The organism is Sphingomonas sp. GM_Shp_1, assembly GCF_026540895.1.
GTDB lineage: Bacteria > Pseudomonadota > Alphaproteobacteria > Sphingomonadales > Sphingomonadaceae > Sphingomonas.
The window spans coordinates 170,299-260,593 of record NZ_JALNUR010000002.1; the positions used below are offsets into that span (position 1 = coordinate 170,299).

Sequence of the window (90,295 nt, forward strand, 5' to 3'; positions counted from 1 at the left end):
GTCTCGCAGCAGTTGCGCGCGCCAGGCCTCGGCATCCTTGTCGGGCCAGGCCGCCATCGCAAGCCCGCTCATGCCGCAACCGCCACGGGCACTTCCGCCCCGACGATCCCGGTCGCGGCAAGCTTCGCGCGCGTGTCCGGCTCGATCGCGATCTCGAGCGCCATGACCTCTTCGTCCCCGATCGCCTGCACGGGCCCGAGCGGGCGGCAACGCCACCCGAAGGCGAGGATCTGCCGGGACCAGCCGAGCCCGGCGATGGCGGTGTAGCGCGCGATGCCATGGGCCACGGCATGGTCGACCAGCGCCGCTACCAGCGCGTCGCGCGCCGTGCGGCGGGCGCGGGCATCGAGCGACCGGTCAAGGCAGAAGCGCGTGATCTCGAAGATCGCCGGCCCCGTCGGCGGCGCATCGGCGCACAAGCCGGGAAAGAGCGTACCGAGCAGATGCGGGCGAATCGTCGGCAGCAGCCGTGCCGAGGCACGATGCGCACCCGCCGCATCGGTTACGATGAGGTAGCGGGCTTCGCCGTCGTCGAACTCATCGAGCTCGAACCGGCCGTCGACCACTGGCACGTCCCATCCGAGCAGGTCGACGAACACGGCCTTGCGCGCCGCGAACATGCGCCGGAGGATCGGATGCTCCAGCGGTCGCGGAACGCTGCAAATCAACTGTATCATGGCGGCTCCCCTTGCTGTGCCGTCGCCATGATCACGGGCCGGGTCGGCGCCCGCCTATCCCGGAAAAGGGGGATGGCCGGGGCGAAGCACGTCGCGGAAGCTGATCGTCCCGTCGAACAACGTCCGGATCACCAGCAATGTCCGCTTGTTCACTTCATATCGCTCGCAGGCCTGCCGGACATGGCAGGTGATCGTCTCCTCGCTCACCCCGAGGATTCGGCTGGTCTCCCAATCGGTCTTGCCCCGCGCGATCCACAGTACGCAGTCGCGCTGCCGATCGGTCAGGCTGGGCGCAGGCTCGACGCGCGCGCCGCGCGCCATCCACAGCCGCCGCGCCGCCTCGAACGCGAACGCGCCGGCCAGCTGGGCGAGCGGCAACGCCTCGGGCGTAATGGTCTGGCCCGCGCCGAGCGCGAACGAACAGGAACCATGCGCCTCGCCGGGGACGTTCGCCGGCACGGTGAAGCCATCGCCGAGCCCCTGCTCGCGGCCCAATGCGAGCGTCCGGCGATCGGCGGCGGTCAGCGGGATCATCGCCGGGATGCGCGACCAGCAGAAGCCGACGCTGGTTACATGACTGGCGCGGTGGACCGGGTCCGAAACGCCGAGCCGGTTCGCCTCATAATAGTCGACCCATTCCGGCGGGTAATCATGCAGGAGGATCGCCTCGCCCCGTGCCGCGCGCAGGTCGACATGGTGCGTCAGCGCGAAATGGTCGAAGCCGAGATGGCGAGTGATCCGCCTCATCGCGCCAGTCAGGTCGTCGACGTCGCGCGCGGCGTCCACCAGGTCCATCAGCTCGAACGCCATCGCACGCATCTGCATCGCGCGGCACCCCGGCCCAGGGCGGCGTTTCAAGCCACCGGCGATCCCCCGGCCGTCCTTTTCTTCCCCCTCGCGCGCCTCTCCGGCTTCTCACCCCGGCCGCGCGGCTGCTGCCCGAGCCTGGGAGGCTATCACAGCCATAACCTTGGCGAAACGAAATACCCGTCCGGAACGGCGTTGACTCGCAACCAAGCGGATATCCCCGCTTGGCAACGGCGTGACTGAATGGCCGTATCCGATCGACTGGCGCGATCCCGCGCCCTACCGGCAGCTTGCCCGCACCGATCGCGCCGGCCTGATGTGGGAATGGCTTCGCCGCGATCCTGCCTATGTCGCATGGTACACCCGCGCCAGCACCGCGACCCGTGGTGCGGTGACGCCCTCCGCCGCGCTCCAGCGCTGGGGGGTGCACTTTCGCCGAGGACCCGGGGATCGGCGCGCCCGCCGCACGGATCCTGTGGCACGAGGCGCTCGATCCCGGCACGCTGTCCGTCACCGTCATGCCGGCCTCCGGTCCGGATCCCGACGCCGTCAACCTCAACCGGCTGGCGCCGTGGCTGACCGTCGTCGAGGGCCGGGACGCGCGCGAGCATGCCGTCCTGTCCGATGGCTGGCGCCGCATCCGCGTCGATGTCGAGGCCGGCACCCTCAGGGCCGGCGGCACCGTTATCCTGGCGTACCGGTTGCACGGGCTATGCTCCACCGAGTCCCGGCTGCTGCCGCTCAGGCGGCTCGTTACCCTGTGCCGCGCCGGCTGCTTTGCCGCGACGCTCTTTCCCCCGGATCGGCGCATGCCGCGCTGGATCGAGTTCCTGCGGGTCGCCGATGCCCGGACGAGCGGCGCCAGCTACCAGGACATCGCCGCCGTCCTGTTCGGCGAGGTGCGCACCCGTCGCGACTGGCATGCGCCCGGACGGTCGCTGCACTCGCAGGTCCGCCGCCTCGTGGCCGGTGCGAGCGCCATGGCAGCCGGGGGCTATCGCGACCTGCTGCGCCGGCGTGGCGCAGGCCAGCGGTCGAACGGATGCGGCATCCGCAGGCCGGAAGACTGAGCCTGCCGGGCGGCTTGGTTCCCATTTCCGCCTGCGCGGGCTAGATTGGCACGTGATGCGAAGCGACCTCGAACACCTGCCGGACAAGAAGCGCCGCGATCTCGATCGGATCGTCGCAGTGCTGTTTGCCGAGTTCGAGCAGGCGACGTCGCTGTCGACCCAGAAATGGCGGCGACAGGGCCGCATCCTCAAGGTCATCCTGTACGGCTCCTATGCGCGCGGCGACTGGGTCGACGATCCGATCGGCGGCTACCAGTCGGACTATGACATCCTCGTCGTCGTCAGCGACGAGCGGCTGACCGAGCCGGGCGAGTTTTGGTCCAAGGCCGACGACCAGTTCGTCCGCGAGGTGACGATCTCGAAGCGCATCTCGGCACCGGTCACCTTCATCGTCCACAGCCTTGCCGATGTGAACAACCAGCTGACGCAAGGCCGGCCCTTCTTCATCGACGCGATCGACCAGGGCATCGCGCTCTACGAGGTCGAGGACTATCCGTTCGTCACGCCCCAGCCGCTCGAGCCCAAGGCCGCGCTGGCGGAGGCGCGGAAACATTTCGACCAGTGGTTTCCCGGCGCTAGCGGGCTACTGGATACCGCGAAATACGCCGCGTCACAGGGGCGGCTCAACGAGGCGGCCTTCCATTTCCATCAGGCGACCGAACGCTTTTATCACTGCCTGTTGCTGACCCTGACGCTGTACAGCCCGAAGTCGCACAAGCTGAACTTCCTGCGCAGCCAGGCCGAGCCGCTGGTCCACGAACTCATCGCCGTCTGGCCGCGCGATACGCGCTTTGCCCAGCGCTGCTTCGAGCTGCTCCGCCAGGCCTATGTCAACGCGCGCTATTCGCCCCACTACAAGGTGACGCCCGCCGAGCTCGAATGGCTGGCCGAGCGCGTCGAGCTGCTCCAGCAGCTGGTCAAGCACGCCTGCGAAGCACGGCTCGCCTCGGGCTGATCGCCTGATCTCCAGGTAAAGCAGGCAGTTGGCGCCCCGGGCGCTGGCGCACCCGGTCGTGCTCTTGCGGCACGCCGCCGAGCCGCGGCTGCGTCTCGGCCATTCGGCGTCGATCACTGGCGCAAGGGTGCGGTCGCCGCTGGCGCGGCGGCGTCGTGGGTCGGGGCCTCCCCGGTCAGCGGGAGTGGCCGGCGCGCCCGCCTAGGCCCGGCACGGCCGGCGGCAACCCGCAATCCTTGCGGGTGCTCCAGTGCCTTTCGCCCTGCGGTGCCGCCGCCCGCTCGAACCGGGCCTTCCGGTCGCTCGTCGCCGCCCACCCCCCGCTGTCCGGGGAGCCATGCTGGGCGGGGAAGGAGATCGGGACATGCACAGGAACACCCATGAACGTCGTGTCTCGGGAGAGCGCCGGGACACGCACCGGGATCGCGCGTCGCTTTACGACAAGGTGACGGGACGGATCATCGCCGACCTGGAGGCGGGGCATGTGCCCTGGGTCCAGCCATGGGGAACCGACGGATCGGGTATCGGTACCGGCCTGCCGCGCAATGCGCTGACCGGCCGGCCCTATTCGGGGATCAACATCCTGATCCTGTGGGGCGAGGTCATCGCCAGGAGCCATCCGTCGCAGGGCTGGCTGACCTTCCGGCAGGCGCTGGCGGCGGGCGGCCATGTCCGCAAGGGCGAGGTTGGAACGACCGTCGTCTATGCCGACCGCTTCGTGCCCGAGGCGGAGAAGGAACGTACGCTCGCCGAGGGCGGCGACGCCCGCGCAGTTCCCTTCCTCAAGCGCTTCACCGTCTTCAACGCCGCGCAATGCGAGGGGCTGCCCACCAATCTCGCCGCCGATCCGTCGCCCTTGCCCGAGCGCGAGATCGTGCCGGTTGCCGAGGAGGTCATCGCGGCCTCCGGCGTCGCGTTCCGGGTCGGTGGCGACAAGGCCTATTATGCGCCGTCGCAGGATATCGTCGTCGTGCCGCCGCAGCCGGCCTTCTTCGACCAGGTCAATTACTACCGGACCTGCCTCCACGAACTGACCCATGCGACGGGCCATCGCGCGCGGCTGGGTCGTGACCTGTCCAGCGCCTTCGGGACGCCCGGCTATGCCCGCGAGGAACTGGTCGCCGAGATGGGCTCGGCCTTTCTCTGCGCCGCACTCGGCATCGTGCCGACCGTCCGCCACGCCGACTATATCGCCGCGTGGCTCGCCGTTTTGCGCGAGGACAATCGCGCGATCTTCCGTGCGGCCGGGGCCGCGTCGCGCGCCGCCGACTGGTTGCTTGCCCGGCATGTCGAGGCGCAAGCCCGGGGGGTGGCGGCATGACCCTCCTGCCCCCCGACCTGCGCTTCGTCCTGCGTACCAACGACCTCGCCCGCCGCGCCGCCACGCGTACCGGCCAGGCCGAGCCGGACCCCATGCCGGTGGTGAAGCTGTTCAACCCGCTGGGCGCCGGAACCTGGCTGGCGACCGAGCTCTGGGAAGACGGCGACACGCTGTTCGGCCTCGCCGATCTCGGCTTTGGCTGTCCCGAGCTCGGTGCTTTCTCGCTGCGCGAACTCGCCTCGCTTCGCTTGCCCTATGGGCTTCAAATCGAGCGCGACATCGGCTTCGAAGGTCTCGTCCCGCTCTCGGTCTGGGCGGCGACCGCACGGAGCGCCGGGTCGATCATCTGGGCAGAGGCACTGCTGCGGCGGCCCCAGCCTGCCGGGCCGGGCGGCGGATGACCCGGGCGAAGGGGAGTCGGTCGCCGTCGCACCGGCTCCCCCGATACGGCGCTGGCCAACGGGATAGTCTCGCGACGCGCTGGCGCGACCAAAGCGGCAGGGCCTGACAAAATATCGCGCGCCGCCGCCCCGCTGCGGGGGCGACGGCGCGCTGTCGAAAAGGAAACAATCGCCTGTGGTCGCGATGCCCTCCATTGACGAAGAGACCGCTTATCGACGCCGACGAGGTAGTGCTGCCTCGCGAGCATCGATGTCTGCGGCGAGTATCACCGGCGTCATCGCCACGACGATCACCTCGACCCGCTCGGCATACATGGCGACGGCAGGCGGTGGCACGGGGCTAACGGACCATGCGACCCGGCGCTGACGTACCTGAACCGCATTCCTCCGCCCGTCGGGATGTCACCACTCAGGAGGATCACGGCTCACGCAGGTCGATCAGGCCAATTGGGCGGTCGCTCTCCTCACGGCCTATGGTCTGTCATTCCCAGCCGTCGAACCGCTGCCGGACAGGGGGTGGCTTTGCTTGGTAATCGGTCTATCGGCGGCAGGATCCAGGCCCGGGATCGCGCCGATGGAACGGTGGCCGACTGGCGAATCCGACATCGATCATGGCAGCCGTCCCGACCCGTCCGGTGTCCAAGTCTCCCAAGCAAGAGCCGCCCTCCCACGGCCTCGCCGACGGCGGGTCTGGCAGGTCCGCTCCTGTTCCCGCGCAACGGCTGCGCCGTCCTCCACGTCCGTTTCGGCCTTTCGGTGCGCGTCGTCGCGCGCCTGCCGGTCGACCGCCTGTCGAGGCCGCAAGAGGGCGGCTCTCGCGAGCAAGGAGACAGTGACATGGCACAGATTGGCAGCTTCGTCCGTGACGACAACGGTATCTTCGCGGGCACCATCCGCACCCTGACGCTCAACACCAAGGCAACGATCCGCCCCTGCGAACGCGACAACGACCGCGCCCCCGACCACCGTATCTACGCCGGTGCGATAGAGATCGGCGCGGCCTGGACCAAGGCCGCGCGCGAGAGCGGCACCGAGTATCTCAGCCTCAAGATCGACGATCCCTCGCTGCCCGCACCCATCTACGCACAGCTGGTGCAGGGCGACGGCGCGGAGTGGAAACTCATCTGGTCCCGCTGACCGGCCGGGGGGGTGTCGAAGACCGCCGATGCGGTTTCCGACACTCCCGTCGCGAGGCCGGTTCCCGCAGTCCTGGGGTCCCAGGCGACCGATCCCGGGTCGCCGATTTGCTAAGGACACCGCAAGCATGGACCTCGACGACGAGATCGCCCGCGCGGACCGCGCCAAACGCGGCTCACCCTTCCTTAACACCGACCAGGCCGCCGCCTATCTCAAGCTGTCGGGCCGGCAGTTGAAGCGCCTGCGCCGCGCCGGCAAGGGGCCGGTCTATCGCCGCCACAGCCGCTTCGTCCAATATCATATCGACGACCTCGACGGCTGGAGCCGAGACCATGCCGGACGGGAGTTCGAACGATGAGCGCGCGTCGAACCGGCATCGGGGGCACGCCGCTGCTCGACTGGGGCGACACGCTGCGCGCCGCCAAGGCAACGCACCGTCGCCGGGTCCGGCGGATCGGGATCGGCGCGGCCGGGATCGCTGTCGTGCTGTCGACCGTCGCGCTGCCGCCCGCCCCCCGCCTCGTCTGGAACGCGAGCGCCAGCGCGCCGATCGGCCTCTATGCGGTCTCCCCCGGCACCGCGGCACGGCCCGGCGACATGGTGGTCGCGCGACTGCCCGAGCCCTATCGGCGGCTCGCTGCCACGCGCCGCTACGTGCCTTTGAACGTGCCGCTGGTGAAGCGGGTCGCCGCTATCGCTGGCGACGAAATCTGTGCGCTGGGGCGCCGCGTCTTCGTCAACGGGCGGCCGGTCGCCGAGCGACTGGACGTTGATCGCGCGGGGCGCCCGTTGCCGCATTGGTCGGGATGTCGGCGGCTGCGCGGGGACCAGCGCTTCCTCCTGATGGACGCGCCCGACTCGTTCGACGGACGCTACTTTGGGGTGACCGAGGGTGTCGACATTGTCGGCAAGGCGCGGCTGCTATGGGCACGGTGAGGCTCTGGATCGCTGCCGCGTGGGCCTTCCATGCCGGGCCGATGCAGGCGCAAACGGTCGCCTACTGGCGTACCTCCATCGTCGAGGCATCCAGCCGTTTCGGCGTGCCGACGGCGTGGATCGAGCGCGTCATGCAGGCCGAGAGCGGTGGGCGGACGATGCTCGACGGGCGTCCGATCCGCTCCTCGGCGGGTGCCATGGGCCTGATGCAGTTGATGCCCGGCACATGGGCCGACATGCGCGCCCGGCTCGGCCTCGGCGACAATCCCGACGACCCGCGCGACAACATCCTCGCCGGCACGCTCTACCTGCGCCTGATGTATGATCGGTTCGGCTATCCTGGCCTGTTCGCCGCCTACAATGCCGGCCCAAGGCGCTATGCCGACTATCTCGCGGGGCACGCTCGCCTGCCGGCCGAGACGGCGGCCTATCTCGCCAGGGTCGCGCCGCCGCCGTCCGGCCGGGCTACGGTGCCGATGCGTGCAGTCGCGTCGACATCGCTGTTCGCGGTGCGCAAGGATGTGCCGGTGGTCGATCCGGGCCGCGAAGAATCGGCTGTCGGATCGTCGATCTTCGTCGCGCTGTCGAAGGCGGATTGAGCGTGATGAGCCTCCCATATTGGCTCCGCGGCGCGCTATTCCGCCACCATCGTTGTAGCTGCTCAGCCAACCTCCAGACGCCGTTCCTGATGGTGAGGACGACCACGCGGAAGGTCGTCATGAACATGGTCGAGGGCGCAGGTGCGGCGTCGGACCGCGAGACGTACGCATCGCGTGCTTGGGTGGAATGGCTGTTCGGACACGGTGCCAGGGAGACATTGGCGCACCGGTTTCTGGCGGCCGGGGAAGCGGCATCCCTCTGGAATACGTGCGGCAAGGAACGCCGGGTCGGGCGCACGATACCATGCTCGAGACGCACTTATCGCGAGCTTTCTTGCTGGGATAGGCGGCGGGGGCTCGGCATTAGTTCTGCCCCATTTTCGAGCCTGGGGGATGCGGAGAAAGAGAGGAAGGGGAAACAAGATAAAGGCAGTGTCTCGCGACACTGCGTAAGTGACTGCCTGCACATCCTTTTTTCGAGAGACAGCAGGCTACAACTGAGAGACTGCCGCAAAAGAAATGGCGGAAATTTGCCGTTTCCAGCCCGAAATCGCGAGATTCTAGGGCATTTCGATGCCTGACGATGATTTCAAGCCGAAGCTGGGCAGGAGTCGGAGCAAGGACGGCAAGCGCGCGACGACATACGGCGGGCGCATCCTCGCCGCGGCGCGGCTCGCCGGCACGAAGACCGGCGTGAAGGCGCGACGCTTTGATGGCAGCCGGATCGGGCGCGGCGCGAGCGTCGGCCGGCTGCTTTCCAGTCGCGATCGATTTACAGGCATGCGCGCGCGGCGGGCGGTGGTGAAGGCGAGCCTTATCCGGCTGCGCGGGAAAGGCGGCCAGGCCGCCCGTGCCCACATGCGCTACATCCAGCGCGACGGGGTCACGCGCGAGGGTCTGCCGGGGGAGCTCTATGGTCCCGAGACCGACCGCGCCGACGGCGACGATTTCCTCAGGCGCACGGCCGGCGACCGGCACCAGTTCCGCTTCATCGTGTCGGCCGAGGACGGCGCCGAATATCCGGACCTCAAGCCCTATGTCCGCCGCCTGATGACGCAGGTCGAGCAGGACCTCAGGACCAGGCTCGACTGGGTCGCGGTCGACCACTTCAACACCGAGCGCCCGCACACCCACATCGTGCTGCGCGGCGTCGATGATCGCGGCGACAATCTCATCATCGCCCGAGAATATATCTCGCACGGGCTTCGCGAGCGCGCGTCCGAGCTGGTCACGCTCGACCTCGGGCCACGCACCGCCCAGGAGATCGAGGCGCGGCTGCGCCGCGACGTCGACCAGGAGCGACTGACCGCGATCGATCGGCGCTTGCTCCGGCGGATGGATGCCGATCGCACCGTGTCGCCGGCCGATAATGATCCCTTCCAACAGTCGATCGCGGCGGGGCGGTTGCGCAAGCTCAAGGCGATGGACCTGGCCGAGGATCTGGGTGGCGGCCGATACCGGCTGGCCGAAGGGCTTGAGCACACGCTGCGCCGCATGGGCGAGCGCGGGGACATCGTCCGGCTCATGCAGCGCGAACTGACCGGGCGCCGGCTCGACCGCGCCGGGGTCGAGCAGGTGATCACCACGGAGCTACGCGAACCGCTCGTCGGACGCGTGATCCACCGTGGCTTTTCCGACGAGCATCGTGATCGCCATTACATGATGATCGATGGCATCGATGGTCGTGTCCATTATGTCGATATCGGGCGCGGCGACGCGACGCCATCGGTGCCCGAGGGCGCCACGGTGCGGATCGAGCCGACCAAGGCCGCGGCGAGCCAGGCGGATCGTACGGTCGATGCCATCGCCCGTGCCAATGGCGGTCGGTACTCGGTCGACCTGCACCTGCGCCATGATCCTGGTGCGAGCGAGGCGTTCGCGGCCAGCCACGTCCGGCGGCTCGAAGCGATGCGACGCGCAGGCGCTGGTCCCGAGCGAGGGGCGGACGGCAGCTGGACCATTCCCAGCGATCATCTCGCCCGCGCGGAAGCGTTCGCGCAACGGCAGCAGCGCGATCGTCCGGTTACGCTGTCGATATTGTCGTCACGGCAAGTCGGCGACCTCTCCAGGGTCCAAGCGCCGACGTGGCTCGATAGCGAGCTAGCGACCGGCATCGGCGCCCCAGTGCGCGATGCGGGCTTCGGGCGAGAGGTGCGGATTGCGATGATCGCGCGGAGGCAGTGGCTGGTCGAACAGCAATTGGCGACGGGCGAAGGCCGGGAATTTCGGCTGCGCAATGGCGCGCTGGATGAGCTTGGCCGGCGTGAGATGCGGGGTGCCGGCAGCCGGCTTGCCCGGCAGTTCGGCAAGCCGTTCGAACCGGCGCAAAACGGGGACCGCATCGAGGGCGTGATCGCGCGTCGCGTTGATCTGGAAAGCGGAAGCTACGCCGTCGTCGAACGGTCGCGGGATTTTACGCTCGTACCATGGCGCGATGTGCTGGAGCCCAACATCGGCAAGACCGCGTCTGGCATCATGCGCACGGACGGCATCAGCTGGCAGTTCGGGCGCGGGCGATCAGGTCCGACGATCAGCTGATTTTGGATCTGCGCCCTGCAGGATGCGCGCACATGAAGGCCCGACCAGACCCCAGGCTGCCTCGACCACAGTCTCCAGCGAGACATCTTTCAGTCCGATCGATGCGGCATACCGGTTCCACTGCCGTTGACGGTCTGCGTCAGATGCGAATTCATGGGTCAGCCCGTCCGGACGCACCGCCGGGATCGCCGTCCTTCTTCGCGCAAATGTGGCGGCGACCGCCTTGTCTAGATCATCGGCCTTTACGTGCAGTGCCTGTGGGATGGCCCACAGGTCGTGATAATCCTTCATGCGTCCATTGATCACGCCGAGCGCCACCATGGCCTGGAACTTCTCGGCGATCACGACGGCAGGCGGATAGGCCCTGATGTTCGGCTTCTCCATTCCCAGAAGCGATGGATAGTCCATCGTCGCCGCCGCCGGCATGACCGCGTCACCGAAACCGATGTCGATGACTATGGGAATGCACGAGCGTTCGAGCAGCGCGGCGCATCGAATGCGGATGCCTCCGTACTCCATTTCCTCCCGGATCGGCTCGACCCGGATCGCGGCGGTGTCGAATATCAGCGCGTCATCGGCGTCGATCGCCATGAGCTCTTCGAAGATTTCGCGAAGTCGTGCGGTGTCAGCGTCGCCATGGCCCAGAAAGTCTGCATCGCGGGTCTCGCGGCTCGCGCTGCCCAGCCACTGCGTAACGAGCATCCCGCCTTTGAGAATGAACTCGTCGCGGTGCCGCGATATGGACAGTCGATACAGCAGGCGCTCAAGCGCATATCTGACGAGAACTACCTCGTGGACACGACCTTCGCGGCGCGCGAGATCGAGCAGTCGCTGCTTGACCGACGCAGCCGATACGCGCCTTTCGTCAGCCATTTGACGTGAGCGCCTCCAGATAGGGGCGCATCCTCTTCCACGCGCCGCCTGACATCGCCGCCTTGGCGATCTCCGACGGCGTGGCCTTTCGCAGGCGAAGTGCTTCCCGCAGCCCCTCGATCGCGACGGATCGATCGACCAGCTTTCCTCGGAAGACATCGGCGAGTGTCTTCGCAACCGAGAAGATGGGCACCTCTATCCCCGAAATGCGGTGCAGCTCAATGCCGTCGTGCATGTACTTTTCGCTCAGTTCAACGATCCGGATCGGCGGATAGCTGGTGACTGGTGCCCAGTCCTTGGCGCTGATCGCGATCCAGATCTGTCGCGGCATCTGATCGGTCAGACCGTGGAAGGCGAGTGCGGATGTCATCGCCACCACGCCGCGCGGTACCAGCTTTGACGCCTCGGCAAGCGATTGTTCGGCATCGACCTCGCCATCGGCACGCTGGTACAGCCCGCGCGCAATCCGGACGATTTCGCCATCGGCTACCGCTCGCGATATGGTCGGAGGATGGATGCCTGCGCTGCGCAGCTCGAATGCGCGCACGATCGGCTGCCTCGCTAGAAGGTCCATCAGGAACTGGCGCTGGGTCGAAGCTGTCATGTGTTACATATCCTGGGTGAAAGCATAGTATACACCCAGGATATGTAACAAGCTTGTTTGTTATATATCCTGGGTGAAAAACGCGACGACTCCTAGGATATGTATCAACGGAGGGGTCTGCCGGCGCAGGACAGAGGCGAAATCCGGACGGCAGCTAAACCATTCTCGGTGATCACCTAGCCCGCATGGCAGCGTACGCAGAGGCAGCAACGCGATCACCCCGTCACCTTGTCGATCCTGTCGGCGCACCAGCTTAGCGAGATAGCAACGATCGAGGCGCCGAGCTGCTAGACCGCGAACCAGCGGTGGGCCACGCCGAGCCGACGCGCGACGCCCGCCTCAAACGTGAGGTCAGGATGGCATTAGCGGCACGGCGGGACGAGCAGCAACTGGCCGATGGCGAGCCCCCGGCGTTCCGCTGGCAGAGCGGTTCAATCATTTACAAGCAGTGATCAATCCAATCGGTGATCCGGGCGAAGGTATCGTCGGATAGATCGAGAAAAGCGCGGCGCTGATCTGCCGGGTCCGGTGTGCGGTTGATCTCGCCGTTCTCGACCATGTCCGCGATATGGCGTAGAGCCGTCGTCGGCGGGATGTTCCCGGCGATGCACAGCGACGATACTGAAACCCGCCGTCCTCGAAGCCGAGCAACATATAGGTCGAGGAGCATGTCCCAGTCCGGCTCGACGAACAGGTCGGGTCGCAGATATTGGCGACGTTTGGCTCTGGCCGAGATGAGCGCTTCGACCGTGCGAATCCGCTTGGCGGACCAAGGGGTTATCTCGACGTAATCTTTTACGAGTTGGTTGAGTTCATCGATGCGTTGCGCAATCGCTGTTGCCGCACGCAGACGATCAGGATCAAGATCACGACGTAGGCCCAAAGCTGTTCCGCGACCGCGTAGGCCATTGGAACCGTTTGAGGTTTCAGGAACCGCGCAACGTGGGTCATGACCGCAATCGTCTGGAGAGCAGTGATCCATAGAGGCCAAAACCTCGTGCTCCTTGCCATGATGGCGATGAACGCGATTAGCGTCGCGACATCGACGACGAAGATGCCGATTTCCCCCCGGTACCAAGCTGGTCCGTCATTTGCGGCCCACCATGTAGCGACGCTGCTGATCACCGCCGTGACGATGCACAGGCGTTCATCCGTCTCACCGTAGGCGAGAATATAGATCGATGCGGCGATCAGCAGCAGCAGGAAGAAGGTCGGGACGAGCCCCAGCAGGGTGTCGAGCATGTTCCGCGAATATGCTCCTTCCCCAAGATGGTCTACGCCGTGACGGCGATCTTCGGCTCAGCCTTGGCTTCAGCGGGCGGGCAACCGGGCAAGCTACCGAAGCTGGTTTCCCGCAGACCGGCCTTCACGCGGGTGATTGCCAGTTCGCGCCGCGTATTGATCACGTTGTTCCGGACTTCACCCAGCGCCGTCACGGTCGCGAGCGTGCTCATGATCGCCGAATGGGTCATCTGCGGCCCAACACGGGCTTCCAGCGTGCTTTCGGCAAGGGTTGCGAGGAACCGGCCACCGCGTGCGATGGCGATGTCCACCGCGGATTCGAACGGATCAAGATCGGTGATGATGCTGCGGGCGGCTTCTTGGACGATGTTCGGCATGATTTCTCCGGGCGCAATTGCGCGGCGAATCGACCAGCCGTGCAGGCCGGTCAGAATAATTCGGAAAGGCCGCTCAAGGCAGCGATCGAACCGCCAAATACGAGTGCGATGATCGCGGACAGCACGAGCGAATATACGAGTTTGCCTGCAAACGTCAGGTCATTGCGCGGTCTCCCTTGGGTAGGGAACGGCAGAGGAAAGCCCGCCGTCCGGTCCAAGGTCGATGCGTCGTCCGGCTGTGTTTCGACCACTATCGCCGGGTCATATATGGTCGGATCATATATGCCGCCCTCATGCTCGAAGAGCAGGCGTGCGGCTTCAACGCTACGACTAACGCCAAGGTGTTGGCGAGCCGCCGTTAGACGCTGATGAACGGTAACCGGGCTCCGCCCGATATGCCGCGCGATGTCCTTTACCTCCCAACGGGCATGAAAGAGGCGCAAGCACTCCTTCTGGCCATCGGTCAGTAGATCGAATCTATTGTCCCCCATAACGGACGATTTTAGCGCCAGAATGGATCAGGACAAACATGGTTAACGTCGCGGCTGAACAAACGCGCATAAGGTTCGGTTTGATCGTCGAGGGCAACCGTGCTCCACTACCGTCCTCAAAAGATGGAAGGAGCGATTCACTATGAAACGGCTTTCTTTCGCGCTGGCAACGACCGCCCTCATGCTGGGTGCTGCAATGCCGGTTCAGGCTGCCCCGTGCCGCGACGCCAAGGGTAAGTTTATCAAATGCCCGCCCAAAGCGCCCGCCAAGACGGTGCGATGCAAGGATGCAAAGGGCAAATTTGCGAAATGTGGAACGGCGGGGGCTAAGCCGGTTTGACACTCATAACGACGATCACCGCGACGATCTTGCAGGTGATGTCTGTCGGCACGGTCTTTGCTTTAATCGTGTTTGAAGCGTCTATGCTGGTTCAACGCTGGCGAAAATTATGGGTAGGGCCGCGCCAAGGCGCGGCCCTGTCGTTTTAGTTGCTGCTACGCCACGCCTTCACGGCGGCAATGCTCACGTCCTTGGGATAGCACATGGGCGCATATCCGCCGCCCCGGCTCCAAGCGCTACGCCCGCCACAGGACGAGCCGTTCCGCGCCGTATTGTAAGGACAGGCGCACGATCCCGGATACGACGCGATCGATTCCTTGATGATCCGCTGCTTGATCTGTGCATCGGACAGGCTGCTACGACCAATCGCCGGGGCCGCAATCGCGGCGATGACGAGCGCGGCGATACCAAGACGTTTGCCCAACATCAGCGCTGTCCCTGCGCCGGCTGCACGGGCGCCTTGGGCTGTGTCGGGGCATAGGGGTCAACCGTTCCCTCTCGGCCCGTGTAGGGATTGACGTTGCCCCTCGTGCTCCAATTATCGAGCTTGCTGCTATTCGGGTTCGTCGCACGGTGTGGCGCGACATACGTCCCATCCCGGCGCGTATAGCCGCGAACTGCGTGTGAGCGCTGGGCCAAAGCGGGAACGGCGACGAGTGCGATCATCGCGACCGTCATCATCTTCATCATTTTCATGGCATCCCCCGTTGGACTGATCATGTTGATCAGGCAGGAGAAATTTACCGTTTGGCAGTCCTTGGGCAGAGTTTAGTTGCGTCCATGATGGATGCGTTAGTTTCACATCATCGGTCGAAGAGATGCTTTGATGCATAGACACAACCAAATTGGAGATAATCTCATTTCGTGGTGGGATTAGTCCATGGACAAGGAACTGCGGCGCCATCCGTCCGGCGGCCATTGCAGTAGCGATCTTGCTAAACCAAAGTTAGGATGATCGCGTCGCCAGGATGATGCCCCTGATATGCATGTCGCTGATAGGCCGTAATTTCTTGGGGTAAACTTCACCATTTATGGCTGAATGACAGCTCAGCCTTCCCCTCAAATAGTGGCCCCTCCACCATCTACCCAGCTCCTGAATCTTGGTTGTCAATCCAGGTCGTGACCGGCGACTGGGATGGAGACGATTGAATGTCTGAAGTTAGAAATCGGAGAAGGGCCTTCCCACGTTTATATTTGGGTGAGTCTCCAGCGATCTGCTTACGTTTACTGGCGAGAGTAATATCTTGTCGAATGGCCACCGTTATGTACGGTTTGCGCCCAATCTATCCTTGATATCTACAAGTCATAAATCTTCAATCTAGAGCTTTTTTGCATATTCTGCGCCCGCCTACGTATAAGTCGAAACGCTGCCCTTCTTGAATACCTCTGAAACGAATGTACAATCCAAGCGCGAGCGGTCCGTGAAGGGTTCGGCGCCGATTCGACAAATTTTCGGCCGTAGGGACCGTGCTGGGAGACAGAGATGAAAAGGCTAGTCTTCTGCTTCGATGGCACATGGAACAGGCTGGATGCCGACACGCCGACCAATGTGGTCCTCACTGCCGCCAGCATAATTAGACAGGTCCCCCATGGCGGCCCAACCCAGATCATCCATTACGACGAGGGCGTAGGCACCGGGACGCTCGACCGGGTTTCGGGGGGCACCATGGGCGTCGGACTGGTGACAAACATCCGCGAGGCCTATCGCTTCCTCATCTTCAACTACGATCCCGGCGACGAGATCTTCGTCTTCGGCTTCTCTCGAGGGGCCTTCAGCGCTCGCACGTTCTGCGGCTTCGTACGCCATGTCGGTCCGCTTCGTCGGCTGCACGCCGCCCGCATCGATGATGCGCTGAAACTCTATGAGGCAAGGCTGAGGGACGAGGATGGGGCCACCGAGAAGCTGCGCCGCTTTCGCGCCGACTATTCCGGCAACGTCTGCATAGGGGCCGACGACGATGCCTGGCGTTGTTCGAACGTGCCCAATTACCTGACTGGCCAGGCACCGCCGCTGACGATTAAGTACCTCGGCGTGTGGGACACCGTCGGTGCCCTGGGGGTGCCGAAGGTGCTGCCGCTCAGCGGCATGCTCAATCGCAAACATCGCTTCCACGACATCGCGCTAACTGGCTTTATCGAAAATGCGCGCCATGCTGTCGCCATCGACGAGCACCGCGCGCTTTTCCCGGCAGAGCCATGGGGCGACCTGTCGGCAATAAACGAAGCTCGGAACTACCGGGCGGAGGATCCCAACGCTCCATACCAGGAACAGTGGTTCCCCGGGACACACGGGTCGGTAGGCGGAGGGGGCGACATCCGTGGTCTTTCTGATGGCTCACTGGCCTGGGTACTGCAGGGCGCAAAGCGCGCCGGTCTGAAGCTCGATGTCGAGCAAGGGTCCCGAATTCAGGCAGTACGGCCCGATCCACTCGCGCCGCTCGTGAACGTGCGTGAACAGCAGTTTAGTGCCACGGCGCTGCTGAAAACGAACCGTGACGGGCCATCAGCGCCCTACCAGGTCTCGGCCGCGGCACGCCGGCGCTGGCAAGCAGAGGCTAACAACCTTCCTGAGCAGATGGCCTATCGCCCTAAAACCCTTGCAAAGGTCGCCGCAGCCCTCGACGCACTACCGCGGCGACAGCCGCTGGCATCGGGCTCGGTCGTCCACGAGGTGGTGGAAAAAGACACGCTGCGCGTGCTTGCCAGACACTACCTGGGCTCAGCCGACCTCGAAGACGCGATCTACGAAGCCAATCTCGACCAGATGGACGACCCGAACGAAATCTTCGTCGGGCAGAAGCTGCGCATCCCGGCACCGCTGCCCGAGCAGCCGGCTGACGTCTCTACACCTCTTGCCGCAGAGAGGGCACCATGAAGGGGGCTGGAATCATAGCCCTGCTCGCCGCGTTCGTTGCAGCACCCGCTGCGGCGGGGGATGGCGAGCTCCACACCTTCCATTGCCTTCACGGTTGTCCGCTCGGTGCGGCCGACATCGACGACATTGTGGTGCGCGAGATCTACACCCTGGCGTCGAACGACCTCACCAAGATGGCCGACTGGGTCGCCTACCGCGTGACCCCGTCGTCGATCGGACCATCGGGCGAGCGCAAGTGGTCTGCCGACCCCTGGCTCGCTCCCGAAGAGACGCTCGAGCCCGACGACTATGACGGCGCATCTGGTGCGTTGGGCGTTGACCGGGGACACCAAGCGCCGCTTGCGGGTCAGTCCGGCACGCCGTTTGCTCCAGACACGAACCTTCTCTCCAACATTACGCCACAGGGTGCAGCTCTGAACCAGGGTGCGTGGCAGCGCTTGGAAGCACGTGAGAACGAGTTGGCGACTGGGACGGGCATCGCCGTCTACGTGCTGACCGGGCCGCTGTTTGAACGGGTCCAGCCACCGCTACCACACGCGGACGAGCGCCATCGCGTGCCGTCCGGTTACTGGAAGGTGGTCGCAACGCAGGACGGCCGCATGGCCGCCTTCATCATGGACACGGCGGCTCCGAGGACGCTTGACCACTGCGATGCGAGGGTAACGGTTGAGGAGGTGGAACTACGCTCGCGGCTCAGCCTGTTCCCCCGCCTGAGAACGCGAACCTTCCGCGACCTCTCGCCAGAACTGGGATGCCGTTCATGATCAGGTTTCCGCTGCGGCCCTGCCAGCACCTGACCACATGCATTCTGCTGGTGGCAACCGTTAGCAGCTGCGCCACAGCACCCTCGGCCGATCTGACCGGCTTTGGACGTGCGGCATCGACGCTTCAGGCTGACGCCGCGACGACGTTCGCCGATGCTAACAGATTGACTCGGTCGGTAGAGGTTGACCGCTTCGTCCGCTCCGGCGCAATCGCCCTGTCTGAGCGCCGCTTCCCCGCCGCGGTTCCGCCGGAGGTCGCCGCCAAGTGGCGCGGCGCGCTTGGCGATCTTGCTCGATACGGCAATCTGCTCGCGACCCTGACCGGCCGTGGACGCGGCAACGTGCAGACCGACGCCTTCCGCGGACTGGGCGTGCAACTCAATGCGGGGCTGACCTCGGCAGATCTCGACCCTGGCGTGTCCGCTGGCTTCGCCGCCATGGCAGGCGCACTAATAGATTTGCGCGCTCAGGCCAGTGCCCGCGACATCCTGCGCCGGACGGACCCGGACGTGCGTGCGCTTCTAATCGCGATGGCGAACGCCGTTGGTCGGAACGATGGGGAGGGCTTGCGGGGTACGGTAGCGTCGAACTGGACCACCGCCCTCTCCGTCTACCAGCGCACTTACGCCGTTGCCGCGACGGAGAGGGCCGATGCCCGTCAGAGGCAGATCGTCGCGGACTATCTCGCCGGCATCGACAAGCGGGATGCGCAGTTGGCGGCCCTTGCTGGTCTGCGCGCGTCACTGCTCGGTCTCGCCGACGCGCACACTGCGGCGGCGAACGGTTCGCGCCGGCCATTCGACGAAGTGCTCAAGGACGTGAATGATCGGCTGGAAAGGACTGAGGCAACCTACAGGGCCATCGACAAGGCGGGAGACGGGAGATGAACAGCGTGGACAGCGTGCCGGCCAGGTCAGGCGACAATCCAGATTTAGTGGCTATGCATCGCGACCTCGTCGGACTCGTCCATCAGCTTGAAGAATCCATCGACTTTGCTCCGGATGCGCCAACGATCGTCGCCATCACAGAGCAAATGGCTGATGTAAATGCGCGCGTGACATCGATAGGCCGGGTACTGTTGGCGGCGCAGACCGAGGAGATCACGCGTCACGCCAAGGCGGTTTCTGACGCGATCCCAGCGGTTGAAAAGGAGATCAAGAATCTCCAAGACTGCAAGCGCCTTGTCAGTAGCGTCGCCGCTCTGCTCGGCACCGTCGACGAGGCGGTACGCGTCGCGACGCTCGCCTGCGGATAATGCCTGCGGGAGAAGAAATCTCTTGGAACGTCCGGTCTCTTTGCAGACGCAACCTAGCTAAAGAAAACCCGAAGGCGTCCATTGCGGCACCTGTTGATCTTGCCATAGCCGCAGGCGCCGCCAGTCCAATGCGTCGTACACCACGGCGGTGCTCTGGGTGCTGCCTAGGGGCAGTGCGGCCGCCGCCTCACGGAGGAAGCGAGGCCGCAGGGCATCATCATCTAGGTAGGCAGCTTCCCACCACCCGATAATCCGTTCCCGGGCATTCGCCATCGCCGCGGCGGATGGCAGTCGGTCGCGCTTCTCGTGCTGATTGACCCGGGTGTGCGCTGGCATCAGGTTCCACAGATCACCGCATGGCCAGACTGACCACGGCAGGCAGTGGTCGATGTCGAAGCTATTTGGCTTGAGCGGTCGTCCCGTCCAGACGCATGCCATAGGGTGCCTGCGAGCGAGAAGCCGCTGAGCGACGTCGCGGCCAATAGCGGTGGTGCGAACCGGTTCTGCCCATGCCAGGGCCGCTTCTGCAGCACCGGGAGCGATCGCCAAGCCCATACGATCGGCGTAGGCGCGGGTGAGGCGCGACCATTCAGTCACCAGCATGGGTTCGATCCAGGATCCAAAGCGCGACATGGCTCGCCACAAGTGGCCCGGCACCTCGATCAAACCCCAGGCGCGGAGCGTCTGGAGGTCAAGCACGGTCGCAGATGCACCGTTCCGCCGCTCGCGGCTGATGCCGAACACCGGCGTGTCACTGTTGGGATAGCGGGTGAAAGTCGCTGGCATCTTGGCGATTGTATGAGCGGCCCGAGAGAGAGCGGACGCAACCGCATGGGCTTGTTCACCGCTGAACGAAGCCCCGACACGTAGCTCAATCGGTGCCGTACCAAACCTCAGCAGCGCTTCGAAGCCATCTTTGGCAAAGCCTAGCCGGTCGGTGCCGATGTTGCCCGGCATCTGCGGAAGTCCGGCTCGCACCAACGGCAGATACATTCTAAGCCAGTTCAGCGCGACCAGACCCAGTGGCACCTCAACTGCGTCGCGGCCATTGGGTGCCGCCGCTGCCGCCGCAGGCGCATACTCAGCAATGCGTGCCACGGCCCGGAGCAGGGCCAGCTTGTAGGTGGAGGACTTATCGTCGGACAGGACGATCCCGCGCACCAGTGGAAGCGCGCCAGTGCCGTCATCCGGCATGCGTAGCGCCATGACGTCCCATGTCACATCGGCGCGTCCGCCTTGGTCGCTAGAGGCAGCAACCCGTAACACCTCCAGCCCGTGCGCCCGAGACAGACCCTCGATCTCAGCGGTCGAGGTCGGGTGCATCTGTATACCGGACTGGGCGGGCCCGTGGCGGAGCGTCATCACCAGTACGCCGCCTGGCTTCATCAGCGTGGCGAGCTTCCGGAAGGCACGGGGTCGATCGGCAGGCGCGACGTGCTGCCAAACAGCTGACAGCAGCACGAGATCGTAGGCGAGCCCAAGCCCATGAACATGGTCCAGCGATGGCAGGGCATCGCCCACCCACCGAATGCCGCGGCTACCATGCTTATCAACTGCGATACGGTGCATTCCGGCAGCCGGCTCGACCGCGACAACCTCATAGCCGAGAGAAGTCAGCCAAGCCGCGTCACGTCCTGTGCCGGCGCCGACATCGAGAGCCAGTCTGCCGGCACCGCCGCCTGGGATGGCTGGCATCACATCTGCCAGCATCCGCTCGGATGATACCGCCTCATACCGCTCGGTGAGAATGTTGGCTTGGCCGTCATAGGCAGCGATGACGTCAAGGTAGCTGCTCAAGCGTCGAGGCCTGCGAAGCGAGCACGATGCCGGGCGACATAGTCCGCGCGCGGGTGGAGCCGTGGATCGGCGGGCAGGTGGACGCGCTCGCCCGGTTGCGGGAACAGGCGGATGAGTTCGGACGGCACCTTGTTGTGCGACACCAGCAGCCGACACTCGTCGTCGAGGCTGATAAGGTGGCGGTCGAATAGCCAGTGCGCGGTCGCTGACAGGGCGATGCCGTTCTGCACGGCGTCCGGCCCGCCATCGGCGACACTCCAAATGTGTGCGGCCTGAGCTTCGGCCTTGCCGCCACCATTGACCATACGCAGCCCCGTCACCGCACAGCGGTTGTCATACGCGTCGAGCACATGGCATCGGAAGGCGGCACTGCGCACCTTTCGGTTGACTAATAGCTGCGCAACGCGCCGCTCGTCAGGCGGTGAAGCCAACAAGGCGGCAGTGGAAGCATCGATGTGCCGTGCATCGAGCTCGAGCCGGATTGCGTGCTCGGGTGACAGGGTATCGACAAGGCCGCGATTTACGATGGCGGCAAAGTCAGCATCGTCGATGTGGCGGACCGATCGGCCGCGCAGCGCCCGTCCGGCAATGGCCGGGTTGCCCAACTCGCGCAGCATGCGCTCCAAAAAGCGGCCGTCCGCATCGCGGTATGGCACCGGGCTGTCAAACTCGATGAAGTCGCCGATGCGTGCGTAGAAGAGCGTGCGGTCGGCTGGATCGGGGTCAATGCTTTGCACTAGACCCGCCGCCACATAGGCCTTGCGACCGCCGGCCGATCCGGTTTCCCGATAGACGATCCAGTCGCCGACGCACGCCTCCGCTGCGCGAAGGTAGATGCGTGGAAAATGGTAGCGCTCAGCGATCAGGTCATCGTAGCGCGACGTACCGCTTATCTCGAAGATACCCTTCATGGTCGAGATCGTGACGCCATTCTTATGATGGAGCAACGTCTAGGATGGGGTGAACAGACATCACCTATGTTCAGGCCATCGTGAATGGATGACCGCTATCGAGAGGCGCAAATGGGAGGGACGTCCGCACATGGGTCAGGCTGCGCGGGTCTAGGCGAGGCCGGTATCGACCAACACACGTCGTTCAGGTCAGTCACCTCGAATGTTCGCTTATGATAGAAGCTGCCGCCAAGCGCCGCGAAGCAGACCGTCGGGAAGACGCCCCGTTTCGATCCTTCATCGAGTTCGCCCCCCCCAATCTGAAAGCAGTCACTTGTTCACCTTGTGTTCTAGCGAACTCTGCCATATTGGTTGCGAATGCCGCTGCCAGAGCGAACGGATTGCCATTAGCGTTTAGCGCTCAAGGAGAGGTCGCACATGGGTTTTCTATCGGAACAGCAATTCGCGTCGCTGCATATCGAACACATGATTCTCCATGTGGTTCGAGACGGGCCTTTTAACCCTGAGCTTGCGCGGGAGGTCGAGCATCCCGACTTCTTCATCGAGCGCATCCGCAACACCGACGCGGCAAGCGTCTATGCATTCGAGCCGGAGTCTGCGGTTAAGGCGAAGATTGGCGAGATGGCACGAGGGGAGGTCAACTTCGAGGCGGGGGCGCAGTCGCTGTCGCGAGAGTTCGCCAAACTGCATCACGGCGGACACAAGCCCGGGGCGCTCTTCATATTTGAGTTGAGTTGCGATGAGCCTGACGTCACTATCTACAGCCTGATTAAATACGACTATCAGGAAGTCATCGAACAAGCCGATGCGGATGAAGGCAGTCTGCTGCGGCGCATTCTTCAGGCGTTTGTGGCGGAGAAGAAGGCAATTCAGAAGTCCGCGATGATCCGGGTGGTCGACGGCATTGTTGAAGATGCCGTTTCGACTCTTGACCGGATGAAGGCGGCGCCCGCCATCGGCGACTATTTCGCCAGCTACCTCCATGTGCGGCGCGAACGCAGCGACAGCGAACTGACCCAAGCCGTAAAAGACGTGGTCCGCCAGACGCTGATCGAGAGCAAGGACGTGCTGCCGGACCGGAACGTGCCGCGAGCAATCCAGCGCGCGCAAGCTGCGTTGCGGGACAGACAACAGATCGATGAGGATGCCGTGTATGAGGCCATCCTCGCAGCCGCTGGCAATCCCGAGGATGAAAGCACTCGGTCGCAACTCCAAGCGCGCACTAGACGAAAGCTTAGGTCCGCTAAGTTGGAAGGCTTGGCCTTTCCACCCAGCGGGCAGATCCTCCAGCGCCCGCCCACCCGGCAAGTGAAGACGACCGAGGGCGTTACCCTGATCTATCCGGACGACGCTGACGAACGAACGGTGCGTCGCGTCGACACTGACGACGGCGGCCAGGTGATTACGATTACGACGAGACACGTCACGGAGGATCGCATTGTCCGCGACAACACTCGCCTACCAGCTTGATCGGCTTCCGGGGCTTGGCGCCTTCGTGGTCGAGACCGCTGATACGGTAAGCGCGTCGAACCTCTCGGCTCGACAAACGCGCGAGCTCTGCGGACTCGTCGAGGCGGAAGGCTGGCGGCTCACGATCTTCGACCAAGCGAACGGATCATGGACCCGAGACGAGTTGGACAAAGATCTAGCTCCGTTCCGCTTGACGATCTTCAAACCGCCTGCGGGCATCGACGCGGTCCGTATCTTGACGGATGTTGGCTTTGCCGCGTGGCTCGCCGAGCCCAGCGCATCAGTCTGCCAAGTCGCTCGGCTATCGCGCCCCTTCGAGACGCTCGGCGTTCGGTTTACAGGCTGGGATGAACCCGTCAGTCCGTTCGAGCCCGCCGAGGAAACCGCTAGCCCGCGATCCCTTGTGCGCGAATACAACGGTCAGGCACGGGCTCCGGGCGATATTCGCACATGGCTGCTTCGCGACGTTGATGGCGGCCCTTTCGACAACTCAACTTTCCGTATCTGGATGGCGGCCGCAGCCATGCATACGCTTCATGCCCTACCAGACGAAATTGATCCGGTGAACGGCTCGCTTAAATTCAAGGGACCGCCACGATTGGCGCTCCACGTCAGCACGGATGTCACCGAGGTACTTTCCGAGCTCGGCATCGATGGTTTCAAGAATCTGCAGCGCGGCGTCCGTTGGGTGTTTGAAAACGCTCGCGAAGCAGAGATGCGGCATGCGCTGTTCGCCACCGAAGTTGCTCGCAGCGGAATAGAGACCGATCGCGCCGAGATATATCTACGCGAACATGCGGAAGCCGCCTTGGACGGTGCGAAAATCGCCTATCAAGCTTCGCTCGCTCAGCTGAGCAGCGAAACGCTGAAGGCCCTTGCGGATCTCCGCAAGGCCGTGACCGAGGAAACCGCCAAGGTCACTGAAGCCACTCGGCAGATCGTGGGAGCCGTGGCCGCAGCGCTGGCCGTGGGCATCGGCCTCATGGCCGCTCGGGTCACTTCGACCGCATCTGGCAACCTGATCATTGCGATCATGATCGTCGCTGCGGCTTACGTGTCGATGGTGATCTTGTCAGGCCTTCAGTTCACCTGGCTGCAGCGTGACCTTCGCCGCGGTTGGCAATCCCGGCTGTATCGCTATCTGCCTCGATCAGAATATCAGGCTCTGGTGCTCACACCGACCGGTCGAGCCGAAGTGTCACTGTTCTGGGTGGCTGGGATCGGCGGCTTCATCACCCTTATAATTTCGGCGCTAGTGATCTTCCCCAAAATTTGGACGTAGCAAGACAAGCTGCGCAGCGTCGTGGAGGCTCAACGCCTTACAAGGGCGCTTCATCCGCCTACTAACGGGTTGGTGGGACGGCAGGTCCTGGGTCGAGAGCAATATATCGATTGGCGAAGGCAGCTACCGCACGTCGGTCGCAGGAGAGCTGGCAGTCCGCCATCGACCCGATCTCTATCACCCTGCGGTCGCTCTTTGACATGTTGGGAGTGACCGTTGTGGGCCGAACCTGTCGGTCGCTAACTCGCGAAGGAACCGCAGAAACGTCCCAGTTCTGCCCGCTCTGGTGGCTGTGGGCAATCACATACGACTGAATGAGCTTAGGCCGGAGAGGCGACCTGCGCCGGCCACTATTGCAAGGCATCTTTGCCGACCGCCCGACCGCTGCCATGATGCCGGCATGACTCACGCTATCGATCCGCTCACCGTGTACGACGAAGACCTGTTCGATGCGGACGCGTCGGCCGCGCGTGGGTGGTTGCGGCGCGTCGGTACCGCGACGGCCAGACAATACGCGGTATTGGCCGCATTCGGATCGTTCGCGTCTTGGATGGCGTTCGGCGCATACGCGGAAGTGTTCGGGCTGCTGTCCAGCGGCGGCGATCTCTCCAGCGACGCTCAACCCCTCTTCGGGCTTGCCTTTTTCGGCGCAATGGCGATCGCGTGCGTCCTCGGCATGTTCGTGCTCCCGCGGTGGGAGCCTCAGATCGCCGACAATGGCGCGGCTCGCTACCTTCTACACGCGCGGACGGCCGTCATCGCCACTTCGATCCTGATCGCACCTTGGTTCGACTTCAAAGTACCGCTCGCTCTTCTCGTTCCTCTGATTGTCGCCGGCGTATATACGAAATCTAGAACTGAAGCCGGGGGGATCGATCCGGCCGCGTTCCTCTTGAACCTCGTGTGCCAGTCCACATGGACTTTCCTTTCAATGACCTGGCTAGTGCTGTGGTGTGATATGTGGCTCCACAACGCCAATTTTCGGCTGCCGCAGGCAACTGCCAATGCTGCACCTTTGATCATGGTCCTAATCGTCTTGTCTGGCTGCGTCGTGCAGTCCGCGATGCGGCTACGCGACCGCCGCTGGCCGTTGGCTGGCCTCGCATTTGTCGCCGCTGCGATCGGCCTGGCTAACCCAGGCGTATCGGGCCTTGTCGGCGTCGTGCTGTACAAAATGGATGTAGGCGGGGGAGTCTTTGACGTCGGGGCGTCGGCGGTGGGGCGACCGGTGTGCGACATGGGCGTACCCGGTCGACACTATTACATTCTCGCCGGCGACGAGGGATGCACGTTGAAGAGGGCGAACCGCCTGTTGGGCACACTCCGAAGGATGCCCGACCGCGAACGCGTCGCCTTCCTGTTGACCAACCGCGTCCAACCCGCACCGGCAGCCCAGTAGAAAGTGCATCGACGTTCAGGCGTATGACGCGGGTGTCGCACGTCCCGGTGCTCCCAGTTGCGAGTTCGTCCGCAAGGTTTCATGATCGGCGTGCCGCCCTACGGCCGGAATGCGAGTCACTTCAGCGGTATGTCGATCCTGCCGAATAGGGCATCCGCCGCAAGGTAACACCTTCCGCACTGATGATCGATCGGCGTAACAGTGACCGCGCCAGTAGAAATCGTCGTTGGCGCCGCTAGCTGGAAAAGACGGCTTTGTCCCAATCCCCGCCGTTCTATGCGGCTGCGCCGGCTGGTCGAGGGATATGAGCCTATCCGCCCGAACAAATGACGAGTTTCGGCGAGCGTTCTAACGGAGCTGAACGTTCGCACGTGGGTCATAGCCGCTTTGCCGTCACGGACTTGTTTTGGGATAGCGTGCCCTGGAGATCGGCCGGTCAGCAATTCAGGACAAAATAAACAACAAATCCCATCACGCCGAGAAGGGCAATTGCGAGCAGCGCCCGCGCCAACGGCTGATCCGCTACGCCTACATCAACGGTCTGCCCGGTTTCGTCACCCGCGAGCCTGACGGCCTGCTTCAGACGACCGCACTGCTCGTCGAGCAAGGCGCGTTGAAAGCGATCTATGTGATGCGCAATCCCGACAAGCTGCAGCACCTAGAAGTCCCGCTCAATTAGGAGGTATTGCTTGTAGTGCGGCGGGTACAACGGTCCCGGTGCTCGACAGCGCGCGCCAGGAGGGGCTTGCCCGGCAACCATCCAGTGACTTTCATTAAGGGTCAGTGGTCGAACAAGCGAACGGTTCAAAACACGAAACGAATCACCCATCTCACAGGCTTTCAAGGGAATGCACGGTGTCCCATCCGGCACGGGTTTGAAGCCAAAAAAGGGACCGAATTTGGTGTGGGCCACGCGGGGGCCACGGATTAAAGCGCCGGCTAAAAGCTGAGCTTTTCTACGGCCTGCATGAACAGTTGCGAGTCCTGTAAGCGCACCATCTTCCTGGTTATTTTGATAACTTGGGAAATTTACGAAAATCGTTGATCGTAACGGCTGCCTGCTACAATCGCAGCGAGGCGAGAATGGGTGCGTAGCTGCTTGAGCGTGATGGCGCCACTTACTATGTTCGGCGTTCGATTTCACTAGCTTCAAGGCGGTTTGAACCGCGCCGGGTTTGCCGGCGGTCTCAACGCCTGTGACGACGCGGCCATAAGCCGCAACATGGCGAACAAGGTTTCGCCTCAGGTCACGCCCCCCGACGAAACAGGAAGCGCTCGGATATCCAATGCGCAGCAGCGCCAACGGCGACGCCGAGCAGCACCTCCTCGGCACGCGCCAGCGCGGCCGTGACGATCGATCCACCGGGCGGTACCGTCAGCAGCACGATCACCGATGTCCACATGCAGACCCGCAGTTCCGGGCGGAGGCGGGCGATGCTGGCGGTGATACCCACCGCCACCGCCAGCATCGCGACCTGCCCTGCCCCGCGCATCATGATGGCGGCCAGCAACGCCACCGCCACGCCCACGACCGTCGCCGCGATCCGCGACGTCAGCGATCTATGCGTGTCGCCCAGCCTGTCCTGCGACACGACCAGCGCCGACACGCTCGCCCACACCGGATGGTCCAGCCCCATCCGGTTGGCGATCACCAGCGCCAGTACGGCGGCCGCCGTACAGCGCGCGACGAAGGCGATCGAGCGGATCGCCTCCGTGCGGGACACGGCCGCGGTCACCCACGACCGCAGGGCAGGCGGTCGCCTCACCGGAACAGGTTGGCCTTGGCCAGTTCCAGCACCTCGTCGCCGCGTCCGCTGAGCACCGCGCGGGCGGCGTAGAGGCTGAAGCCCTTCACCTGCTCGGCCTGGATCTTGGGCGGCATGATGAGTTCCTGAGTCTCGGTGACGACGTCGACCAGCGCGGGGCCGTCATGCGCGAAGGCGTCGCGCAATGCACCCTCCAAAACATCGGACCGCGTCACCCGGACCCCGAAATAGCCCATCTCGCGCGCGATCGCGCCGAAATCGGGGTTTTGGAGCGAGACATTCTCGTCGACATAGCCTGCCGCCTTCTGCTCCAGCGCCACGAAGCCCAACGTGGAGTTGTTGAAGACGACGATCTTGATCGGCAGCTTCATCTGCACCGCGGTCAGCATGTCGCCCATCAGCATGGCGAGGCCACCATCGCCCGACATCGACACGACCTGTCGCGCGGGAAAGGCACCCTGCGCACCCAGCGCCTGGGGCAGCGCATTGGCCATCGAACCATGGTTGAACGATCCGATCAGTCGCCGCCGCCCGTTCATCGTCAGATAGCGCGCCGCCCAGACGGCGGGCGTCCCGACATCGGCGGTGAAGATCGCATCCTCGGCGGCCAGCCGGTCGATGGTGCGCGCGACGAACTGCGGGTGGAGCGGCTTGTCGCCATCGCGCGGGGTCGCCAGATCGTCCAGCCCCTTGCGGGCCTCGCGATAATGGGCGCGCGCCTTCTCCAGGAACCGGTCGTCCCGCTCGCCCCGGATCAGCGGGATCAGCCCCCGCGCCACCTCTACGACATCGCCGACCACGCCCAGGTCGAGCGGCACGCGGCGACCGAGCGCACTCGGGTCGCGGTCCACCTGAACGACCTTCGCCTTTTCAGGGTAGAAGTTGCGATAGGGAAAGTCGGTGCCGAGCATCAGCAGCGTGTCGCATTCCATCATCGCGTGATAGCCCGACGAAAAGCCGATCAGCCCGGTCATGCCGACATCATAGGGATTGTCGTACTCGATATACTCCTTGCCGCGATAGGCATGGACGATGGGGGCCTTCAGCGCCTCGGCCAGCGCGACCACCTCGTCATGCGCGCCCGCCGTACCCGAGCCGCAGAGCAGGGTCACCGCCTTCGACACGTTGAGCAGGTCCGCGATCTTCGCCAGTTCCGCCTGCCCTGGCACCAGGCGCGGGGTGGCCAGCGGCGGGAAGGCGACGGCCCGCGTCTCGGGCGCGGGCTTCAGCGCGATGTCGCCGGGGATGACCAGCACCGCGACGCCGCGCTGGCCGATCGCGGTGCGGATCGCGCGGTGGAGCAGCTCGGGCATCTGGCGCGGCTCCTGCACCATCTCGCAGAAATGGCTGCACTCGCGGAACAGTTCGGTCGGATGGGTTTCCTGGAAATAGCCCAGGCCGATCTCGCTCGACGGGATATGCGCGGCGATGGCCAGGACCGGCACATGGTTGCGCTGGCAATCATACAGGCCGTTGATGAGGTGGAGATTGCCCGGCCCGCAACTGCCCGCACAGACCGCCAGCGTACCGGTCGCGGCCGCCTCCGCCCCCGCCGCGAAGGCGCCCGCCTCCTCGTTGCGGACATGCATCCATTGGATCCGGCCCGATTTGCGCAGGCTGTCGTTGAACGCGTTCAGGCTGTCGCCCGTCACGCCCCAGATGCGCTCCACGCCCGCTTCGACCAGCGTGCGGTTCAACAGGTCGGCAATCGTCTCGGCCACAATCCGTCCTCTTCTTGTATCAGTCGGGGCACAGGGCCACCGTCTTCACGTTGCAAGGGCGAAACGAGGCGGCAACGGATTGGCTTCCTTCGAGAACCATGATGTTTTTGCAACGTGCCGTGCCAATGATGCATGGCATGCGATGTCGCGGTGATCAGGGAAGCGGGCGGAAGACGGCCACGCCCAGCAGCACCGGCACCCGCCCTGGACTGACCCCGTCGTCGCTGCTGTCATCCTCCTCGTCCTCAAGCCGATCGACATTCAAGCTACGCCTTCTTCCCTCTCCCCTCAGAGAGGGGCGAGGGAAGAAGGGCATATCCGAACGTCGATTGGCCCTGGAAAGCAAAACGGGGCATTCCCATTGGAATTTGGGGAACGCGCCTTATGGCCAACGGGCGTCCGCAAATCTCGACACCTCAGCCGCAAGGTCCCGATCTTCCGGCGTATTTCCCTGGAACCCGCCATGGGGCATGGCCTCGAAGACATGCAGTTCGGCATCGACATCCGCCCGACGCAACGCCCGGTGCATCCGCACCGCGTTGGACAGGAAAAGGTCGCGCGTTCCCGATTGCAGAAAGGTCGGCGGAAAGCCGGTAAGATCGCCGAACAACGGCGAAAGATAGGGATGGGAGAGGTCGGCGCCGCCAGCGTATAATTGGTTGTTCCGCATGAGAGAGCCGGGCAGCACCACATCGACCATCTGATTGACCTGGAAGCTGTCACCGGACTCGGTCAGGTCCACTTGCGGTGACAACAGGATCATCCCGGCGGGCATGGGCATCCCTTCGTCTCGTCCGCGAAGGAGCATCGCAGCCGCCAGATTGCCGCCCGCCGATCGTCCGCCCACGACGATGCGTGACGGCGCATGGCGTTCCAGCACATAGCGATAGGCGGCCAGCGCATCGTCGAGCGCGGCCGGATAGGGATGCTCCGGGGGCATGCGATAGTCGACGCCATAGCAGACCGCCCCATGCTGATCGGCGTGCATTCGCGCCTGCGCTTTGCAGGCCTCACCACCACCCACCACCAGCGCCCCGCCATGAAAATCGAGATAGGCGCAATCCGGCTTCAGCACGGTTTCCGGCGTGGCGATATGGATCGTGGCGTCATCGGTCCGGACGGTCTCGACGCTTGCCCGCAAGATGCCGGCGAGCGCCTTCACCGCAGCCGCATATTGCCCGTCGGCGGCCGCCTTGATCGTCATCCAACCGGCATGATCGTCGGGCAGCGGCATCGCGTAGAGTGCGTTCAGCGGCACCCCATCGTCGTTCACCTGTCGTTCGAGACTGGCGCGTGCCTCCGGACTGATCGACGCCGGGAAAGGGATAAGGCGGCCATGGACGGCAACGCCGGATTTCTGATCGCTCATGTCGATACGCTACTCTCAACGCCAACAGCTTTGCGGGCCGGCGCCAATGGGGTCGCCGAGCCGCTGTCACACCCTAGCAGCCCCTCGACCATTCCAACAAATACACGGTCCGAAAGACGGCCGGGCGCAGAACCGGACGTGCAGGCCCAGCATAACGGCCCTGCGCGGCGCGGTCATTCGTAGGACGATATCTCGATCAGGTTGCCGTCCGGATCGCGCACATAGATGGAGCGAATGGGCCCCAGCGCCCCGCTCTTGGTAACCGGGCCGAGTTCGATATCGACGCCGCACGATCGAACGTGCGCGGCGACCGCGTCCGGGGAGGCGTCGGTCAGAAAACAGAGGTCCTGGCCGCCGACCGAAGGGGCCCTGCCCGTGAACCAGCTCTCCTGCGAGCTATGGATGGGGCGCAGATTGATCTTGTTTCGCCCGAACGTCATGCTGGTGCGCGGCTCGCCGGAATCCGATGTGATGTCCACCCGCTCCATGCCGAGCACGCGCGCGTACCAATCGGCGGAGGCCTCCACGTCGCGTACGTTGAAGACGATATGGTCGATGGCTTTGATCGTCAGCATTCGGGACTCCGCAACGAGGCGCTCTGTGCAGGCGTCGGGGTAAACCATATCGCAGAAGTCATCGATGGGCGCACCATGGTCGCTGCCCGCTTACGGCATCCTCGGCATGCCCGATCCGATGCCGGTCGATTCCGTCAGAACAGGCCGTTCAGGAATTTTCCCGTGCCGTCCGTCAATCCCACGATCTTATCGGTGGCTTGCCGGTAAAGCTTGAAGTCCAGTTCCGCCTCCGGCGCATCACCAGCCTGCCCACGAAACGAACGAAGCTGTGCGCGTCCCAGCGGTCGTTTGTTCGATCCACTTCGCTCGACGGCGATCGAGATGCGCGGGGTCTGTCGTTCGGCCGTTTTCGCTATGCTTTCGCAGGCCGTTATCACCCCCTTGGCCACCAATCCCGTGCCGCCATGGTTTTCGCTCGCGAAGATGAAGATGACGTCGCCAACCTTCGCGCCTTTCCCACCGTACATCGTCTTCTGGGCGACGAAGACGAACGAGGCCGCGTCGGGGTCGGGGACTTCCGCCTTGATGGCAAACCAACGGACAATCGCGGTCATGGCCGGATGATATCAGACGGGCCGGTGCCCGCAACCGGCGATCCTGGCCAAGGACGATGGAGCGGCAGAGGGATGACGAGCATCGGACCATTTTCCCGATTCACCTGGGCCGCCTATGTCTCCAGATCGGTCGCGAGGGAGAAGCCGACATAGCGGCCGGCATTGTAGGTCAGGCCCCCCGAGGAGTCGGCGATCCACCGATAGCTATCGAACAGGTTCATCACCTGAACGCGGGCGATCACCTCGCGCTGCCCGAGCCGGAGCCGGTGACGCGCGCCCAGGGCGACGGTTGGACGCGACGGCAGGCGGACGGCATTGGCCTGGTCGGCGAAGGATCCGCCATGCCGCGTCACCTGAAGATCGAAGGACGATCCGCGCCAGCTTTCCGGATGCACGTCCAGCGCCAGGACGATGCGACTGCGGCTGGTGCCGACCGGGCGCGGGCCGATCGTTCCGTCTTCGACCAATTCCCCGGTGACGCGCGGATCGAGCAGGACCGCGCCCGCAACGATGCTGGCGAACGGCGTCATGTCCCCGCTCAACGACCCCTCGATACCGCGATGGCGGACCTCGCCCAACCGGCGGTAGAGGTTCGCACCGTCGAGATTGAAATAGGGTTTGCGCACATCGAACACGCCCACAGCCGCTTGCAGCTTGCCCAGCGAGGCGCGCACGCCGGCATCGACCTGCCGCGTCCGCAGCGCGGGCGGCGCCGCATTGCGGTTGACCGCGATATCCGGGGCGACCTCGCTTTCCTCCAGCCCTCGCGTCACCCCGGCATAAGCCGACAGGCCGGACGCCACGTCGATCGAGGCCATCAGGTTGAACAACCATGGCCGGTCGCGCGACAGGATGGCCTCGCGCCCGGGCGGACGGACATGCTTGCGATAATCGGTCTTCTGGATACCGATGTTGAGGCTGCCCCGCCCCTTCCAGCGCCCCTCATAAGCGATGCCGCCCGTCACCTGTCGAACGTCGTCGGGCGTGCGTTCCGCGAAGGTGAAGGACGGCTCGGCGATCGGCGCGCGCGTCGCGATGTTGCGTCGGGGCAGTTCGACCGCCTCCGCCTCCCCATAGAGGCGGGCCTGATCGCGGGCGCGCACCGAGGCATGGAAGCGATGCAGCCGCGGACCGTCCGTGAAGGTGCGGGACACGCGCACCTCGCCGGAAGTGGAGGCATAGCGCGACGGCGGGGCCGCATAGACGGTTTCCGTGCCGGTGCCCGCCTCGTCCACATCGAGCCACAGGGTCGTCCGATCGCGGCTGACGGCATAGATCGAGCGGAACAGACCGCCCGCCACCGACCAGTCCCCCTGCTTCGTCCGTGCGATCAGGCCCGTATTGCTGCCGCGTCCGGTGTTGGTCGCCCAGTCCTGCCCCGTATAGCGCCGACGATCACGCACGCGCGGCGGGACGAACGCGCCGCCGGTGAAGTAGGTCGGCAGGGCCTCCTCGCTCCAGATCGAGTCGAGGCTCCAGAACGGGATGATCTCGGTATCGGGCGCGGGCCGCCACCGGAGGCTGATCCCACCGGAGAAGACCTTCGGCGTGCCCCCGAACCATTCATCGTCACGATAGAGGCCGAACCCGCCCGCCGCCGACAAGGTCCGACCGGCGATCGGCGCGCGAACGTCGAACTCGATACTGGCGTCGCCGAACGTGCCGGCGTTCAACCGGGGGCTGAGGACCAGGGCCTCGGGCGCCTCGGGCAGGCGAAAATCGGCGATCCCGGTCGGCGCCGGGAATGGATAGTCGATCGCCGTCAGGCCGACCCGGATGATCGAGCTGTCAACGATGCGATAGCTGACGTCCGCCTGCTGATCGATATACAGCCCCTCGATACGGACATTGCCCGCATCGATCGGTGAGAAGCCGCGCACGTCCTCCTCATCGTATAGTCCGACGGACTCGTTGGCGTAGCTGACGCCGAACGCGTCCTCGGCCGCTCGCGCGGCGTTCTGGTCGGCGCGCTGCGCCTCTGCCTCACCCGCGAACCCGAAGGCCGCGAGTGTCATCAATGCCCATTTCCGCATGTCTGCCCCCGCCGCATCCCCTAGCGAGGGACTTGCGGCTTACCAAGATCAAACCGGATCGGCCGCACTGCTGCATCGGGCCATGCCCCATATGGGGTCTGGATCAGCGCGGCCCCTTCGGCGGGCGAAGAAGTCTCCTGAATCAAAAGGCGTAGCGCAGCGTCGCCTTCACGTCGGCCGGGCGCCCATAGGCAAGCTGATTGTAGAAGCCGATCTGCGAGTAATATGTCTTGTCGAAGATATTGTCCGCATTGACCTGCACCGACAACCGCTCCGTCACCGGATAGCGTGCCATCAGGTTGACCAGAGCATAATCGTTGATCTGCAACCGCTCGGGGGCGTTCGTCACCGGGTTGGTGGTGTCGGTATAGCTCTCCCCCTCCCAGTTGACGCCGCCACCGATGGTGAGCCCTCTCAAGCCGCCGCCCCGCACCTCATAGGTGGTGAACAGGCGCAGCAGGCGATCCGGGTAGTTGCTGTTCACCCGCTTGTCGTCGCGATCGCGGACCTTGAACTGGGTATAGTTCACGCTCACCGCCCAGCCCGGCATGATCTCGCCATTGGCTTCGGCCTCGAAACCCGTGCTGCGCGCGCCGTTGGCGGCATAATAGGCCTGGTTGATCGTGCCGGGGATCAGGTAACCCGCATCGACCTGCGCCAGATTGTCCTGTTCCACCCGGAAGACGGACAGCGCCGTCTTGAGCCGCCCCGCGAAGAAACTGCTCTTGAGGCCCGCTTCGTAATTCTTGCCCGTCACCGCCGGCAAATAACCGCCATTGCGGTCCTGCGCGTCCTGCGGCTGGAAGATCTCGGTATAGCTGACATAGACCGTGTGATTGGGCGTCAGGTCGCAGAGGATACCGGCATAGGGGATGAACTCGCCACGCTTGCCATAATCGGCGACCGTGCCATAGGACAGGCCGTCCCGCTCCCAGGAGGCGAGACGCGCGCCCAAAATCACCTTCAGCGGATCGGCAAGCGACAGGCGGGTGGCCGCGAAATAGCCCCATTGCCTGGTGCGCACGTCCACCACCTGCGATCGTGCGCCCCAAATCGGTTCGGGGAAGGAGCCGTCCCAGGCGTTGAAATCGCCCACGGCGGCGGCGGGGCTGCTGTCATAACCATAGAAATCGAGACCCTGCCGCGCATAGCTGGCGCCCGCGATCAGATTGTGGCGGCGGCCGAGCAGCTCGAACGTGCCGGTCAGCCGCGCGGTCAGGTCCAGTTGCGAGAGCCGGCTGTCATAGCGGGCGGGGATGGCGGCCATGCCCAGCCCGGTCGTGCGGTCGGGCTGTCCGGTCAGGTACAGCAGCCGCATGTCGCCGCTGTTCCGGCCGTAATTGCCGTACAGGCGCAGCGTCCAGTCGCGCCCGAAATCCTGTTCCAGATTGACGAAGGCCGTGCGCTGCGTCGAACCCCAGCTCGTCCAGTCCGCGCCGATCGTCTTGGAGCGGCGCCAGTCGGTGCGACTGCCATCGGCATACCAGATCGGCAGGCCACCCCACAGCGTCCCCCGGGGATCGTTGTCCTGATAGCTCGCCCCCGCGCTGAACCGCGTCGACGGCGTCAGGTCCGCATCCAGCACCCCGTACAGCACGACCTTCCGGTTGCCGAGCAGATCGACATAGGAATCGGAATCCTGAAACCGGGCCACACCGCGGACGCGGACGCTGCCGTCGCGCGTCACCGGGCTGGTGACGTCGGCTTGGAGCAGATAGTCGTTCCAGCGCCCCGCCGAGGCGGTGAACGATCCCGTCAGGTGATCGCTCGTGGCGTGCTTGCGGACGAGGTTGATCGAGGCGGACGGATTGCCGGCGCCGGTCAGCAACCCCGTCGCACCGCGCACGATCTCGACCCGATCATAGAGAGACAGGTCCAGTTCGGATTCGCCGGCGCTATAGGCTGCCTGGAATTGCAACGGCATGCCGTCGATCTGATAATTCTCGATATCGAAACCGCGCGCGGCGAAGACGTTGCGCGAGCTGTCGAACGCCTTGGCCGAAATACCGGCGGCATTGTTGGCGATGTCGGTCAGGCTGCGCAGTTGCTGGTCGTCGAGCCGTTGCGAGGTGACGACCGTCACCGATTGCGGCGTTTCCTGGATCGTCAGGCCAAGGCCCGTGGCGGAATCCAAACGGTCATTGGTGGTGTAGCGGCCGATGACGGTGATATCGTCCCGCTCGCGTGAGCGATCGTCCGTCGTCCGGTCCGCCTGCCCGGTCTCGCGCGCCGGTGCCGACTGCGCCATCGCGATCGAAGGCACGGCACAACCGACCAGCATCAACGCCAGCACCGATCGGCAGCCATAGGCTGCCGCAGACACACCACCCGTCATTGAGACCCCTCTTAATGATATGGGCTCGCATTAGCATGCATTGGGAAGGGGTCAACCGTGGATGACCTGCATCGCCGACCGGCGAACAGCGCGCTTCCAAAACGCCCGTCGCCACCCTCACCCGCCGCCCGAACGATCAGGAAAGGCCGGTTTGACGGCGGTCAAAGGCACGTCCGCACCCTTAGGGCACAGTGCCCGGCATGTGGCCTTATCATCCCGACCTGCTCGCCCGGCCCGTGCCGCGCTACACCAGCTATCCCACCGCCGCCGAGTTCGGCGACCGGGTGGATCATGACGACATGGCCGCCGCGCTCGACGCGGTCGGGGCGGACAACATCGCGTCGCTCTATCTGCATATCCCCTATTGCCGGGCGATCTGCTGGTATTGCGGATGCAATACGGGGGCGGCGAACCGGACGGCGCGGCTGGATGCCTATCTGACGCGACTGCATGAAGAGATCGGCATGGTCGCCGCCCGGCTGGATGGGCGGGGACGGATCGGGCGGATCGCCTTTGGCGGCGGGAGCCCCAATGCCATCGCGCCCGATGCCTTTGCCGCGCTGGTCACGCACCTGCGTACGGCCTTTGCCTGCGAGGATGCACCGCTATCGCTGGAGGTCGATCCGCGCGGCTTCGATGCCGCCTGGGCGCGCGTCATCGCGGAGACCGGGGTCGCGCGGGTCAGCCTGGGCGTGCAGACCTTCGATCCCGTGCTTCAGGCGGCGATCGGTCGGGTCCAGCCGCATGAGGACATCGTCCGCACCGTCACGCTGTTGCGCGAGGCCGGGGTCGGGTCGATCAACTTCGACCTGATGTACGGCCTGCCCGGCCAAAGCAACGCGGCCCTTGCGGCGAGTTTGAGCGACAGCATCGCGCTGGCGCCCGAAAGGCTGGCGGTCTTCGGCTATGCCCATGTCCCGCATCTGATCCCACGCCAGCGCCGGATCGACGCGACCGCGCTGCCGGGTGCGGCGGCACGCTTCGCGCAGGCGGCGCTGGCGCATGAGCGATTGACGGCGGCGGGCTATCGGGCGGTCGGATTCGATCACTTCGCGAAGCCGGACGATTCCCTAGCCCGGGCGGCGGCGGGCGGAACGCTGCGCCGCAATTTCCAGGGCTTCACCGACGATCCCGCCGACATATTGATCGGGCTGGGGGCCAGCGCGATCAGCGAATTTCCCGACCGCCTGCTTCAGAATGCGAAGAAGGCGGGCGATTGGCATCGGGCGATCGGGGCCGGCCGTTTCGCGACCGCGCGGGGCATCCATCGGACACCGCTCGACCGGCGGCGGGGCGCGGCGATTGCGGGGGTATTGTGCCAAGGAGTCGCGGAGACGAACGGCCTGCCGGAGCGCGATGCCATTCGCACCCGGCTCTCCGGCTTCGAGCAGGCGGGGTTGCTCGGCTGGGAAGGCCACCGCCTGCGCCTGACGCAGGACGCGCTGCCCTATGCCCGCAGCATCGCCGCCGCCTTCGACGCCTGGCGCAGCACGGACGACATGCGCTTCAGCCATGCGGTGTGACCTTCCGCCGCGCTGCGCCGCCTGTGCCGCGCGCGGGATGGCGCTGTGCGACGGGTTGGACGGAACGGCGCTTGCCGCATTCCATGATATCGGTCGCCGCCGCCGGTTGGGCATCGGACAGGCATTCGGCTGGATCGGCGACCCCGCAAGCCATTGCGCCCATCTCGTCTCGGGCGTGCTCAAGATACCCGCATGGAGCCGGATGGCCGTGCCCAGATCGTCGGCCTGCTCTACCCCGGCGATTTCGTCGGGACGCTCTTTACCGACCGCTCCACCGACATGATCGCCGCGCTGAGCGATGCCGATCTGTGCGTCTATCCGCGTCTGGCGCTGGAGGAGATTCTGGTCCGCCACCCCGCCGCCGGGCGATGGCTGCTGCGCCGGACGATGGCGACGCTGGCCGAGGTGCGGCGCTGGACGCCGATGCTGGCCCGTGCGCGGGCCGAGGCGCGGGTCGCCGCATTGCTGCTCGACATGGCGCGGCGGTGCAAGGTGGAAGGGGACGCGCTATTCCACCTGCCGCTGTCGCGGGCTGCGATGGCGGAGGCCCTGGGCCTGGCGGTCGAGACGGTCAGCCGTCACATGACCGGCTTTTCGCAAGACGGGCTGATCGTGCTGTCCGGCCTGCGCGGGGTGTGCCTGCTCGACCGGACCCGCCTCGCGATCATCGCAGGCTAGGCGGCGGACCGGGCCTGCCCGTTCGCCGCCCATTGCCGTTCGCACAGGGCCGACAGCACCGGGCGATGGCTGACCAGGATCATCCCCTGCCCCGTCCGCCTCAATCGCGCGTCCAGCCGCCGCGCGACCTCCGCCGCGACCACGGCATCAAGCCCCTCGCCCGGCTCGTCGAGGAGCAGCCAGGGCGCATGCCCCAGATAGGCGCGCGCCAGCGACAGCCGCCGACGCTCTCCCCCCGACAGCCGCGCCCCGTCCTCGCCCAGCCATGTGTCGAGCCCCTCGGGCAGCGCCCGCACCACGGCATCGAGCGCGGCGTCGTGCAATGCCTGCCACAGGTGATCCTCCGTCGCATCAGCATCCGCCAGCCGCAGATTGTCGCGAACCGTGCCCGCCATCAGGCCCGCGTCCTGCGGAGCCCAGGCGAAGGTCGCACGCAAGGTCGCGGGCGGAAGCGTGGCCGCATCCCGGCCACCGATCATGATCCGTCCGGACGGTAGCGGACGAAGCCCCAGCAATCCCTCGATCAACGTCGTCTTGCCGCAGCCCGATGGTCCGGTCAGCGCGATCCGGCTGCCCGGTGCGAAGGCATGGCCGTCGATGACGAGGTGCGTGTCGAGCGGAACCTCGATAGCCGGACGCTCTGCCTCCACCGCGTCGAACACCGTCTCCAGCCGAGCCTCCGCCCCGCGGAGCCGTCCACTCTCGGTCATCGCGCGCAGGATCGGCGCGGTCGCATCGGCTGTCATCGCCGCCGCCAGGGCCGCGAGCGCCGCCAGCGGTGCGCCAGCCCCTGCCGACAGCACCAGCGCCGATGCCGCCGCCAGGGCGATGCTCACCGCGTGCAGCGCCTCGAACCGCGCCACCACCGCCGCCTGTCGCTCCTGCGCTTCGGCGAGCCGATCTCCCGCCGCCGCAATCCGGGCAGCCGCCCAATCCTCCAGCGCGAAACAGCGGAGTTCCGCCGCCGCGCCGCCCATCGTCGCCACCTCTTCGCGCAGACCCCCCATCGCCTGTTGTACGGCACGGCCGGGCTGATCCAATCGGCGGGCCCAGAGCTGTGCCAGGCCGAGCACTGCCGCGACACAGGCCAGCGTCGCGACCATGGCCGGCCATCCGCCGAGCGCGGTCAGCGCCGCGCCCGACGCCAGCGCCGCCACGCCACCCCAGGGCCCTGACAGACGGACGAAGCGCCATTCCACCGCGTCGACATCGCCGATCAGCCGCGCCGTCGCCTCCCCCCGGCCGAGCGCCAGCGCCACCGAGGGCGGCGCGGCGGTGATCGCACGGTAAAGCGCGGGCCGCAGCCGGGCGAGCGCCCCGAACGCCGCGCCATGGCTGGCCAGCCGCTCGCCATAGCGCCCAGCCGTTCGCACGATCGCCAGCAAGCGGATCAGGGCGGAGGGCAGCATATAGTTGAACGCCTGCGCCGCGACGATCCCCGCGCCCCCCGCCAGCGCGGCGGCGGTCAGGAACCAGCCCGACAGGGCGAGCAGCCATACCGAGGCGATGGCGACCAGCGCGGCGCACATCCCCGCTTGTCGCAGGCGGCGACGCTCCCGGCGGCGTTCGGCAGCGATCAGATGGCGTAACGTCATGCCGCCGGTCCCAGATGAACGATGCGCGTCGCGATGGCGGCGAGCGCGGGGCTGTGTGTGGCGATCAGCGTCGTGCGTCCGTGCGCGGCGCGTGCGATGGTCGCGGTCAGCGCGGCTTCGGCGACAGCGTCCAGATGCGCGGTCGGCTCATCGAGCAGCAGGAAGGGCGCAGGGTTGAGCAAGGCGCGGGCGAGCGCGATCCGCCGCCGCTCGCCGCCGGACAGGCCGCTGCCCCGCGCATCCAGTTTCGCGTCGAGGCCACCCGGCCGGGCCGCGAGCATCGGCCCCAAGCCCGCCGCCGCGACCGCACGCTGGATCGCCAGCTCATCCGCCTGGGGACGGGCGAGCATCAGATTGTCGCGGATACTGCCCGCAATCAGCAGGGGATGCTGCCCCGCCCAACTCGCCTGTCCCGCCAGCGAGACCAGGGGGGCGCCGTCCGCCTCGATCGTGCCCGCCGATAGCGGCGCCAGCCCTAGCAGCAGGTGCAGCACGCTGGTCTTGCCGCTGCCCGAGGGGCCGAGCAGCGCCACCGTCTCGCCCGCCTCGATCCGCAGCGACAGGTGCGAGACGGCGGGGGCGTCGCTGCCCGGATGATGGATGGCGACATCGCGCAGGACCAGCGGGGCCGCGCCCCGGACCCAAGGCATAGGCTCCTGTTCGGCCAATGCCATCAGGGTGTCGGCGGCCGTCTCCGCCGCCTGCTTGTCGTGATAGACGGCGGCCAGGCGGCGCATCGGCGCATAGAATTCCGGGGCGAGCGCCAGCATGAAAAAGGCTTGGGAGAGGGTCAACGTCTGGGGCACGGCGAAGGGCAGCAGGCCCAGCAGGGCGAAACCGCAATAGACCGCGACCAGCGCCACCGACAGCGCCGCGAAGAATTCCAGCGCGGCGGAGGACAGGAAGGCGACCCGCAGGACACGCATCGTCCGCTCGGCCAGTTCCTGCGCCGCCGCGCCGATTGCCTCGGTCTCACGTGTCTCGGCCCGAAAGGCCAGTACGACCGGCAGGCTGCGCACCCGGTCGGCGAAGCGGGCCGACAGGCGGTGCAGGGCGACGAATTGCCGACGCGACTCGTCCGCCGCCGCACCGCCCGCCAGGATCATCGCCGCCACGAAGGGCAGCAAGGTGCCCGCGAGAATGACCGCCGCCACCCAACTGGCGCAAGCGGTCGCGACCAAAACCAGAATCGGCGCGATGGCGGCGGCCCGGCGCGCGGGCAGGAACCGCGCGACATAGCCGTCCAGCGCCTCGACCGCATCGACGGCCTGCGTGGCGAGCAGGCCGCTATCGGCCGGGACACCCGGCTTTCGACGCAGCGAGGCGGTCACGGCGCGAAGCCGCTGCGCCCGCTTGACCGTCCCAGCCCTCACCGCGCCCCGCCGCAATGCCAAGGTCGCAAAAACCCCACGCAACGCACCCATGCCCAGCATCGCCAGGGCCCAGGGCCACACCGTCCCCTGCCCGGTCACCGCCGTCACGCCCCCCGCGACACCCGCCGCAAAGCCGACCGCCGCCAGCGTATCGAGGAGCAACAGACCCGCCACGCCGTCGCGTCGCCCGGCCGCCCCCTTCAACCAGCGGTTGCGCATCCTGGGTATCGAGGGAGCATCGGCGATCATCGTCATGCCGCGACGGTCGCCCCGACCGCCCCCTTAGTCTTTGACCGCGGTCAATGTCGGCACCGGCTGGCGGGCCTAGCGAGTCGGCCAGCAAGGGGCCGGGGGGCGGCTCCTTTTATGGAGACATGCCATGGACCCCGGCGTCGTAGACCTGTCGCGACTGCAATTCGCGGCCACCGCGCTATATCACTTCCTGTTCGTGCCGCTGACGCTCGGCCTGTCGATGATGCTGGTCATCATGGAATCCGTCTATGTCATGACCAGCCGCCCGGTGTGGCGGGTAACGACGCGCTTCTGGGGCAAAATCTTCGGCATCAACTTCGTGCTGGGCGTCGCCACCGGCCTGACCATGGAGTTCCAGTTCGGCACCAACTGGTCCTATTTCTCGCATTATGTCGGCGACATCTTCGGCGCGCCGCTGGCCATCGAGGGGCTGATGGCCTTTTTCCTGGAGGCGACATTCGTCGGGCTGATGTTCTTCGGCTGGGACCGGCTGTCGAAGCTGGGCCATCTGATCGTCACCTTCATGGTCGCGCTGGGCACCAATTTGTCGGCGCTGTGGATCCTTGTCGCCAATGGCTGGATGCAGAATCCGGTGGGCGCGAGCTTCAATCCCGACACGATGCGGATGGAAGTGAGCGACTTCGGCGCGGTGCTGTTCAATCCCGTCGCCCAGGCCAAGTTCGTCCACACGGTCAGCGCGGGCTATGTCTGTGCCTCGGTCGTGGTGCTGGGCGTTTCCGCCTTCTGGCTGTTGAAGGGGCGTTTCCTGCCCGTCGCGCGCCGGTCGATGACGGTGGCGGCGGCGTTCGGCCTCGCCTCCTCGCTGTCGGTCGTCGTGCTGGGCGACGAGAGCGGCTATGCGCTGACCGACAACCAGAAGATGAAGCTCGCCGCGATCGAGGCCGTCTGGCACACCGAGCCCGGTCCCTCCGGCCTGACCCTGTTCGGCTATCCCGACACGGTCGCGCGCGAGACGCGGTACAAGGTCGAGATTCCCTGGCTGCTCGGCCTGATCGCGACGCGCAGCCTGGACGGCACGGTCACGGGCATGTCCGAACTCGTGCTGAAGGCGCAGGAGCGGATCGCCTCCGGCGTGATCGCCTATGACGCGGTTCAGCGGCTGAAGACGAACCCGAACGATGCCGCCCAGCGCGCCCGGTTCGAGGCGCACAAGCGCGACCTGGGCTATGCCCTGCTGCTCAAGCGGCAAATGGCCGATCCGCGCGCCGCCAGCCCCAAGCAGATCGAGGCGGCGGCTTGGGACACGGTGCCGGATGTCGGGCTGCTCTTCTGGAGCTTCCGCATCATGGCGGCGATCGGCTTTGCGATGATCGCGCTGTTCGCCACCGCCTTCACGCTATGCTCGCTGCGGATGCACATGGATTCGCGCTGGTTCCTGAAACTGGCGGTGGCGGCGATCCCGCTGCCCTGGATCGCGATCGAGCTGGGCTGGGTCGTGGCCGAGCTGGGTCGGCAGCCCTGGGCCATCGAGGGCGTGTTGCCGACCTTCCTGGCGACCAGTTCGCTGTCGCGCGGGGCGCTGTGGACCACGCTGGCGGGCTTTACCGCGCTCTATGGTGTGCTGGCGGTGATCGAGGTCCGGCTGATCCTCGCCGCCATCGCGCACGGACCGGAGGAGCGGGACGACCAGCCCGCGCCCGGCCCGATCCCCGCCGCCATTCCCGTCACCGCCTGAAGGAGGCCAAAACATGTTCGATTATGAGATGTTGCGCCTGATCTGGTGGGCCCTGCTGGGGGTGCTGCTGATCGGCTTCGCCCTGACCGACGGGTTCGACCTCGGCGTGGCCGCCCTCCTGCCTTTCGTCGCGCGAAACGATGCCGAGCGGCGGATGGTCATCAATTCCATCGGGCCGACCTGGGAGGGAAACCAGGTCTGGTTCATCCTGGGCGGCGGCGCGATCTTCGCGGCCTGGCCCTTCGTCTATGCGGTCAGCTTCTCGGGCTTCTACCTCGCCATGTTCCTGGTGCTGGCCGCGCTGATCCTGCGGCCGGTGGGGTTCAAATATCGGTCGAAAAGGCCCGACCCGGCCTGGCGCAGCCGCTGGGACTGGGCGTTGTTCGTCGGGGGACTGGTGCCCGCGCTCGTCTTCGGGGTGGCGGTCGGCAATGTGCTGCTCGGTGCGCCCTTCCGCCTGGATGGTGACCTGCGCGCCTTTTACGATGGGACGCTCATCGGGCTGTTCACGCCCTTCACCCTGGTCTGCGGGCTGTTGTCGGTGGCGATGCTGGTGCTGCACGGCGCGGCATGGCTGTCGATCAAGGTCGAGCATGGCCCCGTCCATGATCGGGCGCGCAGTTTCGGGACGGTGGCGGCCGTCGCCTCCATCCTGTTGTTCGCGGTCGGCTTCGCCTTCGTCGCCTGGGGTGACATCGGCTATCGGATCGTCGGCGCGGTCGATCCGCTTGGCCCCTCCAACCCCTTGCGCATGACGGCGGAGCAAGCGGGCGGCGCATGGCTCGACAATTATACGCGCTATCCCTGGATGATGGCCCTGCCCGCGCTGGGCTTTGCCGGAGCCGCGCTGGCGCTGGCCGGCATCCGGGCGGGACGCGAGGCGCTGGCCTTTGCCGGATCGTCGCTCGCCGCGACGGGGATTATCGCCACCGTGGGCTGCGCGATGTTTCCCTTCATCCTGCCGTCCAGCATCGACGCGCATAGCAGCCTGACGGTGTGGAACGCCTCGTCCACCCAGAAGACGCTCGGCATCATGCTGTTCGTCACGCTCGTCTTCCTGCCGATCGTGCTCGCCTACACCGCCTGGGCCTACCGGGTGATGTTCGGACGGGTGACGACGGAGGCGGTGCGCACCAACCCCGACTTCTACTGAGAAAGGAACGACCCATGTGGTATTTTTCCTGGGTTCTGGGCCTGGGCCTCGCCATCGGCTTCGGCATCCTCAACGGGATGTGGCATGAGTTCCATCTGCCACAGGAGGATGACGTGTCGCCGCGACACTGACAGATAGGACAATCCGTCCGACGACAGGGGATCATGGCCGCGCTATAAGGCAAGGCCATGATCCCGAACGACATCTGTGCCGATTGCGCGGTGCGCGACCGGGCCTTGTGCGGCAGCCTGGACGACCGGGAGCTGCTCGCGCTGAACGCCATCGGCCAGCGTCGCAAGGTTGCGCGCGGCCAGACCATCGCCTGGGCGGGGGACGAAGCGGTGATCTGCGGCAACCTGCTGACGGGCGTGCTGAAGCTGGTCGCCGCCACCGCCGACGGGCGCGAGCAGACGGTCGGCCTGCTCTATCCGGCCGATTTCTTCGGACAGCCCTATGCGGGCGATGTCGACTTCACCCTGACCGCGCTGACCGAGGCGGAACTGTGCGTCTTTCCCCGCGCCGCCTTCGAGCGGGTGCTGGAGGATCACCAGCGCATGGAGCGCCTGTTGCTCCAGCGGACCTTCGAGTCGCTGAACGAGGCGCGCGGGCGGATGCTGGTGCTGGCGCGCAAGTCGGCGGGGGAGAAGCTGGCAGGCTTCCTGCTCGACATGGCGGCACGGGCTGGGGCCAGCGGATGCCGGGCCAGCCGCGACGGGCCGGTGACCTTCGACCTGCCGCTGACCCGCGGCCAGATCGCCGATGTGCTCGGCATGACGATCGAGACGGTCAGCCGCCAACTGACCCGGATGAAACAGGGCGGCCTGATCGGCCTGCCCGGCGGCCGCGCCATCACGATCAGCGACCGCGAGGCGCTGGCGGCACGGGCGGAAGCCGCTTAAGCCGCCAAACTCTCCGCCAGCGCATCGACCAGCAGGCCACGCGCCTCCGGGGTCAGGCGATGCCCGGCCAGCGCGATGATGACCAGTTGCTCGAAATCGACCGCGCGGCGACAGCCGGTGAAGAAGCTGCGCAGCATATGGCCCAGCGTCTCAGGCGCGGCGAACGCATCCGCCTCGGCAAAGGCGGCGACCAGCTCGCGCGCCGCCGCCGCATCGGCCTCGTGCCGGTGCCGGACATGGTCGAGCAGCGTGTCGATCAGCGGATCGTCATGCCCGTTCGACAGCATCGCCTCCAGATAAGCGCCATCGGTCCGCTCACCCCGCGTCACCAGCGTTTCGAGGGCTTTCAGGAACAGGGTCATGGCGGCCCGCTCGGGGCGGTCGGGCAAGCCGTCCGCCATCGCCTCCGCCTGTCGACACAAGATCAAGCGACGACGATGTTCCTGGAGCAGACGGATCAGGTCGATCTCGTGAATGACGTGCCAGCGACGTGCGAACGGCACGACGCTGCCTTGAAGCGGGTTGCGGTCCATCATGGGTCGTCTCCTTCGCCGCCCCGGGTGGCGACGGACGGCGGTCCTCGCATTGACGATAGTCAAATCGCGCGCCTCGCCCTTTTTTGACCATGGTCAAGGCGCGTGTCGGCGGCGGCGCCCATCCCTGCCCCATCATTCGACAGGAGAAGTCCCCAAGCCCGAAGTGAAGGACGGGATGATCTTGGTCGCGATCCCGGCGTCGGGGTGAGATCAGGGGTCGTATGGTCCTCGACCTGACGGTATGAAATCGCGGCGGGCGGCGGCTCTGCCCCTGCCTGCCAGCGTTGGAGAAGCAATGACCCGACCGTATCGCTTGTGCCGCCCTTCGTTCGCGTATCACCGATGCCGACACCGCCGCCGCGCTGATCCGTCCAGGCGAGACGGTCGCGACCAGCGGCTTCACCGGCTCCGGCTATCCCAAGATGGTGCCGCAGGCGCTGGCCCGGCGGATGGCGGCGTCGCATGCCGAGGGGCGGCCCTTCCGGGTCAATCTGTGGACGGGTGCCTCGACCGGGCCCGAACTCGACGGGGCGCTGGCGGCGGTCGACGGCATAGCGCAGCGCCTGCCCTATAGCGGCGATCCGGTGGCCCGCGAAAAGATCAATCGCGGCGAGATCGACTATCTCGACATGCATCTCAGCCAGGTCGCGCCGATGGCCTGGGAGGGGGTGCTGGGAACGCTCGACACCGCGATCGTTGAGGTGTCGGGCATCCGCGCAGACGGATCGCTCATCCCCTCGTCCTCGGTCGGCAACAACAAGACCTGGCTGGACCGCGCGGGCCGGGTCATCCTGGAGGTCAATCGCTGGCAGGACGCGGCGCTGGAGGGGATGCACGACATCTATTACGGCACCCGCCTGCCGCCCGACCGCGTGCCGATCCCGCTGGTTCGGCCCGACGACCGGATCGGCACGCCCTATCTGGCCTGCGATCCCGACAAGATCGTCGCGATCGTCGAGACCGAGGCACTCGACCGCAACCTGCCCTTCGCCGCGCCCGACGATACCGCGCGCGCCATCGCCGGACACATCATCGAATTCCTGACCCATGAGGTTTCGCGCGGACGCCTGCCCCCCGCGCTGCTGCCGATCCAGTCGGGGGTGGGCAATATCGCCAATGCGGTGCTGTCCGGCCTGGTCGACGCGCCGTTCGAGCCGATGACCGCCTATACCGAGGTGATCCAGGACGGGATGCTCGACCTGCTCGATACGGGCAAGCTGCGCATGGCGTCGGCCACCGCCTTTTCGCTCAGCCCGCAGGCGGCGGCGCGGCTGAATGCGAACATGGCGGCTTACCGCGACCGCATGATCCTGCGCCCGCAAGAGATCAGCAACCATCCCGAACTGGTCCGCCGCCTGGGCTGCATCGCGATGAACGGGCTGATCGAAGCGGACATTTACGGCAACGTCAATTCGACGCTGGTAATGGGATCGCGCATCCAGAACGGCATCGGCGGGTCGGGCGATTTCGCGCGCAATGCCTATGTCTCGATCTTCATGACCCCCTCCACCGCCAAGGGCGGCAAGATCTCCGCCATCGTGCCGCAGGCCTCGCATGTCGACCATATCATGCAGGACGTGCAGGTGATCGTGACCGAACAGGGCTTGGCCGACCTGCGCGGCCTCTCCCCGCGCCAGCGCGCGCGGGCGGTGATCGAACGATGCGCCCATCCCGCCTACCGCCCGATGCTCGCCGACTATGCGATGCGCGCCGAGGGCGGTTCCTACGGCCTCCACGCCCCCTCGCTCCCCGCCGAGGCGCTGTCCTGGCATCGTCGCTTCATGGAAACCGGGACGATGCTGCCGGGTTGACCATGGTCGAGCCCATGAGCGGCAGCGCGCCTCACTCATCGTCGCATGGCAAAAACGGACGGCCGTCGCGTCAGGCACGACATCTCCGCGTTCTCCGCGCCTCCGCGCGAACACAGTCTTCGCGTCTTCGCGCGAATATGATTGTCGACCGGCGCTAGAGCGGGATGACATGGAGTCGACCCGAGCCGAGCCCCTCCCCTGAAGGGGAGGGGTGGATCGACCTGATGTCATCCCGCTCTAGGCGGCCGGGGAATCATCCCCGGCCGCCGCTTCGTCAGAACTTGAAGCCCAGGCGGGCATAGCCGAACTGGCCCGGCAGGTCATAGGTGGTGGGATCGAACCCGCCACAGCTCAGACAGTCGGGCGCCCGCTGCCCCAGGATATTGTTGACCCCCATGGTCAGGGTCAGCCGCTGCGACAGCCAGGGCATGGTCCAGCCGACCTGTGCGTCGAGGTAGAGGATCCGCTTCATCTCGCGATTGTCATAGGCCGGCTCGGTGACCTTGCCGATATAGCGCCCGGTCAGCGAGGCCAGGAACGTCTCGCTCGACCAGTCGATCGTCGCGGTGCTCTTGAAACGCGGATAGGCTTGGTCGCCGCGCTCGGTGCCCTGGCGCTCCAGCGTGCTGCTGCCGGTCGCGGTCGGCAGCGTGGTCGAATATTCCAGCAGGACATTGCTGGCCCAGTTCAGGCCGAAGGTACCCGCCCCGACGCGCGGGCTGCGATAGACCAGAGTGATGTCGATCCCCTCGCTCTTCAGCGAGGCGATATTCTGGAGCAGGCCGCGAATCTGGGTGATCTGGCCGCTGCCCGTCGCGGAGCGGGTGATCGCGCCACAGCTGACCGCATCGCGCAGATTGATGCAGTTGGCCAGCAGCACGTCCGCCCCGATCGAGGCGATCGCGTCGTCCACCTTGATCGTGTAGTAATCCGCCTCCAGGCTCAACTGGCTGGCGAACCCGGCGTCGCGCGCCCAACTTGGGCTATAGACGCCGCCCAGCACCCAGCTTTCCGACTTTTCGGGCTTCAGCGCGCGGTTGCCACCGGTCAGGATCGGCAGCTGCAATCCGTTCTGGACGTAGTTGACCGGTACGCCCAGCGCGATGCAGTTCTGCCGCACCGTGCTGTTCGCGGGCAGGCTGGCCAGGCCGGAGCAAGGATCGATGACACCGCCGTCGAAGCGCGAGGGCGTGCCGAACAGCTCGCCGATGCTGGGCGCACGGAAGCCTTGCGCCCAGGTGCCGCGCAGGCGCAGATCCTCGAACGGTTTCCAGCTCAGCCCGCCCTTCATCACCGTGCGGTTGCCGCTGGTCGAATAGTCCGAATAGCGCGCCGCGAACGACCCTTCGAGCAGGCGGAAGAAGGGCACGTCCTTCAGCACCGGGATGCTGAGTTCGCCGTAGACCTCGTTGACGTCGAACGCACCCGAGCTGGGCTGCGCGGGAATGTCGGAGCCCAGCCCCGCCGCGACGATGGCGTCGGGCTGGAAAGAGCCCGTCTGGCGGCGGAACTCATACCCCGCCGCCAGGCCCAGCGGCCCGGCGGGCAGCTGGAACAGCGTGCCGGTCAGGTTCAGCGTGGCGTCGGTCATCGTCTGTTCGGACCGGTCGCGCTGGGTGAAGGTGACATAGTCGATCATCGCCGGGGTGATCGATCCCTCCCCGCCGAAGATATTGAACGGCACGCACGCGCCGGTGCAGTTGGCCACCGGCCCCAGCGCCAGGGCCAGGTTGGCGGCGTTCACATTGCCGTGCGCCACCTGCTTGGCATGGTTCTCGGCATAGATGAGGTTGGCGTCCCAGTACCAGGTGCCCTGGCCGATCGCGAATTGCCCGTCCAGCGTGCCGGACATGTACATGGTGTCGACCCGCTGGCTGTAATGGCGCGGACCGTTCTCGACGAAGCGACGCCCGATAAAGCCGTAATTGGCGGGCGTGCCGTTGTTGCCCGCGCTCAGCGTCACGTCGAACGGGTTGAACGGGTTGGTCCGGTCGATCGAGATGGTGTCGAGCAGATTGCCGTTGCCCGCATCGGGGCCGACGAACAGCGGCAGCGGCGCCGCCTGGTTATCGGAGGTACGGCGGTTGTAGATCAGCTTGGTGCTCAACCGGACATTGTCCGCCAGTTGGCCGGTGAAGTTGACGAAGGCCCCGAACCGCTCCTGCGGGGTCAGCAGATAGTTATAGGGGCGGAAATTGAACCGGTCGGCGACGGTGAAGGACTTGAAATCGCTGTTCGCACCGGTCGGGTCCGACGGATCGAAGCGCGGCCGGGTCAGCGGATTGCTCTTCAGCGTCAGGTTCATCGCCTCGCCCGTGACGGGGTTGTTGATGATGAACCGGCCATTGGGCGTGCCCGAACTGCAACTGCTGGAGCAGGCGGTCGCGCCCGGATCGGGGAAGGCGTAATAAGGGCGGTCGCCCGCGAAGACCGAGCCCTGGTTGATGTAATTGGCACCCGCGACGACCGAGACGCGACCGTCCGCCGTGCGATGGCCCCAGCTCAGCTGGTAATTCTGGGTGACGCCGTCGCCCTTGTCATATCCGCCGAGTTGGGCGGTGGCGAGAAAACCGTTCTGCCGCTTCTTGGTGATGATGTTGACGACGCCCGCGATCGCGTCCGAGCCGTAAATGGTCGATGCGCCGTCGCGCAGCACGTCCACGCGCTCGATCATGCCGTCGGGAATGGCGTTGAGGTCGACCGCGCCGGGAATGCCGCTCGCCGCGCTGCCGTTGATGAAGCGCAGGCCGTCGACCAGCACCAGCGTGCGGCGACTGCCCAGATAGCGCAGATCGATCTCCGCCGACCCGGCGCCCACCCCGCCGCCATCGGGCGGATTGCCGTTGTTGCCCGAACGGTTGAAGCGGGAATTGAGGCCGCCCGCAGCCCCCGGCAACCGTTGCAGCACGTCGCCGATCGAGGAAAGGCCGGTCCGCGCGATATCCGCGCCGTCGATCGCGGTCAGTGGCGCGCTCTGATCCAGCGGACTGCGGCGGATGCGCGATCCCGTCACGACGATGGTATCGTCGCCCGAGGGCGTGTCGTCGCTGGCGGCAGTACCGGTCGTGCCGGTGCCGCCGGTCGGTCTGGTCTGGGCGTGCGCTTGCCCCGCCATGACAAGCGAGCCGATGGCCGCGCCGGTCAGCGCCCATCGCCGCATCTGGCCCGATAGATATGCCATGATTTTCCCCCTTTTTATAGCGTGATGCAACTCCTGTTCCTGCTGCGGACGTTGGCGACCTCTGACGGGTCGCCTTATGTGGTGATAGGTTGGCCTAGGCGTCGGGCACCGACGGAGCCGTCATTCGAGCGGCGATCGGGACGGCGGCAGGCGCCATTCGCGCCGTGCGTGATTCGGCCTTTGACGGCATCGGACACGACACCGCGCGGAGGTTGAACCCAGGCAAATTTGCTCGGGCTACCACTAAGCCAGAACTCTGCAGGGAGTTCATCGCCATTGACCGTTCACCCCCTGGGATGTGCCAGACCACTTATGGTTAACGGGTATACGGTATGATATCCATTCGGCTGTCAAGGGCGAAATCCGCAGTCTGGCGGAACGCACTTGTTGGGGGCCACAGGCATTGAAGAGTTGGCAGGATCGATGTGCCAATGCGACGAACATAGTGCCGCAAACGGCGGACGCATACTATCCGCAAATTTTTTGGCAAATCAGATAACTGAAAATCGCAGAATTTCTAATTGTAATCTTATTGTACCATTTGATACACTATATTTTTTAAATATTTCTTAGATTTTATCTTGAATTATAAGCCTTACCATGTCGGCATAAAGACTTTAAAAATGAAAAATATTCCCAAAATTAAAGAAATTATTAGCATGGAGGCATTCACTCCGCCTCCTCACCGTTTTTATTCTGCTATTAATTACCTTACTCTTATTTCTGCAGCCTCCTCTTCGCTGGCAGTCATTGTCGCCCTTATAGTTAAAATTACCGAAAATCAGAAATATCTTGCAACTGTTATTGCTACAGCTCTTCTAATCGTAGCAGCCTTAACGGCTACTGCATTGGTATCAATCATCGTCGCTGATGCCTTTCGATGTCTGACACTAGGGAAGTCGAAGCTTTGCGACGAAATAGAAGCAACAATGTCTCGAGAACAGGGAGTAATCGACATGCTCGTGGAGAAGGGCTCGTTGCTCGATATCCAACGCTATGATCGTCGACTGGCCTTCGAACTCAAGATCATGGATCAACGCAAGGCGGGGATCGCCATTTTGGCCGGGTTGGGCGCTGCGGCCATCGCACTGGCCCCGTCACTTCCCCTTGGCGGCCTATCGATCAGCGAGGCCCTGAAGGCCGGCGTACCGGCTCTTCTTTTCGGTGCCGGGATAGCGGGGATCCAGCAGCATGACTTCGGCCTGCGCCTCCACCGCGTCAACTTTGCCTTTTCCGAGGCCGAACGCTTGCTACGATCCCAAGAGGAGAGTTCTGCCGCCCTCACCGGAGCTACGCTCTCCACCGCAGCGCCTCGAGTGGCAGCAGAAGCACCGATTCCCTCGAAAGGCACATCCCAAGCGGCCATTCCGGGTCGCAGCAAGTAGTCGCCACCCGACCCCGCGGCGCGTTGCCGGGCACATTGCCTCGTACGATCCATCAGCCCGGTCAGGACCGGCGCAACCTCCGGCACCAGTCAACAATCGTGAATTGCCCCTGCGCAGCGCGCCGCACAAATCCCTTCACCCTCAGCGCCCCTTGGACGCGAAGAACGCGCTTGTCTCCGTCGCCAGCACCTGCGCCGCCTGGAAGCCCTGCGCCACCTCCGCCCGCGTCGCATCGGTGAACTGGCGGATCAGCGCCCCGTCATTCGCCGTCCCCGTGTCGCGCGAGATCGTCGCCGCCACCGACCGGCTCGCCGCGTCGCCCGTGACCTCGATCGTCCCCGCCCCGATCGCCGAGCGCACGGACAGTTACACGCCGGTCGCGGCAACTAAGTACACGCCGATCAGCTCATCCGTCATTTAAACAGTAGGCATATGACGGGCGCTGGTTACATAGCGCTACCCAAGAAACTCAGACTGCCTGCTGGATATATTCGTAAACCTGCTGATATCGGCGACGTGTGCCGGGACTCCCAAGCCACCTCTCCATCATTGCCTGCGCATAGTCTTTGCGTTGACTCACCAGTGCAGCAGCAGCAACCCGCATCCCCTGAGCTCGGTCACGCGCTAGCCTGCCGTCTTCTCTCTGATCAGCTGCAACAAAAACCTCAGCACTAAAGCATTCTTTAAGAAGAGGCATGGTCCATCGATCTATAAGATTCTTAATATCATTAATCGCATCAGGAACGGAGTCTGGTTGATAAATGAACCAACGGCTATTATGAGCCCTTTTTGCCGTAAAAGCTATAGGATGCTTTGACGCCCCACCCGTCACCCCCTCTAAAAGGCCGAGATTTTCTCCAATCATTTCTGCTAATATGGCATCAACAGACGGAATTAATACTTCCATCCACGGATATACAGCTGCAGTCGCATTAGGATTATCCTGCAGATGAATCTGTAACAACAGGTCAACCTTCTGCATCGAACCACTGAGCGAACGTTTGTAAATTAAGCTTATCTTTGGTCTAGAGAAACCATGTTATTGCATATAAGGATCGAGCCGGTCAGACAAGGCGATCAAGATGCACGCCTTAATTTCATCCTTCATATAATGAATCGCTTCTAGGCCACCTAAGCATGCCACCTACCGTAAATACGCTTTTATATCATAGCATGCATCAAATAAATGCGCCTTAGCAAATCAAATTCTTCATTTATTGTTTATATAAATTAATAATACTACAGCTATGATATCTTATCTTTTGACCAGTCAGGCATAGACACAGGCTTAAATGCCATGAGCTTATCTACCAAACGGTCAATATCGATGTTGCCATTGCCATCAACAAATTCTTGTGAATAGAAAATATAGTCTGACCATTTTGGATCCGGACTTAATCTGCATATTTCATTTGATAAGCACATGTCCTCTTCTTCATCTTTAGGAACATCAATAAATCTACGCAGTAGAATCTTTAGATAATCGGCGTCATTCATTTCTATTTGCCTCTAATATGGTTATATGGAGTTCTTATAATTATGTTGTTCATATCATAAATATTTCCGCCTTTTCCAATTGGCTCCATATGATCAAGCTCGTATACTTTTCGTTGACCTGCCCATTCGGCTTCATGAGCAAGTGGTGCCAACCCTAGTTTCATTCTATCAATACTTTTTGCGCCAAATTGGCGAGTTAAGACAGGGTCCTTAGCGACCTCCTTCCAAAACATCTTGCGAAAATCATCGAAACTTTCGAAGTGTTGCCCACTCAACTTGTCTGCAATCTGCTGAGGCACTCGGCCAGCATTCTGATTGGTACCGCGCAGCCAGTCATCGTCCTGCGATATTGTTGGTAAATTGCCAGCACTAGATGCGACACCAGGTGAATAACGACGCCTATTTTCGACAGATTGTAATAAGCCATCGCCGTTGAACTCTCCATCCGCATTCTGGTTAGCCAGGATCGTCCCGCTATCGACCGGGGTGGTGGTACCATAGCCCGGATTGGCCGGGTTCAAACTCCCCGGCTCCGCAGCGGGGAAGCTCTCGGCATAGGTCGGCGGCGTCTGGATCGGTACGCTCTCGATCAGCGGCTTCGTCGGATCGGGCAGCGGCGTGATCAGCGGCGGTGGCAGGAACGGGCCCTCGTTCCAGGTGGTCGTGCCCGCTGAACCTGACTGCGCCTGCGCCGCCACCGTCGGGTCGATCGACGTCAGCGCATTCCACGCCCCCATCGCAAGCGCTGCGCCACCACCGATCAGTAAGCCCGCTTTGGCAGCAGGCGAATCGGATGACAGCGTATTGGCGATGCGCAGCGTCCCCATGCTGCTGCCGAAGAATTCCGCTCCCGGATTTTGGGCAATACCCGCGGCCCAATCCAGAGGAAGTAGATCCGCCTGCCCTTCCAGCCGGCCACTGCCCAGCGAATAAGCATCTAGCGCGGCTTGCTGGGCTGGCGTCATCGGACAAACCGGACCGGCATGCACGCACTGCGTGACCGCCTCATACGCCTCCAGGCCACCCATCGCGTCTACCGCAGCGCGGAAGGCCGGATCGTACTTGTAGACATCCGCGACCGGCAGGCCCTGCTTATTGTCCGGGCCGTAGCGACCGAGCGGCGTCATGGTCGAATTATTCTGCGTCTCGATCTGCGCGGCGGTGGTCGCGCTCGCGGCATCCAGCCCCGCGCCCGACGCCACCGCCGCCACCAGTGTCGATACCAGCGCGTCGCGTGCCTGGCCTGCCGACTGGCTCAGCGGCTGCTCGTCCAGCTTCCGCCCAGCATCGCATCGCCCGACACGGCGGCGGTCAGCGCCGCCCCCGATTGGACGGCACCGTTACCGGTCAATCCGCTCGCCCGCAGAGAAACCCCACCTACGCCAAGGATCGTCCCGGCATGGTGGAAGGCCGCCGACGACAGCGTGGCGACGCCGTTGGTCTCGACCGTGCCGCCCGCCCGGATCGTCAGGCTTTCGCCCGCCGTCAGGCCAACCGCGCCAAGCCCGCTCGCCGTGCCCGACACGACAAGCCGACGCGCGGAAAGACCAAGCACGCCGCCCGCCCCGACCGTGCCCGAAAGGTCGATCCCGTCCCCCGTCAGCGATACGTCGCCAGTGGCGCTGATCGTGCCGCCCTGCCCCTGATACAGCGACAGGCCGCTTAGACCCAGCGCTCCTCCAGCAGTGATCGCCGTTGCCCCCAGGTCGAGCACCCCGGCGGCGCGGATCGTCAGCGCATCGTTCGTGCCGAGTTGTCCGGCGAGCGACACCGCGCCGCCCGAAGTCAGGTCGATCGCGCCATTGGCGAGGATCTTGGCCGCCATGCCGCTCGACAGATCACCCGCCGCATCCAGCGACAGCGTCGTCCCCGCCTCGACATCGCCATCGACCGTGACCCTGGCCACACTGACCGTCAGCGCCTTGCCGGTCAGCAGGCCACCCGACAAAGCGAGGTCGCCGATAACCGTCAGGCGCGTATCGCCGCTCGCCGTCCACTGCCCCCTGATCGACCCCGTACCGGCAAGCGTCGCGCTCAGGTCACCGCCCGACCGGACGAGGCCGCTACCGGTCAGGTCGGTCGCGGCGACCGACACGCCGGTCCCGCCAAGCAGTGTCCCCGCAAGGACCAAGCTCGGTGCACCGAGGGTCGCCGACCCATTGGTTTGCACCGCCCCGCCAGGCATGATCGACAGACTCTCGCTCGCACGGGCGGATACCGCTCCGATCCCGGTCGCCGCCCCCGACACAGACAAGACGCGCCCGGACAGCGTCAGGGCACCATCCGCCTCGACGATACCCGGCATGTCGATCGTATCGGCTTGCAGCACGGCATTACCGGCCGAGCGAACCGCGCCTGCCAGCACCTGTCCGGCGGTCGTGGTCAGGGTCATCCCCGCACCGGATATCTGCCCGCCCTGCCCCTGGTGCAGGGACACCGCGTTCAGGTCGAGCGCATGGGTCGCGGTGAGGATCGCATTCCCCGCCTCCAACGCCCCGGCCGCACGAATGGTCAGCGTATCGTTCGCACCGACCTGACCCGCCAGGGCGATCGCCCCCGCCGCGCGGATATCGACCGCGCCATTCGCCAGCAGCTTGGCCCCCCCGGATGTGGTCAGCGTGCCCAGGCTCGTCAGCGACGCTGTGTCGCCCGCCTCCACCGAACCGCCGATGGCGATCGTGCCCGCTTGCAGGTCGAAGGCCTTCGCCGCCAGGATCGTGCCACTGACCGATCCGGTCCCCCCGACACCGAAGGTCGCATTGCCGGTCGCCGACCAGCTACCCCCCAGCGCCGCGTCGCCAGTCAACGTGGCGGTCAGATCGCCGCCCGACTGCACCAATCCGCTCGCGTTCACGACCGACAGGGCCGCATCGCCTTGGCTCGTCCAGCTTCCGCCCAGCATCGCATCGCCCGACACGGCGGCGGTCAGCGTCCCCCCCGATTGGACCGCGCCGTTACCGGTCAATCCGCTCGCCCGCAGAGAAACCCCACCCACGCCCAGGATCGTCCCGGCATGGTCGAAGGCCGACGACGACAGGGTGGCGACGCCATTGGTTTCGACCGTGCCGCCCGCCCGGATCGTCAGGCTTTCGCCCGCTGCCAGGCCAACCGCGCCAAGCCCGCTCGCCGTGCCCGACACGACAAGCCGACGCGCGGAAAGATCAAGCACGCCGCCCGCCCCGACCGTGCCCGAAAGGTCGATCCCGTCCCCCGTCAGCGATGCATCACCCGAGGAGCGGACCGCACCTCCCAGCACCTGCCCAGCGGTCGTGGTCAGGGTGATGCCTGAACCTGATATCTGCCCGCCCTGGCCCTGATGGAGAGACGCAGCGTTCAGGTCGAGCCCATGGGTCGCGGCAAGGGTTGCGTCGCCAGCGTCCAGCCCCGCCGCCGTGCGGATGGTCAGCGTATCGTTCGCACCGACCTGACCCGCCAGGGCGATCGCTCCAGCCGCGCGGATATCGACCGCGCCATTTGCCAACAGCCTGGCACCGTCCCGGGCGATAAGCGTGCCCCGGCTTTGCAGCGAAAGCGTACCCCCCGCCTGCACCGAACCGCCGACGCTGACGGTGGCCGCCTGCAAGCCGAAGCGCCTGGTCGCCAGCATCGCGCCGCTAACCGATGCCGCGCCGCCGATGGCCAGCGTCGCATCGCCGTTCGCCGTCCAATTGCCGCCCAGCGCTGCGTCACCGGCCACGGTGGCGTTCAAGTCGCCACCCGACTGCACCGCCCCGCTGGCATTCAGGCCCGTCGCCCGGAGCGCCACCCCCGCGCCGCCTAGCAAGGTTCCGTCAATATCGAGCGTCGGCGCGGTCAGCGACGCCGCGCCATTGGTCTGGAACTTGGCCCCGGAGGCGATCGTGAAATGGTCGCTGGCCCTGGCCGTTGCGGAGGTCAGGCCGGTCGCGGTGCCGCCGACGACCACTTGCCCGCCTGACAGCGTCAGGCTTCCGCTCGCGCTGAGCGTGCCCGTCAGGGACTGTGCACCGGTCGTGCCGAGCGCGATGTCCGTCGCGAACATCCGCCCCGCCGCCGCCTGGCTCAGCGCACCGCCATCGATCCGTGTCGCGCCCGCCGACGCCAGCGTCGCACCGCCCAATCCGATCGCGCCTCCGGCCCCGATCGACAGCGTACCGGTTCCGGTCAGCGTGCCCTGATCGTCGAGCCCGGCATAGATGCCCTTGCCGCCATCCAGGGTGACGCCCTCTTCCGCGCGCCAGGCGACATAGCCGCGCGCTCCGGCAAAGCCCCCGCCCTGACGGATGGATCGTCCGGTGATGTCGAGCGCTCCACCGGCATAGGTCAGGTCGGACAGCGTCACCGTCCATCGCCCCGCCGTCAGCGACACGTCACCCGATGCCGTCGTCGAGCCCAGCGCGATATCGCCGTCGCTAGTGATGACCAGCGGCCCGTCGATCGCGGCGACCGTCCCCCGCAGATTGATGCCCAGCCCCGCGCCCGTTCCGATCAGGCGGATGCGATTGGCGTACATGCCGCCGAGCACGGAGGAGTCGATGGCGACCCCGGTGCGCGCGACGCCATTGTCGGCACTCATGGCCCGACCGGCATAGTCAAAGACGCCCGTACCGCCGGCGATCACCACGTCCTTGGCATAGAGGCTGGCATTGATATGCGTGGCGGCGGCGATGATGTCGAAATAGTCGACATTGCCCGCCAGCAGCCCCTGCCCCTCCACCGTCACGTCGCCGCCCTCGGCGATCCGGAAGCCGCTGAACGTCCCGTCCGCACCGAAGCGCAGCGTGGCAGCGGCCAGGCTGACCCGGCTCGTATTGATGAAACCGCAACCGTCGCAGGTGATGCCGGTCGGATTGGCGATCACCAGCGCGGCGCGGCCCCCGAAAATCTCGACCGGCCCCGCGATCGTGGTGCGGACGCCGCCGGTGACTTCGTTGAGGATCAGCGACGCCGGTTTGCCGCCGACCAGGTTGGGATTGGCGAGCAGGAAGCCGCTGGTCGCGCTGTTCCCGGTCGTCGGGCTGTTGTCGAAGACCAGCCCTTCCTTGCCCACCGAAAAGCGGTTGAAGACGTTATAGGAGGTGCCGTTCGCATCAGGCTTCGCGATGTTGACGATCGGCGTGCCACCGGCCGTCACGTCCATCCCCGTTCGGGCATTGGCGGGCTGAACGGGCGCCACCGCGACCGGTGCGGTGGTCTGGGTCAGCGCAGGCGACAGCGCCGAGGACGCCAGCGCGGTCGCGACCAGGGCGCGAAGGGCCCTTCGGCGTCCGCATCGCCGCTCCCCGGCCCAAGAAGAACCCCGGGCACGAACGACCATCGCCGACATTACAAGGTGATCCTGATATTGGTGCTGAACAAGGTAGGGGAATGCCGCACCCAGACCGGTGCGGAGAGCGGCACCGCGAGCGTGAATTCCGCCTGGACATGCCGTCCGCGCGCCATCAGCCCGGCACTGAGCGACTGGAGCGATCCGCGCTCGAACGGGTCCCCGCGAACGGGCCGGATCGCTCCGACGTCATAGGCGAGATAGGCGGACACCGCCGTCGCCAACTCGGGATGCGCCTTGCCCAGATCGATCAGGCCGATCCCCATTTGATCGCGAAACGCGATGCCCGTCCGCCCGGAAATCCCGTCATCGCGGAACCCCCGGACCGTGGACGGGCCACCCAGACTGAACCGGTCGGCGGGAAAGACATTGTCGAGCGACCATTGCCCGCGCAGCACGAAGGCGTTGGTCAGTCGCGACTTCCCTATTGCGAACGGCGTCTGCGCCATCGTGTCGAGCCGCAATCGGTGAAAGCGCCCCGTCGCCCCACCCGGTCCGGTGTCGACCGTATGCGCGCCCAACGCGCCCAGTCCCTGGTCATAGCCGCCCGACACGCTCAGCTGCGTCTTCGCAATCCGCCGCTGCCAACGTATTCCGACTTCGCCCGTCACGATCCGATAGCTGCCCGATCGCAGGGTGATCCCCTGGACCAGATTGCGCGTATCGAGCAGCGACAGTCCGGCGGACAGCGACAGCTTGGTCTGGGCGTCGCGGAATACCATGCGATCCAGCGTCGCGGAGCCGGTCAGGGTCCGCCCGCTCGCCGCGAAGCGCAGGCCGTTGCCCTCCAGCACCGAGCGATAGCCCGACGTCCCCGCCGACATGGATACCGTCCACCAACCCTGCGGCAGGGACAGGAACCCACCATAGGCATAGGCGCGCCGTTCGCGATCGGGGCTGGCATTGCCCTGATAGTAGAGCGACCAGCTATCGGCGACGCCGAGCAGCGAATCGATCTCCAATCCGGCGGACGCCTGCCACCGTCCGGTATTGGCCGCGCCCTGATCATTGATGGTGATCGACGGGCGTATCCAGCGCGACAGCGGCTGGCGATCCACCAGGATCAGGCTGGTTCCGGGCACGTCGCCCGGCGCGATGTCGATCTTCGGATCGCCCTTGGCCAGACGCGCGAGCTGGTCGACGCCCTGTTCGAGCGCGCGCAGATTCAATCGGTCGCCGGGACGCGCGGGAAAGGCCGCGTCCATCTCGCCAGTACCGTAGCGCCGACCGTCTCCAGCCCCTTTGAAACCGCCGACCCGGCCTTCGATGACCGTGATCGTCAGCGCCCCCGACTTTAAATCCTGCGGCCCGACAAAGGCCCGAGTGGTGACGAACCCGTCACGGACATAGCGGTCGGTAATCGTCCGAAGCGCTGCATCGATGGCCGCGATACCGACGCATGACCCGCGCAGCGGATCGAGTATCGCGGAAAAGCTCTTGAGCGGATAACGGCTCGCCCCGACCAGTCGGACCGACCTGATCGCCGCATAACCGCCGCCATCGGGGCCTGTGGTTTCCGGCGACCGGATTTCCTCGCCGGTCGGAGCGCGGCTTTGCGAGCGATCGAACTGCTCGGCCCGATCACGCGCCTGCTGCTGTTGCTGCTCCTGGATCCGCTGCGCCTCGCGGTCCATCTGCGCGGTCTGGGCAACGACCGGCAAAGGTACCGAAACGGCCAACGCGGCACTGCCATATAGCCGTAGCGCGGCTATCCCCGGTTTCGAACGGCTCCCCACGCCGCGCTAATAGTAAAATCGTTTTCATCTGCGATGCGAAATGAAGGTTAACCCTTCATTCATCATCTAAACGATGGTTGAAACTGATGTTATATTTCAACCGAATCGGTTGTTTGTTTTACTATGTCGGTTTTTAGGGCCGTGTTGGAGCATCGCAGGGTTTCTGCCCGAATAATGTACGTGGCGCTGATCCTGACGGTGATCGCGTCGCGTCAAGGCCTGCGATCGGCGGCCGGGGGCGCATTCTTGCCTTCCCCGTCCGGCCCATCGTCCAACCCGCGCGCCTGGACCTTGCGACGCTTCAGATTTTCGCGGAGCGCCGCCGCCAGCCGTTCCGCGCGTTCGTCTTTTGCCATGCGATCGGCTTAATCCCAACAACAAGCGCTTGACAATGTCCGCCCGATCCTCTTTAGGCGCGCTTCCCGCGTCGAGACGCGAGTGCTGCCGTAGCTCAGTGGTAGAGCGCATCCTTGGTAAGGCTGAGGTCGTGAGTTCAATCCTCACCGGCAGCACCATTCTCCTCCCGCCCCGAAAATGGGCGCCCGGACAACGGGTTGAGGGGGTCGATCCCTGAACTATCCCGCCCCCTTGCAAATCTTGGTTGGGATCGTTTCGGCGGTTCGCTAGCTATCATCCCATGAAATTCCGTTTTTCCTTCGGGGCGCAGGTGTTCGTCGGCATGGCGGTCGGCCTGCTGCTCGGGCTGTTCGCGCGGAACCAGAATATCGCGGGGCTGGCCGAGGGCTTGCGCATCGTCGGCGAGAGTTTCGTTCAGCTGCTCAAGGTGCTGGTCGTGCCGCTGGTCTTTACCGCGATCGTCGCATCGATCGCGGCGCTGCGCGACCTGAACAACGCCGCACGCCTCGTCGCGGCGACCTTCATCTGGTTCGCGATCACCGCATTGATCGCGGTCACCATCGGGCTGACGCTGGGCACCGTCCTGCAACCCGGCCTGCATGCGGGCGTCGCGCCGGGCAGCGCGGTGCGGCCCGATACCGCCGGATCCTGGCTCGATTTCCTGCGCGGGCTGATCCCGTCCAACATTCTGGGCCTGTCCGCCTCGACCAGTGCCGGTGACGGCGGGGCGCTGAAGACCGGGCTGTCGTTCAACATCCTTCAGATCATCGTCATGGCCGTGGCGATCGGCGTCGCGGCGGTGCGGGTCGGCGACAAAGGCGAGAGCTTCCTGTCGTTCAACGCCTCGGCGCTCGCCATCTTCCGGCGTATCCTGTCCTGGGTGATCCGCCTGACCCCGATCGGCTCGGGCGCGCTGCTCGGCAATGCCATCGTGCGTTATGGCTGGCAGTCGCTGTCCGCGCTCGGCAGCTTCGCGCTCGCCGTCTATATCGGGCTCGGCCTGGTCCTGTTCGTCGTCTATCCGCTGCTGCTGCTGGCCAACGGCCTGTCGCCCAAGCGTTTCTACGCCGCCGCCTGGCCCGCCATCCAGCTGGGCTTCGTCTCGCGCTCGTCGATCGCGACGTTGCCCGTGACCGAGGATGCGGTGGAGCGGCGGCTGGGCGTGCCACGCGCCTATTCGGCCTTTGCGGTGCCCTTTGCTGCGACAACCAAGATGGACGGGTGCGCCGCCATCTATCCGGCGATCTCCGCGCTGTTCGTCGCGCAATATTATGGCCTGCCGCTGCATGTCGGCGATTATGTGCTGATCGTGCTGGTGTCGGTGCTGGGTTCGGCGGCGACCGCAGGGCTTACGGGCGCCGTGGTGATGCTGACGCTGACCCTGTCGACGCTGGGCCTGCCGCTGGAAGGGGCGGGGTTGCTGCTCGCCATCGATCCGATCCTCGACATGGGGCGGACCGCGATCAACGTGGCGGGCCAGGCGCTGGTCCCCACCATCGTCGCGCACCGTGCGGGCCTCATCGCCGACACGCCCCCGGCGGAGCGCTTGCCGGACGTGCCGCAAACGGGGTAAACGCGGGCATGAGCTTGCGCGCGGTGTTCTGGTGAAGTAATACACGCGAGTGGCCGACCACCGGAACCCTGTGATGCGCCCCGACCCGTTCAATCCCGATCGTACCCCCATCGACCGACCCTATGAGCCGGTGGGGGCGCATTATCCGCTCTACGACGCGGAAAGCCAAAGCTGGACCTTTGGCCCCGATGAGGAAGAGGTCGGGCCGGAGGCGCGGCGTCGCCCGATCCGCTGGGGCCGGTGGATCGCGCGCGGTGCTGGGGTCGGGATCATCCTGCTGGTGCTGGCGATCATCTGGCTGGCGATCACCGCGCCGCTGTCGCGCTCGCTCCAGCCGCCGACGCCGCCCTCGATCACGCTGACCGCCGATGACGGCACGCCGATCGCGCGGCGCGGGGCGATCATCGGCGCGCCGGTCGACGCCGCCAAGCTGCCCGCCCATGTGCGCGAGGCGTTCATGGCGATCGAGGATCGGCGCTTCTATTCCCATTGGGGCATCGATCCGCGCGGCATCCTCCGCGCCGCCTGGCACAATGTCGGATCGGGCGGGGTGCGCGAAGGCGGATCGACCATCACCCAGCAATTGGCGAAGAACGCATTCCTCGATTCCGACCGCACGGCGGGTCGCAAGATCCGCGAGGCGATGATCGCCTTCTGGCTGGAGGCTTGGCTGACCAAGGACGAGATCCTGTCGCGATACCTGTCCAACGTCTATTTCGGCGACAATGTGTACGGCATTACCGCCGCCTCGAAACATTATTTCGGCCGCACGCCCGACAAGCTGAACATCGGTCAGGCGGCGATGCTGGCCGGGCTGGTCAAGGCGCCCTCCCGCCTCGCCCCCACCACCAATCTGAAGGGCGCGCGGGCGCGGCAAGCGGTGGTCGTCGCGGCGATGGAGGATGCGGGCTTCCTGACCAAGGCGGAGGCCGATTCGGTCCAGCCGCAGCGCGTGCTCGCCTCGCGGCCCGAAACCCTGCCGAGCGGCACCTATTTCGCCGACTGGGTCCTGCCCGAGGCGCGCGACCAGGCGGGCGAGATCAAGACCGAGGCGACCGTCCAGACCACGCTCAACCCACGTCTCCAGCGGATCGCCGAGCGCACGGTGCGCAGCGCCGGTCTGCAACAGGCGCAGGTCGCGCTGGTCGCGATGCGCCCCGATGGCCGCGTCGTCGCGATGGTCGGCGGCAAGGATTATTCCAAGAGCCCGTTCAACCGCGCGACGCAGGCGCGGCGCCAGCCGGGATCGGCGTTCAAGCTGTTCGTCTATCTGGCCGCGCTCCGCTCCGGCATGACGCCCGATTCGACCATCGAGGACGAGCCGGTCGACATCGCCGGGTGGAAGCCGCGCAACAGCGACGGTCGCTATCTGGGCAAGATCACGCTGCGACAGGCCTTTGCGCGTTCGTCCAACGTCGCCGCCGCGCGGCTGACCCAGGCGGTGGGCGTCAAGTCCGTGATCAAGGCGGCGCGCGATCTGGGCATCACCACGCCGATCCCCAATGAGGCGACCATCGCCCTGGGCACCTCGACCGTCAGCCTGTTGGAGCTGACTGCCGCCTATGCCGCCATCGCCAATGAAAGCTATCCGGTCACGCCCCATGGCCTGACCGAGGTGCGCGACAAGGCCTGGTACCAGTCGCTGACCGATCGCAAGACCGGCTTTTCCTCCGCCGTGCATGACGGGATGCTCGATCTGCTCTCCTCCTCCATCAAGACGGGGACCGGGCGGCAGGCGCTGCTGACCGTCGATGCCTATGGCAAGACCGGCACGACGCAGGATTCGCGCGACGCGCTGTTCATGGGCTTCGCGCGCGATCTGGTGGTGGGCGTGTGGGTCGGCAATGACGACAACAAGCCCAATCCCGGCCTGTCGGGCGGCGGGGTGCCCGCACGGATCTGGCGGGCCTTCATGCAGTCCGCGCTCGACATCCCGCCGGTCGCCGCACCGGTGGTGGTGGAAGAGGTCGATCCCGACGCGCTCGCCAACGGGATGGACGAGGAGACCATGCCGGTCGAAAGCGATCCGGTGGGCGACATCATCCAGGGCATGGGACTGGACATGCGGATGGGCGAGGACGGCTCGATCACCGTCGGCCCCGGTCGCCGCCGCGGCGACCGCCCCGCCCCCGGCCCGGACGACCGCCGCCCGCCCGACGAACGCGATGGCGACGAAGGTCAGGAATAGCGGCCAGAAATAGGGGCGCGGGCACTGCGTCTCCTACCGTCGCCCCTGCGCAAGCTGGGGCTTCTCTCGATGGCGCATAGGCTGGGTTGGCAATCCCAGGCCGGATCGACATGCAGATATGCCTTTCTCTTCCCTCGCCCCTCTCTGAGGGGAGAGGGTTGCGCAGACTTAGGCTTTGCGAAGCAAAGGCTTAGTCGAAGCTGGGTGAGGGGTGCTGCGCTCGCGAGCCGAGCGCGCGAGCCGGTGGCTCGCTCAACCCCTCACCCAAGCTGCGCTAGCCAGCAGGCTGGCAAGCTCCGCTAACCCTCTCCCCTGTCCAGGGGAGAGGGAAGAAGGCGTGGCAGGAATGTCGATTGGACCGCAAACCCACGCGGGGCTTGCCCTTCCCGCCCCTCGCCCGCTAAACGCCCGGTCATTCGCAAGGACCCGGTGAAATTCCGGGTGGCTATTCCGGCCGCCGATCCGCCGGACAACAGAATGCATGGTTCCCGATCCCGCCCGCCGCCCTGTCGGCGCGAGCGTTTTGCCATGTGCCTATTCTGGTAATTTCCATGACCTCCGACTCCTATCGAACCCAATGGTTCACCGGTGCCCGCAAGGCGCAACGCGACGTGCTGGCCGGGCTGGTCGTCGCGCTGGCGCTGATCCCGGAGGCGATCGGCTTTTCGATCATCTCCGGCGTCGATCCGCGCGTCGGGCTCTATGCCTCGGTCGCGATCGCGATCGTCATTTCCTTCCTCGGCGGGCGGCCCGCGATGATCTCCGCCGCGACCGCTGCCGTCGCGGTCGTCGTCACGCCGCTGGTCCGCGACCATGGCGTCGATTACCTGTTCGCCGCGACGATCCTGATGGGCCTGATCCAGATCGTCGCGGGCGCGCTGCGTCTCGACCTGGTGATGCAGTTCGTCTCGCGCTCGGTCATCACCGGCTTCGTCAATGCGCTCGCCATCCTGATCTTCATGGCGCAACTGCCGCAGCTGACCGGCGTGACTTGGCACAGCTATGCGATGGTCGCCGCCGGGCTCGCCATCATCTATCTGCTGCCACGCGTCACCAAGGCGGTGCCCTCGCCGCTGGTCGCGATCCTGGTGCTGGCCGCGATCAGCATCGCGATGGGCCTGCCGGTGCGCACCGTCGGCGACATAGGCCGCCTGCCCGAGGGGCTGCCCAGCCTGACGCTGCCGCATGTCCCCCTGACCCTGGAGACGCTGCGCATCATCCTGCCCTATTCGCTGACCATGGCCGCCGTGGGCCTGCTCGAATCGCTGCTGACCGCGCAGATCGTCGACGACATGACCGACAGCGACAGCGACAAGCGGCGCGAGTGCATGGGACAGGGCGGCGCGAACATCGCCGCCGCGCTGGTCGGCGGCATGGGCGGCTGTGCGATGATCGGCCAGTCGGTGATCAACGTCACGTCGGGCGGGCGCAAACGGCTGTCGACGCTGACCGCCGGGGTCGTGCTGCTGATCCTGCTCGCCGGGCTGGGGCCGGTGGTCGGGCGGATTCCGATGCCCGCACTGGTCGCCGTCATGATCATGGTGTCGATCGGGACGTTCAGTTGGAACTCCATCCCCAATCTCCGCCGCCATCCGCCGACCTCCTCGGTCGTCATGCTGGTCACGGTGGCGGTTGTCGTAGCCACGCGCGATTTAGCGCAGGGCGTGGCGGCCGGAGTGCTGCTGTCCGGCATCTTCTTTGCGGGCAAGGTCCGCCGGTTGTTCGCGGTCGAGCGGGTCGAGGAAGCGGGCGCCGTGCGCTACCGGGTGACGGGGCAGATCTTCTTCGCCTCGGTCGATCGCTTCACCCGCGCCTTCCAGGCCGAGCAGGGGCGCGGCGTGACCATCGACGTGTCGGCGGCGCATTTCTGGGATATCTCGGGCGTCGGCGCGCTCGACAAGATCGTCGCGCGGTTGCGGCGGGACGGATCGGCGGTGGAGGTGATCGGCTATAACCGCGCCAGCGCCGACCTGGTCGACCGGTTCGCGCTGCATGACAAGACCGGGGTCGAACTGGGCGTAACACCGCACTGACGGCACGCAGGGGGAAGCGGTGTTGACGCGCTCCGCCGCCTCCCCCAAACGCAGGAGCCATGCGCTTCTTCTCGGACAACGCCGCCCGTATCCACCCCAAGGTGATGGAGGCCATCGCCGGGGCCGACCAGATGGACACCGCCTATGACGGCGATCGCTGGTCCAAGGCGCTGGACGAGCGGCTGTCCGACCTGTTCGGCCATGACGTGGAGGTGCTGTGGGTTCCCACCGGCACCGCCGCCAACTGCCTGGCGCTGGCGGCGCTCTGCCCGCCTCATGGCGGCGTGGTCTGCCACCGCGACTCGCACATCCAGAATGACGAGGGCGGCGCGCCCGAATTCTACACCCATGGCGCCAAGCTGATGCTGGCCGATGGCGAGGGGGCGAAGCTGACCCCCGACACGATCCGAACCGTGATCGACGCCATCGCCAACGACGTCCACCGGGTTCAGCCGCACGCCATCTCCATCACCAACGCCACCGAATATGGCCGCGTCTACAACCCGGAAGAGGTCGCCGCGATCGGAGCGCTGGCAAAGGAGCGGAGCCTCGGGTTCCACATGGATGGCGCGCGCTTCGCCAATGCGATCGCGCGGCTGGGCTGCACGCCCGCCGCGCTGACGTGGCAGGCGGGCGTGGACGCGCTGTCCTTCGGCTTCGTCAAGAACGGCGCGATGAGTGCCGAGGCCCTGGTCTTCTTCAAGCCCGGCCTGGCCGACGTCACCCGCCGCCGCCGCAAGCGCGCGGGATTGCTGATGTCCAAGGGCCGCTATCTGGCAGCACAGGTGCTGGCGATGGTCGAGAACGACCTGTGGATCGCGAACGGCGCGCTGGCCAATGCCTGCGCCGAGCGGCTGGCGGGGGCGGCGGGCGACCGGCTGGTCCACCCGGTCGAGGCGAACGAGGTCTTCCTGCGCGCAACGCCCGATGAGGCCGCGAAACTCCGCGCACAGGGCTTCGACTTCTATGACTGGGCGGAGGGCGAAATCCGGCTGGTCACCGCCTGGGACAGCGACGGCCGCCACGTCGCCCGCCTCGCCGATGCGATCGCGGCCCTATGAGCGAGTTCGACACCACCCCCCGCTCCACCCGCGCCGCGATCCTCATTCCGTTCGCGATCGTCACGCTGATCTGGGGATCGACCTGGCTGGTCATCCGCGACCAGATCACGGTCGTCCCCGCCACCTGGTCGGTCAGCTATCGCTTCCTGATCGGCGGGCTCGCCATGGGGGCCTTCGCCCTCGCCAAGCGGGAGAGCTTTCGGCTCGGCACCACCGGTTTCCTGTTCGCCGCCGGGATCGGGCTGTTCCAGTTCGTCCTGAACTTCAACTTCGTCTATCATGCCGAGGCGTACATCACCTCCGGGCTGGTCGCGGTCGTCTTTGCGATGCTGCTGATCCCCAATGCCGGGTTCGCGCGAATCTTCCTGGGGCAGCGCATGGGGCGGCAGTTACTGGTCGGCTCGACCATCGCGATGGCGGGGGCGGCCTTGCTGTTCGTGCACGAGGCGCGGGTCGATCCGGCGGGGCCGGCCCGCGCGCTGACCGGCATCGCCCTGACCATCGTCGCGATCCTGTCCGCCTCCATCGCCAATGTCATGCAGGCGACCAAGACCGCCAAGCGCTTCCCGATGCACGCGACGATCAGCGTCGCGATGCTGGTCGGCTCGGCACTCGACGCGATCATCGCCTATAGCCTGAACGGGCCGCCGGTGTTCGAGATGCGAACCGGCTATGTGCTCGGCATCCTCTATCTGGGGCTGTTCGCCTCGGCGCTGGCCTTCCCGCTTTATTACCGGGTGCTGCGCGCCATCGGCCCGGCCAAGGCGGCCTATTCCAGCGTCATCGTGCCGGTCATCGCGATGAGCCTGTCGACGGTGTTCGAGGGCTATCGCTGGTCGCTGCTGGCGGGCGCGGGGGCAGCGGTGACGGCCGCCGGGCTGGTCATCGCGCTCAAGGCACGCAGGCCCAACCGGTAATCGGGATAGCGGGGCCGCCAGTTCAGCACCCGCCTGGCCTTGCCGTTCGCGACGCGCCGGTTCTCGGCATAGAAACCGCGCGCCGCCGCCGACAGGCTTTCGAGCGGCACCAGAGGCGGAGGCTCCAGCCCGGCCAGCGTGGCGGCATAGGCGACGACCGCATCCTGGTCGCACGGGTGATCGTCCGCCAAATTGTACGCCCCCGCCGGACCGTCGAATCCTGCGATCACGCCCGACACGATGTCGGCGATATGCACCCGGCTGAACACCTGGCCGGGTAGCCCGACCCGGTGCGCCCGTCCCGCCCGAACCCGGTCGATCGGCGAGCGGCCGGGCCCGTAAATGCCCGGCAGGCGAAAGACCCGCGCACCCAAGCTCTGCCAGTCCGCATCCGCCGCCGCCCGCGCCGCGCGACGCCCCGAGCCGATGGGGGCGGTCTCGTCCACCCACGCCCCGCCGGTATCGCCATAGACGCCGGTCGAGGAGAGATAGCCGAGCCACGCATCCGACCGCGCCAGTCGCTCCCCATAGGTGACGAGCACCGGGTCACGCTCGCCCTCGGGCGGGACCGAGGAGAGGATATGCGTGGCGGCGGCGATCTGCGCCTCCACGCTGTCGCGGTCGTCGAAACGGAGCGTGCCGCCACGCCCGTCGCGGGTCGTCCCCTCGACGGACCAGCCACGGCCCTCCAACAGAGCGGCCAGATGCCCGGCGGCATAGCCCAAGCCGAAGACGAACAACCTACTCATGCCTCGAAACTGCCCGCCGTCATAATAACAACCTCCGCTCGCACTGAGCGAAGTCGAAGTGCACGCCCAGGACTAGCAACTTGGCGAAGTTCATCGCTTGGCCTTCGACTTCGCTCAGGCTGAACGGCTGGAGGGGATATTGGTCGCCGTCCATGATGGCCCGCCTCACTCCACAACCTCCGTTCGTGCTGAACGGAGGTTGGATAATTTGGTCGCAAATCACTTCGCCGCCATCGGCCCCTTGTAGAGCGTGCCGAAATAATCGCCCTTGTTCCACACCGGTCGCTCGGGCGCATCGGCGATCTCGCGGGCGATGGCGTAGTTCACGCTGACGAAGCGCGGTCCCTGGCTCCAGTCGATGCCCTGGTCGATCTCGTCGCCGACCTTGTGATAGCGGTGGCTCATGAAATCCGCGACCGCCGCCTTGCCCGGCCCGGCCTGACCCGGCCACAGAAAGACCGAGGGGATGCCCTTCTGCACGAAGCGGAAATGGTCAGAGCGGACGAAGATCCCCTCCTCGGGCATCGGATCGGGCGAGACGGGCAGACCCATCGCCCCCACCGCCTTGCGCACGATCGGCCCCAGCGTCGATCGGTCGGCGCCGAACACCACCATATCCTCGAACTTGTAGGTCAGGATCGGCATGTCGAGATTGACGTCGGCGACGATGGACTTGAGCGGCACGGTCGGGTGGTTGGCGAAATAGTCGGAGCCGACCAGCCCCTTTTCCTCCGCCGCCACCGCCAGGAACATCACGGTACGCTTGGGCGGGGTGGCGGCAGTCTTGAAGCGCTTGGCCTCCTCGATCAGGCTGGCGATGCCGATGGCGTTGTCGAGCGCGCCATTGTTGATCCGGTCGCCCTCGCCGCCGTCATTGGTGCCGATATGGTCGAGATGCGCCGACAGGACGACGACCTCGTCCTTCAGCTTGGGGTCGCTGCCGGGGATCAGGCCGATGACGTTGCCGCTGTCCATCGGCTTGAAGCCGGTCTTCGACGCGACGGTCAGCGCGCCCCTGGCGACGAGCGGCTTATAGGCGGGCTTGGCGCTCGCGGCGGCCTTGACGACGGCGTCCCAGCCCTTGCCGAACAGCTTGGCCGCGCCCGCCTGCGACAGGGTGCCCAGCACCGGGGTCGCGGGCGTCATCGCATGCGCGGTGCCGTCCGGATTGGCCCAGGTCACGCGCGGCGCGTCATAATAGCGGGCGAGCGTGGCGAAGGGCCGCTGCCGTCCGCCCGCGCGGGGCATATCGATCTGGATCGCACCGACCGCACCGCGCGCCGCCGCCAGCGCCGCCTTGTTGGCCGCCGAGCCGAAAAAGGCGCGCTCCTCGCCGCCCAGCCCTTCGGGCGTGCCGGGGAGGAAGGCGACGATCTTGCCGCGCACATCGACGCCCTTGTAATCGTTCAGGCCATAGGGCGCGGCATCGATGCCATGGCCGACGAAGACGACCGGCGCGGACAGGCTGGTCTCCTTGGCATTGGGCACGGGCGAGGGCACGAAATCCTCTCCGAACACCAGCTCCTGCGGCTGGCCGCCCGCCGGCGTCCACATCGCGCTGCCCTTGTCGGCGACCCGATAGGCGACCAGCGGCACCTTTTGCAGATAGCCGCCCTCGTCGCCGCCGGGACGAAGCCCCGCCGCATAGAATTGCGCCGCGACATATTGCGCGGCGATATCATAGTCGCGCGTCCCCGCCTCACGGCCCGCCATCGCGTCGGAGGCCAGGAACATCACATGCGCCTTCATCGCCGCCTGATCCTCGGGCAGGGTTGCGGTGATGACGGCGTTGCGTTCTGCCGGTGTGCGCTGCGGCGCGCTTTGCGCGGGGGCGGGGCTAGTCGCCTGATAATGCAGGTGATCGTGATCGTGCGCGACAGCGGCGGTGGACAGGAGAAGCAGCGGCAGCAGAGCCGTCGAACGCGACATGCAGGACCTTTCGGGGAGATGACAGGACACAGGCGTATCATGCCCCCTGCCCCGATCAACCCGCCGATCGGCCTATGTCCCGGTTTTTCCGGCCTCACCGGTGGTCGGACGGGTCCGTCACGGCTATATTCCCGAAATGGACAACCAGCGCAGCGCCGCCCAACCCAGCATGACCCCCGCCGCGATCCGGCGAGAGGATTATACGCCCCCCGCCTGGGCGGTGCCGCAGGTGGCGCTGGACTTCGCATTGGACCCCAGCGAGACGCGGGTCCGCGCCGCGCTGACCGTCACGCGCAGCGGCGCGCATGACGAACCGTTGCGGCTGGACGGTGCGGGCCAGACGCCCTTGTCGGTCGTGGTCGACGGCGTCGCGGTCAACGACTGGCGGATCGAGGGGGAGCAACTCGTCGTGCCGCTGTCGGGCGACGCGCATGTCGTCGAGACCGAGGTGACGATCGCGCCCGATCGCAACACCCAGTTGATGGGCCTCTACGCCTCGGGCGGCAATCTGTGCACCCAGTGCGAGGCGGAGGGGTTTCGCCGCATCACCTTCTTCCCCGACCGTCCCGATGTGCTGAGCGTCTATCGCGTGCGGATGACGGCGGACCGGGACCGCTATCCGGTGCTGCTCGCCAATGGCGATCCGGTGGCCAGCGGCGAGAATGACGACGGCACCCATTGGGCGGAGTGGCACGACCCCTTCCCCAAGCCCTGCTATCTCTTCGCGCTGGTGGCGGGCGACCTGGCGGTCAACGCCTCCACCTTCACCACGATGAGCGGGCGCGAGCTGCAACTCGGCATCTGGGTGCGCGCCGCCGACCTGCCCAAGACCGATCACGCGCTCCACGCGCTGAAGCTCTCCATGGCCTGGGACGAGCGGGTCTATGGCCGCGAGTATGACCTGGACGTGTTCAACATCGTCGCGGTCGACGATTTCAACTTCGGCGCGATGGAGAATAAGGGGCTGAACATCTTCAACAGCCGCTACATCCTGGCCGATCCCGACACCGCGACCGATTACGATTACGACGCGATCGCCGCCGTCGTCGCGCATGAATATTTCCACAACTGGTCGGGCAACCGGATCACCTGCCGCGACTGGTTCCAGCTTTCCCTGAAGGAAGGCTTCACCGTCTATCGCGACCAGTGTTTCTCCGCCGATCAGGGTTCGGCGGCGGTCAAGCGGATCGAGGAGGTGCGCGGCCTTCGCGCCAGCCAGTTCCCCGAGGATTCGGGGCCGCTCGCCCATCCGGTGCGCCCCGAAAGCTATATCGAGATCAGCAATTTCTACACGGCCACCATCTACAACAAGGGGGCCGAACTGATCCGCATGATGGCGACGATCCTGGGCCCGGTGAAGTTCCGCGCCGCGACCGACCTGTATTTCAGCCGCTTCGACGGCACCGCCGCCACGTGCGAGGATTTCGTCGCCTGTATGGAGGAAGCGGGCGGCGTCGACCTGACCCAGTTCCGCCTCTGGTATAGCCAGGCAGGCACACCGCGCGTCTCGGCGGGGTTGAGCCATGAGCCCGGCGGCGGGCGCGCGACCCTGCGCCTGGCCCAGCATGTCCCCGCCACGCCGGGACAGAGCGTCAAACAGCCGATGCTGCTGCCGCTCAAGGTCCGGCTGTTCGGCGCGGAAACCGGGCGTCCGCTGACCGACGAGCGGCTGATCCTGCTCGACCAGGTGGCCGAGACGATCGTCTTCGAGGCCGTCACAGAGCGGCCCGTCCTGTCGATCAATCGCGGCTTTTCCGCCCCCGTGGTGATCGAAAGCGACCGGAGCGCGACGGACCTGGCGTTCCTGTCGGCGCATGACGACGACCCCTTCGCCCGGTACGAGGCGATGCAGCAGTTGATGCTCGATACGCTGGTCGCGGGCACGATCGATGGCGAGGTGCAGGCCGATGCGGTGATCGACGCGGTCGCGCGGACGCTGGAGGCCGAGGGGCTGGAGCCCGCCTTCCTCGCCGAGGCCGTGCTGCTGCCGTCCGAGAATTTCATCGGCGACCAGTTGGTGACGGTCGACCCGGACGCGATCCATGTCGCGCGCGAAACCTTGCGCCAACGACTGGGTCTTGCGCTGGAGCCGGTGTGGCGGCGGCTTTATGCCGAGATGGCGCAAGGGGCCTATGTCTATTCGCCCGACGCCAAGGGGCGGCGGCGGCTGCGCAACGTCGCGCTCGGCTATATCGCGGCGAGCGGCGCGCCCGACGCCGCCGCGCTCGCCTTCGCGCAGTTCGAGACTGCGGACAATATGACCGACCGGCAGGCGGCGATGACCACGCTGGTCAGTTCGGACGCACCCGAACGCGAGATCGCGCTGGCCCGGTTCCACGACCGCTATGCCGACAATCCGCTGGTGCTGGACAAATGGTTCCAGACCCAGGCGCTATCCTCGCGCAGCGACACCGGCGCGGTGGTCGCGAAACTGGTCGAGCATCCCGACTTCACTCTCGCCAATCCCAACCGCGCACGTGCGCTGATCGGGGCGTTCGGGATGAACCAGCGCGCGCTCAACGCCGCGGACGGTTCGGGCTATCGCTTCCTGGCGGACCAGTTGATCGCGCTCGACCGGCTGAACCCGCAGACCGCGGCCAAGCTGCTGCCGCCGCTGGGCCGCTGGCGGCGGTTCGACACCAAGCGTTCGCGGCTGATGTGCGCGGAGCTGATCCGCATCGTCGGGACGCCCGGCCTGTCCAAGGATCTGTTCGAGCAGGCGTCGAAGAGCCTCGAGTGATCCTCCCCGGCACGGGAAGGGGGACCGTCGCGAAGCGGTGGTGGAGGGGGGCTTCGGCAAACCGAGTCCCGTGTCGCACTCCCCCTCCACCAGCTTCGCGGGTCACCCTCCCCTTCCAGGGGAGGATTATTTCGCCGTCAGGAACCCCTCCATCACGATCCAGCGGTAAAAGGCGTCGAACCACCCGGTGCTGGTCGTCTTCTTCGGATACATGCCGAAGCCGTGCCCGCCCTGGCCATAGAGATGGAACTCGACCGGCTTCTTCGCCGCCATCCACTGGTCGATCAGGCCGAAGCCCTTGCCCGCGAACAGCGGATCGTCGGCGGCGATCGCCGCGAACATGGGCGGCGCGTCGGCGGGGACGGTCATCGGCTGGAGCGGGCCATAGATGTCGCCGATAAAGGCCGGCTTGGCCTGCCCGTCGAGCACGGTCGCGACGGTCAGCATCGCGCCCGCCGAAAAGCCGACCATGCCGATCCGGTCGGGATCGACCTTCCACTCGCCCGCGCGCTGACGGACCAGCGCGAAGGCGGCGCGCGAGTCGGCGATCTGCGGCGCTAGGCCCTTCAGCGCGTCTTCCGGGCTGGGCCGTGCGGCGGGGCGCGCCACGCTGGAGAACATCGCCGCCATCGACTTCTCGAATTCCCCCATATCGGCGGGCGTCTGATTCAGCCGATATTTGAGGACGAAGGCGGCGATACCGCGATCGGCCAGCGCCTTGGCGACGTCCCAGCCCTCATTCTGCATCGACAGGGTGCGGAAACCGCCACCCGGCGCCACGATCACCGCCGCGCCGGTCGCCTTGGCCGGATCGGGCAGGAAGGGGGTCAGCGTCGCCTCGGTCACGTTGCGGACGAAGACGCTGTTATACTGGCTGTGCCAGCTTTCCTTGTTCTTCGCGCCCGGCAAGGGTCCGGTGTCGAGCGCGATGGCGTTCGGCTGTGCGGGTATGGCGATCGGTGCCATCTTGTCGCTCTGTGCTATGGCGGGTCCCGCCACTGATAGCGCAAGCATGGCGGCCAGCGCATGGCCGATCCAGCGATTGGACTTCATATCCCCTCCTGTCCTCCGTGGGTTATGTCCCTACGGTCGGACGGGGATGGTACGCTTCGAGGCGCGGGGTGCAAGGGAAATGTTAAGGCTAACAGGGAGTGAGGCGTGGGCTTCGACTTCGCTCAGCCTGAACGGCTTTCAGTATCTGACTCTTGCCCTCAAACCCCGTTCAGCCTGAGCGAAGTCGAAGGCCAAGGGAATTCCCTCAGAACAACCGCCCCCCATTGGGCACCGCCAGATCCGGCGCGATCAGCACCACCTGCCCATCGGCATCGGGGAAACCCAGAGTCAGCACCTCGGACATCATCGGCCCGATCTGGCGCGGCGGAAAATTGACCACCGCCGCGACCTGCCGCCCGACCAGCGTCTCCGGCGTATAATGCCAGGTGATCTGCGCCGAGGAGCGCTTGACGCCGATGACCTCGCCGAAATCGATGGTCAGCTTGATCGCGGGCTTGCGCGCCTCCGGGAAGGGTTCGGCGGCGATGACGGTCCCGACGCGGATGTCGACCGCCAGGAAATCCTCGATCCCGATCCGGGGCGCAGGCGCGTCAGAAGTCGACATTGTCATAATGCGAAGGCGGGGTGACCATTTCCATCCGCTCGGACAGGAGCGGGCGGAAGGAGGGGCGACTCTTCAACCCGCGATACCAGCGCGCGGTCTGCTCATGCCCCTTCCAGTCGATACCGCCCAGATAATCGGCGACCGAAATCTGCGCCGCCGCCGCCAGATCGGCGAGGCTCATCGTCGCCCCGCCCAGCCAGTTGCGATGGTCGAGCAGATAGTCGGTATAGTCGAGATGCCCGACCGCGGCTTTCATCGCCTCGCGCAGGCCCTTGGCATCGGGGCTGCCGGTACGGGCGACGCGCTTGACCATGCGCTCGTGGAGCAGGGGGCCGGTCACGTCCTGATAGAAATGCGTGTCGAACCACGTCACCAGCCGCCTTATCTCGGCACGATTGACGGCGGTGCCGTTGATCATCGCCGACTTCTCGACCGTCTCCTCGAAAAACTCCGAGATCGCCATGGAATCGACCAGCAGCACGCCGCGCTCCTCATCGACCATCACCGGGGTCTGCCCGGCGGGGTTCATGTCGAGGAATTCGTCGCGCCGCTGCCACGGCGATTCGCGCACCAACTCATAACCGACGCCCTTCTCGCCCAGCAGAAGCCGGACCTTGCGCGAGAAGGGACAGAGGGGGAATTGATAGAGTTGCCACATACCCCCCATCTAAGCGGCGCGACGCCTTTGCGCCAACCCCGGCAAGAATGTTTTCAACGCCCGCGCGCGACGGGGCGGCGCAGCCGTCGCCAGCCCAGCACCACGCCGCTGATCGACAGAACCAGCCCGGCGATCGACCAAAGCCACATCCAGCCGGTCCAGACCCGGTGATGCACCGTCAACCACGGCCAGTCCCAGGTGTGGAGCAGCGTATAGACCCAGCGATAGGCGCGGCGCACCCGGTCCTGCCGTTCGACCAGCGCACCGCTCATCGGATCGACATAGAGCCAGGTTTGCGCGGCATCGTCGAAGCGCAGGCGGATCAGCGGCAGGCCCGAGGGCTGGGTCCAATAGAAATCGGGGGCGGTCAGCACCTCACTGCCGATCAGATGGCCGCCCGGAACCAGCATCGCCGCCACCCGGGCGGGATCGGCGGGCCGCGCCGGGGCAAGGTCCGCCTGCTCCAGCCAGCGCGGATGCGGCGAGGCGCGGTCGATCGCGATCCGCCGAAGTCCCGCATCGCCGCTCCATTCGACGCTGCGCGCGCCCTCCGCGACCTGCCGCAGCCGGTCGAGCGCATGCGGCTCGCCCGCCTGGCCCGCATAGGCGCGCATCGCCGCCTCGGGTGCGCTCCCCCCGGCAAAGCCATGCCCCGGATCGACCGACAGCCATCCGCTGACGATCCAGGTCGTCAGCATCACGCCACCCAGCAACCCGCTGACATGATGCCAGAGCATCCAGCCATGATAGGGCGTCACCCGCCCGCCCCGATAGCGCCGCCGCCCCGGCCGCATCCGCAACAGGCCGATCCACAGGCCGGTCAGCGCGACCGCGATGCACGGGCCCGACACCCACATCACCGCCTGCCGCCAATTCTCTCGGTCGCGGCGCAACATGGTGGGATAGAGCCAGTGCGGCACCGACCCCAGCCAGTTCCACCAACGCTGCCGCCCGGTCGTCCGCTGCACCGGCTGGCCGGTCAGGCTGGAGATATAGAGTTCGGTCCCGGCACCATCGGCCAGCGTCGCCTTCCACAAGGGACGGTGCCGGTCGAATCCGCCCGCGACGGTCCATTGGTCGTCCGCGATCGGGGCGACACTGCGCACCGCCGCGCCGCCGAAGCGCGCCGCGACACGGGTCGCCAGTGCGGCATCGACGGCGGCGGGTACGGTGCCCGTCGCCGCCGACAGGAGGCGGGTGTCACCCTCCGCCCCCTCGATCCGCCAGACCGGCGAACCGTCGCGCATTTCCAGCGTGATGCGGCGCGCCATTCCTTCCCCGACCGGCGCCTGATGCACGCGGCCCCAGTCGATCTGCTCCGCCCCCGACCAGCTCTGGGCGGGGGTCAGCGCGGGATAGGGGACGTACATCATCACCAGCCCGCTGGCGAACCACATCACGAAGAACAGGCAGGCGACGATCCCGACCCAGCGATGGGTGAGGAAGGCCAGCCGGACCGCCGCCCTTCCCCAGCGTCGATCAGAACGCCGCACGAAGCCCCACATCCAGCGAGCGGGGCCGCCCCAATATCCATTGCTGGTCGCCGTAAGAGGTGACCGCATAGGCCTTGTCGAACAGGTTATAGACCCGGACATCGACCGCCATGCGCGGGGTCAGGACATAGGACAGGGTACCGTCCACCGTGGCATAGGCCGGAACAGGAAAGCCATTGCCATTGTCCGAAAAGCGCCGCCCGACATAGCGAAGCCCCGCACGCACCTGTACCCGCGTCGTCGCGTCCCAGCGCAGCCAGAGATTGGCGAGCGCCTCGGGCACGTCGGGCGGCGTGCGGCCCGTATAGTCCGCCCCGCCCGAGCGGAAATCGTCGAACCGCGCATCCAGCAGCGTGCCGTTGGCGTCGATCCCGAAGCCCTGCGGCAGGTCGAGCGTCACCGCCGCCTCCACGCCCTGCGCCGAACGCTGGCCGACCTGCTCGACCGGGCTCGACAGCGTGCGCTGCGCCAGCAGGCCGGTCTTGACGATCCGGTACGCCGCCAGCGTCGCGGTGCCGCGCCCGTTTAGGAACAGCCACTTCGCCCCCGCCTCGATCTGGTGGCCGCGCGCGTTGCTGAACGCCACCTGCCCGGTCGAGACGGTAGTCAGCGTGCCCAGCGGATCGACCCCGGTGGCATATTGGCCATAAAGGGACAGGGTCGCCATGGGCTGATACACGATTCCCGCGCGCCAGGTCGCGTTGCGGAAGGTCTTTTCGAAGACGAAGCTGTCCTGCCGCGCGCCACCGGGATAGGCGATCGCCCAGCGGCGGACCTGATTCTCCTCGTAACGGACCGCGCCGACCACCGACCATTTCGGCCCGAGCGTCACCCGGTCCTCGGCAAAGACCGCCAGCGCGGTCGTGCGGGTGCGGTATCGCGGCGCGATCCCCTGCGTATCGAGGAAGCGGCCGGGATCGAAGGCGAAGGGATCGACCGCATCGACCTGCGCGTCCGAACCGAAGTCGTTCTCATGGGTGAAGCGGACCAGATTGGCGTCCCCGCCCACCACCAGCGCATTGGCGATACCGGGGGCGATGCCGGTCCGCCACGTCACGCTCGCCTGATCGCCCCATTGGGTCTGGTCGTGGCGGATGCCGTAATTGCTGCTCCGCCGGATCGTGCCGGGCGCGCCCGCCGATCCGTCCGCGCAACTGCCGCTGGCCGCGACCCAGCAATAGCTTTCCAGATTGCGCCAGAAACGGTCGCTGGTCAGATAATAGGCGATGTTCGACAGGCTGATGTCCGCACCGGGCGTCCAGTCGATCCGGACGGAGGCGCGGTCGTCGCGGAACCGCATCCGCCCATCGCCGACATTATAGTTGCGCTCCCGCACCCGCAGGTCGAGCCGCCCGTCGATCAAGGGCGTGCCGAAATACGTAATCGGCCGCTGGTCTCCATGATCGCCGCGCACCGTGACCGCGAAGACCGGCGATGGCGTCCATTTCAGCGTACCCGACAGCGCGACGCTGTCCGAATGCCCGCGATCGACATAGCCGTCCGAGCGGCGATAGCTGGCATCGACGCGATAGCCGAGCGTATCCCCCAGCGGGCCACCGATCCCGGCGGCGGCGCGAAAACTGTCTTGCGCACCGTAACCGATCTCGGCCTGGCCATGAGTCTCGGCGGTCGGCTTGCGCATCACGACATTGACCGCCCCGCCCAGCGCGCCCTGTCCGTACAGCACCGAGGCGGGGCCGCTCAGCACGTCGATCCGCTCGACCATCCAGGGATCGGTCGGGAAGGTGATCGTCCCCGCCGCCGGGAACAGCCGCACCCCGTCGATCAGTTGCAGCACCGATCCCTGCCCCGAAAAGCCGCGCGCCGACAGCGCCGTGCCGCCATTGCCGGGATTGGCGACGCTGGCGATGCCCGGCGCCCGCGTCTGCGCATCGACGATCGACAGGTCGCCGCGCGCGCGGATCGTATCGCCATCCAGCGACACGATGCTGGCGGGTGTCTCCAACGGGGTCAGGCCCAGTCGACTGGCGGTGGCATTGGGCGTATCCAGCGCCTGCTTCCCGCGCGTGCCGACGACCAGGACGGTGGCATCGGCCCCCTGCCCCTCCAGCTTCTGCGCACCGGCCTCACCGACCCCCAGCAAAAGCGCGGCGCCGCCCCATAGCGCCTGCCCGAACCCGTTACGATATAACATTCTATTGCCCTTAGCGTCTCGTCGCGAACAAGCCGAGGCCTTTCCGTTCCTTTCCGAACGGCCGGATGCCATGCGTACTGGACGCTCTTCCGCACTCGCCATGGCAAACCATTGCGCCTCCGCCATCATTGGCGTCGCTCGTCGGAAAAGACCTTAGCCTCGGCCATCCCCTGGACCAGGCATGAGCGACCTGACGCCGGCAGGTCTCCTGGCTCACGGGTCATCGCGGCATACGCGCCTTCCCAGGTCGCCCCAGTGGCTGGACCGGCCATCGCCGCCCCGTGCGTATCCGCTCACCGCTTACAGTTGCAGGGACAGCCTCGGATTCGGGCGTCGCCGCCCTCACCGCGTTCCCTTTTAATCCCCCTTGTCGGGAGAACCGGCGCGATCATTGCCGGATCATTCCGGCGACCTATCGGTAGGGGGCCGTCGGCGGCGGCGTCAAGCGGGATGAGCATCGCGCCGAACCGCGCTATGGCGGCATGATGGCACGCAAGACCCGCTATCTGACCGCGACCATGGCCGATGGCTATGTGAAGGCGATCGGCCCGACCGCCGCGCCCTTCACCCATTATTGGCGGATCGTCGCCGATCTGGGCGGCGGCCGTACCGAAGTCTTCTGGGGCCATGCCAAGTCGCGCAAGGACGCCAAGGCGAACGATGCCGCCATGGCCGAGGCGATGCGCCAGCGGGGCTGGCTCGGCTATGCGTTCGAGGTCGTCGAGCTGGTCGAATCGAGCGAACCGCCCGAAGGCATGGCCCCCTCCGGCGGAAAGGCGCGCCGCCGCCGCTGACCCGCCGCCACCCCCAAGATGATGATTTTGTCATGATGGGGCTTTACGCCCGGTCACCCCACGACTATTGCGACTGCATATCAATAGAAGATTGGGGAACGACATGCTGGCTGGTTCGGCATTGAAGACGCTTGTGCTCGCTCTGTCGGGGGTGGCGGCACCGGCGCTGGCCGAGGGGGCCCGGCCCATCGTCGCGGACCGTGCCACGCCGTCGACCGACAGCGGCGCGGCGGACCAGACCGGCAACGACATCGTCGTGCTCGGCAAAAGCTATGGCCGCGAGGTCGGCAAGACCGTGACCCCGCTCAAGGACATTCCCAACACCGTCACGGTGATCGAGCGCGACCAGATCGAGGCGCAGAATCTCTTCACGCTGGAGGATGCGCTGACCGCGACCAACGGCATCACGGTCAATGGCGTGGGCAGCGAGGACCCGTCCTATTTCTCGCGCGGTTTCGCGATCAACAATTACCTGATCGACGGCGTCCCGACCTTCGCCCTCGCCTTCCCCGCCGTGGTGCCCGACCTGTTCTTCTATGACCGAGTCGAGGTGCTGCGCGGTCCCGCCGGGTTGTTCAGCGGCGCGGGCAATCCGGCGGGCAGCATCAACCTGGTCCGCAAGCGTCCACTCGACACCGCGCGGGTGCAGGCGGTGGCCGGGCTGGGCAGCTTCGACAATGTCCGGCTGGAACTGGACGCCTCGCTGCCCGCCAGCGAGCGGCTGGGGTTCCGTTTCGGGGTCATGGGCCAGGATCAGGACCAGTTCTACGACACCGCGCACCGCAACCGCGTCGCCGCCTATGCCACGGGCGCGCTCAAGATCGGCGAGCGCACCACCCTGACGGTCGGGGGCAATTACGATCGCTTCCGCCCCGCGATCCAGTCGGGCCTGCCCGGCTATGCGGGCGGCAGCGACGGCAGCGACGGGCGGCTGTTGTCGGTCGATCGCTCCACCTATCTCGGCGCGGACTGGAACCGGTTCGAATCGAAGACGTGGAGCGGGTTCGCCGAACTGGCGCACCGGGTCAGCGATCGCTGGACGCTGCGCGCGACCGGGCTCTACACCGATGTCGATCGCATCGATATCTACAGCTATATCGGCAGCCAGCCGGTGACCGCCGCCAACCAAGGCGTCACCAACCAGATCGCCTATCGCGGCGACAGCAAGCAACAGACCCGCGCCTTCGACTTCAATGCGATCGGTAGCTTTCCGCTGTTCGGCCGCGACCAGACGCTGATCCTGGGTTGGGACTATCAGGCGAGTTCGGGCACCTCCTATTACAGCCGCCTGTCCAACTTCGCGACGATCGATGTGTTCGACCCCGTCTCGCCGCCCGAACCGCCGCTCAACCCCTATGGCCCCTCGGCGCCTTACCGGGTGCCGGGGACGAACCGCTTCATCACGCAGGTTTACGGCGCGAGCGGAACCGACGTCGAGCAATATGGCATTTACGGCCAGATGCGGCTGAGCCCGGTCGCGGGGCTGACCCTGACCGGTGGCGGGCGCGTGACATGGTGGGACACGACGATCCGCACCCTGCTGGTCGCCTCGGGCACGATCCCCGCCCCGACCCGCTATGGCTTCAACGGCCGCTTCACCCCCTATGCGGGTGCGGTATGGGATGTGACGTCCGACTGGAACGTCTATGCCAGCTATGCCGACAGCTTCAGCCCGGTCAATTCGGGCGGACGCCAGCGCCCCGACGGCCGCCCGATCGAGCCGCTGGTCGGCGATCAATATGAGGCGGGGACCAAGCTGGCCCTGATGGACAAGCGCCTGTTGCTGTCCGCCGCGGCCTATCAGATCACGCAGCGCAACCGGACGATCAACGATCCCGACAACCTGCTGATCGTCTATCAGCTGGGCAAGGTCCGCGCGCGCGGCATCGAGGCGGAGGCATCGGGCGAGATCCTGCCGGGCTGGCGGATCAATGGCGGCTACAGCCTGACCCGCACCAAATATCTCTCCGACATCAATCCGGTGGTCGAAGGGCTGACCCTGACCCCGATCATCCCCGAGCATATGGTCAAGCTGTTCACCAACTATAAGCCGCAGGGCGGCGTGCTTCAGGGGGCCAGCCTGGGCGGCGGGGTGACCTGGTTCAGCGAGACCTATGGCGGCGCGGCGGCGACCCGCAACGCGCAAGGGGCGTTCGTCCCCTCCACTATCGTCCGGCAGGGTGCCTATGCGGTGGTCGATCTGCGCGCGGGCTATGAAGTGAACGAGCGGCTGGGCCTGTCGGTCAACGTCAACAATGTGTTCGACAAGACCTATTATGCCCGCATCAGCTCCACCGCGCGCGGCAATTATTACGGCAGCCCGCGCACGGTGTTCGCGACCTTGCGCTACACCTATTGAGCGTCAGCGGGGCGGCGCTACGCGGCGCCGTCCCTCCGCGCCAGAAACCGGCGGATCGGCCTGTCCCAGACGCGAAGCGCGATCATGGCGAAGGCGATAGTGAACAGATAGAGCGACACCGCGACCATCGCCGTCATGCCGCCGCTCGCGGGCTCGCTCGCCACCCAGTTCATATAGACATACACGAACGGATAATGGGTGATGTACAGCGGATAGGAGAGCCGCCCCGCCGCCCGGCACAGCGCTTGCGTCACCCGGCCCCCGTCCGAATGCCGTCCCAGCATCAGGATCGTGGGAAACAGGAACAGCACGCAGGCCGCCTGATAGACGCCGTTCCACTTCACCCCACCCGCCTCGGGCAGCACCGGCGCGGCGAAGACCGCCAGCAGGATCAGGCTCAACCCGCCAAAGCCCAGCCGCACACGCGGCAACCGCTCGCCCAGCCGATAGAGCAACAGCCCCGCCAGAAACGGATAGGCCAGCCGGACCGACGCGCCCCAGAAATTGGTGAGCCCCCAGCCCGTATCATAGGAGCCGAGCGTCAGTGCCGTCGCGGCGGACACCAGCGCGGCGATCGCGGTCGATCCGACCAGCCAGGGGAGCCTCAACCGCCGCAACACCAGGGCATAGGCCAGGTTGGCGATATATTCCTGAAACAGCGTCCAGGCGGGCGCATTGAGGGGGTGGCTGTCCCCCAGCCGGTTGGGCAACGGCCCCGACGGCAGTGCCAGCAGCCCCGCGACAAAGGCCAACGCCACCAGCATCCCCGACGCGCGTTGCCGATCCCCGGCAAAGGGATCGAGCAGATAGCTGAGCAGCCCCAGAATCGCACCCAGCACGACCAGCGGATGCAGCCGCACCAACCGCCGTACGAGAAAGTCCCGCACGCTCATGCGCCCCCACCGGTCGTCATAGGCATAGCCGACGACGAAGCCCGACAGCGCGAAGAAGAAATCCACCGCCAGATAGGCATGCGGCAACAACAGCCGGTCCGGCGCGAACAGGACGGTGATGCCCTGGATATGAAAGGCGACGACCAGCAGGGCGGCGGTGCCGCGCAGGCCGTCCAGCACCTGGAAATGCTGTCTGGTGCTCCCTTGCGCCTCCGTGGCGAGGACGGCCGGATCGCTCATCCGCGAGCGGGCCTTGCCGGATTGCCCATCACGGTCGCGCCCGCCGCCACGTCGCGGGTCACGACGCTGCCCGCGCCGATGATCGCGTCGTCGCCGATGGTCACGCCGGGCAGGATCAGCGCCCCGCCCCCGATCCACACATTCGCGCCGATGCGGATCGGGCGACCGAACTCCCATCCCTCGCCGCGCAAGGCCGGATCGCGCGGATGGTCGGCGGTCAGGATCTGGACGCCGGGGCCGATCTGCGTCCCTGCGCCGATCTCCACCCGCACCACGTCGAGGATGACGCAGCCGAAGTTGAGGAACACCCGCTCGCCCAGATGGATGTTATAGCCATAATCGCAGTGGAAGGGCGACCGCACCACCGCCCCCGCTCCGGCCTGGCCAAGTCCTTCGGCCAGCATCGCATGACGATCCTCCGCGCTCGCCCCGGCCGCGCCGTTGTACCGCGCCATCCAGGCCGCGGCCCGCACCGCGTCCGCGCTCAGCTCGGGATCGTCGGCGCGATAGAGTTCGCCCGCCAGCATCCGTTCTTTCTGGGTCATCGCCATCAGCTCAGATCGTGCAGGTCTTTGCCGAGCGGCGCGGTGATCCGCAGGTCGGAGAACCGCACCTCCAGCCCCTCGCGCTCGGGTGTGCATGCCATCGGCCCGACCTGATAGGCGCTCGCCACCGGAAACGGGGCCAGCCGGACCAGGGGCCAGCTCTGGCCGTCCGCCGACACCTGTAACCGCAACACGCCCTTGGCGACGGTCGCGCGCATCCAGAAATCGGCGGCATCGCCCGCATAAGGCCCCGTCGCCCAATCCGAACGGCCATCGGTCAGCACGCTGCTGAGCATCGCCCGGCCATCGGACAATTCGATGCCCGCCTTGACCCAGCGCCGCTCGTCGACCCGGACCATGATGCCCGCCTGATCGTACAGCTTTTCATAGCGCGCCCGGATGCGCAGTTGCGCGGTAAAGGCGTCGCCGGTCGGAAAGCCCAGGAAATGGCCACTGTCGCGGGTGAAGCCATAATGGGTCTCGCGCCAGAAATCGGTGCCCCGGTCGGTCGCCAGCGTCATCTCGCCATTCGGCCCGGTCCGCCATGATCGGGGCGTGTTCAGCCACCGCCCGTCCCGACGCCCCATGATATCGGTCGCCGTCTGCGGTCCTTGCGCGGCGGCCGCGATCGACGGCACACCCAGGGCGACCGCGCTGCCCAAAATCGTTCGCCGCGACGGATGCGCTTCCGGCATGGCCCTCTCCCTCTTTTGCGTTAGGGCAGGCGGAAAGCCTCTGCCCCAGTCGGGCAACATGTGTACAAATGTACACATCTTATGCAACGGAGTTTTCGTATGTCGGAAGGACGATCGCGGCCAAACGATCCCGACCGGCGACGGCGTATCGTCACCGCGACGCTGGATGTCATCGCCGAACATGGCGTAGCGGGCACCACCCATCGCCGGATCGCGGCGGCGGCGGCCGTGCCGCTGGGTTCGGTCACCTATTATTTCGCGTCGCTCGAAGAATTGCTGACGACCGCCTTCACCCAATTGGCCGAGGAAAGCTCCGACGCCTTCCGCGCCCGTCTGGCCGGTGCGCGGGACCGCGCCGGGGCTCGCGCGGCGATCATCGACATCATCGCCGGATCGGTCTGGGCCGAGCCCCGCACCCTGTTGCTCAGCTACGAACTCTACGCCTTCGCGGCCCGGCACCGGTCCGTGTCGAGCGTGATGCAGGGATGGATGAACAACAGCCGGGCCGCCCTGGAACGCTTTTTCGATCCGCTGACGACCCGCGCGCTCGACGCCTTGGTCGAGGGGATCGGGATCCACAACTCGATCGACCCCGACCCGCTGGACCGCGATGCCATCACCGAGATCGTGAACCGCATCACAGGCGATTGAGGACCGTCACGACGGCGTATGACCCTATTCAATCTTGCGATTCGTTATCAATATCACTAATCGGCCCTCAAGATTCAAAGGGGACCGCATCATGAAGCCCATCATCCTGGCCGGTACGGCGCTGGCCGCTCTGGTCGCATCGCCCATTTGGGCAGCCACGCCCGACGATCTCGACCGCCGCACCCCCGCCGAGGTGGAAGCCGACGAACAGCGCGAAATTCTGGTCGAGGGGCGGCGGGATCAGGCCTTTGCGGGCACCAAGACCGAAACGCCGCTGATCGAGGTGCCGCAGCCACTCACCGTCATCCCGGATGACGTCTATCTGGCGCAAGGTGCGATCAACATCGCCGACACGGTGCGCTATGCCGCCGGCGTCAATTCCGACGCCTATGGCCGCGACACCCGCGTCGACAGCCTTACCATCCGCGGGGTCGAAGCGCTGCAATTCCGAGACGGGATGCGCGACATCTTCAGCTATTATGCCAGCATCACGTCCGACCCCTATAATTTCTCGCGGGTCGAGGTGGTGCGCGGCCCCGCCTCCGTGCTGTTCGGACAGGGCTCGATCGGCGGGATCGTCAACCTCGTGTCGAAGACGCCGTTGTTCACCAACAGCGCCGATATGAGCCTCGTCTATGGCAGCTATGACCGCAAGGAGGTGCTGGCCGACGTCAACGGGACGCTGGGCGATACGCTGGCCGCGCGGATCGTCGCGCGGGTGCGGGATGCCGACACCTATGTCGACCATGTCGCCGACGACCGGGTGATGATCGCCCCATCGGTCACCTGGCGGCCGGGCGCGCGTACCGATGTGACGCTGCTGGGTCTCTATCAGAAGGACCATAGCGGCTCGACCGCGAACTTCCTGCCGATCATCGGCACGCTGCGCGACAATCCCGGGAACCCGCGCCTGCCGCGCTATCTGTTCGTCGGCAAGCCGGGTTACGACCGCTATGACGGGCGGCTGCTTCAGGGATCGGGCCTCATCACCCATCGCTTCGCCGACGATCTGAAGCTCAGCCTGAAGGCACGCTATATCGACAGCGACCTCGACTATTTCACCCATTACACCAACAGCTACGGCAATCCGACCAATCCCTATCTCCCGGGCAGCAACGGGCGGCTGATCCCGCTGATCGCAGGATCGTCGGTCGCACGGCTGAACGTCTTTTCCACCGACAACAATGTCCAGTGGCGCTTCAACACCGGCGCGGCGGTGGAGCACACCCTGCTCGCGGGCGTCGATTATAGCTGGAACCAGGTCCGCAAGAGCGACAATTACGACTTTTCGCAGGTCATCGACCTGTACGACATCGACTATGCGTCGATCGTCGAGCCGCCGCTGACCGCGCCGTTCACCCGCGACACACAGAAGCAGCTCGGCCTCTATGTCCAGGACCAGATCCGACTTTGGGACCGCGTCTCTGTGGTGCTGGGCGCCCGGCGCGACCATGTGCGCACCGCCAGTCTCAACACGACGAGCGGCGCGATCAGCCGAACCACCGACGCCGCCACGACCTTCCGGGCCGGCATCATCGGTGAAGCGGGCGCGGGCCTGTCGCCCTTCTTCAGCTATACCGAAAGCTTCCAGCCCGTCGCCGGCCAGACCAGCGCCGGCACCCCCTTCCGCCCGCAGACCGGGCAACAGTTCGAGGGCGGCGTGAAGTGGCAACCCGACCGTGCGACGCTCGTCACGCTCACCGGCTTCAGCATCAAGGAGCGGAACCGCCCTGTCCCAGACCCCCGCAACCCGCTCGGCCAGATCCAGGCGGGCGAGCTGACCACCCAGGGGTTTGAGCTGGAGGCGACGCGCACCCTGCCCGGCAATTATGACCTGTCGCTTGCCTATGGCTTCAACGACGTGGGTGGCGATACGGGCCAGATCGGTTATCTGTCACGCCACACCGCGTCGGCATGGGGCACGAAGATGTTCCAGGGGGACTGGGCGACGCTGCGGCTGGGCGCAGGCGTCCGCTATCTGGGGCAGCAGGTGTCGGGCAACGCCGCCTGGACGATCGTCACCCCGGCACGCACGATGGTCGACGCGCTGGTCGAGTTGGAACGCGACCGCTGGCGGCTGCGCCTCAACGCCACCAACCTTCTCGACAACCGCGGCTATGCCTCCTGCCTCGCCCGCGGCGACTGTTTCGTATCGGCACCGCGCAACGTGATGCTATTGCTGGGATATCGGCTCTAACCGCGTCTTGGCCTCTCCGGCCCTGCCCCCCGTGGCGGCTTGACCGACATGGAGTGTGAACGACCTGCACCGGGTGTTCGCGCTCCCTGTCGCCGGTCCTTTCCTGGAAATCGAACGACGGCGCGTCGGGTTGTAAGAACACGCCGCGCATCAGAACTGTCGGCTTCCATGGCAGCGCAGACAGGGGAGCGCCGAATTCGCGCCACGATCAGCCAGACGATTCCCATGCCACCATGTCTGCCGCTTTACCCCAGACCAACGTGCTCGTGATGCAGTCACGATGGGTTTTCATCGGAGAGAATGGCGCGCGTAGCCGTCCCGTCTGCCACGGCTGATCTACACGCTCATCCAAACCGCCCGGCTCAACTTCCTCGACCCTGAAGCCTGGCTGCGCGACGTGCTCACCCGCATCGCCGATGGGCACCCGGTAAACCGCATGGCGGAATTGACGCCCTGGGAATATGAGTAACGTGCCAATTCGTGAGGAACGATGTGTCCAAACCCTTGTTCCACGTTCTGTTCAACCCGTCTGGCGCTGGGACACTGCGCCAGACCTTGGTTCAGAAAGGTCGAACTGAGCAGGTCGCGTGCTCGTTCGATGATTTCAGTTTCGGGCCGGTCGAGGCTGACGACGCTGCCAGGGTTGCGTAGGTCGAGCAGGAGCTGGGCGTCACCGACTGGGAAAGCGTAGTGGCGGACACAGTGCCATTCCTTGAAGCATCCTGCTCGAACGGCGTCTTGCCGGTCGCCTGGATCTCGCGCCGTGATGCCCGGAGCTATGCCAGCTTCCTCTGGTGGCTTTCGCACCTGGGTGACGCGCCCTGCAAGATCATCGACGTTACCGATTTGATGGTGAGCGGCGATGAAACGAATACGGTACTACGTCCGGCGATCAGCCCCGCTGCCCTCAGCGCGACCTTGAATTGGTAAAACGAGCGGAGCATCAGGCTCGATGGAGGCAGTTGCTCTCCGACAATGCACCGCTTCGTATTGTGGACCGGGACGGCTCGCTGACCTCAGCACCGATCAGCTATTTCGACCCTCTTATGCTCTCATGCGCAATGTCAGCTTGGCAGAAGATGGCTCGCATCGTCGGCGAAGCACTTGCCAGCTTTCTGAAGGACGGCGTGCATCAGACAGGAGATCTGGTTCTCTACGCCCGCGCGTGCGTGCTCGCTGAGAGCGGATCGCTTGAATGGCGCGGTGACCTCTCGTCCATGCAGGCTTGCGAGTTGCGCCTCCCCCCGTCCGCATAGGATCGATTCACTTTGCGACGACCGGATACGTCTCCGACCGGACGCTTACATCGCCAGTGCTGTTGGGGTGAACGCGAAAAGTCCCCGGAAGCGTGAGCTT

At 65.7% G+C, this 90,295-nt stretch carries 77 protein-coding genes, 1 tRNA gene, 2 pseudogenes, 1 riboswitch and 1 other annotated feature (1 of these 82 cut by a window edge); of the genes and pseudogenes, 39 read left to right on the forward strand and 41 right to left on the reverse strand.

Annotated features, from left to right (window positions below):
• The 3 genes in view from OXQ33_RS01975 to OXQ33_RS01985 are tightly spaced (at most 54 nt apart) and all read right to left on the reverse strand, a layout consistent with a single transcriptional unit that may run on beyond the window.
• A protein-coding gene (locus tag OXQ33_RS01975; protein ID WP_267432965.1) for a phytanoyl-CoA dioxygenase family protein crosses the window boundary here: on the reverse strand, positions 1–72 show its 5' end (the start). Its footprint begins 819 nt before the window's first position; the window shows 72 of its 891 coding nt (coding positions 1–72); its start codon is at positions 70–72; its stop codon lies off the left edge, out of view.
• Positions 69–677 (reverse strand): acyl-homoserine-lactone synthase, encoded by a 609-nt coding sequence (locus OXQ33_RS01980; RefSeq protein ID WP_267432966.1) that lies wholly within the window; start codon positions 675–677, stop codon positions 69–71. The genes OXQ33_RS01975 and OXQ33_RS01980 overlap by 4 nt, the downstream gene beginning before the upstream one ends.
• A gap of 54 nt (positions 678–731) precedes the next feature.
• The gene (locus OXQ33_RS01985; protein WP_267432967.1) at positions 732–1,535 is read right to left on the reverse strand and encodes a LuxR family transcriptional regulator; all 804 of its coding nucleotides are present in this window, start codon (positions 1,533–1,535) and stop codon (positions 732–734) included.
• A gap of 467 nt (positions 1,536–2,002) precedes the next feature.
• Between OXQ33_RS01985 and OXQ33_RS01990 the strand changes: the two genes are divergently transcribed.
• The 9 genes from OXQ33_RS01990 (at position 2,003) to rlxS (ending at position 10,441) form a co-directional block, all read left to right on the forward strand.
• The gene (locus tag OXQ33_RS01990; protein WP_267432968.1) at positions 2,003–2,554 is read left to right on the forward strand and encodes a DUF2285 domain-containing protein; all 552 of its coding nucleotides are present in this window, start codon (positions 2,003–2,005) and stop codon (positions 2,552–2,554) included.
• A gap of 55 nt (positions 2,555–2,609) precedes the next feature.
• The gene (locus OXQ33_RS01995) at positions 2,610–3,509 is read left to right on the forward strand and encodes a HEPN domain-containing protein (protein WP_267432969.1); all 900 of its coding nucleotides are present in this window, start codon (positions 2,610–2,612) and stop codon (positions 3,507–3,509) included.
• Positions 3,510–3,873: 364 nt separating this feature from the next.
• Positions 3,874–4,830 (forward strand): zincin-like metallopeptidase domain-containing protein, encoded by a 957-nt coding sequence (locus OXQ33_RS02000; protein ID WP_267432970.1) that lies wholly within the window; start codon positions 3,874–3,876, stop codon positions 4,828–4,830.
• The gene (locus OXQ33_RS02005) at positions 4,827–5,231 is read left to right on the forward strand and encodes a DUF2958 domain-containing protein (RefSeq protein ID WP_267432971.1); all 405 of its coding nucleotides are present in this window, start codon (positions 4,827–4,829) and stop codon (positions 5,229–5,231) included. The genes OXQ33_RS02000 and OXQ33_RS02005 overlap by 4 nt, the downstream gene beginning before the upstream one ends.
• Positions 5,232–6,068: 837 nt before the next feature.
• Entirely contained in the window at positions 6,069–6,368 is a 300-nt protein-coding gene (locus tag OXQ33_RS02010) for a DUF736 domain-containing protein (protein ID WP_267432972.1), read from the forward strand.
• A gap of 127 nt (positions 6,369–6,495) precedes the next feature.
• The gene (locus tag OXQ33_RS02015) at positions 6,496–6,726 is read left to right on the forward strand and encodes a helix-turn-helix domain-containing protein (RefSeq protein ID WP_267432973.1); all 231 of its coding nucleotides are present in this window, start codon (positions 6,496–6,498) and stop codon (positions 6,724–6,726) included.
• Entirely contained in the window at positions 6,723–7,304 is a 582-nt protein-coding gene (locus tag OXQ33_RS02020) for a S26 family signal peptidase (protein WP_267432974.1), read from the forward strand. Before OXQ33_RS02015 ends, OXQ33_RS02020 begins: the two co-directional genes overlap by 4 nt.
• A 41-nt stretch (positions 7,305–7,345) precedes the next feature.
• Positions 7,346–7,903, forward strand: a complete 558-nt coding sequence (locus OXQ33_RS02025) for a lytic transglycosylase domain-containing protein (protein ID WP_267433057.1) — start codon at positions 7,346–7,348, stop codon at positions 7,901–7,903.
• Between the two features lie 573 nt (positions 7,904–8,476).
• Positions 8,477–10,441, forward strand: coding sequence for a relaxase/mobilization nuclease RlxS (gene rlxS / locus OXQ33_RS02030; protein ID WP_267432975.1), 1,965 nt, complete (start codon positions 8,477–8,479; stop codon positions 10,439–10,441).
• Here rlxS and OXQ33_RS02035 read toward each other — a convergent pair.
• From OXQ33_RS02035 to OXQ33_RS02070, 8 genes are all read right to left on the reverse strand, one after another.
• A complete protein-coding gene (locus OXQ33_RS02035; protein ID WP_267432977.1) occupies positions 10,421–11,314 on the reverse strand; it encodes a nucleotidyl transferase AbiEii/AbiGii toxin family protein in 894 nt (297 codons plus the stop codon). The two genes, rlxS and OXQ33_RS02035, sit on opposite strands and share 21 nt — an antisense overlap.
• On the reverse strand, positions 11,307–11,918 hold the full coding sequence (locus OXQ33_RS02040; RefSeq protein ID WP_267432978.1) for a type IV toxin-antitoxin system AbiEi family antitoxin domain-containing protein: 612 nt from the start codon (positions 11,916–11,918) through the stop codon (positions 11,307–11,309). Before OXQ33_RS02040 ends, OXQ33_RS02035 begins: the two co-directional genes overlap by 8 nt.
• A 439-nt stretch (positions 11,919–12,357) precedes the next feature.
• Entirely contained in the window at positions 12,358–12,801 is a 444-nt protein-coding gene (locus OXQ33_RS02045) for a hypothetical protein (RefSeq protein WP_267432979.1), read from the reverse strand.
• A complete protein-coding gene (locus OXQ33_RS02050) occupies positions 12,714–13,160 on the reverse strand; it encodes a hypothetical protein (RefSeq protein ID WP_267432980.1) in 447 nt (148 codons plus the stop codon). Before OXQ33_RS02050 ends, OXQ33_RS02045 begins: the two co-directional genes overlap by 88 nt.
• Positions 13,161–13,192: 32 nt before the next feature.
• Complete coding sequence (locus tag OXQ33_RS02055) at positions 13,193–13,537, reverse strand: hypothetical protein (protein WP_267432982.1); 345 nt, start codon at positions 13,535–13,537, stop codon at positions 13,193–13,195.
• 50 nt (positions 13,538–13,587) lie between these two features.
• Positions 13,588–14,028 (reverse strand): hypothetical protein, encoded by a 441-nt coding sequence (locus OXQ33_RS02060; RefSeq protein ID WP_267432983.1) that lies wholly within the window; start codon positions 14,026–14,028, stop codon positions 13,588–13,590.
• Between the two features lie 485 nt (positions 14,029–14,513).
• Positions 14,514–14,795, reverse strand: a complete 282-nt coding sequence (locus OXQ33_RS02065) for a hypothetical protein (RefSeq protein ID WP_267432984.1) — start codon at positions 14,793–14,795, stop codon at positions 14,514–14,516.
• On the reverse strand, positions 14,795–15,064 hold the full coding sequence (locus OXQ33_RS02070) for a hypothetical protein (RefSeq protein ID WP_267432985.1): 270 nt from the start codon (positions 15,062–15,064) through the stop codon (positions 14,795–14,797). Before OXQ33_RS02070 ends, OXQ33_RS02065 begins: the two co-directional genes overlap by 1 nt.
• 787 nt (positions 15,065–15,851) lie before the next feature.
• Between OXQ33_RS02070 and OXQ33_RS02075 the strand changes: the two genes are divergently transcribed.
• From OXQ33_RS02075 to OXQ33_RS02090, 4 genes are read left to right on the forward strand one after another with little or no spacing between them, the layout of a single operon-like run.
• Positions 15,852–17,243, forward strand: coding sequence for a DUF2235 domain-containing protein (locus OXQ33_RS02075; protein ID WP_267432986.1), 1,392 nt, complete (start codon positions 15,852–15,854; stop codon positions 17,241–17,243).
• Positions 17,240–18,007 carry a DNA/RNA non-specific endonuclease gene (locus OXQ33_RS02080; RefSeq protein WP_267432987.1) on the forward strand — a complete coding sequence of 256 codons (768 nt, stop codon included), beginning with the start codon at positions 17,240–17,242 and terminating at the stop codon, positions 18,005–18,007. The genes OXQ33_RS02075 and OXQ33_RS02080 overlap by 4 nt, the downstream gene beginning before the upstream one ends.
• The gene (locus tag OXQ33_RS02085) at positions 17,995–18,894 is read left to right on the forward strand and encodes a hypothetical protein (protein WP_267432988.1); all 900 of its coding nucleotides are present in this window, start codon (positions 17,995–17,997) and stop codon (positions 18,892–18,894) included. Before OXQ33_RS02080 ends, OXQ33_RS02085 begins: the two co-directional genes overlap by 13 nt.
• A complete protein-coding gene (locus tag OXQ33_RS02090) occupies positions 18,891–19,262 on the forward strand; it encodes a hypothetical protein (protein ID WP_267432989.1) in 372 nt (123 codons plus the stop codon). Before OXQ33_RS02085 ends, OXQ33_RS02090 begins: the two co-directional genes overlap by 4 nt.
• A gap of 57 nt (positions 19,263–19,319) precedes the next feature.
• Here OXQ33_RS02090 and OXQ33_RS02095 read toward each other — a convergent pair whose 3' ends face one another.
• Both OXQ33_RS02095 and OXQ33_RS02100 read right to left on the reverse strand, forming a co-directional pair.
• Positions 19,320–21,059 carry a class I SAM-dependent methyltransferase gene (locus tag OXQ33_RS02095; protein WP_267432990.1) on the reverse strand — a complete coding sequence of 580 codons (1,740 nt, stop codon included), beginning with the start codon at positions 21,057–21,059 and terminating at the stop codon, positions 19,320–19,322.
• Positions 21,056–21,970 carry an HNH endonuclease gene (locus OXQ33_RS02100; RefSeq protein ID WP_267432991.1) on the reverse strand — a complete coding sequence of 305 codons (915 nt, stop codon included), beginning with the start codon at positions 21,968–21,970 and terminating at the stop codon, positions 21,056–21,058. The genes OXQ33_RS02095 and OXQ33_RS02100 overlap by 4 nt, the downstream gene beginning before the upstream one ends.
• 417 nt (positions 21,971–22,387) lie before the next feature.
• Between OXQ33_RS02100 and OXQ33_RS02105 the strand changes: the two genes are divergently transcribed.
• The 4 genes and pseudogenes from OXQ33_RS02105 to OXQ33_RS02120 form a co-directional block, all read left to right on the forward strand.
• On the forward strand, positions 22,388–23,440 hold the full coding sequence (locus tag OXQ33_RS02105; protein ID WP_267432992.1) for a hypothetical protein: 1,053 nt from the start codon (positions 22,388–22,390) through the stop codon (positions 23,438–23,440).
• A complete protein-coding gene (locus tag OXQ33_RS02110) occupies positions 23,409–24,722 on the forward strand; it encodes a hypothetical protein (protein ID WP_267432993.1) in 1,314 nt (437 codons plus the stop codon). Before OXQ33_RS02105 ends, OXQ33_RS02110 begins: the two co-directional genes overlap by 32 nt.
• A gap of 400 nt (positions 24,723–25,122) precedes the next feature.
• Entirely contained in the window at positions 25,123–26,121 is a 999-nt protein-coding gene (locus tag OXQ33_RS02115) for a hypothetical protein (RefSeq protein ID WP_267432995.1), read from the forward strand.
• Between the two features lie 514 nt (positions 26,122–26,635).
• Positions 26,636–26,800: pseudogene (locus OXQ33_RS02120) on the forward strand (RNA polymerase sigma factor SigJ); the annotation flags it as partial.
• A 568-nt stretch (positions 26,801–27,368) separates the two neighbouring features.
• Here the strand turns inward: OXQ33_RS02120 and OXQ33_RS02125 are convergent.
• From OXQ33_RS02125 to OXQ33_RS02155, 7 genes are all read right to left on the reverse strand, one after another.
• A complete protein-coding gene (locus OXQ33_RS02125; protein WP_267432997.1) occupies positions 27,369–27,857 on the reverse strand; it encodes an FUSC family protein in 489 nt (162 codons plus the stop codon).
• A gap of 26 nt (positions 27,858–27,883) precedes the next feature.
• A complete protein-coding gene (gene poxB / locus OXQ33_RS02130; RefSeq protein ID WP_267433058.1) occupies positions 27,884–29,611 on the reverse strand; it encodes a ubiquinone-dependent pyruvate dehydrogenase in 1,728 nt (575 codons plus the stop codon).
• 379 nt (positions 29,612–29,990) lie between these two features.
• Positions 29,991–30,977 carry an alpha/beta hydrolase gene (locus tag OXQ33_RS02135; RefSeq protein ID WP_267432998.1) on the reverse strand — a complete coding sequence of 329 codons (987 nt, stop codon included), beginning with the start codon at positions 30,975–30,977 and terminating at the stop codon, positions 29,991–29,993.
• 173 nt (positions 30,978–31,150) lie between these two features.
• Positions 31,151–31,552 carry a VOC family protein gene (locus OXQ33_RS02140; protein WP_267432999.1) on the reverse strand — a complete coding sequence of 134 codons (402 nt, stop codon included), beginning with the start codon at positions 31,550–31,552 and terminating at the stop codon, positions 31,151–31,153.
• 134 nt (positions 31,553–31,686) lie between these two features.
• Positions 31,687–32,106, reverse strand: coding sequence for a hypothetical protein (locus OXQ33_RS02145; protein WP_267433000.1), 420 nt, complete (start codon positions 32,104–32,106; stop codon positions 31,687–31,689).
• 113 nt (positions 32,107–32,219) lie between these two features.
• The gene (locus tag OXQ33_RS02150) at positions 32,220–34,121 is read right to left on the reverse strand and encodes a TonB-dependent receptor (RefSeq protein WP_267433001.1); all 1,902 of its coding nucleotides are present in this window, start codon (positions 34,119–34,121) and stop codon (positions 32,220–32,222) included.
• Positions 34,122–34,281: 160 nt separating this feature from the next.
• Positions 34,282–36,462 (reverse strand): TonB-dependent siderophore receptor, encoded by a 2,181-nt coding sequence (locus OXQ33_RS02155; protein ID WP_267433002.1) that lies wholly within the window; start codon positions 36,460–36,462, stop codon positions 34,282–34,284.
• 212 nt (positions 36,463–36,674) lie between these two features.
• On the opposite strand from OXQ33_RS02155, the gene hemN reads away from it, so the two are divergent.
• Both hemN and OXQ33_RS02165 read left to right on the forward strand, forming a co-directional pair.
• The gene (gene hemN / locus OXQ33_RS02160; protein ID WP_267433003.1) at positions 36,675–37,997 is read left to right on the forward strand and encodes an oxygen-independent coproporphyrinogen III oxidase; all 1,323 of its coding nucleotides are present in this window, start codon (positions 36,675–36,677) and stop codon (positions 37,995–37,997) included.
• 192 nt (positions 37,998–38,189) lie between these two features.
• Entirely contained in the window at positions 38,190–38,675 is a 486-nt protein-coding gene (locus OXQ33_RS02165; RefSeq protein ID WP_267433004.1) for a Crp/Fnr family transcriptional regulator, read from the forward strand.
• Here the strand turns inward: OXQ33_RS02165 and OXQ33_RS02170 are convergent.
• Both OXQ33_RS02170 and cydD read right to left on the reverse strand, forming a co-directional pair.
• The gene (locus tag OXQ33_RS02170) at positions 38,672–40,270 is read right to left on the reverse strand and encodes an ATP-binding cassette domain-containing protein (RefSeq protein WP_267433005.1); all 1,599 of its coding nucleotides are present in this window, start codon (positions 40,268–40,270) and stop codon (positions 38,672–38,674) included. The two genes, OXQ33_RS02165 and OXQ33_RS02170, sit on opposite strands and share 4 nt — an antisense overlap.
• On the reverse strand, positions 40,267–41,898 hold the full coding sequence (gene cydD / locus OXQ33_RS02175) for a thiol reductant ABC exporter subunit CydD (RefSeq protein ID WP_267433006.1): 1,632 nt from the start codon (positions 41,896–41,898) through the stop codon (positions 40,267–40,269). The genes OXQ33_RS02170 and cydD overlap by 4 nt, the downstream gene beginning before the upstream one ends.
• Before the next feature lie 124 nt (positions 41,899–42,022).
• On the opposite strand from cydD, the gene OXQ33_RS02180 reads away from it, so the two are divergent.
• Genes OXQ33_RS02180 through OXQ33_RS02195 form a run of 4 tightly spaced genes read left to right on the forward strand, consistent with a single transcriptional unit; the run spans position 42,023 to position 45,643 of the window.
• A complete protein-coding gene (locus tag OXQ33_RS02180; protein ID WP_267433007.1) occupies positions 42,023–43,591 on the forward strand; it encodes a cytochrome ubiquinol oxidase subunit I in 1,569 nt (522 codons plus the stop codon).
• A gap of 13 nt (positions 43,592–43,604) precedes the next feature.
• Entirely contained in the window at positions 43,605–44,744 is a 1,140-nt protein-coding gene (gene cydB / locus OXQ33_RS02185; RefSeq protein WP_267433008.1) for a cytochrome d ubiquinol oxidase subunit II, read from the forward strand.
• A gap of 14 nt (positions 44,745–44,758) precedes the next feature.
• Positions 44,759–44,875: a cytochrome bd-I oxidase subunit CydX gene (gene cydX / locus OXQ33_RS02190; RefSeq protein WP_267433009.1), complete on the forward strand. Its 117-nt coding sequence runs from the start codon at positions 44,759–44,761 to the stop codon at positions 44,873–44,875.
• Between the two features lie 57 nt (positions 44,876–44,932).
• The gene (locus OXQ33_RS02195; protein WP_267433010.1) at positions 44,933–45,643 is read left to right on the forward strand and encodes a Crp/Fnr family transcriptional regulator; all 711 of its coding nucleotides are present in this window, start codon (positions 44,933–44,935) and stop codon (positions 45,641–45,643) included.
• Here the strand turns inward: OXQ33_RS02195 and OXQ33_RS02200 are convergent.
• On the reverse strand, positions 45,640–46,179 hold the full coding sequence (locus OXQ33_RS02200; RefSeq protein WP_267433011.1) for a hypothetical protein: 540 nt from the start codon (positions 46,177–46,179) through the stop codon (positions 45,640–45,642). The two genes, OXQ33_RS02195 and OXQ33_RS02200, sit on opposite strands and share 4 nt — an antisense overlap.
• A 308-nt stretch (positions 46,180–46,487) precedes the next feature.
• Here OXQ33_RS02200 and OXQ33_RS02205 point away from each other — a divergent pair, with 308 nt between their 5' ends.
• Positions 46,488–47,990: an acetyl-CoA hydrolase/transferase family protein gene (locus OXQ33_RS02205; RefSeq protein ID WP_267433059.1), complete on the forward strand. Its 1,503-nt coding sequence runs from the start codon at positions 46,488–46,490 to the stop codon at positions 47,988–47,990.
• Between the two features lie 274 nt (positions 47,991–48,264).
• Here OXQ33_RS02205 and OXQ33_RS02210 read toward each other — a convergent pair whose 3' ends face one another.
• A complete protein-coding gene (locus OXQ33_RS02210) occupies positions 48,265–51,171 on the reverse strand; it encodes a TonB-dependent receptor (protein ID WP_267433012.1) in 2,907 nt (968 codons plus the stop codon).
• Between the two features lie 623 nt (positions 51,172–51,794).
• Here OXQ33_RS02210 and OXQ33_RS02215 point away from each other — a divergent pair.
• Positions 51,795–52,556, forward strand: coding sequence for a hypothetical protein (locus OXQ33_RS02215; RefSeq protein WP_267433013.1), 762 nt, complete (start codon positions 51,795–51,797; stop codon positions 52,554–52,556).
• A 141-nt stretch (positions 52,557–52,697) separates the two neighbouring features.
• On the opposite strand, the gene OXQ33_RS02220 is transcribed toward OXQ33_RS02215, so the two are convergent.
• The 7 genes from OXQ33_RS02220 to OXQ33_RS02250 form a co-directional block, all read right to left on the reverse strand.
• Complete coding sequence (locus OXQ33_RS02220) at positions 52,698–52,916, reverse strand: hypothetical protein (RefSeq protein ID WP_267433015.1); 219 nt, start codon at positions 52,914–52,916, stop codon at positions 52,698–52,700.
• A gap of 109 nt (positions 52,917–53,025) precedes the next feature.
• Positions 53,026–53,538 carry a hypothetical protein gene (locus OXQ33_RS02225; protein WP_267433017.1) on the reverse strand — a complete coding sequence of 171 codons (513 nt, stop codon included), beginning with the start codon at positions 53,536–53,538 and terminating at the stop codon, positions 53,026–53,028.
• A gap of 263 nt (positions 53,539–53,801) precedes the next feature.
• The gene (locus tag OXQ33_RS02230) at positions 53,802–54,053 is read right to left on the reverse strand and encodes a hypothetical protein (RefSeq protein WP_267433019.1); all 252 of its coding nucleotides are present in this window, start codon (positions 54,051–54,053) and stop codon (positions 53,802–53,804) included.
• A gap of 2 nt (positions 54,054–54,055) precedes the next feature.
• Positions 54,056–55,264, reverse strand: coding sequence for a hypothetical protein (locus OXQ33_RS02235; protein WP_267433020.1), 1,209 nt, complete (start codon positions 55,262–55,264; stop codon positions 54,056–54,058).
• A gap of 44 nt (positions 55,265–55,308) precedes the next feature.
• Positions 55,309–59,358 (reverse strand): filamentous hemagglutinin N-terminal domain-containing protein, encoded by a 4,050-nt coding sequence (locus OXQ33_RS02240; protein ID WP_267433021.1) that lies wholly within the window; start codon positions 59,356–59,358, stop codon positions 55,309–55,311.
• Positions 59,358–61,019: a ShlB/FhaC/HecB family hemolysin secretion/activation protein gene (locus OXQ33_RS02245; RefSeq protein WP_267433022.1), complete on the reverse strand. Its 1,662-nt coding sequence runs from the start codon at positions 61,017–61,019 to the stop codon at positions 59,358–59,360. Before OXQ33_RS02245 ends, OXQ33_RS02240 begins: the two co-directional genes overlap by 1 nt.
• Before the next feature lie 287 nt (positions 61,020–61,306).
• Positions 61,307–61,450 (reverse strand): hypothetical protein, encoded by a 144-nt coding sequence (locus OXQ33_RS02250; RefSeq protein ID WP_267433023.1) that lies wholly within the window; start codon positions 61,448–61,450, stop codon positions 61,307–61,309.
• 84 nt (positions 61,451–61,534) lie between these two features.
• On the opposite strand from OXQ33_RS02250, the gene OXQ33_RS02255 reads away from it, so the two are divergent.
• From OXQ33_RS02255 to OXQ33_RS02280, 6 genes are all read left to right on the forward strand, one after another.
• A tRNA-Thr gene (locus OXQ33_RS02255) sits at positions 61,535–61,609 on the forward strand.
• Between the two features lie 122 nt (positions 61,610–61,731).
• Positions 61,732–63,024, forward strand: a complete 1,293-nt coding sequence (locus tag OXQ33_RS02260; protein ID WP_267433025.1) for a dicarboxylate/amino acid:cation symporter — start codon at positions 61,732–61,734, stop codon at positions 63,022–63,024.
• 73 nt (positions 63,025–63,097) lie between these two features.
• The gene (locus tag OXQ33_RS02265; RefSeq protein WP_267433060.1) at positions 63,098–65,212 is read left to right on the forward strand and encodes a PBP1A family penicillin-binding protein; all 2,115 of its coding nucleotides are present in this window, start codon (positions 63,098–63,100) and stop codon (positions 65,210–65,212) included.
• Between the two features lie 419 nt (positions 65,213–65,631).
• Positions 65,632–65,687: a sequence feature (sul1 is cis-regulatory element that is thought to sense ions involved in sulfur or methionine metabolism; They are found in Alphaproteobacteria), on the forward strand.
• A gap of 76 nt (positions 65,688–65,763) precedes the next feature.
• Positions 65,764–67,245, forward strand: coding sequence for a SulP family inorganic anion transporter (locus tag OXQ33_RS02270; RefSeq protein ID WP_267433026.1), 1,482 nt, complete (start codon positions 65,764–65,766; stop codon positions 67,243–67,245).
• Positions 67,246–67,304: 59 nt separating this feature from the next.
• A complete protein-coding gene (locus OXQ33_RS02275) occupies positions 67,305–68,306 on the forward strand; it encodes a beta-eliminating lyase-related protein (RefSeq protein WP_267433027.1) in 1,002 nt (333 codons plus the stop codon).
• Positions 68,303–69,223: an EamA family transporter gene (locus tag OXQ33_RS02280; protein WP_267433028.1), complete on the forward strand. Its 921-nt coding sequence runs from the start codon at positions 68,303–68,305 to the stop codon at positions 69,221–69,223. The genes OXQ33_RS02275 and OXQ33_RS02280 overlap by 4 nt, the downstream gene beginning before the upstream one ends.
• Here OXQ33_RS02280 and OXQ33_RS02285 read toward each other — a convergent pair.
• Together OXQ33_RS02285 and OXQ33_RS02290 are read right to left on the reverse strand one after the other, a co-directional pair.
• Positions 69,133–69,972, reverse strand: a complete 840-nt coding sequence (locus tag OXQ33_RS02285; RefSeq protein ID WP_267433029.1) for an NAD(P)-dependent oxidoreductase — start codon at positions 69,970–69,972, stop codon at positions 69,133–69,135. The two genes, OXQ33_RS02280 and OXQ33_RS02285, sit on opposite strands and share 91 nt — an antisense overlap.
• 219 nt (positions 69,973–70,191) lie before the next feature.
• Positions 70,192–71,901: a M28 family peptidase gene (locus tag OXQ33_RS02290; RefSeq protein ID WP_267433030.1), complete on the reverse strand. Its 1,710-nt coding sequence runs from the start codon at positions 71,899–71,901 to the stop codon at positions 70,192–70,194.
• Between the two features lie 136 nt (positions 71,902–72,037).
• Between OXQ33_RS02290 and pepN the strand changes: the two genes are divergently transcribed.
• Positions 72,038–74,641 (forward strand): aminopeptidase N, encoded by a 2,604-nt coding sequence (gene pepN, locus OXQ33_RS02295; protein ID WP_267433061.1) that lies wholly within the window; start codon positions 72,038–72,040, stop codon positions 74,639–74,641.
• A 126-nt stretch (positions 74,642–74,767) separates the two neighbouring features.
• On the opposite strand, the gene OXQ33_RS02300 is transcribed toward pepN, so the two are convergent.
• From OXQ33_RS02300 to OXQ33_RS02320, 5 genes are all read right to left on the reverse strand, one after another.
• Positions 74,768–75,694, reverse strand: coding sequence for an alpha/beta hydrolase (locus tag OXQ33_RS02300; RefSeq protein WP_267433031.1), 927 nt, complete (start codon positions 75,692–75,694; stop codon positions 74,768–74,770).
• Positions 75,695–75,899: 205 nt separating this feature from the next.
• Positions 75,900–76,259 carry a tRNA-binding protein gene (locus OXQ33_RS02305; RefSeq protein WP_267433032.1) on the reverse strand — a complete coding sequence of 120 codons (360 nt, stop codon included), beginning with the start codon at positions 76,257–76,259 and terminating at the stop codon, positions 75,900–75,902.
• A complete protein-coding gene (locus OXQ33_RS02310) occupies positions 76,246–76,917 on the reverse strand; it encodes a glutathione S-transferase family protein (RefSeq protein WP_267433062.1) in 672 nt (223 codons plus the stop codon). Before OXQ33_RS02310 ends, OXQ33_RS02305 begins: the two co-directional genes overlap by 14 nt.
• Positions 76,918–76,970: 53 nt before the next feature.
• Entirely contained in the window at positions 76,971–78,410 is a 1,440-nt protein-coding gene (locus tag OXQ33_RS02315) for a PepSY domain-containing protein (RefSeq protein ID WP_267433033.1), read from the reverse strand.
• Positions 78,397–80,565 (reverse strand): TonB-dependent receptor, encoded by a 2,169-nt coding sequence (locus tag OXQ33_RS02320; protein WP_267433034.1) that lies wholly within the window; start codon positions 80,563–80,565, stop codon positions 78,397–78,399. Before OXQ33_RS02320 ends, OXQ33_RS02315 begins: the two co-directional genes overlap by 14 nt.
• Before the next feature lie 180 nt (positions 80,566–80,745).
• Positions 80,746–80,964: riboswitch (cobalamin riboswitch) on the reverse strand.
• Between the two features lie 86 nt (positions 80,965–81,050).
• Here OXQ33_RS02320 and OXQ33_RS02325 point away from each other — a divergent pair.
• Positions 81,051–81,359: a hypothetical protein gene (locus OXQ33_RS02325; RefSeq protein WP_267433035.1), complete on the forward strand. Its 309-nt coding sequence runs from the start codon at positions 81,051–81,053 to the stop codon at positions 81,357–81,359.
• A gap of 103 nt (positions 81,360–81,462) precedes the next feature.
• Positions 81,463–83,718, forward strand: a complete 2,256-nt coding sequence (locus tag OXQ33_RS02330; RefSeq protein WP_267433036.1) for a TonB-dependent siderophore receptor — start codon at positions 81,463–81,465, stop codon at positions 83,716–83,718.
• A 17-nt stretch (positions 83,719–83,735) separates the two neighbouring features.
• On the opposite strand, the gene OXQ33_RS02335 is transcribed toward OXQ33_RS02330, so the two are convergent.
• Genes OXQ33_RS02335 through OXQ33_RS02345 form a run of 3 tightly spaced genes read right to left on the reverse strand, consistent with a single transcriptional unit; the run spans position 83,736 to position 86,091 of the window.
• Positions 83,736–84,851, reverse strand: coding sequence for an acyltransferase (locus OXQ33_RS02335; protein WP_267433038.1), 1,116 nt, complete (start codon positions 84,849–84,851; stop codon positions 83,736–83,738).
• Entirely contained in the window at positions 84,848–85,396 is a 549-nt protein-coding gene (locus tag OXQ33_RS02340; protein WP_276039664.1) for a sugar O-acetyltransferase, read from the reverse strand. Before OXQ33_RS02340 ends, OXQ33_RS02335 begins: the two co-directional genes overlap by 4 nt.
• Before the next feature lie 5 nt (positions 85,397–85,401).
• Positions 85,402–86,091, reverse strand: a complete 690-nt coding sequence (locus OXQ33_RS02345) for a DUF1349 domain-containing protein (protein ID WP_267433040.1) — start codon at positions 86,089–86,091, stop codon at positions 85,402–85,404.
• 99 nt (positions 86,092–86,190) lie between these two features.
• On the opposite strand from OXQ33_RS02345, the gene OXQ33_RS02350 reads away from it, so the two are divergent.
• The 5 genes and pseudogenes from OXQ33_RS02350 (at position 86,191) to OXQ33_RS02370 (ending at position 90,195) form a co-directional block, all read left to right on the forward strand.
• Positions 86,191–86,742, forward strand: a complete 552-nt coding sequence (locus OXQ33_RS02350) for a TetR family transcriptional regulator (protein ID WP_267433041.1) — start codon at positions 86,191–86,193, stop codon at positions 86,740–86,742.
• A 91-nt stretch (positions 86,743–86,833) separates the two neighbouring features.
• Entirely contained in the window at positions 86,834–88,939 is a 2,106-nt protein-coding gene (locus tag OXQ33_RS02355; RefSeq protein WP_267433042.1) for a TonB-dependent siderophore receptor, read from the forward strand.
• 334 nt (positions 88,940–89,273) lie between these two features.
• A pseudogene (locus tag OXQ33_RS02360) lies at positions 89,274–89,408 on the forward strand (transposase domain-containing protein); the annotation flags it as partial.
• 221 nt (positions 89,409–89,629) lie between these two features.
• Positions 89,630–89,869 (forward strand): hypothetical protein, encoded by a 240-nt coding sequence (locus tag OXQ33_RS02365; RefSeq protein WP_267433043.1) that lies wholly within the window; start codon positions 89,630–89,632, stop codon positions 89,867–89,869.
• 32 nt (positions 89,870–89,901) lie between these two features.
• The gene (locus OXQ33_RS02370) at positions 89,902–90,195 is read left to right on the forward strand and encodes a DUF3658 domain-containing protein (protein ID WP_267433044.1); all 294 of its coding nucleotides are present in this window, start codon (positions 89,902–89,904) and stop codon (positions 90,193–90,195) included.
• The last annotated feature ends 100 nt before the right edge of the window (positions 90,196–90,295 follow it).

What these genes read in the sequence shown, in the direction of transcription:
- OXQ33_RS01980 (WP_267432966.1), bottom strand. Translation starts at nt 677, where the DNA reads ATGATACAGTTGATTTGCAGCGTTCCGCGACCGCTGGAGCATCCGATC.
- OXQ33_RS01990 (WP_267432968.1), top strand. Translation starts at nt 2,003, where the DNA reads ATGCCGGCCTCCGGTCCGGATCCCGACGCCGTCAACCTCAACCGGCTG.
- OXQ33_RS01995 (WP_267432969.1), top strand. Translation starts at nt 2,610, where the DNA reads ATGCGAAGCGACCTCGAACACCTGCCGGACAAGAAGCGCCGCGATCTC.
- OXQ33_RS02000 (WP_267432970.1), top strand. Translation starts at nt 3,874, where the DNA reads ATGCACAGGAACACCCATGAACGTCGTGTCTCGGGAGAGCGCCGGGAC.
- OXQ33_RS02005 (WP_267432971.1), top strand. Translation starts at nt 4,827, where the DNA reads ATGACCCTCCTGCCCCCCGACCTGCGCTTCGTCCTGCGTACCAACGAC.
- OXQ33_RS02010 (WP_267432972.1), top strand. Translation starts at nt 6,069, where the DNA reads ATGGCACAGATTGGCAGCTTCGTCCGTGACGACAACGGTATCTTCGCG.
- OXQ33_RS02015 (WP_267432973.1), top strand. Translation starts at nt 6,496, where the DNA reads ATGGACCTCGACGACGAGATCGCCCGCGCGGACCGCGCCAAACGCGGC.
- OXQ33_RS02020 (WP_267432974.1), top strand. Translation starts at nt 6,723, where the DNA reads ATGAGCGCGCGTCGAACCGGCATCGGGGGCACGCCGCTGCTCGACTGG.
- OXQ33_RS02025 (WP_267433057.1), top strand. Translation starts at nt 7,346, where the DNA reads ATGCAGGCGCAAACGGTCGCCTACTGGCGTACCTCCATCGTCGAGGCA.
- rlxS (WP_267432975.1), top strand. Translation starts at nt 8,477, where the DNA reads ATGCCTGACGATGATTTCAAGCCGAAGCTGGGCAGGAGTCGGAGCAAG.
- OXQ33_RS02035 (WP_267432977.1), bottom strand. Translation starts at nt 11,314, where the DNA reads ATGGCTGACGAAAGGCGCGTATCGGCTGCGTCGGTCAAGCAGCGACTG.
- OXQ33_RS02040 (WP_267432978.1), bottom strand. Translation starts at nt 11,918, where the DNA reads ATGACAGCTTCGACCCAGCGCCAGTTCCTGATGGACCTTCTAGCGAGG.
- OXQ33_RS02050 (WP_267432980.1), bottom strand. Translation starts at nt 13,160, where the DNA reads ATGCTCGACACCCTGCTGGGGCTCGTCCCGACCTTCTTCCTGCTGCTG.
- OXQ33_RS02055 (WP_267432982.1), bottom strand. Translation starts at nt 13,537, where the DNA reads ATGCCGAACATCGTCCAAGAAGCCGCCCGCAGCATCATCACCGATCTT.
- OXQ33_RS02060 (WP_267432983.1), bottom strand. Translation starts at nt 14,028, where the DNA reads ATGGGGGACAATAGATTCGATCTACTGACCGATGGCCAGAAGGAGTGC.
- OXQ33_RS02065 (WP_267432984.1), bottom strand. Translation starts at nt 14,795, where the DNA reads ATGTTGGGCAAACGTCTTGGTATCGCCGCGCTCGTCATCGCCGCGATT.
- OXQ33_RS02070 (WP_267432985.1), bottom strand. Translation starts at nt 15,064, where the DNA reads ATGAAAATGATGAAGATGATGACGGTCGCGATGATCGCACTCGTCGCC.
- OXQ33_RS02075 (WP_267432986.1), top strand. Translation starts at nt 15,852, where the DNA reads ATGAAAAGGCTAGTCTTCTGCTTCGATGGCACATGGAACAGGCTGGAT.
- OXQ33_RS02080 (WP_267432987.1), top strand. Translation starts at nt 17,240, where the DNA reads ATGAAGGGGGCTGGAATCATAGCCCTGCTCGCCGCGTTCGTTGCAGCA.
- OXQ33_RS02085 (WP_267432988.1), top strand. Translation starts at nt 17,995, where the DNA reads ATGCCGTTCATGATCAGGTTTCCGCTGCGGCCCTGCCAGCACCTGACC.
- OXQ33_RS02090 (WP_267432989.1), top strand. Translation starts at nt 18,891, where the DNA reads ATGAACAGCGTGGACAGCGTGCCGGCCAGGTCAGGCGACAATCCAGAT.
- OXQ33_RS02100 (WP_267432991.1), bottom strand. Translation starts at nt 21,970, where the DNA reads ATGAAGGGTATCTTCGAGATAAGCGGTACGTCGCGCTACGATGACCTG.
- OXQ33_RS02105 (WP_267432992.1), top strand. Translation starts at nt 22,388, where the DNA reads ATGGGTTTTCTATCGGAACAGCAATTCGCGTCGCTGCATATCGAACAC.
- OXQ33_RS02115 (WP_267432995.1), top strand. Translation starts at nt 25,123, where the DNA reads ATGACTCACGCTATCGATCCGCTCACCGTGTACGACGAAGACCTGTTC.
- OXQ33_RS02135 (WP_267432998.1), bottom strand. Translation starts at nt 30,977, where the DNA reads ATGAGCGATCAGAAATCCGGCGTTGCCGTCCATGGCCGCCTTATCCCT.
- OXQ33_RS02140 (WP_267432999.1), bottom strand. Translation starts at nt 31,552, where the DNA reads ATGCTGACGATCAAAGCCATCGACCATATCGTCTTCAACGTACGCGAC.
- OXQ33_RS02145 (WP_267433000.1), bottom strand. Translation starts at nt 32,106, where the DNA reads ATGACCGCGATTGTCCGTTGGTTTGCCATCAAGGCGGAAGTCCCCGAC.
- OXQ33_RS02150 (WP_267433001.1), bottom strand. Translation starts at nt 34,121, where the DNA reads ATGACACTCGCGGCCTTCGGGTTCGCGGGTGAGGCAGAGGCGCAGCGC.
- hemN (WP_267433003.1), top strand. Translation starts at nt 36,675, where the DNA reads ATGTGGCCTTATCATCCCGACCTGCTCGCCCGGCCCGTGCCGCGCTAC.
- OXQ33_RS02165 (WP_267433004.1), top strand. Translation starts at nt 38,190, where the DNA reads ATGGAGCCGGATGGCCGTGCCCAGATCGTCGGCCTGCTCTACCCCGGC.
- OXQ33_RS02170 (WP_267433005.1), bottom strand. Translation starts at nt 40,270, where the DNA reads ATGACGTTACGCCATCTGATCGCTGCCGAACGCCGCCGGGAGCGTCGC.
- cydD (WP_267433006.1), bottom strand. Translation starts at nt 41,898, where the DNA reads ATGACGATGATCGCCGATGCTCCCTCGATACCCAGGATGCGCAACCGC.
- OXQ33_RS02180 (WP_267433007.1), top strand. Translation starts at nt 42,023, where the DNA reads ATGGACCCCGGCGTCGTAGACCTGTCGCGACTGCAATTCGCGGCCACC.
- cydB (WP_267433008.1), top strand. Translation starts at nt 43,605, where the DNA reads ATGTTCGATTATGAGATGTTGCGCCTGATCTGGTGGGCCCTGCTGGGG.
- cydX (WP_267433009.1), top strand. Translation starts at nt 44,759, where the DNA reads ATGTGGTATTTTTCCTGGGTTCTGGGCCTGGGCCTCGCCATCGGCTTC.
- OXQ33_RS02195 (WP_267433010.1), top strand. Translation starts at nt 44,933, where the DNA reads ATGATCCCGAACGACATCTGTGCCGATTGCGCGGTGCGCGACCGGGCC.
- OXQ33_RS02200 (WP_267433011.1), bottom strand. Translation starts at nt 46,179, where the DNA reads ATGATGGACCGCAACCCGCTTCAAGGCAGCGTCGTGCCGTTCGCACGT.
- OXQ33_RS02210 (WP_267433012.1), bottom strand. Translation starts at nt 51,171, where the DNA reads ATGGCATATCTATCGGGCCAGATGCGGCGATGGGCGCTGACCGGCGCG.
- OXQ33_RS02215 (WP_267433013.1), top strand. Translation starts at nt 51,795, where the DNA reads ATGAAAAATATTCCCAAAATTAAAGAAATTATTAGCATGGAGGCATTC.
- OXQ33_RS02225 (WP_267433017.1), bottom strand. Translation starts at nt 53,538, where the DNA reads ATGCAGAAGGTTGACCTGTTGTTACAGATTCATCTGCAGGATAATCCT.
- OXQ33_RS02230 (WP_267433019.1), bottom strand. Translation starts at nt 54,053, where the DNA reads ATGAATGACGCCGATTATCTAAAGATTCTACTGCGTAGATTTATTGAT.
- OXQ33_RS02240 (WP_267433021.1), bottom strand. Translation starts at nt 59,358, where the DNA reads ATGTCGGCGATGGTCGTTCGTGCCCGGGGTTCTTCTTGGGCCGGGGAG.
- OXQ33_RS02250 (WP_267433023.1), bottom strand. Translation starts at nt 61,450, where the DNA reads ATGGCAAAAGACGAACGCGCGGAACGGCTGGCGGCGGCGCTCCGCGAA.
- OXQ33_RS02260 (WP_267433025.1), top strand. Translation starts at nt 61,732, where the DNA reads ATGAAATTCCGTTTTTCCTTCGGGGCGCAGGTGTTCGTCGGCATGGCG.
- OXQ33_RS02265 (WP_267433060.1), top strand. Translation starts at nt 63,098, where the DNA reads ATGCGCCCCGACCCGTTCAATCCCGATCGTACCCCCATCGACCGACCC.
- OXQ33_RS02270 (WP_267433026.1), top strand. Translation starts at nt 65,764, where the DNA reads ATGACCTCCGACTCCTATCGAACCCAATGGTTCACCGGTGCCCGCAAG.
- OXQ33_RS02275 (WP_267433027.1), top strand. Translation starts at nt 67,305, where the DNA reads ATGCGCTTCTTCTCGGACAACGCCGCCCGTATCCACCCCAAGGTGATG.
- OXQ33_RS02280 (WP_267433028.1), top strand. Translation starts at nt 68,303, where the DNA reads ATGAGCGAGTTCGACACCACCCCCCGCTCCACCCGCGCCGCGATCCTC.
- OXQ33_RS02285 (WP_267433029.1), bottom strand. Translation starts at nt 69,972, where the DNA reads ATGAGTAGGTTGTTCGTCTTCGGCTTGGGCTATGCCGCCGGGCATCTG.
- OXQ33_RS02290 (WP_267433030.1), bottom strand. Translation starts at nt 71,901, where the DNA reads ATGTCGCGTTCGACGGCTCTGCTGCCGCTGCTTCTCCTGTCCACCGCC.
- pepN (WP_267433061.1), top strand. Translation starts at nt 72,038, where the DNA reads ATGGACAACCAGCGCAGCGCCGCCCAACCCAGCATGACCCCCGCCGCG.
- OXQ33_RS02300 (WP_267433031.1), bottom strand. Translation starts at nt 75,694, where the DNA reads ATGAAGTCCAATCGCTGGATCGGCCATGCGCTGGCCGCCATGCTTGCG.
- OXQ33_RS02305 (WP_267433032.1), bottom strand. Translation starts at nt 76,259, where the DNA reads ATGTCGACTTCTGACGCGCCTGCGCCCCGGATCGGGATCGAGGATTTC.
- OXQ33_RS02310 (WP_267433062.1), bottom strand. Translation starts at nt 76,917, where the DNA reads ATGTGGCAACTCTATCAATTCCCCCTCTGTCCCTTCTCGCGCAAGGTC.
- OXQ33_RS02320 (WP_267433034.1), bottom strand. Translation starts at nt 80,565, where the DNA reads ATGTTATATCGTAACGGGTTCGGGCAGGCGCTATGGGGCGGCGCCGCG.
- OXQ33_RS02325 (WP_267433035.1), top strand. Translation starts at nt 81,051, where the DNA reads ATGGCACGCAAGACCCGCTATCTGACCGCGACCATGGCCGATGGCTAT.
- OXQ33_RS02330 (WP_267433036.1), top strand. Translation starts at nt 81,463, where the DNA reads ATGCTGGCTGGTTCGGCATTGAAGACGCTTGTGCTCGCTCTGTCGGGG.
- OXQ33_RS02335 (WP_267433038.1), bottom strand. Translation starts at nt 84,851, where the DNA reads ATGAGCGATCCGGCCGTCCTCGCCACGGAGGCGCAAGGGAGCACCAGA.
- OXQ33_RS02340 (WP_276039664.1), bottom strand. Translation starts at nt 85,396, where the DNA reads ATGACCCAGAAAGAACGGATGCTGGCGGGCGAACTCTATCGCGCCGAC.
- OXQ33_RS02345 (WP_267433040.1), bottom strand. Translation starts at nt 86,091, where the DNA reads ATGCCGGAAGCGCATCCGTCGCGGCGAACGATTTTGGGCAGCGCGGTC.
- OXQ33_RS02350 (WP_267433041.1), top strand. Translation starts at nt 86,191, where the DNA reads ATGTCGGAAGGACGATCGCGGCCAAACGATCCCGACCGGCGACGGCGT.
- OXQ33_RS02355 (WP_267433042.1), top strand. Translation starts at nt 86,834, where the DNA reads ATGAAGCCCATCATCCTGGCCGGTACGGCGCTGGCCGCTCTGGTCGCA.